103 protein-coding genes and 3 pseudogenes (2 of these 106 running past the window's edge) are annotated in these 113,642 nt (G+C 66.1%); 45 read left to right on the forward strand and 61 right to left on the reverse strand.

Features of this window, described 5'->3' with window-relative positions; translation table 11 throughout:
• From CFB45_RS35110 to CFB45_RS39225, 3 genes are all read right to left on the reverse strand, one after another.
• Positions 1–795 carry the 5' portion of a M4 family metallopeptidase gene (locus CFB45_RS35110; RefSeq protein WP_089429698.1) on the reverse strand. Its footprint begins 903 nt before the window's first position, so only the first 795 of its 1,698 coding nucleotides appear in the window; its start codon is at positions 793–795; the stop codon falls past the left edge of the window.
• 638 nt (positions 796–1,433) lie between these two features.
• Entirely contained in the window at positions 1,434–1,742 is a 309-nt protein-coding gene (locus CFB45_RS35115; RefSeq protein ID WP_179255142.1) for a hypothetical protein, read from the reverse strand.
• The gene (locus tag CFB45_RS39225) at positions 1,742–1,990 is read right to left on the reverse strand and encodes a hypothetical protein (protein WP_179255143.1); all 249 of its coding nucleotides are present in this window, start codon (positions 1,988–1,990) and stop codon (positions 1,742–1,744) included. Before CFB45_RS39225 ends, CFB45_RS35115 begins: the two co-directional genes overlap by 1 nt.
• Before the next feature lie 510 nt (positions 1,991–2,500).
• Here CFB45_RS39225 and CFB45_RS35125 point away from each other — a divergent pair.
• Together CFB45_RS35125 and CFB45_RS35130 are read left to right on the forward strand one after the other, a co-directional pair.
• Positions 2,501–3,595 carry a hypothetical protein gene (locus CFB45_RS35125; protein ID WP_144025263.1) on the forward strand — a complete coding sequence of 365 codons (1,095 nt, stop codon included), beginning with the start codon at positions 2,501–2,503 and terminating at the stop codon, positions 3,593–3,595.
• A 237-nt stretch (positions 3,596–3,832) separates the two neighbouring features.
• Positions 3,833–4,363 (forward strand): toxin, encoded by a 531-nt coding sequence (locus CFB45_RS35130; RefSeq protein ID WP_089429701.1) that lies wholly within the window; start codon positions 3,833–3,835, stop codon positions 4,361–4,363.
• Between the two features lie 23 nt (positions 4,364–4,386).
• Here the strand turns inward: CFB45_RS35130 and CFB45_RS35135 are convergent, their stop codons facing one another.
• Positions 4,387–4,794 (reverse strand): VOC family protein, encoded by a 408-nt coding sequence (locus CFB45_RS35135; RefSeq protein ID WP_179255144.1) that lies wholly within the window; start codon positions 4,792–4,794, stop codon positions 4,387–4,389.
• 421 nt (positions 4,795–5,215) lie between these two features.
• A complete protein-coding gene (locus CFB45_RS35140; RefSeq protein WP_089429702.1) occupies positions 5,216–8,830 on the reverse strand; it encodes a YadA-like family protein in 3,615 nt (1,204 codons plus the stop codon).
• 1,140 nt (positions 8,831–9,970) lie between these two features.
• On the opposite strand from CFB45_RS35140, the gene CFB45_RS35145 reads away from it, so the two are divergent.
• Positions 9,971–10,777, forward strand: coding sequence for a response regulator transcription factor (locus CFB45_RS35145; RefSeq protein WP_089430125.1), 807 nt, complete (start codon positions 9,971–9,973; stop codon positions 10,775–10,777).
• Between the two features lie 21 nt (positions 10,778–10,798).
• Here the strand turns inward: CFB45_RS35145 and CFB45_RS35150 are convergent, their stop codons facing one another.
• Positions 10,799–12,991 carry a TonB-dependent siderophore receptor gene (locus CFB45_RS35150; RefSeq protein WP_089429703.1) on the reverse strand — a complete coding sequence of 731 codons (2,193 nt, stop codon included), beginning with the start codon at positions 12,989–12,991 and terminating at the stop codon, positions 10,799–10,801.
• A 397-nt stretch (positions 12,992–13,388) separates the two neighbouring features.
• Between CFB45_RS35150 and CFB45_RS35155 the strand changes: the two genes are divergently transcribed.
• Positions 13,389–14,345, forward strand: a complete 957-nt coding sequence (locus CFB45_RS35155; RefSeq protein WP_089429704.1) for a mannuronate-specific alginate lyase — start codon at positions 13,389–13,391, stop codon at positions 14,343–14,345.
• Between the two features lie 25 nt (positions 14,346–14,370).
• Here CFB45_RS35155 and CFB45_RS35160 read toward each other — a convergent pair whose 3' ends face one another.
• On the reverse strand, positions 14,371–15,396 hold the full coding sequence (locus tag CFB45_RS35160) for an AraC family transcriptional regulator (protein WP_089429705.1): 1,026 nt from the start codon (positions 15,394–15,396) through the stop codon (positions 14,371–14,373).
• A 353-nt stretch (positions 15,397–15,749) separates the two neighbouring features.
• Between CFB45_RS35160 and CFB45_RS35165 the strand changes: the two genes are divergently transcribed.
• The 5 genes from CFB45_RS35165 (at position 15,750) to CFB45_RS35185 (ending at position 20,663) form a co-directional block, all read left to right on the forward strand.
• Positions 15,750–16,997: a dienelactone hydrolase family protein gene (locus tag CFB45_RS35165; RefSeq protein ID WP_089429706.1), complete on the forward strand. Its 1,248-nt coding sequence runs from the start codon at positions 15,750–15,752 to the stop codon at positions 16,995–16,997.
• Positions 16,998–17,038: 41 nt separating this feature from the next.
• A complete protein-coding gene (locus tag CFB45_RS35170; protein WP_089429707.1) occupies positions 17,039–17,827 on the forward strand; it encodes an SDR family oxidoreductase in 789 nt (262 codons plus the stop codon).
• A gap of 70 nt (positions 17,828–17,897) precedes the next feature.
• Entirely contained in the window at positions 17,898–19,136 is a 1,239-nt protein-coding gene (locus tag CFB45_RS35175) for a styrene monooxygenase/indole monooxygenase family protein (protein ID WP_089429708.1), read from the forward strand.
• A 5-nt stretch (positions 19,137–19,141) separates the two neighbouring features.
• A complete protein-coding gene (locus CFB45_RS35180) occupies positions 19,142–19,669 on the forward strand; it encodes a flavin reductase family protein (protein WP_089429709.1) in 528 nt (175 codons plus the stop codon).
• 37 nt (positions 19,670–19,706) lie between these two features.
• The gene (locus CFB45_RS35185; protein ID WP_089430126.1) at positions 19,707–20,663 is read left to right on the forward strand and encodes a SphA family protein; all 957 of its coding nucleotides are present in this window, start codon (positions 19,707–19,709) and stop codon (positions 20,661–20,663) included.
• Positions 20,664–20,699: 36 nt separating this feature from the next.
• Here the strand turns inward: CFB45_RS35185 and CFB45_RS35190 are convergent, their stop codons facing one another.
• The 23 genes from CFB45_RS35190 to CFB45_RS35295 form a co-directional block, all read right to left on the reverse strand.
• Positions 20,700–22,643 (reverse strand): heavy metal translocating P-type ATPase, encoded by a 1,944-nt coding sequence (locus CFB45_RS35190; RefSeq protein WP_089429710.1) that lies wholly within the window; start codon positions 22,641–22,643, stop codon positions 20,700–20,702.
• Positions 22,640–23,683: a protease modulator HflK gene (hflK, locus tag CFB45_RS35195; protein ID WP_089429711.1), complete on the reverse strand. Its 1,044-nt coding sequence runs from the start codon at positions 23,681–23,683 to the stop codon at positions 22,640–22,642. Before hflK (CFB45_RS35195) ends, CFB45_RS35190 begins: the two co-directional genes overlap by 4 nt.
• Complete coding sequence (gene hflC / locus CFB45_RS35200) at positions 23,680–24,711, reverse strand: protease modulator HflC (protein WP_089429712.1); 1,032 nt, start codon at positions 24,709–24,711, stop codon at positions 23,680–23,682. Before hflC ends, hflK (CFB45_RS35195) begins: the two co-directional genes overlap by 4 nt.
• A 93-nt stretch (positions 24,712–24,804) precedes the next feature.
• Positions 24,805–26,700, reverse strand: a complete 1,896-nt coding sequence (hflK, locus tag CFB45_RS35205) for a protease modulator HflK (protein ID WP_089429713.1) — start codon at positions 26,698–26,700, stop codon at positions 24,805–24,807.
• A gap of 286 nt (positions 26,701–26,986) precedes the next feature.
• Positions 26,987–27,961, reverse strand: a complete 975-nt coding sequence (locus tag CFB45_RS35210) for a hypothetical protein (protein WP_089429714.1) — start codon at positions 27,959–27,961, stop codon at positions 26,987–26,989.
• Positions 27,958–28,476: a (2Fe-2S)-binding protein gene (locus tag CFB45_RS35215; protein WP_089429715.1), complete on the reverse strand. Its 519-nt coding sequence runs from the start codon at positions 28,474–28,476 to the stop codon at positions 27,958–27,960. Before CFB45_RS35215 ends, CFB45_RS35210 begins: the two co-directional genes overlap by 4 nt.
• Positions 28,473–31,208 carry a xanthine dehydrogenase family protein molybdopterin-binding subunit gene (locus CFB45_RS35220; RefSeq protein ID WP_089429716.1) on the reverse strand — a complete coding sequence of 912 codons (2,736 nt, stop codon included), beginning with the start codon at positions 31,206–31,208 and terminating at the stop codon, positions 28,473–28,475. Before CFB45_RS35220 ends, CFB45_RS35215 begins: the two co-directional genes overlap by 4 nt.
• Positions 31,209–31,540: 332 nt before the next feature.
• Positions 31,541–31,819 carry a hypothetical protein gene (locus CFB45_RS38790; protein ID WP_144025264.1) on the reverse strand — a complete coding sequence of 93 codons (279 nt, stop codon included), beginning with the start codon at positions 31,817–31,819 and terminating at the stop codon, positions 31,541–31,543.
• A 222-nt stretch (positions 31,820–32,041) separates the two neighbouring features.
• Positions 32,042–33,022 (reverse strand): type II secretion system F family protein, encoded by a 981-nt coding sequence (locus CFB45_RS35225; RefSeq protein WP_089429717.1) that lies wholly within the window; start codon positions 33,020–33,022, stop codon positions 32,042–32,044.
• A 36-nt stretch (positions 33,023–33,058) separates the two neighbouring features.
• Positions 33,059–34,036 (reverse strand): type II secretion system F family protein, encoded by a 978-nt coding sequence (locus tag CFB45_RS35230; RefSeq protein ID WP_089429718.1) that lies wholly within the window; start codon positions 34,034–34,036, stop codon positions 33,059–33,061.
• A gap of 33 nt (positions 34,037–34,069) precedes the next feature.
• Positions 34,070–35,437 carry a CpaF family protein gene (locus tag CFB45_RS35235; protein WP_089429719.1) on the reverse strand — a complete coding sequence of 456 codons (1,368 nt, stop codon included), beginning with the start codon at positions 35,435–35,437 and terminating at the stop codon, positions 34,070–34,072.
• An 18-nt stretch (positions 35,438–35,455) separates the two neighbouring features.
• Positions 35,456–36,664: an AAA family ATPase gene (locus CFB45_RS35240; RefSeq protein ID WP_089429720.1), complete on the reverse strand. Its 1,209-nt coding sequence runs from the start codon at positions 36,662–36,664 to the stop codon at positions 35,456–35,458.
• 22 nt (positions 36,665–36,686) lie between these two features.
• On the reverse strand, positions 36,687–37,130 hold the full coding sequence (locus CFB45_RS35245) for a TadE/TadG family type IV pilus assembly protein (RefSeq protein ID WP_089429721.1): 444 nt from the start codon (positions 37,128–37,130) through the stop codon (positions 36,687–36,689).
• Entirely contained in the window at positions 37,127–37,660 is a 534-nt protein-coding gene (locus CFB45_RS35250; RefSeq protein WP_089429722.1) for a TadE/TadG family type IV pilus assembly protein, read from the reverse strand. The genes CFB45_RS35245 and CFB45_RS35250 overlap by 4 nt, the downstream gene beginning before the upstream one ends.
• 13 nt (positions 37,661–37,673) lie before the next feature.
• Positions 37,674–38,945, reverse strand: coding sequence for a pilus assembly protein TadG-related protein (locus tag CFB45_RS35255; RefSeq protein WP_089429723.1), 1,272 nt, complete (start codon positions 38,943–38,945; stop codon positions 37,674–37,676).
• Between the two features lie 25 nt (positions 38,946–38,970).
• Entirely contained in the window at positions 38,971–39,273 is a 303-nt protein-coding gene (locus CFB45_RS35260) for a hypothetical protein (RefSeq protein ID WP_089429724.1), read from the reverse strand.
• A gap of 20 nt (positions 39,274–39,293) precedes the next feature.
• Positions 39,294–41,222 (reverse strand): type II and III secretion system protein family protein, encoded by a 1,929-nt coding sequence (locus CFB45_RS35265; RefSeq protein WP_089429725.1) that lies wholly within the window; start codon positions 41,220–41,222, stop codon positions 39,294–39,296.
• A gap of 99 nt (positions 41,223–41,321) precedes the next feature.
• On the reverse strand, positions 41,322–42,161 hold the full coding sequence (gene cpaB, locus CFB45_RS35270; RefSeq protein WP_089429726.1) for a Flp pilus assembly protein CpaB: 840 nt from the start codon (positions 42,159–42,161) through the stop codon (positions 41,322–41,324).
• A 35-nt stretch (positions 42,162–42,196) separates the two neighbouring features.
• Positions 42,197–43,597: an ATPase gene (locus CFB45_RS35275; protein ID WP_089429727.1), complete on the reverse strand. Its 1,401-nt coding sequence runs from the start codon at positions 43,595–43,597 to the stop codon at positions 42,197–42,199.
• A gap of 32 nt (positions 43,598–43,629) precedes the next feature.
• Positions 43,630–44,169 (reverse strand): A24 family peptidase, encoded by a 540-nt coding sequence (locus CFB45_RS35280; RefSeq protein ID WP_089429728.1) that lies wholly within the window; start codon positions 44,167–44,169, stop codon positions 43,630–43,632.
• Positions 44,170–44,223: 54 nt separating this feature from the next.
• The gene (locus tag CFB45_RS35285) at positions 44,224–44,430 is read right to left on the reverse strand and encodes a Flp family type IVb pilin (protein ID WP_089429729.1); all 207 of its coding nucleotides are present in this window, start codon (positions 44,428–44,430) and stop codon (positions 44,224–44,226) included.
• Between the two features lie 82 nt (positions 44,431–44,512).
• On the reverse strand, positions 44,513–44,704 hold the full coding sequence (locus CFB45_RS35290; RefSeq protein ID WP_089429730.1) for a Flp family type IVb pilin: 192 nt from the start codon (positions 44,702–44,704) through the stop codon (positions 44,513–44,515).
• 141 nt (positions 44,705–44,845) lie between these two features.
• Positions 44,846–45,037, reverse strand: a complete 192-nt coding sequence (locus tag CFB45_RS35295; RefSeq protein WP_039355485.1) for a Flp family type IVb pilin — start codon at positions 45,035–45,037, stop codon at positions 44,846–44,848.
• Between the two features lie 1,051 nt (positions 45,038–46,088).
• Between CFB45_RS35295 and CFB45_RS35300 the strand changes: the two genes are divergently transcribed.
• From CFB45_RS35300 to CFB45_RS39695, 6 genes are all read left to right on the forward strand, one after another.
• Positions 46,089–47,327 carry a glycosyltransferase family 87 protein gene (locus tag CFB45_RS35300; protein WP_089429731.1) on the forward strand — a complete coding sequence of 413 codons (1,239 nt, stop codon included), beginning with the start codon at positions 46,089–46,091 and terminating at the stop codon, positions 47,325–47,327.
• A complete protein-coding gene (locus CFB45_RS35305) occupies positions 47,324–48,703 on the forward strand; it encodes a glycosyltransferase family 87 protein (protein ID WP_089429732.1) in 1,380 nt (459 codons plus the stop codon). Before CFB45_RS35300 ends, CFB45_RS35305 begins: the two co-directional genes overlap by 4 nt.
• Before the next feature lie 24 nt (positions 48,704–48,727).
• A complete protein-coding gene (locus CFB45_RS35310) occupies positions 48,728–49,771 on the forward strand; it encodes a glycosyltransferase family 2 protein (RefSeq protein WP_089429733.1) in 1,044 nt (347 codons plus the stop codon).
• A gap of 15 nt (positions 49,772–49,786) precedes the next feature.
• Entirely contained in the window at positions 49,787–50,170 is a 384-nt protein-coding gene (locus CFB45_RS35315) for a GtrA family protein (protein ID WP_089429734.1), read from the forward strand.
• 301 nt (positions 50,171–50,471) lie between these two features.
• On the forward strand, positions 50,472–50,975 hold the full coding sequence (locus CFB45_RS35320; protein ID WP_011349899.1) for an inclusion body family protein: 504 nt from the start codon (positions 50,472–50,474) through the stop codon (positions 50,973–50,975).
• Between the two features lie 65 nt (positions 50,976–51,040).
• A complete protein-coding gene (locus CFB45_RS39695; RefSeq protein WP_089429735.1) occupies positions 51,041–51,931 on the forward strand; it encodes an AidA/PixA family protein in 891 nt (296 codons plus the stop codon).
• Between the two features lie 28 nt (positions 51,932–51,959).
• On the opposite strand, the gene CFB45_RS35330 is transcribed toward CFB45_RS39695, so the two are convergent.
• Positions 51,960–52,898 (reverse strand): ABC transporter substrate-binding protein, encoded by a 939-nt coding sequence (locus CFB45_RS35330; RefSeq protein ID WP_089429736.1) that lies wholly within the window; start codon positions 52,896–52,898, stop codon positions 51,960–51,962.
• A gap of 98 nt (positions 52,899–52,996) precedes the next feature.
• On the reverse strand, positions 52,997–54,115 hold the full coding sequence (locus tag CFB45_RS35335) for a TauD/TfdA family dioxygenase (RefSeq protein WP_089429737.1): 1,119 nt from the start codon (positions 54,113–54,115) through the stop codon (positions 52,997–52,999).
• 435 nt (positions 54,116–54,550) lie between these two features.
• On the opposite strand from CFB45_RS35335, the gene CFB45_RS35345 reads away from it, so the two are divergent.
• Together CFB45_RS35345 and CFB45_RS35350 are read left to right on the forward strand one after the other, a co-directional pair.
• The gene (locus CFB45_RS35345; RefSeq protein ID WP_089429738.1) at positions 54,551–55,996 is read left to right on the forward strand and encodes an MFS transporter; all 1,446 of its coding nucleotides are present in this window, start codon (positions 54,551–54,553) and stop codon (positions 55,994–55,996) included.
• A 44-nt stretch (positions 55,997–56,040) separates the two neighbouring features.
• Positions 56,041–57,309 (forward strand): ATP-grasp domain-containing protein, encoded by a 1,269-nt coding sequence (locus CFB45_RS35350; RefSeq protein ID WP_089429739.1) that lies wholly within the window; start codon positions 56,041–56,043, stop codon positions 57,307–57,309.
• Positions 57,310–57,347: 38 nt separating this feature from the next.
• Here CFB45_RS35350 and CFB45_RS35355 read toward each other — a convergent pair whose 3' ends face one another.
• Positions 57,348–58,223 carry a LysR family transcriptional regulator gene (locus CFB45_RS35355; RefSeq protein ID WP_089429740.1) on the reverse strand — a complete coding sequence of 292 codons (876 nt, stop codon included), beginning with the start codon at positions 58,221–58,223 and terminating at the stop codon, positions 57,348–57,350.
• A gap of 167 nt (positions 58,224–58,390) precedes the next feature.
• On the opposite strand from CFB45_RS35355, the gene CFB45_RS35360 reads away from it, so the two are divergent.
• The gene (locus tag CFB45_RS35360; protein ID WP_089429741.1) at positions 58,391–59,335 is read left to right on the forward strand and encodes a hypothetical protein; all 945 of its coding nucleotides are present in this window, start codon (positions 58,391–58,393) and stop codon (positions 59,333–59,335) included.
• A gap of 49 nt (positions 59,336–59,384) precedes the next feature.
• A complete protein-coding gene (locus tag CFB45_RS35365; protein ID WP_089429742.1) occupies positions 59,385–60,608 on the forward strand; it encodes an ATP-grasp domain-containing protein in 1,224 nt (407 codons plus the stop codon).
• Positions 60,609–60,678: 70 nt separating this feature from the next.
• Here the strand turns inward: CFB45_RS35365 and CFB45_RS35370 are convergent, their stop codons facing one another.
• On the reverse strand, positions 60,679–61,203 hold the full coding sequence (locus CFB45_RS35370) for a GNAT family N-acetyltransferase (protein ID WP_089430127.1): 525 nt from the start codon (positions 61,201–61,203) through the stop codon (positions 60,679–60,681).
• 436 nt (positions 61,204–61,639) lie between these two features.
• Between CFB45_RS35370 and CFB45_RS35375 the strand changes: the two genes are divergently transcribed.
• The 3 genes from CFB45_RS35375 to CFB45_RS35385 all read left to right on the forward strand — a co-directional run bounded on the left by CFB45_RS35375 (position 61,640) and on the right by CFB45_RS35385 (position 65,923).
• Positions 61,640–62,842: an AAA family ATPase gene (locus CFB45_RS35375; protein WP_089429743.1), complete on the forward strand. Its 1,203-nt coding sequence runs from the start codon at positions 61,640–61,642 to the stop codon at positions 62,840–62,842.
• Positions 62,843–62,846: 4 nt separating this feature from the next.
• Positions 62,847–64,562, forward strand: coding sequence for a cobaltochelatase CobT-related protein (locus CFB45_RS35380; RefSeq protein WP_089429744.1), 1,716 nt, complete (start codon positions 62,847–62,849; stop codon positions 64,560–64,562).
• Positions 64,563–64,819: 257 nt separating this feature from the next.
• A complete protein-coding gene (locus CFB45_RS35385; RefSeq protein WP_089429745.1) occupies positions 64,820–65,923 on the forward strand; it encodes an extracellular catalytic domain type 1 short-chain-length polyhydroxyalkanoate depolymerase in 1,104 nt (367 codons plus the stop codon).
• Between the two features lie 46 nt (positions 65,924–65,969).
• Here CFB45_RS35385 and CFB45_RS35390 read toward each other — a convergent pair whose 3' ends face one another.
• From CFB45_RS35390 to CFB45_RS35405, 4 genes are all read right to left on the reverse strand, one after another.
• Entirely contained in the window at positions 65,970–67,739 is a 1,770-nt protein-coding gene (locus tag CFB45_RS35390) for a histidine kinase (protein ID WP_089429746.1), read from the reverse strand.
• A gap of 80 nt (positions 67,740–67,819) precedes the next feature.
• A complete protein-coding gene (locus tag CFB45_RS35395; RefSeq protein WP_089429747.1) occupies positions 67,820–69,241 on the reverse strand; it encodes an HD domain-containing phosphohydrolase in 1,422 nt (473 codons plus the stop codon).
• Positions 69,242–69,353: 112 nt separating this feature from the next.
• The gene (locus tag CFB45_RS35400) at positions 69,354–69,839 is read right to left on the reverse strand and encodes a GNAT family N-acetyltransferase (protein ID WP_373558433.1); all 486 of its coding nucleotides are present in this window, start codon (positions 69,837–69,839) and stop codon (positions 69,354–69,356) included.
• 55 nt (positions 69,840–69,894) lie between these two features.
• Positions 69,895–70,446 (reverse strand): tetratricopeptide repeat protein, encoded by a 552-nt coding sequence (locus CFB45_RS35405; RefSeq protein ID WP_256978487.1) that lies wholly within the window; start codon positions 70,444–70,446, stop codon positions 69,895–69,897.
• A gap of 191 nt (positions 70,447–70,637) precedes the next feature.
• Between CFB45_RS35405 and CFB45_RS35410 the strand changes: the two genes are divergently transcribed.
• Entirely contained in the window at positions 70,638–71,261 is a 624-nt protein-coding gene (locus CFB45_RS35410) for an ABC transporter ATP-binding protein (RefSeq protein WP_089429750.1), read from the forward strand.
• 244 nt (positions 71,262–71,505) lie between these two features.
• Here the strand turns inward: CFB45_RS35410 and pntB are convergent, their stop codons facing one another.
• From pntB to CFB45_RS35435, 5 genes are all read right to left on the reverse strand, one after another.
• Positions 71,506–72,918: a Re/Si-specific NAD(P)(+) transhydrogenase subunit beta gene (gene pntB / locus CFB45_RS35415; RefSeq protein ID WP_089429751.1), complete on the reverse strand. Its 1,413-nt coding sequence runs from the start codon at positions 72,916–72,918 to the stop codon at positions 71,506–71,508.
• Positions 72,919–72,931: 13 nt separating this feature from the next.
• Entirely contained in the window at positions 72,932–74,524 is a 1,593-nt protein-coding gene (locus tag CFB45_RS35420; protein WP_089429752.1) for a Re/Si-specific NAD(P)(+) transhydrogenase subunit alpha, read from the reverse strand.
• 565 nt (positions 74,525–75,089) lie between these two features.
• A complete protein-coding gene (locus CFB45_RS35425) occupies positions 75,090–75,644 on the reverse strand; it encodes a chloramphenicol phosphotransferase CPT family protein (protein WP_144025265.1) in 555 nt (184 codons plus the stop codon).
• Between the two features lie 2 nt (positions 75,645–75,646).
• Positions 75,647–76,450 (reverse strand): lipid II flippase Amj family protein, encoded by an 804-nt coding sequence (locus tag CFB45_RS35430; RefSeq protein WP_089429754.1) that lies wholly within the window; start codon positions 76,448–76,450, stop codon positions 75,647–75,649.
• 99 nt (positions 76,451–76,549) lie between these two features.
• Positions 76,550–77,455, reverse strand: a complete 906-nt coding sequence (locus CFB45_RS35435) for a LysR substrate-binding domain-containing protein (protein ID WP_089429755.1) — start codon at positions 77,453–77,455, stop codon at positions 76,550–76,552.
• A gap of 166 nt (positions 77,456–77,621) precedes the next feature.
• Here CFB45_RS35435 and CFB45_RS35440 point away from each other — a divergent pair, with 166 nt between their 5' ends.
• The 6 genes from CFB45_RS35440 (at position 77,622) to CFB45_RS35465 (ending at position 81,943) form a co-directional block, all read left to right on the forward strand.
• The gene (locus CFB45_RS35440) at positions 77,622–78,164 is read left to right on the forward strand and encodes a sugar ABC transporter (protein ID WP_089429756.1); all 543 of its coding nucleotides are present in this window, start codon (positions 77,622–77,624) and stop codon (positions 78,162–78,164) included.
• 6 nt (positions 78,165–78,170) lie between these two features.
• Complete coding sequence (locus tag CFB45_RS35445) at positions 78,171–78,497, forward strand: hypothetical protein (protein WP_089429757.1); 327 nt, start codon at positions 78,171–78,173, stop codon at positions 78,495–78,497.
• An 18-nt stretch (positions 78,498–78,515) separates the two neighbouring features.
• Positions 78,516–79,361, forward strand: a complete 846-nt coding sequence (locus CFB45_RS35450; RefSeq protein WP_089429758.1) for an MBL fold metallo-hydrolase — start codon at positions 78,516–78,518, stop codon at positions 79,359–79,361.
• Between the two features lie 216 nt (positions 79,362–79,577).
• Positions 79,578–80,324, forward strand: coding sequence for a glucose 1-dehydrogenase (locus CFB45_RS35455; protein WP_089429759.1), 747 nt, complete (start codon positions 79,578–79,580; stop codon positions 80,322–80,324).
• Between the two features lie 157 nt (positions 80,325–80,481).
• Positions 80,482–81,336 (forward strand): DJ-1/PfpI family protein, encoded by an 855-nt coding sequence (locus CFB45_RS35460; RefSeq protein ID WP_089429760.1) that lies wholly within the window; start codon positions 80,482–80,484, stop codon positions 81,334–81,336.
• Positions 81,337–81,460: 124 nt separating this feature from the next.
• Entirely contained in the window at positions 81,461–81,943 is a 483-nt protein-coding gene (locus tag CFB45_RS35465) for a YybH family protein (protein WP_089429761.1), read from the forward strand.
• 100 nt (positions 81,944–82,043) lie between these two features.
• Here CFB45_RS35465 and CFB45_RS35470 read toward each other — a convergent pair whose 3' ends face one another.
• Complete coding sequence (locus tag CFB45_RS35470) at positions 82,044–82,991, reverse strand: GlxA family transcriptional regulator (RefSeq protein WP_089429762.1); 948 nt, start codon at positions 82,989–82,991, stop codon at positions 82,044–82,046.
• A gap of 165 nt (positions 82,992–83,156) precedes the next feature.
• Positions 83,157–84,140, reverse strand: a complete 984-nt coding sequence (locus tag CFB45_RS35475) for an AraC family transcriptional regulator (RefSeq protein ID WP_089429763.1) — start codon at positions 84,138–84,140, stop codon at positions 83,157–83,159.
• Between the two features lie 205 nt (positions 84,141–84,345).
• Here CFB45_RS35475 and CFB45_RS35480 point away from each other — a divergent pair, with 205 nt between their 5' ends.
• The gene (locus CFB45_RS35480) at positions 84,346–85,182 is read left to right on the forward strand and encodes an alpha/beta hydrolase (protein ID WP_089429764.1); all 837 of its coding nucleotides are present in this window, start codon (positions 84,346–84,348) and stop codon (positions 85,180–85,182) included.
• Between the two features lie 380 nt (positions 85,183–85,562).
• Here CFB45_RS35480 and CFB45_RS35485 read toward each other — a convergent pair.
• The 5 genes and pseudogenes from CFB45_RS35485 to CFB45_RS35505 form a co-directional block, all read right to left on the reverse strand.
• Positions 85,563–86,111: pseudogene (locus CFB45_RS35485) on the reverse strand (glutathione peroxidase).
• A 306-nt stretch (positions 86,112–86,417) separates the two neighbouring features.
• Positions 86,418–86,744, reverse strand: coding sequence for an EthD family reductase (locus CFB45_RS35490; protein WP_089430128.1), 327 nt, complete (start codon positions 86,742–86,744; stop codon positions 86,418–86,420).
• A 257-nt stretch (positions 86,745–87,001) separates the two neighbouring features.
• The gene (locus CFB45_RS35495; protein WP_089429765.1) at positions 87,002–87,448 is read right to left on the reverse strand and encodes a lysozyme inhibitor LprI family protein; all 447 of its coding nucleotides are present in this window, start codon (positions 87,446–87,448) and stop codon (positions 87,002–87,004) included.
• Positions 87,449–87,659: 211 nt separating this feature from the next.
• A complete protein-coding gene (locus CFB45_RS39700) occupies positions 87,660–88,664 on the reverse strand; it encodes a hypothetical protein (protein WP_256978488.1) in 1,005 nt (334 codons plus the stop codon).
• A gap of 186 nt (positions 88,665–88,850) precedes the next feature.
• Complete coding sequence (locus CFB45_RS35505; RefSeq protein WP_089429766.1) at positions 88,851–89,315, reverse strand: GNAT family N-acetyltransferase; 465 nt, start codon at positions 89,313–89,315, stop codon at positions 88,851–88,853.
• A 150-nt stretch (positions 89,316–89,465) separates the two neighbouring features.
• Between CFB45_RS35505 and CFB45_RS35510 the strand changes: the two genes are divergently transcribed.
• The 3 genes from CFB45_RS35510 (at position 89,466) to CFB45_RS35520 (ending at position 91,932) form a co-directional block, all read left to right on the forward strand.
• Complete coding sequence (locus CFB45_RS35510; protein WP_089429767.1) at positions 89,466–90,128, forward strand: GntR family transcriptional regulator; 663 nt, start codon at positions 89,466–89,468, stop codon at positions 90,126–90,128.
• The gene (locus tag CFB45_RS35515) at positions 90,112–91,353 is read left to right on the forward strand and encodes a dicarboxylate/amino acid:cation symporter (protein ID WP_089429768.1); all 1,242 of its coding nucleotides are present in this window, start codon (positions 90,112–90,114) and stop codon (positions 91,351–91,353) included. The genes CFB45_RS35510 and CFB45_RS35515 overlap by 17 nt, the downstream gene beginning before the upstream one ends.
• 174 nt (positions 91,354–91,527) lie before the next feature.
• Complete coding sequence (locus tag CFB45_RS35520; protein WP_089429769.1) at positions 91,528–91,932, forward strand: hypothetical protein; 405 nt, start codon at positions 91,528–91,530, stop codon at positions 91,930–91,932.
• 386 nt (positions 91,933–92,318) lie between these two features.
• On the opposite strand, the gene CFB45_RS35525 is transcribed toward CFB45_RS35520, so the two are convergent.
• Positions 92,319–92,633, reverse strand: coding sequence for a hypothetical protein (locus CFB45_RS35525; RefSeq protein ID WP_089429770.1), 315 nt, complete (start codon positions 92,631–92,633; stop codon positions 92,319–92,321).
• A 202-nt stretch (positions 92,634–92,835) separates the two neighbouring features.
• On the opposite strand from CFB45_RS35525, the gene CFB45_RS35530 reads away from it, so the two are divergent.
• The 3 genes from CFB45_RS35530 (at position 92,836) to CFB45_RS38795 (ending at position 95,073) form a co-directional block, all read left to right on the forward strand.
• Complete coding sequence (locus CFB45_RS35530) at positions 92,836–93,051, forward strand: hypothetical protein (protein WP_089430130.1); 216 nt, start codon at positions 92,836–92,838, stop codon at positions 93,049–93,051.
• A gap of 430 nt (positions 93,052–93,481) precedes the next feature.
• Entirely contained in the window at positions 93,482–94,489 is a 1,008-nt protein-coding gene (gene pstS / locus CFB45_RS35535; RefSeq protein WP_089429771.1) for a phosphate ABC transporter substrate-binding protein PstS, read from the forward strand.
• A gap of 155 nt (positions 94,490–94,644) precedes the next feature.
• Positions 94,645–95,073 (forward strand): hypothetical protein, encoded by a 429-nt coding sequence (locus CFB45_RS38795; RefSeq protein ID WP_144025266.1) that lies wholly within the window; start codon positions 94,645–94,647, stop codon positions 95,071–95,073.
• Here the strand turns inward: CFB45_RS38795 and CFB45_RS35540 are convergent.
• Positions 95,054–95,653 (reverse strand): DJ-1/PfpI family protein, encoded by a 600-nt coding sequence (locus CFB45_RS35540; RefSeq protein ID WP_089429772.1) that lies wholly within the window; start codon positions 95,651–95,653, stop codon positions 95,054–95,056. The genes CFB45_RS38795 and CFB45_RS35540 overlap by 20 nt on opposite strands.
• A 218-nt stretch (positions 95,654–95,871) precedes the next feature.
• Complete coding sequence (locus CFB45_RS35545; protein WP_089429773.1) at positions 95,872–96,285, reverse strand: hypothetical protein; 414 nt, start codon at positions 96,283–96,285, stop codon at positions 95,872–95,874.
• Between the two features lie 383 nt (positions 96,286–96,668).
• Here CFB45_RS35545 and CFB45_RS35550 point away from each other — a divergent pair, with 383 nt between their 5' ends.
• Positions 96,669–97,256 (forward strand): hypothetical protein, encoded by a 588-nt coding sequence (locus tag CFB45_RS35550; RefSeq protein ID WP_144025267.1) that lies wholly within the window; start codon positions 96,669–96,671, stop codon positions 97,254–97,256.
• Positions 97,257–97,498: 242 nt separating this feature from the next.
• On the opposite strand, the gene CFB45_RS35555 is transcribed toward CFB45_RS35550, so the two are convergent.
• Positions 97,499–97,882 (reverse strand): ATP-dependent protease, encoded by a 384-nt coding sequence (locus CFB45_RS35555; RefSeq protein ID WP_089429775.1) that lies wholly within the window; start codon positions 97,880–97,882, stop codon positions 97,499–97,501.
• A 111-nt stretch (positions 97,883–97,993) separates the two neighbouring features.
• Here CFB45_RS35555 and CFB45_RS35560 point away from each other — a divergent pair, with 111 nt between their 5' ends.
• Positions 97,994–98,434 carry a hypothetical protein gene (locus tag CFB45_RS35560; RefSeq protein WP_254600112.1) on the forward strand — a complete coding sequence of 147 codons (441 nt, stop codon included), beginning with the start codon at positions 97,994–97,996 and terminating at the stop codon, positions 98,432–98,434.
• Between the two features lie 373 nt (positions 98,435–98,807).
• Here the strand turns inward: CFB45_RS35560 and CFB45_RS35565 are convergent, their stop codons facing one another.
• Positions 98,808–100,253, reverse strand: coding sequence for a DEAD/DEAH box helicase (locus CFB45_RS35565; RefSeq protein ID WP_174970501.1), 1,446 nt, complete (start codon positions 100,251–100,253; stop codon positions 98,808–98,810).
• 380 nt (positions 100,254–100,633) lie between these two features.
• Here CFB45_RS35565 and CFB45_RS35570 point away from each other — a divergent pair, with 380 nt between their 5' ends.
• Positions 100,634–101,368: an ABC transporter substrate-binding protein gene (locus CFB45_RS35570; RefSeq protein WP_089430131.1), complete on the forward strand. Its 735-nt coding sequence runs from the start codon at positions 100,634–100,636 to the stop codon at positions 101,366–101,368.
• Between the two features lie 227 nt (positions 101,369–101,595).
• Here the strand turns inward: CFB45_RS35570 and CFB45_RS35575 are convergent, their stop codons facing one another.
• The gene (locus CFB45_RS35575) at positions 101,596–102,240 is read right to left on the reverse strand and encodes a carbonic anhydrase (protein ID WP_089429778.1); all 645 of its coding nucleotides are present in this window, start codon (positions 102,238–102,240) and stop codon (positions 101,596–101,598) included.
• Positions 102,241–102,605: 365 nt separating this feature from the next.
• Between CFB45_RS35575 and CFB45_RS35580 the strand changes: the two genes are divergently transcribed.
• On the forward strand, positions 102,606–103,397 hold the full coding sequence (locus CFB45_RS35580) for an MHYT domain-containing protein (protein WP_089429779.1): 792 nt from the start codon (positions 102,606–102,608) through the stop codon (positions 103,395–103,397).
• Between the two features lie 160 nt (positions 103,398–103,557).
• Here CFB45_RS35580 and CFB45_RS35585 read toward each other — a convergent pair whose 3' ends face one another.
• A complete protein-coding gene (locus CFB45_RS35585; protein ID WP_089429780.1) occupies positions 103,558–104,487 on the reverse strand; it encodes a LysR family transcriptional regulator in 930 nt (309 codons plus the stop codon).
• A 113-nt stretch (positions 104,488–104,600) separates the two neighbouring features.
• Here CFB45_RS35585 and CFB45_RS35590 point away from each other — a divergent pair, with 113 nt between their 5' ends.
• The 5 genes and pseudogenes from CFB45_RS35590 (at position 104,601) to CFB45_RS35610 (ending at position 109,018) form a co-directional block, all read left to right on the forward strand.
• A complete protein-coding gene (locus CFB45_RS35590; protein WP_089430132.1) occupies positions 104,601–105,773 on the forward strand; it encodes an acyl-CoA dehydrogenase family protein in 1,173 nt (390 codons plus the stop codon).
• Between the two features lie 39 nt (positions 105,774–105,812).
• A pseudogene (locus CFB45_RS35595) lies at positions 105,813–106,019 on the forward strand (FAD-binding protein); the annotation flags it as partial.
• Between the two features lie 76 nt (positions 106,020–106,095).
• Positions 106,096–106,953, forward strand: coding sequence for an FAS1-like dehydratase domain-containing protein (locus CFB45_RS35600; protein WP_089429781.1), 858 nt, complete (start codon positions 106,096–106,098; stop codon positions 106,951–106,953).
• Between the two features lie 10 nt (positions 106,954–106,963).
• Positions 106,964–108,163 (forward strand): CaiB/BaiF CoA transferase family protein, encoded by a 1,200-nt coding sequence (locus tag CFB45_RS35605; RefSeq protein ID WP_089429782.1) that lies wholly within the window; start codon positions 106,964–106,966, stop codon positions 108,161–108,163.
• Positions 108,164–108,166: 3 nt separating this feature from the next.
• Positions 108,167–109,018, forward strand: coding sequence for an HpcH/HpaI aldolase/citrate lyase family protein (locus CFB45_RS35610; RefSeq protein WP_089429783.1), 852 nt, complete (start codon positions 108,167–108,169; stop codon positions 109,016–109,018).
• 50 nt (positions 109,019–109,068) lie between these two features.
• Here the strand turns inward: CFB45_RS35610 and CFB45_RS35615 are convergent, their stop codons facing one another.
• The 4 genes and pseudogenes from CFB45_RS35615 to uvrA all read right to left on the reverse strand — a co-directional run.
• On the reverse strand, positions 109,069–110,109 hold the full coding sequence (locus CFB45_RS35615; protein ID WP_089429784.1) for an LLM class flavin-dependent oxidoreductase: 1,041 nt from the start codon (positions 110,107–110,109) through the stop codon (positions 109,069–109,071).
• Between the two features lie 232 nt (positions 110,110–110,341).
• Positions 110,342–110,525: pseudogene (locus CFB45_RS39705) on the reverse strand (hypothetical protein); the annotation flags it as partial.
• A 50-nt stretch (positions 110,526–110,575) separates the two neighbouring features.
• Positions 110,576–110,863: a DUF1330 domain-containing protein gene (locus CFB45_RS35625; RefSeq protein ID WP_089429785.1), complete on the reverse strand. Its 288-nt coding sequence runs from the start codon at positions 110,861–110,863 to the stop codon at positions 110,576–110,578.
• Between the two features lie 296 nt (positions 110,864–111,159).
• Positions 111,160–113,642, reverse strand: partial view of an excinuclease ABC subunit UvrA gene (gene uvrA / locus CFB45_RS35630; RefSeq protein ID WP_089429786.1) — the end only. 3,412 nt of this gene lie beyond the right edge of the window; only the last 2,483 of its 5,895 coding nucleotides appear in the window; its start codon lies off the right edge, out of view — the gene reads right to left on this strand; the stop codon is at positions 111,160–111,162.

A 113,642-nucleotide genomic window follows, 5' to 3' on the forward strand; every position in this document is an offset into this window, starting at 1 on the left:
CGAGGTCAGCCCGCGGCCGTCGTAGACCGAGCCGGAGCCACGGCTCGGATCGAGCATCCGGTACGCGTTCGTGCCCGTCTGGTCCGTGGTGAGCGTCAGGTTGCCGTAGTACAACGAGCGGCCGGTGCCGGTCGCGGCCGCCGTCTTGATCAGGTCCTGCGCGTCGAGCACGGTGCCGGTGCGCGCATCGACGTAGTACAGCACCGCGTCGCCATGCACATCGGTCGCCTTGCCGTACACGCGCACCGCGTAGGCCAGCGTCGGCGTGACGTCGCGTGCGAACACGACGAGTTCCGCGTCATCGACGCGGCGCACGTCCGAGTTGAAACGCGCGGCCGCGATGCGCTTGACCCGGGCAGCGCCGATGTCGGGTGGGTTGCGTACGACCGCGCGGTCGCCGACCTTGCCGATCGTGCCGGCGAGACTGATCGGCGCGAGCTGGGTCACGCTCGCCTGCTTCAACTGCCCCTTGCTCGAATGGACGACCACGTCGCCCCCGATCACGGGCAGGCCCGCGTAGAAGCGGTCGAACCGCACGTGCTCAGTGCCGTCGGGGTCGACGATCACGTCGCGCACCTGGAACTGATCGCCATCCGCCGGCGCGCTCGCCTGCGGCCCTGCGAACTTCAACGTGCGTGCTGCGCCGCCGGCTGCGAGGCTGAAGGCGGACGGGTTCTGCTGGATCAGTTGCAGTGCCTTGTCGACCGTAGCCGACGGGTCGCCGGCCTGGGCAAAAGCACTGAGACTCGCGACGGTAATCGCGGAGATGGACAGCAGACGAGACAGTTTCTTCATGTAATCCCCCGGCTTATAAGTGGGTGATGTTCGAGGAATGCATCAAGTACAGACTTTGATGTAAGACATGTCACGAACCGCAGAGGGATGCTAGAGGGTCATTTTTATAATTACAAGATATTTTCTGACAGTTTATTTTTTACTGTCATCGTCGTTAATCGAGTCATTGTTTGGTGAGAAATTTGAAATGATCTCGTCGGCCGCGATGGCGGGATCGACAAGGTTGCATCGGGGGAATGTGTCGGAGAGGCTGGCGCTGCCTGGGAAAGACCGCGCGTGGCGCGGGTCGGGCAGGACGAATGAGGTAAAGCCGGGGGTAATGCTCCAGACACTAGTTGCTTTATTAAATATTTATTTTGATTGTTGCCATTGCCGGCGCGCCAATGAAACTTTTAATGGCCGTTCGATTCTCGATTTTGACGACAATGCCTTTGAATTCGTAGTGAAAACCTGCCGAGCGGCGCACGAGGTAATGCTTTCTACGAATCTTTCGCTTGAGCGGCGCGGCGCAACCCATCGGATGTGCACGTCACACGTTCTCTTGCATCGGAAGGCTCATGCCCAGTCAGCGGTTGCGCACGCGGTTGTTGCCGAGGAACGCGCGTGCGGCCGATGCACTATTCACTGACGTCCGCTGCCTAGCCGGCCCTCACCTTGAACCGCACCACCAGCCACGTCAGCGCGCCCAGCACGAACACGGCGAGCGTCCACGTGCCGCCGTGGTGCTGCAGCACCGCGGCCGTCGCCGCGATGCCCGCCAGTCCTTGCTGCAGGAAACCGCACAACGCCATCGCATGCGCGCCGTGTTCGTGCGCATTGCTGACGGCGGTCGCCATGCTGTTGGGAAACAGCACCGCCTGGCCAAAAATCGCGAGGCAATACAGCGCGATGAAGATCCACAGGCCGCCGAAATGATCCAGCCGGCCACCCAGCCAGGACGCCAGCATCAACGTGGTTGCGAGCGCAACCAGCGCGGCACCGGCAGCGCCGCGCCGATCACATAGGCGGAGATGGACAACTCGGCGCCGCCTTGCGTCATCTTCAGTTCGCGCATGACGACAGGCAGTGACGGCAGGTACACCGTCGTCGCCATTTGCGCCATGAAGACGACCAGGCAGGCCAGCGCCATCAGCGACGCAGTCGACGCGGCCGGTTCGCACGGTGTACCGGCGGCAAGAACGGGTTTGTCGCTCATGCCAGCCCCCGATTCGCTCGAGACGCGGGCCTGGCCGTTACCCATCCGTGCACACATGACGGGTTGCCGTCACGGGTGCTACGCACATGCATGCTGTCCCGCAACCCGGGTTCGGTCGCCATCGTTTCTCTCTCTTGATCTTGTCGGGGTTGGCCGCCGCGGTGTGCGGCAGGATTGTCGTGGCTGGTCGTACAAAGGCGCAGGCAGCGAACAGCCGACTTCGATGTCACATTCAAACGGCCATTGCGGGACGCCGAGACTACCCGGCCCGGACACGTCTGCTCGCCCCCCCGATACAGGCGCTGCCGGCACGCCGCGCCGCGTAATCACGTGTAATCGATTCTGGAAAAAAACGGTCCTATATTGGCGTCACTCTTTCGCCATGCGCCTGACTTCAGGCGGGTCGAACAGAGCCAATCAAGCGCCGGTCGCCGTTCGATCAACCTCGAGACTGACGGGGGAGAATTCAACGCTCCCGTGCGTAACGTTCGAATCAATCAGGAGAGCATCATGCCAGACATCTTCATCTGGAAGCCCAATGAAAACCAGACATACAGCACGGCGGGTACGAATGAAGTGAGCGCCCCTTCCTTTGACAAGGAAGCCGGCAAATCCTTCTCGATGATCGCTCCCGCCGGAACGTTGACGCTGCTGTCCCGGCAGTCGTCGGTATGGGGCGGAAGTTTCGACAACGACATCCCGCCCGTTGAAATCGATCTTCGTAGCGGTGCCCTCGTGATGCGCGGCATCTCCGGCGATGCGCGCGGCGTCGATTTCACGATGGGCCCGTATCCGCACAAGCTCATCGGTCACCCGTTCGTCAACTTCAGGATCGTCGACGCCGCGTTCGAGGCCAGCCGTTTCGATACGGTGAATGCGGGCGGCCTGGTCCCGCCGTTGCTCGGCATGTATATCGACCTTCTCCTCGATCTGGAACTGGCCGGCGCCAGCCGCTATGACGTCTCCTGCCGGTTGTACGCCAGCACCAAGAAGCTGCGTGTCCAGGGCCAGTCCGCGGTGAATGTCCGTGCCGAAGAGATCGTGCTGACATTCAGCGAGTATGCCGTTCTGCCGGCGGCGCTGCCCCGGGTTCCGGGCAACGATTACTCGCTGCACATGGAATCGACGGGCGGCAAGATGGAGATCGCCGAATCGCGTCTCGCGTTCGGAAGGCGTGCGAAGAGCGCGATGACGAGCAAGCAGATTACGTTGCGCAAAAGCGTGCGGGTCTGGGCTCAGGACGATGCGAATGCGAAGTTCGTTACCGACGCGGTCGAGTTTTACGACAATGCGTCGACGGCAACGTTTTCCATCTCGCACAACGCCAACGTGGAATTCGATACGTATTCCGGCGGAAAACCTTTCGATTTCCTGGGCAACAAGACGTATCCCCAGGGGTTGTTCAACTTCCAGTCGACACCCGAGTCCAAGGCGACGGGCAAGTTCACCTTCTACGGCGCCGGCAGCGCGTTCGACCAGTCGGCGATGCTGCACAAGCAGGTCGTCGCCATCGACGGAGTGCCGCAGTCGAACGACCAGCAACTCCGCTTCGAGTACGTTCGCGTCGGCAACACGCAGAACATGGTGGTGTCGCTCAAGAAGTAACCGGAAGGGTTCCGTCTTCAGCCTGCGTGTGACGGGGCCGGGCAACGGCCCGTCAGGCTGATTCGACGTTGACCAGGCTGCCCCTCCAATGCAGATGGGTTGGCGGAGCAAGCCTGGGCATCGCGAAGATTCAACGATGAACCGCGGCATTCGAGGGGCCGCTTCCTGCATGAGGCACGCATGGGGCACGCATGGGGCACAATACGCAGCTTCAAAAATTCAACCGCGGTCAAACCCATGCGCTTCATCGTCGTTGGAACCAGCGGAGCGGGGAAATCCACCTTTTCCAGCGCGCTGGCGGCAGCAGCCGGCTGCCCTTGCATCGAGCTGGATCGACTCTACTGGGGCCCCGGCTGGACAGCCGTGCCGCCGGAACAGTTCGAGAGCGCCGTGCTGGCCGCGACCGCCGGCGACCGCTGGGTCGCCGACGGGAACTACAGCGCCGTGCGCGACGTGCTCTGGTCGAGAGCCACGCACGTGGTCTGGCTCAACTTCGGGCGACGGACGGTGTTCTCCCGGGTGCTCTGGCGCACGTTGAGCCGCGGGCTCATGCGCACCGAGCTTTCTCACGGCAACCGCGAGTCGCTGCGGATGGCATTCTCCCGGGAGTCGGTGCTGCTGTGGTCGTACACCACGTTCGCCAGGAATCGCATCAAGTTCGCCGCCCTGCGAGACGACCCGACATTCGCGCATCTGCACTGGACGGAAATCACCCGGCCTTCGCACACCCGCGCGGTCATCGACAGGCTGGCCCGCGCCAGCGGCTGAGCGCGGCGCGACGCTTACCTGCGTCAGTCATCGAACGTGCCTTGATATGCCGGCGCGGCATCCGCGCGCGTGTTCAGTTCGAACATCACGCCGCCCGGTGCGCGGCAGAAGAAACGCGAACCGCGCCCGTTGTTGAAGACGTCCGTCACCATCTCGACGCCCTCCTCCCGGAAGCGCTCGAACAACGTGCGAACCTCATCGAGGCTCGGCAGTTCGAACCCGACGTGGAAATTCGCCGGCCATGCCGACCTGTCGTCGCTGACGTGATCGATCACCACGTCGAAGCCCGGGCGCTTGAGGATCCAGGATTGTTCCCAGCTTCCCGCGATCGTGAAACCGAGGTGCCGCTCGAAGAATCGGGCCGTCGCCAGCGTGTCGGCCGACGGGAAGCTCAGGTGGTTGAGCTTCATGGTTTGCGTAATGGCAGTCATTGCGAGTCCCTGTCATGCGTGGATCGGCGGAGGCCCCATGCCGTTCCGCCCGACGCATTCAGAATACGAGCCGGCGCTCACGTTCGACAACTCGCATTCGTGGCACGTCCGGACCGCCCGCGAACCCGCATGAAACCGGGGGCCGGGGCGCCGTTGCGATCGCCGTGGATCGCGCTATTCGCATTCGGCCGGGATGGGCCTGCCCCCTCGTTTCGCTGTGTTTGCCGCGCGAGCCCCGGGCACAAGGCAAGCGGCAGGGACTGCCACACGCGCTCGGCGCATCCCTGTCGCTTTGCGTGACGCATCAAGCGTCGATGGCCCGAGGGTGACAAACCCACCCCGGGCCACGGATTTCCCGCCAGTGCCGGACATCACGACCGCTGCCCGGCACCACCGGTCAATCGGTGCTGCACAGATGACGTCAGAACTGGTAACCCGCGCCCACCACCGCGCCGAAGTCCGAACGCGTGTTGCCCGTCACCGACGCCTTGACGACCCAGCGGTTGCTTTCCGTCACGTACGAGTACCCGGCGGCGAAACCCTGCTGGCCGTGATAGTTCGACGTCGCCGCCGAAACCATCGAGCGGCCCGCGCCCGTCGGTTGCGGCAGGCCGGCCACGGCCATGGCCGATGCCACGCCGCCGTACATGTCCTTCTTCAGGTCGTTGAACGAGTTGTACACCTGGCCGATGCGCTGGTCGGTGTAGCCCTTCGCCTGATTCGACGCGGCCGACAGGTTGTCGTTCAGCTGCTGCACGTTCACCGCGTCGGTCGGCGCGGTGCCGGCCGCGACGTTCGTGACCTGGCGCTCGCTGCCCTTCGCGCCGACCGAGAACGAATTGTCGCGATCGGCGACGGAGCCCTGGCCGACCGCCACCGCGTTCTTGCCGGTTGCCGTCGCCGTCGACCCGATCGCACCCGCATCGGCTCGCGCGATCCACGTGGTGTTCGCATCGGTCGCCGCCGCGCGGATCTGGTCGTTGGCCGCGACGTTCTTCAGCGCATTGTTGAACTGGCCCATGTTGACCGCGTCGTTGTTGTTCACGCCCGCCGCGACACCGGTCAGCACGCGGTCGCCCGCCGTGCCGGAGAAGTTCACGCTGGTGCCGCCGGTGTCCTTCCCGACCGTGATCGCGCCATTCGGATCCTGCTGCTGCACGAGGCCGGCCTTGCCGTTCGCGATGTTGGTCACGTTCCCCTGCAGGTTCGTGATGTCGGTCGTGTTCTTCGCGACCTGCTGGTTGGTCGCGTAGAGCTGCGAGCCGTTCACCGCGTCCGTGCTGGTTGCGCTGAGCGTCCCCGCCTGCACGTTGGTGATGCGCGTGCCGCCGGCGCCGCCGAGGGTGATCGAGTTCTTCGAGCTGTCGTCGTACTGCACCGCGAGCGCGCCGAGCTGGTTGAGACTCGACTGCACGCCCTTCAGCTGCTTCACGTTCACCGCGTCCGTATCGTCGGTGCCCGCGGCGACGTTCTTCAGCACGACGGCCGCATTCGTGTCGCCGCCGATCAGCGAAACCGAATTCAGCCGGTTGCCGTTCGTGTCGACATCGTACTTGACGACGTTCTTCACGGCCTCGCCCGCCTGGTTGGACACCTGCGTGATCTGCTGTTCGAGCGACGACTTCACGCCCGACAACTGGCCGCCGTTCACCGCGTCCGTGCTGCCCGCGGCGATGTTGCCGTCGGCCACGTTCGTCAGCTTCGTCGGTGCGCCGCTGCGCGCCGCGTTGTAGGCGCCGGCCTTCGGGTCGAACTGGAGCGCGTCCTGTTGCAGCCCGGCGATCGCGGCCGTGTTGCCGGCGATGTTCGTTTCGGCGTTGCCGATGCGCGTTTCGTGATTCTCGAGCGTCGTCGTGTTGCTGCCGACCCGGCCGTCGAGGTTCGTGAGTGCGTCGCCGACGTTGTTGAACGAGCCGCCGCCGACTTTATAGGCCGGCGCGCTGATCGAGCCGTCCGGATTCGCCGTTGCACCGCCGCCCAGCGCGGCTGCGGTGCCGTCGCTCGCGCGGCGCAGTTGCGCGCCGTTCACCGCGTCGGTGCTGCCGGCCGCGACGTTGCCTTCCGCGATATTGGTCAGTCGCACCGGGCTCCCGCCGTTGCCTGCACCGAGCGAAACCTGCTTCTTGCTCGCGTCGTCGTACTTCACTGCGAGCGCATCGAGCTGGCTCGTGCCGTCCTGAATCGCCGCGTTCAACTGGTCGACGTTGACCGCGTCCGTGCCGTTCTTGCCGGCCGCGACGTTGCCGATGCGTTGCGGGCCGTTGCCGCCGTGGCTCGCGTCGTATGCGCCGAGGTTCGTGTTCCATAGCAGCGCATCCTGCTGAAGCGCGGCGATGTTGCCCGTGTTCGTCGTCACCTGGTTGCCGAGCGTCGTCACGTTGTTGCCGACGGTCGTGATCGACTGGTTCAGCGTGTCGGTGGCCTTGCCGAGCTGCCCGACGTTCACGGCGTCGCTCGCGGCAACACCGTCCGCGACGTTGTGCAGCGCGACCTGCGACTGCGCGCCCTTGCCGCCGAGCGTCACGCCGCTATGTGCATCATCGTCGTACTGCACGGCGTTCTTCGTCGCATTGCCGATCTGGTTGTTGATCGACGTGCTCAGGTTGCCGAGCGTCGTGCTGATGTTGTTCGTCACGCTCGTGCTGAGCGACGACAGGCCGCCGTTCAGTTGGCCGACGTTCACGGCGTCGGTATTCGCGACACCGGCCGCGACGTTGTGCAGCGTCGTGCCGTTCGTGCCGGCAAACGTCACCGAGTCGAAGCCGCTCTGCCCGTCGTACTTCACGTTGCGTGCATCGGCCGCCTGCAGGTTGCTGATGTTCGTGGTTGCCGTGCTCAGCGACGTGTTGATGCCGGTGACGCTGGCCTGCAGGTTCGCGATGTTCGACGCCGCCGTCGAGATGGACGTCTGCAGCGGCGCGACGCTGCCCTTCAGTTGGCCGACGTTGACCGCATCGGTGTCGGCGACGCCGGCCGCGACGCCGTTGATCGTCGTGCCGTTGGCGCCGTCGAGTGCGATCGCCGCATGCGAATCGTCGGTGTATTTCACGACGTTCTTCGTTGCGGTCACGATGCTGGTGCTGAGGCTGTTGCCCACGTTGGTCACGCGCTGGTCGACGTTCGAGATCGTGGTCGACAGCGAATTGCCGACCGACGTCACGCGCGCGTCGACCGTGGCGATGCTCGTGCTGAGCGTGCCGTTCACGTTCTTCAGCTGCTGGACGTTGACGGCGTCCGTATCGGCCGCGCCTGCCGCGACGTTCTTGAGCTGGCGCTCGTTGCCGATCGCGCCGAACGACACCGCGCCGCCAACCGGCGCGGCCGTGCCGCCGAACACCGGCGTGCCGCCATTGTTCGCGCCGACGCTGCCCGAACCGATCGCCACCTGGTTGTTGTCGTTCGTCTGCGCGCCAGCACCGATCGCGACGGATTGCGTGCCGCCGGCGCGCGTCTGGGTGGCCGCGTCATACGACGCGCCGGCCGACACGCCGTCGCTCGACGTCGGGTTGGCGCCGCCGATCGCGACCGAACGATCGCCGCTGGCCAGGGCCGAGTGGCCCAGTGCGATCGAGCTCGTGCCGTGCGCATCGGCGACGTTGCCGAGCGCCATCGAGAAATCGCCGACCGCGGCCGACTGGCGGCCGATGGCGAGCGCCGTGTTGCCTTGCGCGACGGCTACCGTGCCGATGGCCGTGGCCGAGTTCGCCAGCGCCTGCGCGCCGACGCCGACCGCGATCGCGCCGCCGCTGCTGGTGCCGCCATTGCTGCTTGCGTTCGACTGGTCGCCGATCGCGATGCCGCTGGTGCCGGCCTTGGCGTTCGTGCCCATCTTAACGTTTGCCGTGCTTACCGCCACGTAGCTCCCGCTCTTGGTCGCGACGCACAACGGGTTCGTGCCGTCGATGCACTGACCGCTCAGCGCGTTGTCCGGGTTGCCGCGATCGACGAAATTGTCCGCATGCGCGGCGCCCGAGATCAGCACACCTGCACCCGTGAACATGGCGGCGGCAAGCGCCGAAATCTGCTTCCTCTTCATGGTCTTCTGCTCCGTTTTGTAGCGTTTGGTTTGAATACGGACTACTTAGTTTTGTTGAAGACTTCAGCTGCGACTGCGATTGCGATTACGACTTCAGTGCGGAACCCGATGCCCGTGCCCGACTCGAGCGTGCCGAAGACGGCGCGCATCGTCCGCCCGTGGCGACGGGACGTTCGAAAGCGCGGGCCCGTCGTTCGTGTGACGGCCCGTTCCGTTAATCCTGGTGATGCATTAGGAATGCATATCGTTTTATATGGGCTAATTCGCCCAGCGACTGAATCCGGAGATTCAATCCGCCGTTATGGACACCCCTGATTTGATGTCGCGCTGACCGCGACCCACCCCACTTCTTTTATTTCATCCACGGCAACCGGATTTTCGCTTGCGCGCAACGGACATGCGCTCGGAGTCACATCAATTGATGCCTCGGATCCGAATCGCACAACGTCCGTCACAATCCGCCGTGCCTTGCGTTGCTCGGTGCAACCCTGCACTCAAAGTTCGGACGAATTATGAGACACGAATTAAAATTATTGAAGGTGGCATTCTTTATAGATTGTAAAATTCAATATATTCAAATAGTTGCGCTAAAAACGTGCATCTCTCAAACGATTTCGCGCCATCTAAATTAATCGAGATGTTTTGTCGGGAGGATAAAATCTTTGCTGAGGCGGATTAAAGAAAAATTCCTCAAAAGATTTCCCCAAAAATATTTCTGAACTACGCGACCGCACGTGGCGGCGCCAAATGAAAATGGCGGAAATGGACAGGCACCGGTGTGCCGCACGCCAAACACGAATCACCATACAAGCTGAAGCAGCTGAAAAACGGATTGAAGCAGATAGAGTCAATGCGTCTGGCAAGAATTGAAATATGCCCCTACAATTCGGCTCGCATCGATACCGGCAGTCGCGCACTTTTCAGCGCGCGACGCCGGCAACGCTTCGCGCCTTTACCGGGTCAGTGATCAAAACCCGCCATGCAAGGCATTACGCCGACCGGTTGTCCGTCGTGTAGCGGGGCGAAATTCGAATGTCGATGCGCTTGTACGTCGCCATCGAGCAGCTTCCGACGATTGATCCGAACCGGGCCGGCCACCCGCAGGAACGCAGCCAGCAGTCATTCCAGAACAGGTGCACGATGCATCCATCGATCTCCGCATTGGGCGACGCCCATATCCTGATCGTCGACGATCAGCCCGACCAGCTTCGCTTGCTGATCGACATCCTGCGCGGCACGGGGTGCCGGATCAGCATTGCGTCCGACGGGCTGCAGGCGTGCCAGCGCGCGCAGGCGCTCATGCCCGACCTGATCCTGATGGATGTCCGCATGCCGCGCATGGACGGCTTCACCGCATGCCGGCTGCTTGCCGCTGATCCGCTGACGTGCGCGATTCCGGTGATTTTCCTGACCGTGGCCGGCGCGTTGCACGAGCGCCTCGAGGGGTTCGACATCGGCTGCGTCGACTATGTGGTCAAGCCGTTCGAGCCCGCCGAAGTGCTCGCGCGGATTCGCGTGCAGCTCGCGCGCGAGAAGCGCGAGCGGCCCGTCGACATGGAAAACCCGTTCGTGGCCGGCAAGGACGACGACATCATCGTGCGCGCGGCGATCCGCCACCTGGCACGGACGCTGAACGATCCGCCGACGGTGGAGCAGCTGGCCCGCGCGGTCGGCACGCACGAAAAGCGGCTGTCACGCGCGTTTCGCGACAATCTCGGCCAGACGGTGTTCGAGTACTTGCGGCACGAGCGGCTGCGGATCGCGCAGGACCTGCTGGATTCGACGTCGCTCAGCATTGCCAGCATCGCGAAGGAGATCGGCTTTTCCACGCCGGCGAATTTCGCGACCGCATTCCGCGAACGTTTCGGCCTCACGCCGACCGAGTGGCGGCGCCAGCGTCACGCCGGCGAACGCGCCGTGCGCCGGGAGCCGCAACGCGACGCGTAGGCCCGCTGCGCGCGTTCGCGCCTACCAGTTGTATTTCGCGGTGGCCAGCACGGTTCGCTCGTTGCCGAACACGCAGACGGCGTACGACTGGCAACCGCTCACATAGCTGCGATCGAACACGTTCGCGACATTCAGCGCGAATCGCCAGTGCGGCATCTCGTAGTGCAGCGCCAGGTCGACCAGCGTCACGCTCGGCACGGTCAGCGAGTTGTCGGGTGCGCCGGCCGACGCGCTCTGGTAGCGCACGCCACCGCCGACCCCGAGGCCCGACAGGATACCCGTGCGCCAGGTCCAGTCGGCCCACATCGACGCCATCTGCCGCGGCAGCGGCACCGACACCGGCCAGTGGTTCAGCGACGCGTCGTTCGCCTGCACGTTCCTGACGTCCTGATACACATACGACGCGACGACCGACAACTCGCGGGTGACCTTGCCGACCGCGCTCAGCTCGATCCCGCGCGAGCGCACCTTGCCGGTCTGCACGGACGTCGTGCCGGTCGGGTCGAGACTCACCGGTGTCGGCGTCGCGACGTTGGTCTGGTCGATCTGGTAGACGGCCGCACTCAACAGCAGGTTCTTGCCGGGCGGCTGCCAGCGCAACCCGGCTTCCGTCTGCTTGCCGCGTGTCGGCTTCGGCAAGCCGCCGCCGACCATCCTCACGCCGATGACGGGATCGAACGACGTCGAATAGCTCACGTACGGCGACAGCCCGGCGTCGCCCTGATAGGTGAGCCCGACGCGCCCGGAGAACGCACTGACGTCCTGCCGCGCCTGCGTGCCGGCCGTCCGGTCGTCGAACCGCGCATTGACGAAATCCTCGCGGCCGCCGAGCGTCAGCGTCCAGCGCCGCCAGCGGATCTGGTCCTGCGCATACACGCCGAACGTGTTCATCGCCGTGTACTGGTCGACGTGGCCGAGCGACGTCGGGCCGGAGAAAATCGCGTCCGTGACGGGCCGGTAGACGGGGTGATACAGGTTGAGCGACGGCGCCAGCGCGAGCCACACGCTGTTGGTCGTCGTCTGCCGGTCATATTGCGCGCCGAGCAGCAGCGTATGTTCGAGCGGCCCCGTGCCGAAGCGCGCCTGCGCGTGGTTGTCGATGTCGAACCGGCTGTAGTTGAGCTGGAACAGCCCCGCATAACGCATCATGTTGGTGCTGCTGCGGGGCACGTAGCCGATACCGAACACCGTCGCGTCGTCGAGCGACAGGTGCGACCAGCGCACGTCCTGGTGCAGCGACCAGATCGCATTCACGCGGTGCTCCAGCGCGTAGCCGAGCGACCACTGCTTCTTCCGGTAGTCGTTGAAGCCGGGGGCGCCCATGTAGATGTCCTGCGACAGCCGGCCATTCGGGTTCGGCAACACGGTGCCCGACGCCGGTAGGAAGTTCGACGAAATATCGCTGCCGTCCTGCAGGAACGTCGCCGATAGCGTCAGCGACGTATCGGCGGTCGGCCGCCATCGGAACGACGGCGCCAGCGCGACGCGCCGGTCGCCGTTCGGGCCGGTGACCGCGTTGCCGTCGCGCGCCACGCCGACGAAGCGGTACGCATAGCGGCCGTCCGGATCGAGCGTATCGCCGACATCGAGCATGAATTGCTTGCGCGCGTCGTTGCCGATCTGCACGCCGGCTTCGCGGACGCGCTCGCCGTCGGCGAGCTTCGTGTGCGCGTCGACGATCGCGCCGGGTTCGCCCGCGCCGTACAGCACCGAGGTCGGCCCGCGCAGCACGGCGATCGAGTCGATCGTGTACGGGTCGACGCGCCAGTTCGCGATCACGGCCGTATTCGGCGCGGCGACGCCGTCGACGTACAGCGTCGGCGTGAAGCCGCGCAGCGCCGCATACCAGTCGGTGCGGCTGTCGGCGCCGAACGTCGCGAATCCCGGCACGTAGCGCAGCGCCTGGTTCAGGTCGGTCGCGCCGGTCATCTCGATCTGCTGCGCGGTCACGAGATTGATCGTTTGCGGGATCTCGGCCACCGGCGTGTCGGTCTTCGTGCCGGCCGTGGTGCGCAGCCCGACGAGCCCGCTCGACGCGCCGTCGGCCTTCCCGGTCACGTCGATCGTCGGCAGCACGGCCGCCGCCGCGCCGGCCAGCGGCGTGACTGCCGCACCCGATGCCTGCGCGTGTGCGCCGCCCGCCGCCGCCACGACCCACGCGCTTCCGGCCGCGATCGCCCTCGCGCGTCGCGCCGCACCCGTCCCCGTTACCATCGTTCCTTGCTCCGTCGTGCTGGTGGCCGATTCGGCCCGATCGCGGCGCGACGCGCCGTCGGCGTCCGCCCTGTGTTGTCTTCTTGGCGATGCAGGTTGCGCGCGAGTCGGCATGCACTGGCCCATGGCGTCGGTCGCGAGCGCAGCGATGATACCGGGCGAATAGGGCGCAGTCTCAAAAAAATGCGTCGTCGGCCGGCGCCGGGCAAGGCGGATGAAAGACGGGGACGCTAGACTGCGTGCGCGACGGGAAGCGGCCGCGGGCTGCACGGCCCGCGCGCATCAACGGGGTTCGTCGTGCCTGGGCGGCCGCGCGCGTCCTGCGTCGCGAGGTTGTCCGCCCCCGGTTCGGCTTCCGTGTTTGCCACGTCATCGTCACGTCACCACCGAGGACCGTATGCGCCGCCTGTCGACTCGCCCCCTGTTCGCCGCGTGGCTCGCGGTGAGCGCACTTTGCTGGGCCATGCCGCCGGCCGGCGCCTGTGAGGTCCCGGCGGCCGTCACGACGATCGATCCGCCCGGCTACTATGACGACGCCGCCGGCTATGCGCGCGCCGTGAAGCCGATGCGCGATTTCATTTCACGGCTCAATGCGTCGGCGGACAAGGGTGACTGGTCATGCGCGGTGAGCCTGCTGGAAAGCTGGGCGCGGGCCGACGCGCTGATGGGCCGGATCACCGGTTACCAGGGCGACTACGAGCGCTCCTGGGCCGGCACCGACTTCGCGATGGTGATCCTGCGCATGCCGCGCGACGTGCGCGACGCGAACCGCGCCCGGTTCGACGCGATCGATCCGTGGCTCGAACGTATCGCGACCGCCACCCGCGATGCGCAAGCGATCAACCACCTGCACAACAACCTCGTGTACTGGGCCGGACTCGACCTGATCGCCATCGGCACTGTGACCGGCAACGCGAGCCTCGTCGATTCGGGGCTGCTGCGGGTACGCGAAGGCATCCGCGACATCGGCCCCGACGGTTCGCTGGCACGGGAAGTCAAACGCGGCAACCGCGCGCTGCACTATCACACGTTCGCGCTGCTCCCGCTCGTGTTCGCGGCGGAACTCGTGCAGCGGCGCCATATCGATCTCTATCGGGAAAACGACGGCGCGATCGGCCGCCTGGCGAACCTGGTCATCAACGCGGTCGACGATCCCGCCAGCTTCACGGCCATCACGCCGGTCAGGCAGGACCTGTTTCCGTGGACGTTCCGCGATGAACTGAGCTGGGTCGAGCCGTACTACGCGCGCTTTCACGACGCGCGGCTGCCGGCGATCATCGCACCGCGCCGCCCGTTCACCGAATGGCGGCTCGGCGGGAATGTGACGGCAGTCTGGGGCGTGTCGCTGCCGTAGCGGGAGCGGCCTGCCGCGTGAACCGCTAGGCGCGCCCGCGCCGCATCCTGAGCGTCGCCGACGGCGACTCGCCGAACGCCCGCTTGTACTCGATCGCGAACCGCCCGAGGTGCGCGAAACCCCATTTCAGCGCGATGTCCGTCACCGACGCGAGCCCCGGCGACGCGTCGGCCAGCAATTCCTCGCGCACATGTTGCAGCCGCAACTGCCGCACGAAGCCCATCGGCGTGGTGCCGTGGCGATGACGAAAGCCGGCGAACAGCGTGCTCGGGCTGACGCCGGCGAGTTCGGCGAGCCGTTCGATCGTCAGCGGCTCGTCGAGATGCGCGCGGATGTAGTCCTCGACGCGCCGCACATAGAACGGCGCAATCGCCACCGGCAGGTGCCGCGTGCCGTTGCGTGCGCTGTTCGGGTGGCCGTGCAGCAGCAGGTTGAGCAGCGTCGATTCGAGCTGCTCGAACGCGAGCGGATGACGCAGCGGATGCGCGTCCGTCGCGATCGCGCCGGCGAGGATCGGCAGCATCTGCATCAGACACGCGCCCTGCGCCGACGACAGGCTGAATGCCGGCTCGAATTCGACCGGCGCGCGCCGGTCGTCGCCGAAATGCCGCTGCGCGTGGCGCTCCATCACTTCGCGCTCGATACGCAGGATGACTTGCGGACATGCGTCGCCCCAGCGCATCTTCAGCGGCAGCGTCGGCGAGATCAACGACGCGGTGCCCGGCGACGACACGAAACGCGCCGAGCCGCACTCGATCTCCGCGTCGCCGCGCAACGGGATCTGCAACAGGAAGAAGTGCTCGAGCGGCCCGGGCTCGATGCTGACGCCGCCGCCATAATCGAGCAGGTTCAACGACAGGTTGCCCCAGCGCGCGTGATGCATGCAGCTGTGCAGCGCGCGCGATTCGCCGGTCGGCGTGAGCCGGTGCGGCTTGAAGACGTCGGCCACGCGTGCGCGCACCTCGTCGACGTCGTTCGACTGCAGCAGCAGGTTGTCGTGATTGAAACAGGCCGTATCCGGCAACCAGCCTGTTCCGGAAAATTGCGCCATCGCTGTTCTCCCGTCATGCTCCATTGCACTCGCGCCGTGCATGCATTCCCGATGTGGGGGCATCCGCCGCACGATCCGGATAGCGCCCGGAGTATCCGGACAGTCCGGCCGCCCAAGCGCGCAAGTCCTGCATACATGACGCAAGAAGCGGGCCGTTCGCGCATCGTAGAAAACTGTGCGGGGCTTCCGCATCCGCACATACCCGCAGTCAGCCGCGCGCCCGCCCATGCGCGGCGGCCGGTGCAACAGGTTTCCGGAATTCGCGGATATCGGCCGAAGAAAGCGGATAGAAGTGCCCATTTCGTCCGCCAATACTGGGTCCGTCGCAGCAAAAAACTGGAATGGAGGGACATATGCAAGGACGTCACATCGAGATTCCGTCGCCGGACGGCGGCACGTTTCGCGCCTACCTGAGCACGCCGGCCGGCGGCAAGGGACCGGGCATCGTGCTGTGCCACGAGATCTTCGGCGCGAACGCGACGATGCGGGAAGCAGCCGACTACTACGCGGAGGAAGGCTATACGGTGCTCGTGCCCGACCTGTTCTGGCGCCAGGCGCCGGGGATCGAACTCGGCTATGCGGGAGCGGATGCCGAACGCGCAATGGCCCTTTACCGCGAATACGACGAGAACAAGGGTGTCGAGGATGTTGGCGCCACGCTGGCCGTGCTCAGGCAGCTTCCCGAATGCACGGGCGGAACCGGCGTGCTCGGCTACTGTCTCGGCGGCAAGCTCGCGTATCTCGCCGCGTGCCGGCTGCCGGACGTGGCCGCGGCGGTCAGCTACTACGGCGTCGGCATCGAGCACGCGCTCGACGAGGCGTCGCACCTGCACGGCCGGCTCGTGCTGCAGATCGCGGGGCAGGACCGCTTCTGCCCGCCCGACGCGCAGCAGCGCATTGCTGGAGCGCTGGCCGGGCGCGACGGCGTCGAAGTGTACGTGTATCCCGGGGTCGATCACGCGTTCGCACGCGCCGGCGGCGATCATTTCGACAAGGCCGCCGCGAGCATGGCCCATCAGCGCGCGATCGCCGCGTTCCGTGCCGCGCTCGGCCCGCACTACGATCTGTCCACACTGTGGGAAGCGCATCTCCAACATGAATTCGACACGCGCAACGTCGATGCCACGATGGCGACGATGGTTGCCGAACCGTACGTCAACCATATTCCGACGCTGACGGGCGGCGTCGGCTACGACGAGCTCAAGCGCTTCTACACGCATCACTTCGTGCATGCGAATCCGCCGGACACGACGATCACGCCGATCTCGCGCACGGTCGGCGCGAGCCAGATCGTCGACGAGCTGCTGTTCTGCTTCACGCACACCACCGAGATCGACTGGATGCTGCCGGGCGTCGCGCCGACCGGCAAGCGCGTCGAGATTCCGCTCGTCGCGATCGTCAAGTTTCGCGGCGACAAGCTCTATCACGAGCACATCTACTGGGACCAGGCGAGCGTGCTCGTGCAGGTCGGCCTGCTCGATCCGGCCGGCCTGCCGGTCGCGGGCGTTGAAACGGCCCGCAAGCTGCTCGACGAAACCGTGCCGTCGAACGGGCTGATGCGCCGCTGGCAGGACAGCGAGCCGTCGTCGGGCACGCATTGACACAACACCTTCCCCCACACAACGATTTCCGGAGACACCCCATGACTGCCCTTGCTGGCAAAGTCGCGATCGTCACCGGCGGCGCCACGCTGATCGGCGCCGCGGTCGCGCAGGACCTGAGCCGCGCCGGTGCGTGCGTCGCGATCCTCGATCTCGATGCGGAGAACGGCGCGCGCGTGGCCGACTCGCTCGGCGAACGGGCGATGTTCGTCGCGCTCGACATCACCGACGATCGCGCGATCGAGCATGCGGTCGCGGCCATCGTCGAGCGGTTCGGCGCGATCGACGTGCTCGTCAACCTCGCGTGCAGCTACGTCGACAACGGCATCCAGGCGACCCGCAACGACTGGCTCGCCGCGATGGACGTCAACGTCGTGTCGGCGGCGATGCTCGCCAAGGCCGTGCATCCGCAGATGGTCCGGCGCGGCGGCGGCGCGATCGTGAACTTCAGCTCGATCTCGGCCCAGTGCGCGCAAACCGGCCGCTGGCTGTACCCGACATCGAAGGCGGCGATCCGCCAGCTCACGCGCAGCATGGCGATGGATCTCGCGCCCGACCGCATTCGCGTCAACTCGGTGTCGCCGGGCTGGACGTGGTCGCGCGTGATGGACGAGCTGACGCACGGCGACCGCGCGAAGACCGATCGCGTCGCCGCGCCGTTCCACCTGCTCGGCCGGGTCGGCGATCCGTCCGAGGTCGCGCAGGTCGTGACGTTCCTGTGCAGCGACGCGGCGAGCTTCGTGACCGGCGCCGACTACGCGGTGGATGGCGGCTATGCCGCGATGGGCCCTGAACAGGCGGTGCCAGCCATTCCGCGTCTCGCGGAGTGACGGTTCCTCAGCACCGCTTCCCGCCATCGTTTTGATCCCGGCCGGCATTCGGCCAACCAAGGACAACCTCATGAGACGCATCGCCATCGTCGGCGCCGGCCAGTCCGGCCTGCAACTCGCCTTCGCCCTGCTCGACCAGGGCTACCACGTCACGCTCGCGACCAACCGCGACGCCGAACAGATTCGCACCGGCAAGGTCATGTCGAGCCAGTGCATGTTCCACACGTCATTGCAGATCGAGCGCGATCTCGGCCTGAACACGTGGGAGGAAGCGTGCCCGTCCGTCGAAGGGATCGGCATCGCGGTGCCGCATCCGGACGGCAACGGCCGCAAGGTGATCGACTGGTCGTCCCGGCTGACGCGCTACGCGCAGTCGGTCGACCAGCGCGTGAAGATGGCCGACTGGCTCGACCGCGTGAAGCGCCGGGGCGCGGACGTGCGCATTGCCGACATCGGCGTGCCCGAACTCGAGGAGCTCGCACGCAGCCACGACCTCGTGCTGCTCGCGGCCGGCAAGGGCGAGATCGTCAACCTGCTCGGCCGCGACGACACGCGCAGCGCGTTCGACCGCCCGCAACGCGCGCTGGCCCTCACCTACGTGAAAGGGATGACGCCGAGCCAGCCGTATTCGCGCGTGCGCTTCAACCTGCTGCCGGGCATCGGCGAGTACTTCGTGTTTCCCGCGCTGACCACGACGGGCCCGTGCGAAATCATGGTGTTCGAAGGCATTCCGGGCGGCCCGCTCGACTGCTGGGCCGACGTGAAGACGCCCGACCAGCATCTGGACCGGAGCCTGTCGTTCCTGCAGCAGTACGTACCGTGGGAATTCGAGCGCTGCCGCGACGTCGAGCTCACCGATCCGAACGGCACGCTCGCCGGACGCTTCACGCCGACGGTGCGCAAGCCGTTCTTCCGGTTGCCGTCGGGCCGCACGGTGTTCGGGATGGCCGACGCGGTGGTCGTCAACGATCCGATCACCGGCCAGGGATCGAACAACGCCGCGAAATGCGCGAACGCGTATTTCGACGCGATCGTCGCACGCGATGCCGCGCCGTTCGGCGAAGACTGGATGCAGCAGACCTTCGAAGGGTACTGGGCGTATGCGCAGCACGTCGTGCGCTGGACCAACTCGCTGCTCACGCCACCGCCGCCGCACATCCTCGAACTGCTCGGCGCGGCCGGCCGGTTGCCGTCGCTCGCCGCGGCGATCGTCGACGGCTTCGACGATCCGCGCCGGTTCTCGCCGTGGTGGTTCGAGCCGTCGGCCTGCGCGGCGATGATCCGCGAACACAGCGTACGCACGGAGTGACCGACATGGAAACGACCACTACCGATCGCCCGGCCCTCGACCCGCTGCAGTTGCGCACCGCGTTCGGGCAATTCCCGACCGGCGTGACCGTGATCACCACGTGCGCGGCCGACGGACGCAAGGTGGGCCTCACCGCCAATTCGTTCTCGTCGCTGTCGCTCGATCCGCCGCTCGTGCTGTGGAGCCTGCGCAAGGTCGCGCCGAGCCGCCCGGATTTCGTCGCGGCCACCCATTTCGCGATCAACATCCTCGCGCACGACCAGATCGAGCTGTCGCGCCGCTTCGCGACGCCCAGCGCCGACAAGTTCGACGGCGTGCTTCACGTCGATTCGGAAACCGGCGGCGTGCCCTGCCTCGACGGCGCGAGCGCGCGCTTCGTGTGCCGCAACGTCGGCCATTACGAAGGCGGCGATCACCTGCTCTTCATCGGCCAGATCGAACAGTTCGACACGTTCGGCCGTGCGCCGCTGGTGTTCCATGCGGGCCAGTATCGCGCGATCGCCGATCATCCCGATCTTTTTCGCGCCATTTGATTAGTTATACAAATAAATATTCCAGGAGGTGGTGAACATGAAACTCGGCTCTCGCATGCTCGTCGTCGCAGGCCTCACGATCGCCGGCATGGCCGCCAGCGCGCCGGCCGGCGCAGCCGACCTGCCGGCGGTCAACCTCGGCATGACCAGCTTCCTCGACGGGATGCCGCCGGCCGGCGCCGGCTGGTACGGCACGCAGTACCTGCAGTACTACACGGCCGGCCGCGTCAACGACAATGCGGGCAACAAGGTCGGGTTGCCGAAGCAGGACATCGACCTGTTCGCGGGGCTGAGCCAGCTCGTCTATCAGTCGCCGCTGACGTTCGCGGGCATGCATCCCGGCCTCGACGTGATCCTGCCGTGGATCGCGTCCGCGCGAACCGACGACGGCATCGGCAACGTCGCGCTGAATGCGCGCGCCGGCTTCGGCGACCTGCTGATCGGCCCGTTCATCCAGTTCGACCCGGTGATGGGCGCGCAAGGCCCGCGCTTCGCGCAGCGCGTGGAGTTCCAGTTCATCGCGCCGACCGGCGCGTACGATCCTTCGCGGGCGATCAATCCCGGCAGCCATGTCTGGTCGTTCGATCCGTACTGGGCAGCGACGCTGTGGCTCACGCCCAAGTGGACCGTGTCGTGGCGGCTGCATTATCTGTGGAACGCGACCAACCATCAGCCGGCCACGTCGCTCGGCCCGGACGTGACGTCGACGCAGGCCGGCCAGGCGATCCACGCGAACTTCGCGACCGAATACGAAGTGCGCCCCGGCCTGCGGCTGGGACTCAACGGCTACTGGCTGCGCCAGACCACCGACATGAAGACAAACGGGCAGGACGTGCCGGGCACGCGGGAGGCCGTGTTCGCGATCGGCCCGGGGGCCATGTATAGCTTCTCGCCGCAGGATCATCTGATGTTCAACGCGTACTTCGAAACCTATGCGCGCAACCGGCCGCAGGGCACGCGGATGGTGCTGCGGTATGTGCATCACTTTCAGTGACGGCCGCGAACGGCGACGACGTGCCCCCTCCATCGCTCACGCGCCGTGAACGTCCTCGTCGATCCGCAGCAGCCGGCCGGCGTTCGCAATCACGACGAACGTGCCAACGTTGTGCAGGATCGCCGCCCACACCGCGCCGAGCATGCCGGTCGCGGCGAGCGCGATCACCGCGAGCGTCCACGCGAGGCCGATCGCCGCATTGGTCGTCGCCGTGCGACGGCATTGTCGGCCAAGGCGGATGCAGGTCGGAATCCGCTTCAGGTCGTCGCCCAGCAGCACGACATCGGCCGATGCGATCGCGATGTCGACGCCACGCTCGCCCATCGCGATGCTCGTCGAGCCGGCCTTGATCGCCAGCACGTCGTTCAGCCCGTCGCCGACGACGAGCGGATGCAGGCCCGCACCGATCTCGCGCATCACATAGTCGAGCTTGTCGTGCGGCAGCGCCTGCGCGACCACCGTCTCGATGCCGGTCTCGGCCGCGACCTTGCTCGCGACGCGCTCGCGGTCACCCGTCAGCAGCGTCTGCCGCGCAAGGCCCAGCGTCCGCAGTTCGGCGAGCGCATCGCGCGCATCGGGCCGCAAGGTGTCCGCGAAACCGAACCACGCGAGCAGCCGCCCGTCGAGCACGAGGCCGACGAGCGGCCCGTCGAATCCTTCCGGCGGTGACGGCAAGTCACCGGCATGGTCGGCGAGCAGCGTGGGCCGGCCGAGTACCGCCGTGCCGTCCGGCGTGTCGGCGACGACCCCGAGCCCGCGCAATTCCCGCGTGCGCTCGAACGGCGCAACGGCAGCGCCGGTCAGGCCTGACGCGGCGGCATCGCGAACGAGCGCGCGGCTCGCCGGATGCGCGCTGCTTTCGCCGAGCCGCGCGGCCAGCGCACGCGCCTGCGCGCCGTCAACGCCCGGCTGCAGCCACACCTGCCGCACGTGCAATTCCCCGCGGGTGAGCGTGCCCGTCTTGTCGATCACGAGCGAATCGACTTCGGCGATCTTGTCGAGGAACGCGGCATTGCGAAACAGGATGCCGTGCCGCGCGCCGACCGCGATCCCGGCAATGGCCGTGGACGGCGCGGCGAGCACCAGCGCGCACGGGCACGCGGCCACGATCACCGCGAGCATCGCCGATGCATTCGAGGACGTGAACCAGACGATCGCCGCGATCAGCAGCACGAGCGCGAGATATGCGCCCATGTGCCGCTCGAGCACTTGCGTGACGGGCGGTTTCGCCTGTTCCGCGTGCTGCATCAGCGCGATGATCTTGCCGAGCGTCGAATCCTTGCCCGTGTGCGTGACGTCGATGCGCAGCACGCCGTCGAGGTTCAGCGCGCCGCCATACACGGCGCTGCCTGCGTCGACGTCGTGCGGCACGGATTCGCCGGTGATCGGCCCATTGTCGACGCTCGACGTGCCCGCGACGACGACGCCGTCGACCGGAATGCGCGCGCCGGCCACCACTTCGATGCGGTCGCCCGCACGCAGCGCGTCGTACGCGACTTCGACGACACTGCCGTCGGTGCCGATACGGCGCACGCGGCCGGCCGTCAGCCGGCCGAGCGCGCGGATCGCCTCCTGCGAACCGAGCACGCTGCGCTCTTCCAGTGCATGGCCGAAGGTCATCACGATCGGCAGCAACGCGGCTGTCGTCATGTCGCCGATCGCCCACGCGGCCAGCATCGCGAGCGCGATCAGGCGATCGGTCACGCCGTGCAGGCTCGGCGCGCGCAGGCTGTGCCACGCGCTCGCGAACACCGGCCCCGCGACGATCAGCGACGCGAGCGCGGCGAGCAGTTGCGCGAGCGTGTCGCCGCCGGCCGACAGCACGCGCCATGCGAACGACAGCACGAGCAGGCCGCCCCCGAGCAGCGCCAGCGCGATCTGCCGCGTGATCGTGCGGCGTTCGTCGGAGGACAGCGCGTAGGCGGTCGTGCCGGCAGGCGCGGCGTCCGGCTGCGTGGCCGGTTCGGCGAGCGAATTCATCGGGCGGTTCCGGGCAGGATCAGGTTGGAAGTATCGTGCGGATCGATCGTCGTCACGCGTCCGGCTTTCGACAGCACATGCTGCATGCGATCGCGATACAGCCGCGCCAGCAGCCCCGGATCGCCGTTCTCGCGAAGCGTCGCGTCGAGTTGCCGGATGTCCAGCGTGTCGGTCTGCGCGGTCGCGACGCGTTCGGCCGCGTGGGCCTGCGCGTCCTGCACGATCCGGTCGGCATCCTGCTGCGCATCCTGGCGCCGCTGTTCGGCGGCGGTGCGGGCTTCGGCGATGGTCCGTTCAGCGACCTGCAGCGACGTCAGCACCGCGTTGAACGCATCGGCGGCCGCTCCGGGAAACGCGGGCTGCACGTCGACGCGCGCGATTTCGACGCCGAGCCCCGCGTGCGCCGCGTCGAGTGCGCGCAGGTGCCGCGCGATCGTATCGGCGAGATCGCCGCGCAACCGTTCGCGACGCGCGGCCATCTGCCGGTCAGCGGCCAGTTGCTCGGGCCGCGCGACCAGGATCGCGTCGAGATCGCGGGTCGCCGCAACTTCGACGGCCGACGCGGACACGATCCGCTCGAGCGCCGCGTCGAGGCGAGCCTGCTGCAGCACGTACGCGTACGGATCGCTGACCCGGTAATAAAGCACCGCGCTCAACGCGACCGCGCCGCCGTCGCCCGTCAGCACGTAGCCCGAACCGGCGAGCGCGTCGGGCAACCGCGCGACGCCCTTCGCGGACGGCGCGAGCGCCCGCGGATCGCGGTCGAGCGAGCGGATCCGCTGCTCGAGCACGCGCGCGGCGCCCGGCACGAGCAGGACCGATTCGAACGGCTGCGGCCACGCGATCACGAGCCCGGCGTCCTGGGTACGCACGAGCGCGCCGAACCGCATCACGACCGCGCGGCTGTCCGCCGGAATCCGCCGGATGTTCGAGCCGGCCCACGCGCAGGCGGCGAGCACCGCGAGCGCGGCGACGAACCAGAACGACAGACGCACGGCCTGCGCGCCCGGCCCGAGCGGCGGTGCGGACGGCTCGCTCATCGCGCGGCCTTGTGTGCCTTGGGCGCCGGCGCGGCCTGCGCCGACGCGTCGCCCGGGCCCTGCACGAGCACGCGGAACGGCGCGGCGTCGGTACGCAGGATCAGGTTCGTATTGGTGCCGACCACCGTGTTCAGCGTGTCGAGCGAACGCAGCATCGTGTACAGGTGCGGGTTGCCCGCATAGCTCTTGCCGTAGATGTCGGCCGCGTCCTTGCGCGATTGCGCTTCGATGCCGGCCGCTTTCACGTTCGCATCGGCCAGTGCGATGCGCGCGTCGCGCTCGGCATCGGAACGGATCTGCGCGGCCTCGCGATTGCCCTCCGCGGTACGCTGCGCGGCCACCGTCTCGCGTTCCGCGCTCATCCGGTCGACGGTCGCGGCGAGCGTGACGGCCGGCAGCGTGAGCCGTTCGAGCCCGACCTGGGCGACGCGCACGCCATAAGCCGAATAGAGCTGCGCATCGATCTGCCGGCGCAGCGCATCTTCGAACTCGCCGATCTTCACCTGGGCCGGATCGGTGTTCACGAGCGACGCGAGATCGTATCCGGCGGACGTCGTCTGCAGCGCGGAGCCGACGAGCGAGCGGATCTGCCGCGCCGCTTCGTCCGGCTCGTTGCCGACCGCGCGCATGAAGCGCCCGATGTCGCGCGCATCGGCCGGCACGCGCCACGCGACGTAGGCCTCGACGATGATGCGCAGCCCGTCGCGGGTACCGACGTCCTGCAGGCCGCTCGACGTGGTGTGCAGGCGCAGGTCGACGGGCGTCACCGCGTCGATCGGCGCGGGCAGGCGCCACGCGAGCCCGGGTTCGAGCAGCACGCGCACCGGCCGGCCGAAGCGCGTGATCACCGACGCCTCGCCGGCACGCACCTGCACGAAGCTCGCCACCGCGAGCGCGACGAGCACGCACAGCACCGCGACGGCCACGCGCAGGCGAAACGCGCCGGGCGGCTGCGGCGCACCGTGGTGCGCGTGATGAGGATGGCCGTGGTGCGCATGATCATGCGCGTGCGAATGAAACAGACTCACGATGTCGCCCCGGGTGCGGCGTCGCCCGCGTGCGGCGCGGCGACACGGCGTGTTGCCGTGTCGCGCCGTCCGTGCGGAAATCGCCGCGACATGTCAATGGATGCCGGCAAGATCGCCGGCAGGCGTATTGCGAAGATCGACGGTCGCCCGCGTGCCGTCGGCCAGCCGGTCGTCGATGATCGTCATGCGCGCGTCGCGCAGGCCGCGTTGCAGCCGGTCGAGGTAATACTCGAACGGAAACGCGGGGCCGCCGAGCCGGTATGCGACCAGGTCGGCGTCGAAATCGATCTGCTGCACGCGCGCCGACGACATCGTGTCGCCGGCCTGCGCTTCGGCGTGCGCGACCCGTTCGAGCGCCTGCTGCTGTGCGTTGCCGAGCAGGCCGGCCGCGAAGCCGCGCGCCTGCGCGACGCTGCCCTGCGCGCGGATCTGCGCGGCCTGCACGTCATGGAACGCGGCGGCCGCGCCGGTCGGCGGATGCACGCTCTCGATCACGACCGCAATCACGTCGACGCCGCTTTGCAGCCGGTCGAGCTGCTGCTGGATCGCGCGCTTCAACTGGCCGGCCATCGCGGCCTGATTGGTTTCGAGCAGCGATTCGAGCGTATGCGACGCGAGGTAGTGCACGAGTTCGCGATTGGCGCTCGTGCGCACCGTGCTTTCCGGGTCGATCGTGCGATAGAGCGCCGCGCGCGCGTCGGCATCGGTCGGGCCGAGCCGGTAGTCCACCCGCACGTCGGCGTTGACGATCTGGAAGTTCTGGCGGTCGCCGTTCGCGCCGGCGATCACCTGGGTGGTTTCCCACGGATGCGGCACATCCCAAAGACGGTCGAGGCGTTCGGGTGTCGGGCCATCGGCCGGCACGGGCGACGTATCGGCGCCGCCGTCGCTCACGTTGCCCGCGATCGCGACCTGGTGCACCGCGCCGTTGTCGACGATGCGCGCGCGCCCGAACGGCCAGGGCAGGCCGACGTGCAGGCCCGGCTGCCAGACGGCGACCGGCGCGCCGAAGCGCTCATAGACCGCGCGCTGCTCCGGGTTCAGCACGACGACGGCGGTAAGCAGCCATGCACACGCGACGGTGGCGGCGAGCGCGCCGGGCAGCAGCCGCACGAAGCTGCGCCAGCCCCAGCTCTGCCGCAGGTCGATGCCGTAACGATGGCGCAGTTCGGCGCCGAGCGACGCGAACGGCGACGGGCGCCGGCTCAGCAGCCCGGCGATCGCGCTGGTCGGCACGATGGCGCCGCGCGGCACCGCAAACCACGACAGCACGCCGCGCAGCGCCAGTTCGGCGGCGACGGCAGCATTGAGCAGCGCGACCGCCCGCACGAGCCCGTCTGCGGGGCGGTGCCGGAACGCGAACCCTGCAGCGGCCAGCGCACCCGCGAGCGCGGTGACGAGCGCGACGCGCAGCACCCGCGTGAGCGACGCGGACACCGCCGAACGGCTGGCGGCCGCCGCATGGTGGCGTTCAGCGACGAGTGTGAGGAAGGCGAGCACGATGCAGGCCGCGCCGGCCGCGAGCGTCGGCTCGGGCGCAGCCATCGCGCGCACCAGCATCCCGGGCGATGGCGGCTGCCACGCGAGCGCGGCCAGCGCGACGGAGAGCACGCCGCCCGCGGCAACGGCCCACGGCCGCCAGTCGATCGCAGCGGCGATCGCCGGCCACGGGTTGTCGTCCTGCTCCGGCTCGTGCTTGCGGCTGAACGCATCGCGCAGCCAGTCGCCGATCAGCGTGGCGGCCGATAGTTCGGGAGGATCGCGGCGCGCGCGGCCGGCGAGCAGCACGCCGATCGCGACCACGAGTACGTTGCACCAGGCACTGGCAAGCGGCGCGCACCAGCGCAGGTCGGCGGGGAGGAAGTCGACCGCGCCCAGCGCGCCGAGCGTGGCGACCAGCAACGCGGCGGCGCCTGCGACCGGCGCGAGTGCGTCGCGGCTGGCCGGATTGCCGGGAATGTCGTCGTTGCCTTCCGCCTGTTGCCCCATCGGGGATTCCTTACGTACGCGTTACAGGATGCGCAGGAGTCCGTGCGGAATGCTGCGAGCGGCAATGTAGCGCGGCGGATGACGAAACTCAAGGCATCGATGCGATTGGCTCGACGGATGAAACAGTCGTGCGGATGGAACCTTTCCGCCACATTACGCGCAACGTGCGCAGCCGATATCCGGCACGGCGCATCGGCCTGGATTCAGATCAGATGCCGGCCCGCCACCGACTCGATCTCGAGCACGCAGGCATGCGGGTATGCGGGGGGTGCCGCCCGGCGGCCCCCTACTTCGCCGCCTGCGCCGCCGGCGTGAACGAGCACTTCGGATCGTTCTTGCCCCGCGCCGAACAGCACTCGAGCAGGTCGCTCACCGACTTCACGTTGGCCGCGTTCCACTCGTCGCGGCTGCGGTTGTTGTCGATCGGCATCCAGTGCGTCAGCGGATAGCTGCTCGCCAGCGGGTTGCTGCCTTTCGGCGGCGGCAGCAACCCGGCGGCGAGCGGCACGTAGATCTTGCAACTGTTCTGGTCGCCGATCCGGTGGCAGCCGATGCAGGTGTTACCGGGCGTGCTGATCGCGTGCGACGTCCATGACGCGAAGTCGGCCCCGAGATTGACGTACTTGCCCCACGGATCGGTCGGCACGCGGTTCCAAACCTGCCCGATCCATGGGCTGTACATGACCGGGCTCGCGTCGTGGCACGACACGCAGCGCTTCGTCGCGGTCGCAGCCGGTTTCCACCAGAATTCCGCGGCCGACGGCCGGCCGGGCGGCGGGGTCTTCTCGTTCGGCGGCGGCACGCGCGACGCGTCCATGCCGCCCGTGCCGCCCTTGTCCGCATGAAACCAGCAGGTCTTGCCGTTGCGCACGTGGTGCAGCACGATGTCGACTTCGTCGTAATACGGGCTGCGGTTCTCGCGGATCTGCTTGCGACGGCAAAACGCCGAGATCTGCGTGTCGCCGTGGGACAGGTCGAGGATCTTCGAGTAAGGCGTGCATTGCCCGGAGGTCGGCGCGTCGTACGGCAACAGCGCCGGGCGATCGCAGGTCATGTGTGCCGTGTACCGCGCGGGCACGCTGCCGTTGACGGTGATCGGCACGTCCGTCCCGCTGTTGCAGTCGAACGCGGGAATCTCGCCGATTTCGTCGGTGCACTGCTGCGCGTATTCGTGCAGGGAGGCATCGGCGCCTTCCGCGGCAAACGAGGCGGGCGCGGCCAGCAGCATCGCCAGCGCCGCGACGCAGGTCCTGATCGTCATGCCGCCTCCTTCGTGTAGCGCATCGCCACCTTGCGGATGGCCTCGATGTATTTGACGTAGCCGGTGCATCGGCACACGTTGCCGCCCACCCACGTCTCGATCATCGCGTCCAGTTCGGCGGCGGGCACCGGCTGCGCGCGCAGATGATCGAGCATCGCGGTCGCGGCCATCAGGAATCCCGACGCGCAGTAGCCGCACTGGAACGCGAACGATTCGAGAAAGCTCTGCTGCAGCGGCGACAGCGTGCCGTCCTGCGCGAGCCCTTCGATCGTGTACACGTGCATGCCGGCCATCGCGCTGACCGGCGTCGAGCACGACAGCGTCTTTTCCATCGGCGCGTCGGGCGTGTTGCGCACGCCGACCGTGCACGCACGGCACACGCCGATGCCGCAGCACAGCTTCGTGCCGGTCAGGTCCTGTCGTTCATGCAGGAAGTCGATGAGGTTCATGTCGGCGTCGTCGGCTGCTGCCTCGACGGGCTGGCCATTCACGACCATGCGGATCGGATCGCTCATTGCAGTGCCTCCCGAATCTTGTCCGGCGTGACCGGCGTGACCCTGAACCTTCGCCCCGTCGCCATCGCCAGCGCATTGAGCAGCGCCGGCGCGATCGGGCATATCACCGCTTCCGCGATGCCGCGCGCATTCGCGGGATCGTTGCCGGGCGGCGGCAGCGCGATCAGCTCTTGCTCGGGAATGTCGGGCAGGCGCGTCACCTCGTAGCGGTCGAGGTTCCATCGGCCGCCACCCGGGCCGTCCGGGCCGAGCGGGCACGTCTCGGTCAGCACGTTGCCGATGCCCATCGCGACCGCGCCCTGCGACTGTCCTTCGACGAGCTCCGGCGACAGTTGCCGCCCGACGCTCACCGCCGACACCACGCGCTCGACCTTCACGCGCCCGTTCGCCGGATCGACGGACACGCCGACGAGCGACGCCGATGGCGCATAGGTCGTGCGCCCGTAGAGGCTCGTGTCGACCGGCGGCGCCTGCAGCGTGCGGTACAGCGGCGTCAGGAAGTAAGGATCGAGGCCGACCGCCACGTAGTCGTAGTCGATTTGCGCACTGCCCGACGCGAACGGATAGGTGCCCTTCCAGAAGTAGCCGGCATAGCTCGCATGCACGGCCGCCACCGTCTGCAGGCCCAGCTCCGTGATGGTGTCGAGCAGCGTCGGCCACGAAATCGGCGCGAGGCCGGTCGCGACGAGCGCACCATTGGCCCAGCGTACGTCCTCGGCCCGCACGGGCACGCCCCACCGCGCACGGGCAGCCGGCAACACGCTTTGCAGGAACAAGGCCTGTGCCGCCCCCTTCACTGCGTGGTACTGATGGAATGCGCCGAGACAGGCGCTCGACGAACCGTACGTATAGCGCACCGTCTTCGGATTGGCCGACGGGTTGCTCGACCGCGTGAGCCCGAGTGCATTGAACGGCCCGATCTCGCTCATGGCGATCGTCTGCGCGTTCTGCCCGAGAAATTCGGACGGTGCGAGCCCCAGCGTCGTGGCCGCGCCGTTACCCATGTCGGTGTACGGCGTGACCACGCGCAGCCGGCTGTCGGGCAGGATCTGCACCATCCCGAACATGCCGTCACCGGAGGTGCCGTACGCCTCGTTCGCCATCGCGAGTCCGACGCCGTAGCGAAGATGGTGCGCAGCGCGTTCCGCGCGGGTGCGCTCGCGTTCGCGCCACAGCGGGTGCTGTTCGAGCCGGTCGAGCAGCGCGTCGAGCTGCAGGTCGAACAGGATCGGCGCACCCGTGATCGCGCGCCCCTTGCCGAGCCCGGGCGTGCCGCCGAGAAAATTGGCGCGACGGATCGCGAACGGCGAGAGCCCGAGCCGGCGCGCGGCCTCGTCCATCAGCGTCTCGACCGCCATGAACGCCTGGGGGCCGCCGAAGCCGCGCTGCGATCCGCCGAACACTTCCCGCGTGTAAGTCGAGGCCGCCTGCGCGCGTGCGCGCGGAATCTCGTAGCAGCTCATCGCGCTCAGCGCGGCGAGCTGCGCGACGTACGGCGACAGGTTCTTCTTGCCGCCGCCGTTCATCAGGAAATCGCACGTGATCGCTTCGAGCTTGCCGCGCCGGTTGAACCACAGCGATTCCGAAAACTGCGTTTCGCAGCGCTTCAACCCGACCTGGAACTGCTCGTAGCGCGACTGCTGCCAGCGTAGCGCGCCCGTCGCGAACGGCGCCGCGAGCGCGAGATAGAGCGGGAAATAGGACTTGTCGCGCCCGCCGAAGCCGCCGCCCGGATAGCACGCGATGACGTGGGCCTCCTTGGCCGCGATGTCGCTGCCCTGAAACAGCGCGAGTGCGCCGGTCGCATCGTCGTTCGCCGACTGCGTACCGAGCACGAGGCTCATTGTCGCGCTGGATGCGTCGTACCAGGCGAGCCCCGCTTCGGGTTCCATGAACATCGGGTCCATCGCCGGCGTCTCGAATCCTTCGTTGCCGGTCGCGCGCACGCCGATCCACGCGCCGGCGGCCGCGTTGCGGGCAATCGTCGCGTCGATGTTGGCGACCGCCTCCTCGCGTTGCTTCAGGTATTCGGCGGTCGGCTTGCCGCTGCTGTCGGTCTGGTAGTTGTCGACGTAGTTGAAGCCGCGTTCGTCATCGCGCACGTAGATCGTCACGGGAGAAAACGGCACGGCCTGCGCGGCCGTCGGGCGCGTGACCGGCGCGCCGTAACGGATCACGCCTTGGTTGAAATCGAGCAGCTTCTTCGCTCGACGATAGACATCGAAGTTCTCGAAGATCAGCAGCGCGGCCGGTTGTCCGTAGCAATCCGCCGCGTGGCCGGTGCGCGCGAGCCAGTAGATGTCCTGGTTCGCGATCGGGTCGGCCTCGGGTGCCAGCGGAATCCGCCGCGCGCTCAGCAATGCGTTGTCGACGACGGCGATCGGCCGCAATTCGGCCGGCAGCACACCGAGGTCGTAGCCTTCGTACACGGCGTCGACCCGATCGCACCGCAACGCATAGAGCCAGTTCTCCTGCTGCGGCCAGCCGACGAAGTCGCGCGACTTGAAGTCGCGTGCGTAGATCTTCTGGCCCGTGACCTTCGGGATGCCGTCGATGCGCCAGCGCGCCTTGCCGGGCACCGGCGCCCAGCCCGGCCCGGCCGCGTCGTCGTCCGCCTGCCCGGCGGCGCCGAGCGCCAGCGCCGGCAAATGGGTGATCGAGATCGCGACGAGCGCGCCGCTCCCGGCCAGCTTCAGAAACGTCCGGCGTGTCACAGGCACATCGATGGCCATGCTGGGTCCCTCGTTCGAATGGTCGTGCCGGCACGGCCGACGCGCGACGCGACGCCGGCCGGGTACGGGCCGCTTCGGGTGTGCTTCGTCGTGCGGGATGTCGGTGCGGAAACGGTCTTGCGGACGCGGTCGCGTGCCGGCGGTCAGGAATCGGGGGGAAGCGGACCGGGGAACGTGCGCGGTGGATTCGCGCGGGCGCCACGGGCCCGCGGATGTCTGCTGGATGAAGCGTCAGGCCACCTGCTTGCCATTGCTTGCTCGTTCATGTTTCCCCCGGCCTTGATCGTGCGTGACTGGCCTGTTTTCCGTATTGTCGGGCCGTCTCTTGATTTTCAAGTGTTGTTGTTCGGTATTTCCGGCACGTGTAACGTTTGCGTCGTCAGTCCCGTGATGCAGGCATGATTTTCAATAATGTAGAAATTCGGGCCGGGTATTTCAAGGAGATTTTCGGATGGCGCGCAGCGGTGCGCAAAAAACGAACGAGAAGCCATTGCCATGAACGACGGAGTCAACAATCCCGCGGATCGTTGCCGTCTTTCACTATCAGGCGAGGTATCGCCGTGCCGTTTCATCCAGGCGCACAACGCGATGCCGGCAAACTTCGCCGGCATTCAGGTTAGCAGTAGGGGGCAGCCGCTAAGGCGGTGGACTACGGCTCGTTCCATGGCCGACCATGGGTCCAGGATGCCTTGACGCCGCTATGGTCAACCTGTCTCGCGGCGCCGCCTGGGGAGGGAGCCTCCATGAAGCCTGTTACCGTGCCGGCCGGCGGGGGTGGCCATCCGGCACGCAAAACCTTGATCGACGCAACCGGCGCAACGCCGCTGCGTCACTCACTGCCCGATGCCCACGAACGTCGGCAGCAGCACGCGATAGACGTGGATCATCGCCGGCCCGAGCAGCACCATCATCAGTGCGGGGAAAATGCAGAAGATCAGCGGGAACAGCAGCTTCAGCGCGATCTTCGCGGCCCGCTCTTCCGCGCGCATCCGGCGCCGCGTGCGCAGCATGTCGGACAGCACGCGCAGCGATTCGCTGATGCTCGTGCCAAAGCGGTCGGCCTGGATCAGCATCGCGCAGAACGATTCGATGTCCTCCACACCGGTACGCAGCGCGAGATTGCGCAGCGCCGTCTCCTTCGTGAAGCCGGAGCGCATCTCGAGCAGCAGCAGGTCGAGTTCGCTCGCGACCACCTCGCTGCTGAACCGCAGCTCCTCGCTCACCTTCATCAGCGCCGCATCGAGCCCGAGACCCGCTTCGACGCACACCGTCAGCAGGTCGAGCGCGTCCGGGAAATCCTCGAAGATCTTCCTCTGGCGCACCTTGACCCGCTGCGACAGCACGACGTTCGGAATGTAGTAGCCGATGCCGGCGAGCGCGACGAGGATGACCGACAGGATCGCACGCTCGTCGCCGAGCGACGTCGTGATCAGCACGAGCAGCGCCGCGCACGGCAACCCGAGCGCGAGCGCCGTCTTCGCGGTGAAATACAGCGCAGCCGCGCTCTGGTTGCGCCAGCCGGCATTCATGAGCCGGATGCGCAGCGGCGAATTCTCCCAGCCCTCCTTCGGCACCGACAGCTTCGAGATCGGCGTGGACAGCTCGACCAGCTTCGCGACCCAGCGCGACGTCAGGTCGTCGCCGTCGCCCGTGCCCGCCACGCCGGTCGCGCCCGCCCCGGCCCCGCCGGCCTGCTGGACCCGGCGCTGGATGCTGCGCGGCGCGAACAGCAGCATCGCGACGAGCGCGCCGCCGGCCACGAAGAGGAACAAGCCGCCCAGCATCACGGCCTGGACTACGCTCAGGTTTTGCATGACAGCCTCGCAACGGTTCGTTATACGGCTCGCGCGTCAGACGCGAATGCGGACAATACGGCGGATCCAGAACAGCCCGAACAGCATCGACACCAGCATCGCGCCGACCATCCTGATCCCCGCCGGGTCCTCCCAGAGCACGGACAGGAATTCGCGGTTCAGCAGCGCCATCACCGCGGCGGTGCCGAACGGCAGCAGCCCGAGAATCCATGCCGACAACCGCCCTTCCGCCGACAGCACGCGCACCTTGTCGAACAGCTTGAAGCGCTCGCGGATCAGCGCGGCGATGCTGTCGAGCAGCTCGGCGAGGTTGCCGCCCGTCTCGCGCTGGATCAGCACCGCGATCACGAAGTAGCGCAGGTCCTGCACCGGCACGCGCGTGACGAGGTTCATCAGCGCATCGTGCAACGACACGCCGTAGTTGACCTCGTCGAACGTGACGCGGAACTCGCCGCCCATCGGCTCGGGAAACTCGTCGCCGACCATCCCGAGCGTGCTCGTGAACGAGTGGCCGGACCGCAGCGCGCGCGCGATCATGTCGCAGATGTCCGGCAACTGCCGCTCGAGCTTGCGCATCCGCTTCCCGCGGCAGCGCATCACGTACATCATCGGCAGGCATCCGGCGAACAGCGCGACCGGCAGCGCAGCGAGCTGCGGCAACGTCGCGAAGCTCAGCGCAAGCCACGCGAACGCCGCGAACACCGTGCTGAGCATGATCAGCTTCGGCAGCGTCCAGTCGAGGCCCGATTGCTGGATCACGAGATCGAGCCGATGCACGCGCGGCATGCGCAGCAGCAGCCGGTCGAACGGCTTCGATTCGTCGAGCATCCGCTTCTTCAGGATCGACAGCCGTTCCTGCTGGACGTTGCCGCCGGCCGACATCGAGCGGATGCGCGATTCGATCCGGCGCGCGGCGGCGCCATGCCGCGCGTTCCACCATTGATAACCGCCTTCGATCGCGAGAACCACCGCGACGAAGGTGAGAATCACAAAACCGTAAAAGATCGTGTTCATGAAGCCTCCCCGGCAGCGAACGGCGCCCTGTCGTCAGTTCGTCTCGTACCGCTGAGACGGGTCGTACAGCGAATCCGGCAGGTTGATGCCGAATGCCTGCAGCCGCTCGACGAACTTCGGCCGCACGCCCGTCGCGCAGAAGTGGCCGCGTACCGAACCGTCGCGGTCCACGCCCGTTCGCTTGAACGTGAAGATCTCCTGCATGTTGATGATGTCGCCCTCCATCCCGGTCAGTTCCTGGATGCTGACGATCTTGCGCCTGCCGTCGGTCAGCCGCGCGGCCTGCACGACCACCGAGATCGCCGACGTGATCTGCTGGCGCATCGTCTTCGGCGGCAGCGTCAGGCCGGAGACGCTGATCATGTTCTCGAGCCGCGTCAGCGCGTCGCGCGGGGTGTTCGCGTGGATCGTCGCGAGCGAGCCCTCGTGGCCGGTGTTCATCGCGTTGAGCATGTCGAGCGCTTCGGCGCCGCGCACTTCGCCGAGGATGATCCGGTCCGGGCGCATCCGCAGCGCGTTGCGCACCAGCGTGCGCTGCGTGATCTCGCCCTTGCCTTCGATGTTCGGCGGGCGTGTTTCGAGCCGCAGCACGTGCGGCTGCTGCAGTTGCAGTTCGGCGGCATCCTCGATCGTCACGATCCGCTCGTTGCGCGGAATGAAGCCGGACAGGATGTTGAGCAGCGTCGTCTTGCCGCTGCCGGTGCCGCCCGACACCAGCACGTTCACCTTCGCGCGCGACAGCGCATCGAGCAACTCGGCCATCGGCGGCGTCAGGCTGTGGTAGCGCACGAGGTCGTCCATCTTCAGCGGATTGACCGCGAAACGCCGGATCGACATCAGCGGCCCGTCGATCGCGGACGGCGGGATGATCGCGTTCACGCGCGAGCCGTCGGGCAGACGCGCATCGACCATCGGGCTCGATTCGTCGATGCGGCGCCCGACGCGCGACACGATCTTCTCGATCACCTTCATCAGGTGCGCGTCGTCATAGAACGTCACGTCGGTCAGTTCGAGCTGGCCGAAGCGCTCGACATAGACCTGCCGGTACGTGTTCACGAGGATGTCGGAAACGGTCGGGTCGCGCAGCAGCGCTTCGAGCGGGCCGAAACCGAACATCTCGTCGTACACGTCGATCGCGAGCTGCCGCCGCTCGATGTCGTTCGCCGGCAGCCGCTCCTCGTCGAGGATGCGCGTGATCAGCAGGCCGATCTCCATGCGGACCGATTCCTGCGGCATCCGCGACAGGCGCTCGAGCTCGACGCGTTCGAGCACGGCCAGGTGGATTTCGCGGCGCAGCTTCTGGTATGCGTCGCGCACCGACGAATGGGTCGGGCCGGCCGGTTCGCTGCCCGTCGCCAGCGGCTGGGCCCGTTGCAAGGACATCTGTTCGCGCAATGACATGATGGTTCCCCGAAAGATTTACATGGACTTGAGCTTCGGCGTGGCCTTGCGGCCGAACAGCCGGGACATCAGCGGTTCGCTGTGCGTCGCGCCGTGTCCCGCGCGCACCTCCCCTTCGACGAGTTGCTTCGCATACCCTTGCAACGCTCGGACGACCCCCGTGCCGCGCGCGACCCGCGACACCGGATGGCCCTGGTTGAGCGCTTCGAGCACGGTGTCGGCATCGTCGGGAATCGTGCAGGCCGCGTGCAGGCCGAGCACTTCCTCGAGCGCCGTGCGAGTGCGGTCGCTCGCGCGCGTCGCGCGGTTCACGATCAGCCGCATCTGGTCAGTTGAGTAGCCGAGCGACACGAGGATCTCCAGCAGCCGGCGGCCGGCCCGCACGTGCGGCATCGCGGGCTGCAGCACGAGCGCGATCTGGTCGCTGCGATCCAGGGCGACCATCGACAGCGGATTGATGCAGACGCCGACGTCGAAGATCACGAAGTCGTAACGCGGCGCGGCGACGCCCAGGATCCATTCGAGCGCGTCCTCGCGCATCTCGGCGGCCTTGACCGGGTCGCCGGCGCCCGCGAGCACGTGGAAGTTTTCCGTCACGTGCGCGACGCTCGCGTCGAGGAACGCGCTGTCGAGCCGTTCGATCTGCGCGCACAGCTGCGGCAGCGTCGACGGCGGGGTTTCGTCGCTGACGAGGAACGCCGCGTCGGCGAACTGCTGGTTCAGGTCGATCAGCAGCACGCGGCGCTTGAAGCCTTCCGCGATCTCGAATGCGAGGTTGCTGGCCGCGAAGCTCGTGCCGGCTCCGCCCTTGCACGACATGAACGACACGATCCGCGTGTCGTCCGTGTCGCGCCGCGTGCTTTGCGCGGCGGCCCGTTCGAGCGCGTGGCCGAGCGCCTGCGGGTCGAGCGGCCACTGCAGCACGTCGCGGGCGCCCGCCCGCATCGCGTCGAGCAGCACGTGCGGCGACGCGTCGGCCGTCACGAGAATGCAGGTCAGGCTCGCGTGCGCGCGGCAGATCCGTTCGATCGCCGACAGCTCGGACGGCTCGAGCGACGTGCCGTCGACCAGCAGGATGTCGAACGCGTCGAGCCCGTCGGTGCGATGTTCGATCTGCGACGGGCGGCCGGTCGCGCGTGTCGCGCGATAGTGTCCGCAGTCGGCCACGAGGCGCGCGATCTGCGAAAGACGCGCGGTGTCGTCGGAAGCTACGAGGATGTTGATCATGTCGTGTGCCTCGCCTGTTCGATTAATTACAGTTGGCGCCGCCGGTCGCGGAAGTGAGGCTTTCGCGCGGCAGTGTCGTCGTGAACGGCGGCATCGTCACCGTGATGTTCACGAACGGGATCATCGTCTTGACCGTGACGTTCGTGACGCTGACCGTCACGAACGCGCACGAATTCACGTCACAGCTCGCGGGCGAGTAGTTCACCGACACGTTCGCGTTCGACAGCAGCGGCAGCAGCGCTCTCACCCGCTTCACGACGCCGGCCGCATTCACGTCGCACACCACCGCCGTGCGCGCGCCCAGGCGCACGGCTTCGCTCGCGGTGCTCCAGTAGAACAGCACGCGGCCGAATTCGAAGATGCCGATCAGCAGCATGATCAGGATCCACGCGATCAGCGCGAACTCGACGATCGCCGAGCCGCGTTGGGCACGCCGGCGTGACGGGGGGGCATGGCGCGCGTTCATGACACTTGCCTCATCACGGTGACGATGTTGTTGAAGGTGATCGACGGCAGCCCCGGGAACGCGGGGATCGGCTGGTACTTGTAGCCCGTGATCTTCACTTCGACGACGTTGATCGCGCCCGTCGCGGTGCCGCCCGACGCGTTGTTGTTCGAGTCGTAGGTCGGCAGGTTCGCGAACTGCGCCGGGTCGGACGTGTCGCTGCAGCCGGTCGTGCGCTGCGCGTCGCAGATCGTCACCATCGACGTCTTGAGCCCCGGCACCAGCTCGGTGCCGGCGGCGCCGCACGTCGTGCTGCCGTAGACGACGAGGCACTGCGCCTGCGAGGCCGGATACGCGCTGTCGGTCGGCAACCAGACCGACAGGTAGCGCGCCGCATCGCGCGTCGCCTTGGTCAGCGTCTCGAACTGGTAGATCGCGCGGCCGAACTCGGCCACGCCGGTCGCGAGCATGATCATCGGCATCAGCACGAGCGCGAACTCGACGGCGACGGCGCCGCGGGTGCGCGAACGGCGAAACGGGGGCTTTTTCATGATCCGCTCTCCGCTATTGAACGAGCATCGGGACCTGGGTCCCGGACGCGCTGCCGCTGCCCGGCAAGCCGTGCGTCGCGCACGGATTGTTGCCGGAGACCGACGAGCCGAGGTATTCGAGGTGCGCGACGATCGCGCCGCTGCCGGAGCTGAACGGCAGCGGATCGAGCATCAGCACGCAGTCCCATTGCGTGACGTGCACCTTGCCGCTGCTGCCCTTCAGCGTCGAACAGTCGCCTTCCGGCGCGAGCGCGACACGGCGGTCGCTGCCATAATTCTGGTAGTTGCTCGCCGTCGCGGTGCCGTTGGTGTTGATCCCGCTGCCGGTCGGCGGCGCGCCGTCGCCCTGGTAGGACTTGAAGGCTGCGCGGTCGGCCACGAACTGCGTGTACGCATCGCCCTTGATGCCGGCCGTTCCGGGCGGCCCGTAGTTCGGGCCGACATACGCGTAGCCGGTGAAGTCGGGCTGGCCGCTCGAGCCGTTCGCGCCATTCGTGTAGATGCCGAAGCGCGTGTTCCAGGCGCGCAGCGACGCCGACTTCAGGCCCGTGGTGGCGAGATCCGGCGGACTCGTGATGTTGCAGGTATTGCCCGACAGCTCGCTCGCGAGGGTCGGTTCGTTCGTCGAGCCGTCGAGCGCCGCCCAGCCGAAGTTGCCCGGCCCGTAGGTCGACGACGACCCGGACGGCGACGAGATCCAGTCGCCGACCTTGTAGGCCGGATCGGACGGGCCGCGACACACGAACACCGGAATCGCGCAGGTCGTCTGCCCGCCGCCGACGGTGGCGATCGCGCTGGCCGACACCTCCGCCGCGTTCGCGAGCTTCGTGCCCGGCAGCACGTTCAGTATCTCGATGAACCAGTGCGCGATGTTGCTCAACGTGGCGGTGCACTGCACGTACTTGATGTTCGCCGGCTTCGTGACCGAGTTCTTCGTCTGGAACGCGTTGGACAGCGAGTCGCTGAACGTGACGTTCGCGTTCGTCGACATCTGCACCGACTTGTTCTGGAAGAACACGAAGTTCAGGTGGCCGGCGGCGATGCCGTCCGCCTCGGCCACCGACAGGCTGATGGCCGAGGTCAGGTCACGCGCGGCCGACAGCGCGCACGCATCGGCGCTGTTCTGCAGTTCGCTGCGCGTGACGTACAGCTTGCCGAGATCCAGCGCGAGGCCGACGAACCCGATCATCACCGCCAGTGCGAGACCGACGATGATCGCGACGGCACCGCGCTGGCGATGCAGGCTGCGACGCATGACTTTCGGATGGCGAGCTGCGCTGTTCATGGCGTTCTCCCTGAGCGTGCCGTCGTTACTGGGTGGACTTGCCGATGCCGATCACGAACGCATTGGCGGGCGGCACGGTCTGCTTGAACGACTTGTCGTAGTTGTCGAGCGCGGCCGCGGCGGCAGCGCCGTCGACCCCCGGCGCCGACACCGAGGCCGCGTGGTCGGCGGCATGCGGGTCGATGATCTGGGCCTGGGTCACGGCGCGGACCGAATCGCCGAAGCGGGTGTCCCACACCGGGGTCGACGACATGCAGCCGGCAAGCGCGAACGCGAGCGGTGCGGCGAGCGCCACGCGGCGCACGATGACGAGGTAGGCGGATTTCATGAGCGTCCCCTTGGATGGCTTCAACGATCGGTGGATTCGGGTGCCGCGCTCACGCGCACGACCTGCTGCGCATGGGCCGCCGCCGGTGTCCGGCGCTTCGGCTGCCCCGCGGGCTGGGCCGGCGTGTCGGAACCGGCCGCCGCAAGACGGGCGGCGGCGGCTTCGATACGCGCGATGCGGGCCGCGTTGGCGGATTCGTGCTGCGAGACGGCGGCGGCAACCGGTGCCGGCGTCTTCTGCGGCTCGGCCGGCGCCGGCGGCTGCGCGTCCGTCCCCTGCGGCGCGCGCGGCGCGGGCAGCGCGGCGGCCGGGGCGGCGGGCGCTTCCGATTGCGGTGCCGGTGCGGGGGCCGGTGCCTGGGCCGGGGTCTGCGGTGCGGCTGCCGCGCCGTTCACCGGTTGGGCGCCGTGCTTGCGAACACCGCCGCGGCCTTCCATGTTGCCGGTCGCATACACGTCGACTTCGTTCGGCTTCGAGAAGCTGTCGGTCGGCAACGGCACGTCGGCGGTCTGCAGCGGCTTCACCAGGTGCGGCGTGATCACGAAGATCAGCTCGGTGCGGTCCTGCTGAAACGATGTACTGCGGAGCAGCGCGCCGAGCACGGGAATTTCGCCGACACCGGGGAGCGCCTTCAGCGCGCCGGTCCCGTTGTCCTTGATCAGCCCGCCGATCGCGAACGTTTCGCCGTCGCCCATCTGCACCGTCGTCGATGCGCGCCGCGTCGTGATCAGCGGCAGGATCGACGTGCCGCCGATGTTGGACGCGCTCAGCGTGACGCCCGTCTGCGACAGCTCCGACACTTCCGGCGCGACCTTCAGGCTGATCCGGCCGTTGCCCAGCACGGTCGGCGTGAACTTCAGCGCGACGCCGAACTCCTCTTCCTGCAGCGTGATCGACGAGACGCCGTTGCTGCCGCTCTGCGGGATCGGGATGAAGATCTTGCCGCCGGCGAGGAACGTCGCTTCCTGGCCGCTGATCGTCACGAGATTCGGCTCCGCGAGGATCTTGACCATGTTGTCGGTGTTCTGCGCGTCGGCCGCGAGGTTGAACGGCTTGTTGTTCGCCTTGCTGAAGGCGATGCCGGTGGCGACGCCCGCGAGCAGGTTGCTGACCAGCGCGCCGCTCCACGAACCGAAGCCGCCCTGGATGTTGAGCGCGCTGCCCATCTGGTTGATCAGCGTCTTCGACACCTCGGCCACCTTCACCTCGAGCATCACCTGCTGCGGCGACGTGACGTTCAGCATGTTGAGCACCCCGCCCGCCTTGCCGCCGCCCGCCGGATCGCCCGCGCTGTCACCGTACGCCCTGGCGATCTGCATGGCCTGCTGCGCGGCCATCGAGCTCGACACGGTGCCGGCCAGCACGATCGTGCCGGCGGCGGTCGACACGTGGATGTCGCGCTCGCTCGGCATCAGCTGCATCAGCGACGCCTGCAGGCCGCCGGCATCCGCGCCGACCGCGACGTCGATCACGCGGCATGCCCCGCTCTTGCCCTGCACGATCATATTGGTCGTGCCGACCGCGAGCCCGAGGATGTACAGGGTCTGCGGCGACACCATCGTGGCCTGCGCGACGGCCGGATTGCCGATCGTCCGATTACGGACCGGCTCCGGCATCGGCACCAGCAGCGACTTGCCCAGCGGCACGCTGACACTGGTCGATTCGCGCACGGCGCCGACGCAGTTCGGTCCGCGCAGCGGCCCCGCCGCTGCGGCGGGCGCGGCGGCCGCCACCGGCGCCATGCTGATCGTCATCTGCATCGGCCCCTTGCCGACCGCGGCCGGCGCGCTGGCGCCGCCCTTGGTCAGCGCGGCCGACTCGACGCCCTCCTGCGCGAGTGCGCCATAAACGGTCAGCCATCCTGAACAGAGGATCGCGGCCATCATCGTGCCCCGTGCGACGCGTGTCTGCAGCGGGCCGGTACCTGTGCATTGCGGTTTGATCTTCATTTCGTCTGATCCCCCGAGAGACCGGCGCCGTGCCGGTTATCGACTTCCAGGGCCGCCGCGCATTGCCGGCGGCCGTTTATGTGACTTCGATGATCTGATTCAGAAACACTCGACGCTGCCCTTCACGCCCGTCAGCACGCCGACGCAGTCGCGCCGCACTTCCGGCGCCGCGTGCGATGCGACGTGCACGCGCACCGTCTTCACACGGGCCGGTGCCGGCGGCGCTTCGGGTGCGGGCTCCTTGCCGAGCAGCGTCAGCTTGGTCGCCCCGTCGGTGTTCAGCGTCTTCTGGTCGACCTGGTTGCGCAGCACGAGCGACAGCGTGCCGACGCTGCGCGCGAGGTCGAGCCGTTCGGCCTGGTCGGGCGTGACTTCCAGCGTCACCGCGTTGACGACCTTCGGCGCCGTGTCGTCGCGGCTGACCTGCTGCGCGACGGCGAGCACGAGGATGTGCTCGAGCACGATCTTCGAGATGCTCTGCCCGTCGGTCTTGCCCTGTTGTTCCTGCGTGTTGACGATCACGTCGACGTAGTTGCCCGGCAGCGCGAAGCCCGCGACACCGACCACGTCGTTCACGCGCACCGTGATCGCGCGGCTGCCGTCGGCGATCACCGCGGACAGCCCGCCCTTCGTGCCGACCGGCGCGAGCTTCGACTCGATCACCGGCTCGCCGCGTGCGAGGCTGGTGCGCACGACGCGCCCTTCGAGCCCCTTCGTATCGGTGAACGCGCCGTTGGGCACGCTGCCCGACGGCCAGCTGACCATGTGGATCTGGTTCGGCCCGAGCGGTTCGCCCAGGTTCAGGTCGGTGTTGGCCACCGCGACCGGCGTGACCGAGCTCGTGGATGTCTGCACCAGCCAGTGGGACGCGAATACGACCGCGGCAAGACCCGCGACCATCGCGACGACCAGCATCATGACCGCTCGACTGTTTTTCATGGCAATGCTCCTCGACGAATCGTGAAAGAAACGGCTCAACCGGTGATGTAGGTGCGCCCGCCGCGCTCGACGGGCGGCGGATGGCTGCCGTCCCGTTCAGGCACCGTGCCGAAATAGCTCGCCCATGCGTCGTACAGCGCGTCGTGCGTCACCTCGGGCGGATCGCCGCGGTAACGCGCGCCGGCGGCCACGAGACGCAGCAGGTCCGCCGGGAAACAGGCGAGAAACGCCTTGCCGGTCGGCAGGTGCAGCCGATGCAGCAGGTAGTCGAATGCATCGCTCGCCGATACGAGTCCGAGCGATGCGCAGGCCGCGTTGTACACCTGGCGGTAGTCGTCGATCGACATCGCGCCGACGTGCAGCTTCGAGCCGAGGCGGCGCAGGAATGCGTCGTCGCCCAGCTGCTCCGGCGACAGGTTGCTCGAGAACACCGGCCAGACGTCGAACGGCATCACGAAGCGGTTGCCGGATTCGAGCGTCAGGAAATCGACGCCGCGATCGAGCGGACGCAGCCAGCGATTGAGCAGGTCGCGCGGCTCGACGCGCTGGCGGCCGAGATCGTCGACGACGTACATGCCCAGGTTCGCCTTCATGTGCGGCGGCGCCTGGTAGAAGCCGGCGGCCTCGTCGCGGCGCAGGTCGAGCTCGTCGAGCGTCAGCTCGCCGCCCGACATCACGACCGGCCGTTGACACAGGCGCCAGCGGCGATCGACCGACAGGCCGCCGGACGGCGTGCCCGCGTCGACGTGCACGAGCGGGTCGTAGATCTGGATCACTTCGCCGGCCGCGCAGATCGCGTGCGGCACCGGCACGCGGCCGCGCATCAGCGAGCCGAGCCGCTCGGCGAGGAAGGTCTTGCCGCTGCCGGCCGGGCCGTAGATCAGCAGCGGACGGCCGGCGTTCAGCGCGGCCGCCGCCGCATCGAGCAGCGACGTGTCGATCACGATGCCTTCGAACGCCGCCCACACTTCGTTCTGGCTGATGCGCAGCTTGCGCACCGAATGCGCGTTCAGGCATTCGATATAGGCATCGAGCGTCACCGGTGCGGGACCGCTGTAGCCGCTGCGCGCCCGTTCTTCCAGCGCGAGCACGCGGCCCGCGTCGGTCAGGCGGAACGTCACGTCGAGATCGGTCGCGCCGCGATGGGTGAGCTCGACGAGGTGCTCGCGCACCAGGAATGCGAAGACGTCGTCGAGCACCGCGAGCGACAGGCAGTGCCGTTCGACCAGGTCGCCGTATGACGGGCGGCCGAGCATCAGTGTCGACTTCAGCACGAGGCCGGCAACGAACGTCATGCTCAACCCGGTTTCCTCGAGCGAGCGCGGCGCCGCCGGCAACTGCGCGCCCAGCTTCGTATGCACTTCCCGCGACGGCAACGGATCAGGCAGGCGTGCCACCTGTGCGTCGCGTCTCGGTTCGGTGTGATTCGTGTTCATGATCGTTGCGTCCTCGTTGCGGATGCGTCGCGCTATGCGCACGACACGAACAACATGCCCAGCGTGCCGGCCGCGATCGCCACGCCGTACGGCAGCGTGCCGACCGATGCGATTTCGACGGGGCCGCGGGCGGCCTCGGCGCTCGCGCCTTGCAAGCGCCGCGCGATCAACACGCGCACGTTCGCCCACATCTGGCGCATCCGCCCGCGCAACAGCGCGAAGGCGATGGCGCCGATCCCGCCGGCCAGGAAGGTGGCCAGCACGATGTAAAACGTCATTTCCGCGCCGACCCAGGCGCCGATCGCGAGCATCAGCTTCACGTCGCCGGCCGCCATGCCGCGCAACAGGTAGAACGGCAGCAGCATGCCGAAGCCGGTCGCGGCGCCGGCGAGCCATCCGAGCGCACCTGCCACGACACCGTGCAACAGGCACTGGGCAACCAGCGCGCCGGCCAGGCCGAGCAGGACGAGACGGTTCGGAATGCGACGGGTCGCGATGTCCGTGCTGGCCGCGGCGACAGCAAGCAGCGTCACGCACAACGGAACCGGATAAGGCGGCGCAACAGGGAGCATGGCGAACCTCGCGGTGGAATCGGTGGAATCGGTGGATTCAATGGAATCGGCGGATCAGGAAACCATTGCCAGCGCGGTGGCCACGGCGGCCGTCACGGCCGTCGCGATCACCTCGTACGTATCGGCAAGCGAGCCTTTCAGCGTGACGACGCTGCCCAGCACCGCAACGGCGAACATCGCGCCGAGCAATGCATATTCGGTCGACGTCACACCCTGCTCGTCGCTGATCCAGCGACGTACGACGCGCATCGTGGCTTGCATGATGGTCTCCGGTTCCGGGTCGATCAGATGGCCGGGGACGGCTCGAGCGCTGCACCGGCCGAGCCGTCCGCGGCACGATCCATCAGATGGCTGCGACCGCCGAATCGAGGTCGTCCGCGATCGTGGTGAACACGGTCTTGAGGTCCTTGCCGACCGTCGACAGCGCGGCGATGATGCCGATGGCGATCAGTGCGGCGATCAGGCCGTATTCGATGGCGGTCACACCGTCTTCGTCGCGGAGGAAACGGCTGGCTTGTTGAATGAACTTGGACATGATGATCTCCTTGCGTAGTCACTTTCAGATCCCTCGCGTGCCGGCAGGATCGATTGATCCGGCATCGATACGTCGAGGCATGGTGTTAATGCCGTGTGGTGCCAACGAACGAATCGGACGAGCCGTTCGCCGCACCGTCCATCAAATCGCAGCAACGATCGAATCCAGATCGTCGGCGACCGTGCTGAAGACGGTCTTCAGATCCGTACCGACCGTCGTCAACGCGGCGACGATACCGATCGCGATCAGCGCGGCGATCAGGCCGTATTCAATGGCCGTCACGCCGCCCTGATCCTCGACGAGCCAGGCGATCTTCTCGATGATTCTTGACATGAGCATTCTCCTTTCGGACTGCTATTAAATACCCTTCGTCCGTCAGGACGTCGGGGGTGGGCACCACCGGCACTACTCGAAAAATCGGAATGCGTCGCTCAGCTGCGGGAGCGGGGATAGACACCCCTGTCCGTGCGAACGGGTATCAATGAGGCAGTGAGCGAGAGAGGCGTGTACGGTGCGACCGGCCGGATGAACCGGACGATCCGATCGACCCGAACGGCACGACTGCCGTTCGACGCGTGGAATCCTGTTGAACGGGAGATAAACTCCCGGAAAATCCGCAATGTGTCTTTAATGCGGTTTGCGATCCGCAATGTGCTGTGGTCTTTCATTTTTATTCCCCAATGCTGCCATGCCGATTTCTTATTGCCCTGACGCTACCGGGTCTCATGGGTCATTCGACGAAGTCTTGCTCGGTTGATCGACCTGGAGCTGCGTGTTCCCCGTCGCGCTCCGGCCTTCCTTTCCGCAGGTGATTCCGCAACGGGTTCCGTCTGTCCTTTGCCGGAACCGCCCGGTCGTCACCTCGTCGACTGCCGTGCCAACGCTTACGCAAAGAGCAGGCCACCTTGAACGAAATCCAGGCGTATCAAGCGTTGCAGCGATGCCCGTCCTCCCCGGCCCGAGGCGCGATGCGCGAAATGTTTCAAAATTGATCGATCCGCCCGCGCACGCGTTGCACGCCTGAACGCCGGTCGCCGCGCTGCAACAAGGGTCTCAATTTTTTTCTCGGGACTTTCCCGAACGCATCCGGCCGCTCGGGCGCCGTGGTATCGGCGGCACGCAAACCCGGTAAAAAACGCGGAATGTTTCAAGCGAGATACATGAGAACCGGTCGCGCCGTTTTCTCATACGTAAAAACGCGGTTTTCACGCGTATCGCTGAACAATTTAAATACCCGCCGTCCGTGTGCGGTTTGCATCGCGCGATTTTTTCTTCAACAATGAATTCACCGGACAACGCGATTTCGGCGCGATTCGATCCGCGGGCACGACAACATGAAAACGGCTGTGAAAGACCACGCAGCCTTCACGACAGACGGGGAATCATGTACACAGCCAACCGTGAAATCCGCGGGCGTGCAATACGCCGCATCCAATGGCTGACAGCCGACCGGATCATTCCGTACAGCTGCATCATGCTGATGCTCTTCACCGCATTGCTGATCCTGTGGGGGATCGTGACCGACGGCTTCACGTCGACCACCACGGTCCGACCCGGCACCGACTTCTCGGTCTTCTGGACCGCATCGCATCTCGTGTTGCAAGGCCACGCCGCATCGGTCTACGACATTTCCTCATTCAAGCAGGCCGAGTTCGCGCACTTCGGTGCGTCTCTGCAGCACCAGCCGCTTCCCTGGCTCTATCCGCCGACGATGCTGCTGTTCATCGCGCCGCTTGCCCTTGTGCCTTTCCTGCCCGCGTATTTCCTCTTTTTGGCGGGCAGTCTTTTATGCTACGCGTTCGCAGTCTCGCGGTTGTCGGGATTGCGCGCGCATCTTCCCCACCCGCGCGCCGCCACGCTCGTCGTGGTCGCGTATTCGGGGGTGTGCCTGTCCGCGCTGTTCGGCCAGAACAGCGTCCTGACCGCCGGCCTCGCCGCGCTCGCGCTGCATCTGCTGGGCAAGCGCCCGATCGTAGCCGGCGTGGTGATCGGGTTGCTTGCGATCAAGCCGCAACTCGCCGTCGTGTTTCCGTTCGTGCTGATCGCGGCGCGGGCATGGCGCACGTTCGCGGCGGCCGCGCTGAGCGCGACGCTGTTCGCGGCGGCCGGGATTGCACTGACCGGCCCCGGCGCGCTGCACGGTTTGAGCCAGGCCATGTCGACGGTACGCGACATGCATTTCATGCTCGCGTCGTACTGGTTCGCGTCACCGACGCCGTTCGCCGCGTTGCGGCTCGCGGGTGCGCCGGTGGCCGCCGCGCTGGCCGCGCAAGCGGCGGTCGCACTGATCGCGATCGCCGCGGCCGTCGATGTGTGGCGCCGTACGCCCGACATGCGCCTGCGCGGCGCGGTGCTGGCGGTCGCCACGCTGCTGACGACGCCCTATCTGTGGCATTACGAACTGACGTGGCTCGGCATCGCGATCTTCTGCCTGATCGCGCACGGCCTCGACGAAGGCTGGCTGCCCGGCGACCAGGGCATCCTCGTGCTCGCGTGGCTGCTGCCGGTCTTCGAGATGTTCAACCGGTTGACGAAGCTGCCCCAGATCGGGCCGGTCGTGCTGCTCGCGGTGCTGCTCGTCGTCGTGCGCCGCGCGGCCCTCGCGTCACGGACCACGCCATGAAAGCGCCTTCGTTCGCCCGCCACGCGCATGCCGCCACCGACGTGCATCCGGAACTCCCGATCGCGGGCCCGCGCCGCTATCCGCACTGGCTCAATCGCGAACGCGTGCGCCTTTATGCGGCCGCCGTGCTGATGGCGGAACTGCTGTTCATCGGCATCTATTCGCTCCGCGTGGTCCTGTCGCACCACGGCGCACCGGAACCGCTGTCGCCGGATTTCTCGCCGATCTGGAGCGCGGCGTGGCTCGCCGCGCACGGGCACGCGGCCGATGCATGGCATTTCCCCGCGCTGCTCGCGGTCCAGAAGCTCGCGATTCCGGCGCTGAATCTCGCGGAAGGCACGCTGCCGTGGCTCTATCCGCCGTCCATGCTGCTGCTCGTGCTGCCGCTCGGCTGGCTGCCGTACACGCTGGCGCGCGTGCTGTGGCTCGGGCTCACGTATGGACTGTTCGCGGCAACGATCCGCGCGATCGTGCAGCGCGAGGCCGCGTGGCTGTGCGCGCTCGCGTTCCCCGGCGCGTTCCTCACGGTGATTGCCGGGCAGACCAGCCTCTTCACCGCGTTGCTCGCCGGCGCCGGCCTGCTTGCGCTGAACCGCCGCCCGGCGTACGCCGGAATCTGCTTCGGTTTGCTGACGATGAAGCCGCAGCTCGCGGTGCTGTTCCCGCTCGCGCTGCTGTGCGCGGGTCAATGGCGCGCGCTGGCCGCGTGGGCCGCGACGATCGCGTGCAGCGTCGCGCTCTCGACCCTCGCGTTCGGGTTCGGCCCGTGGCTCACGTTCGCGCATGTGATCGACAACGTCTACGCGATCGTCGGCGCCGGCCAGGCCAAGTTCGTGCGCATGCCGTCGGTGTTCGCGCTCGCGATGATGGCAGGCTGGCCCGCCGTCGTCGCGGACGGCCTCCAGCTGCTGTCGGCCGCGATCGCGTCGATCGCCGTCATCTATGCATGGCGCGGCGCCTGCTCGTACGCGCTGCGCGCCGCGACCCTCGCCTGCGCCTGCCTGCTCGTCAGCCCCTATCTGTACGACTACGACCTGACCGGGTACGGCATCGTGATCGCGTGGTACGCGCGCTATGCGTGGACGCACGGCTGGCGCCGCTTCGATCGCGAATGGCTGCTGCTGCTGTGGCTGATGCCGCTCACGGGCCTCGCGGTCGTGCCGCATCTGTCGTTCCAGTTCATGCCGCTCGTCACGCTGGCGTCGCTCGGGCTGCTCGTGAGCCGGATCGCCCGGGAACGACACGACGTGCCGTTGATGCCGGACACACGCGACAACTCGACCGAAACCGCGTTCTCGCATCAGGCCCGAACGCACCACCGCCCGGCGTACGGAATGCGCCGCACCGGCCGACCGACCATCGGCGCGCATCGGTGAAACGACATCACAAGGGGAATCATCATGCGGGAACCACTCTATACACCGCTCATCTCGCTGGTCGTGCCGTTCTATAACGAAGGCGAGGCCGTTGAGCACTTCTTCGACGTCGTGATTCCGCTGATGACGTCCATCGATGCGATCCGTTTCGAGATCGTCTGCGTGAACGACGGCAGCCGCGACGACACGCTCGACCGGCTGATCCGGATCAGCACCGCCGAGCGGCGCGTGCGCGTGATCGACCTCACCCGCAACTTCGGCAAGGAAGCGGCGCTCACGGCCGGCCTCGACGAAGCGCTCGGCGACGCGGTGATCCCGCTCGACGCCGACCTGCAGGATCCGCCGGGCCTGATCCCCGTGATGATCGAGCACTGGCGCGACGGCGCGGAAGTCGTCGCGGCGAAGCGCAGCAACCGCGCGTGCGACTCGTTCGCGAAACGCACGGCGGCCGCGATCTACTATCGCGTGCACAACCTGCTGTCGGACGTGAAACTGCCGGAGAACGTCGGCGATTTCCGGCTGATGGACCGCAAGGTCGTGAACGCGCTGCGCAACCTGCCCGAGCGGCATCGCTTCATGAAGGGGCTGTTCGCGTGGGTCGGCTACCGCACCGTGATCGTCGAATACCAGCGCGACGCGCGCAGCGCCGGGCACTCGAAGTTCTCCGGCTGGAAACTGTGGAATTTCGCGCTGGAAGGCATCACCAGCTTCAGCACCGTGCCGCTGCGCAGCTGGACCTACATCGGCGTCGGCATCGCCACGCTCGCGTTCCTGTACGGCGCGTTCATCATCTTCCGCACGCTGCTGTTCGGCAATCCGGTGCTCGGCTACGCATCGCTGATCTCGGTCACGCTGTTCATCGGCGGGATCGAGCTCATCGGGATCGGTGTCGTCGGCGAATACGTCGGGCGAATCTACGACGAGTCGAAGCAGCGGCCCGTCTACCTGATCCGCCGCCGCTACCAGGCGCACGGCAAGGTGATCGAACTCCCGGTCGCGCGCGATGCGCGCCGCCAGATCGCGCGCCGGCGCGTGCAGCCGACCCGTGCGCGGATCGGCGCACGCTGACGCGCGCCAACGGCCATGATCGCCCTGCTCCATGCCGAGCGCACGCGGCTCGTGCGCTTCGGCGTGTCCGGGCTCGGCTCGACCGCGATCCACACGCTGGTGGCCGCGGCGCTGTTCGCGCGGTTCGACGCGACGCTGGTGACGGCGAACGCGATCGCCTTCCTCTGCGCGACGGCCTTCTCGTATCTCGCGAATACGCTGTGGAGCTTCTCGTCGACAGTGGGCACGCGCAACGCGGTGCGCTTTCTCGCGGTCACGCTGGCCGGCTTCGTCGAAACGATGCTGCTCGCGCGTGCGGCCGAAGCGCTCGAAGCTTCCCGCGCGATGAGCATCGTCGCGATCGCGCTGCTGGTTCCGCCGACCACGTTCGCGCTGCACCGGCTGTGGACCTACCGGTAAGCAATCCTTCCCCGCCCGCCGCTGCCGGACATCATCGGCCATTCGATTAACAGGTTCAATGTCGTTATATTTATGTAACGCATCGAGCCGACTGAAGCCGATTTTAAAATTACCGCCCGAAATAACATTAATACCCTGTTTACTTTTACAGCTTCCGGAATTAACCGAACGGGATAATCTGCATTCGCCATCTCGCCTGCACGTGCCTTGACCGGCACGAAGCCTTGCAGGACAAGGCGATGGCGGCCGCACGAAGAAATTCGCGCAACAATAAGTCCCATTCATTCAAACGGGAGCTTCTATGTCACGCGTCACTGATGTGCTCGTCTCTTTCGATACCGAAACCATTCTCAAAAAATATCCGAATCCCAGCAAGAACCCGGCCGCACCGACGCTGATCGATTGGCGCTATGTCTATATGGTGACCAACCAGGACAACGTCATCTCCGGGCAGGCAGGCGGCGAACTCGACCTGAAGGCGCAGGTCGGCGACCTGATCCGCTGGCGTGAAACGAGCCTGTCGCTGGGCTTCGAGAACCAGGTCGTGTTCTACAAGTTCGTCGGCAACGTCGGCAACGAACTGATCTCGACGCCGACACCGCGCGTCGCGGAAGCGTCCATTCCGGTGCCGAACACCAGCAAGCCCGAGGTGCCGACCTGCCAGAAGGTCGCGAACTACTACTGGTCGTCGGAGTGCCTGAAAGTCGGCCGCGTAACGTACCACTTCCAGTTCCAGATCATCGATCGCAACTGCCAGAGCCAGGGCTGCTTCTCCTGGGATCCGTTCATCTCGATCCATAACTGATCGCGGCAGGCGGGCGGCCGCGCGGCGGCTGCCCGCATCATCCACTTGTTGCGGAGGAAGCGCTCATGTCTGGTCTTCGTTGCGATGCGCTGGTGATCGTCGACGCCGTCACGTTGCTGTCGGCCTACCCGGAGGCAAGCCGGGATCCAGCCGCGCCGACCGTGATCGACGGCCGGCATCTCTATGTGGTGAGCCCCGGCGACGCCGCGCCGCTCGGCCACAACGACAGCCGCCTCTTTACCGGCCTGTCGCCGGGCGACCAGCTGCGCCTGCGCGAAACCGCGCTGGCCTTGCGCGCCGAGGTAAGCGTGCTGTTCGTCCGGTTCACGTTGAAGGATGCGGGCATCGTCGCGCCGATCGAACCCGAAGTGCGCGACGCGGCCACGCCCGTGCCGGATGCCGACGACCTGCTGCATCCGCCGTGCCATCCGATGAAGGACCACTACTGGCGCAGCGACGTGCTGGCCGCGGGCGCCACCACGTGTACGGCCGATTTCGGCGTATACGACCGCGACGGCACCGTATCGGGCTATTTCCGCTGGGAAACGTCGATCGAGATCGCCGGGAGCCAGGCGGACACGAAGCAGCCCGGTTTCAAGCCGTCGTCGGATCGCAATGGCCACTTCACGCTGCCGCCGAATACGGCATTCAAGGCGATCTTCTACGCGAATGCCGCCGACCGGCAGGACCTGAAACTCTTCATCGACGATGTGCCGGAACCGGCCGCATCGTTCGTCGGCAACAGCGAGGACGGCGTCAGGATGTTCACGCTGAACTCGAAAGGCGGCAAGATCCGGATCGACGCGTCGGCCAACGGCAGGCCATCCGCGACCGATGCGCGCCTCGCGCCGCTGTCCGCGGGCGACTCCGTCTGGCTCGGCTGGCTGGGTGCCGAGGACGGCGCCGATGCCGACTACAACGACGGGATCGTGATCCTGCAGTGGCCGATCACGTGAGCGCCGTAGCAATCGGCGCGCGGGCAGTTCAGGTACGCGGCAGCCCCGGCGGATTGGTCTGCGACCGCTCGATCGCTTCGGCGTCGAGGCTCCAGCGGCCGAGCACCTTCCGGTAGCTGCCGTTCGCGATCAGCGCATTGATCGCGACCGTCAGCGGATCGGCAAGGCCGCTGCCCTTGCGCGTCGTGATCGCGATGTCCGCGGTGCGCGGCCAGCCGCCGCTCACCGTGCCGATCAGCTTCGCATCGCCGCGCAGCGACGCCTGGTACGCGAGCATCGAATTCACGCTGAAGATCGTGTCGACGCGCCCCGACTGCAGCGCGACCCAGCGCTCGGCCGCATCCGCGTAATACTGGATCTCGACCGGCGCGAGGCCGCGCGCGACGTTCTGCCGGTTCCACTCGAGCAGGATCTTTTCCTGGTTCGTGCCCGAATCGGTCACGACGCGCAGCCCGGCAACATCTTTCGGCTCGCGGATCGCAGCAATCCGGCTGCCGTTCTTCACGTAGAAGCCGAGCTGATCCTTCCGGTAGGTCGAGAAGTCGAATTTCTCCTTGCGCTGTTCGGTCACCGTCACGTTCGAGATCACCGCGTCGACCTTGCCGGACTGCAGCGCGAGCGGCCAGTCGGCCCACGAAAGCGGCACGAGCTTCAGCTTGCGGCCGATGCTGTCCGCGACGAGCTGCGCGAGATCGGGATCGAAGCCGACCACCGTTCGCGCATCGGTCGCATAGGTGCTGAGCGGCGGCAGGTTCGGCGCGATACCGATCGTCAGCGTGTTCGCCTCGGCAAAGCGGAAGCCGGCCGGCAACGCCTGCTCGACCGCCGGGTTCACGGTGCCGCGCTGCCGGCCGGGCTGCTCTGGGCTCAGGTCGAACGTCGCGGCCTGCGCGGCCACGCTGCCGCCGATCAGGACGGCGGCCAGCACACGAGCGACGCGCGCAACGGGGAATGCTGTTCTTTTCATATATTCCGGATTCCTTTATTTTTTTATGACGCGTGCGCGGAACGCGGGCGGGCCGAACGATGTTCACCGTCCGTCGCCGCCTGGCGTTCCCGGCCCGCTCAGGCAGGCGTCGCTTCGAGTTCGGCCGCGGCCGCGCGTCGCGTCACCGGCTGGGCGACCGGCGACGGGCGCGTTGCTTGCGACTCGCCCGCATACAGCGCCTTCGGATCGAACACGCGCGCCTGCAGCGGCGTGAACGCACGGAAGTTCCACAGGCTGCGCGCGACGAACACGCGCTGCACCCAGCGGAATGCCCGGTCGTTCTCGTCGTATTGCGGATCGAAACGGTCGCGCGAATGCAGCGTGAAATGGTTGTTGATCAGCACCAGCTTGCCCGGTTGAACCTGCACGCCGAACGACACCTCGCGCACCGCGCGATACAGGTTGGCCAGCGCCTCCTGCGCGCGCGTGTTGACCGCCAGCACCATGTCCGGATAGAACGCGACCGTCACGCGCGGCGCATCGAGCGGCCCCGACAGCACCGCGCTCAGGTCGGTGTTGTCGCGCGGCGTCGGCGCGGCCCCGCGCCACCGGTACGGCACGCGGATGATGTAGTGCTCGCCGTAGAGTTGCGCGATATCGTCCGGCGACAGCAGCTGCAGCGCACGACGCGCATCGGCGAGCCGCGTGTACGGGCCGCCGCCGGCCTCGCTGCGCACGCCGAGCAGCAGCAACGCGAACGGCGACGTATCGCCTTCCGGCATGTGCGCCTGCGCGGCGTTCTCGATATGGAAATCGAGTTCGACCTCGGAGCCCAGGCCCGTATAGTCGCGCGCGGTCGCCTTGTGCGGCGTGAGGTTGTTCACGAGCTCGCGGCCTTCGTGCGCAATCGAATACGGCTCGCCGGCCAGCGTGCTCAACGCGACCAGCACGTTCTCGCTCAACACGCCGGCCTTGAATGAGCGGCCGGTTTCCTCGAACCGCGGGCTGCCCTTCACGTCGTCGTCGATCGGCAGGTTGTCGATCTCGATCGAGCCGTGCGCATCGGCGGTCGGCGCCTTCGCGCGATCGAACGCGTCGACGACCCGGTCGGGAAACGCGGTGTAGGCAAGCTTGCGCACCGCGCTGATGTAGCCCGCACCGCCGGCCGGATCATAGGCCAGTGCGCCGAGCGTCGTCCGGATGTGACTCGATTCCGCTGCCGTCAAAACGATGCGTGCATCTGCGAGATAGGTCATAGGTCTCTCGTATAAAGATCGGAGGTCGATAAGCGGTATGGCTCTACCGCCGCGCGTAGCCGTCCTCGGGGCCCGGCGCTCGACAAGACTAGGAGACCGTCATTGCATTGCGAAATGATATTAATTCGATTGCAAACAAAAATTTTCGATATAAGTTCAGCAACGAAGCCGGCGACGGGCCGCGCCATGCGCCCCGTCTCTTAACACGAATAGTTGTTAAAAAATCGCTGGTTATTATTTGTATTCGCTAACGGGTCGATGCTAGTTTTCTGTCGGATTCGACGATGCGCCGGCCGTCGATCGGCAGCCGGCGCCCTTCCTCCGCCCCACGGAAACCCGTTAGATGAACCGATTCCATCTGCTGCGCAGTACGCCCGGAAACGACGCGCCGTTGGCTGCATGCCGCCCCACCCGCCACGCGGTGCGGAGGACACGATGAGCGATCGCGCGCCGGCACTCGAGCGCACGCTAGCCGCCGGCGTGCCGCCGCACCGCACGTCGCTGCGTGCGATCTTCCCGACCGTCGCGGCCGCGAGCCTTGGCTTCGCGATCGTCCAGCTCGACGTGACCGTGGTCAACGTCGCGATTCCGAGCCTCGGCCATTCATTCGGATCGAGCGTCCACGGGCTGCAGTGGATCGTCGATGCGTACACGCTATCGTTCGCCGCGCTGCTGCTGACGTCCGGCACGCTGGCCGACCGCTTCGGCAGCCGCCGGCTGTTCGCGTACGGCCTTGCGCTGTTCCTGCTGGCATCGCTCGGCTGCGCGCTCGCGCCGTCGCTGGCCGCGCTGATCGTCGCGCGCGTCGCGCAGGGCGTGGGCGCCGCGATGATCCTGCCCACGTCGCTCGCGCTCATCACGCACGCGTGCGCCAACGATGCCGCCGCACGCGTGCGGGCCGTCGCGTGGTGGAGCGCGACGGGCGGCGCGATCAGCGCGGCCGGGCCGACGCTCGGCGGCCTGCTGATCGATTCGCTCGGCTGGCGTGCGATCTTCTTCATCAATCTGCCGATCTGTGCGGCCGGCCTGTGGCTCACGCTGCGCCACGTGCGCGATTCGGCCGCCGCGCGCACGCGGCTGTTCGATCCGGCCGGCCAGATCGTCGCGGTGCTCGTGCTCGCGCTGCTGACGGGCGGGATCATCCGGGCCGGCGCGCAGGGGGTGGGCGATCCGTATGCGGCCGGTGCGCTGGCCGCGTCGGTCGTGCTCGGCGCGCTGTTCGTCGCGATCGAGCGGCGCGTGGCCGCGCCGATGCTGCAGCTCGCATTCTTCCGGATCGCGCGCGTGCCGGGCGTGCTCGCGATCGGCGCGGTCACGAATGCCGCGTTCTACGGGCTGATCTTCTCGCTGAGCCTCTATTTCCAGAACGCGCGCGGCTTCACCGCGACCGAGTCGGGGCTCGCGCTCGCGCCGCTCACGATCATCATGCTCGCCAACATCGCGAGCGCGCGTCTCGCCGTCCGCCATGGCTTCCGCGCGACCGTCATCGTCGGCCTCGCCGTGTCGCTCGCGGGCTACGTGTGGCTGTGGCAGACGCTCGGCGCGCACACGCCGTATGCGCTGCTGGCGCCCGGGCTCGCGGCGATGGCGATCGGCGGCGGGATCGCGATTCCCGCGCTGACCTCGACGATGCTCGGCAGCGTCGAGGCCGGCCGCGCGGCCACCGCGTCGGCGATCCTCAATACCGCGCGCCAGGTGGGCGCAGCCGTCGGCGTCGCGGCGCTGGGCGCACTGGTCGCGGGCCAGGGCGCGGCGATCGTGGCCGGCGCGGCACGCGGGTTCGCGGTCGCGGCCGTGCTCGTCGCCCTCTGCATCGTGCTGGCCGCGCGCTGGCCCGGCGATGCGCCCAGCAATGCGCCCGATAGCGGCCCGCGGGCCTGAGCCCAAGCCCCCTTCAACCGATCCCACAGCCCAGCGAGGAATCCATGCCGCACCGCTTCATCGATACCGTCCTGATCGTCGACGGCGCGTCGACAGCCGCCTATCTTGCGCCCGCGTTCCGCGCCTACGGCATCCGTTGCGCGCACGTGATCAGCGACCCCGACCTGCCGGAAATCTACCGGAACCAGTTCGTCCCGTCCGACTATATCCGCCAGGTCCAGCATCACGGCGATGTCGACGAGACGCTCGCGCAGTTGAGCGACCTGCGGATCGGCGCGGTGCTGCACGGCCTCGACGCGGCGCTCGAACTGGCCGACTCGCTCGCCGAACGGCTCGACGTGCCGACGCGCAATCCGCTCGCGACGTCGGCCGCGCGGCGCGACAAGTACGCGATGAACGAGCGGATTCGCCAGGCCGGCCTGCGTGCCCCGGCCCATTTCCACAGCACGTCGGTCGACGCCGCACTCGAATGGGCGCGCGCGTACGGCAAGCTGCCGCTCGTGGTGAAGCCGGCGCGCAGCGCGGGCGTGACCGGCGTGAAGATCTGCCGGACGCTCGATCAGGTCGAGGCCGCCGCGCGCGACGTGCTGGCCACCCGTTCGCTGTACAACCAGCCGAACGACGACATCGTGATCCAGAGCTATTCGGAGGGGCAGGAATACATCGTCGATTCGGTGTCGTTCGAAGGCCGCCACCGGGTGGTCAGCCTGTGGGAAGTGCACCGCGACCGCACGCATGCGCCGCGGCTCGACAAGATGCTGGTGCTGAATCACGCCGATCCGCGCTACGCGCCGCTGCTCGACTACGCGGTCGCGGTGCTCGACGCGCTGGACGTGCGCTTCGGGCCGACCCATCTCGAACTGTTCGATACCGCCGACGGCCCGACGATCGTCGAGCTGAACGCGCGACTGCACGGCAGCCTCGATCCGCGGCTGACGAGCGCGGTCAGCGGCGAGAATCATGTGTCGGCTGCCGTGGAAGCGGTGCTGCATCCGGAGCGGCTGTTCGGTGACGTCGCCGCACCGACGGATTTTCGGGGTTACTGCGGGCACGTGCTGCTGCTGTCGTCGCGCAACGGCGTGCTGCGGCAGGACTTCACGTGGCAGGCGATCCAGGCGCTGCCGTCGTTCGTCGGGCTCAAGCAATGGGCGAGGGTGGGCGACACGCTGCGCGTGACCACCGACCTGCAGACGGCGCTCGGCACCGTCGGCCTGTACAGCCCGACGTTCGAGCGGCTGCTGGAGGACTGCCGGCGGATTCGCGAGATCGAGGCTGAATTCTTCGCGGATGAACGGGCGGTTGCGCCGGCGTAGCGCGTGCGGCGCGGTGCGGCGCGCCGAGGTGCGCCCTGCTAGCGCCCGAGCAGCGCCCCCGCCTGCCGCCCCAGCACCGCACGCAATGTATCGAGCTCGGGCAGCTCAGGCGCTTCGTCGGACGTGACGAGATAGGTCGTCACACTGTCGAGATCGTCGAACGAATGCGCCCGCAGTTCCTTGCGCGCCACGTGCTCGGTCGTGATCCGCTTCGGCAGGATCGCGACGCCCATGCCGGCCGCCACGCAGCCGAGGATCGCGCCGAACGTGCCGAACGACGCCACCGACTCGATCGCGATGCCGCGCGCCTTCAGCCAGTGCTCCGCGACCGCGCGATACGGGCAGCCGTCGTGAAACGCGAGCAGCCGCACCGGGTTGTCGGCCAGCACCTGCCGCCGCGTGGCCGTGGTCGCGCTCACCAGCACCATCTCTTCGGCGAACGCCGGGTCGTAGCGCAACCCGGGGCGCACGACCGCGCGCGCGGTGAGCGCGGCGTCGATCCGGCCGCGCAGCAGTGCATCGGCCAGATCCGGTTCGCTGCCGATCTGCACCGCAAGGCCGAGCGCCGGGTCGCGCGCCTTCAATGCAGCGGCGAGCGCCGGCAGCCGCGTGGCCGCCGTGCTTTCCATCGAGCCGAGCCGGAAGCTGCGCGCGACCGGTGCCTCGCGCACCACCTGCGTCGCTTCGTCGACGAGGCGCAGGATGCGATCGCAATACGGAATCAGCCGACGCCCGGCGTCGTTCAGCACCAGCCGCTTGCCGTGCCGGTCGAACAGCGGCGCGTCGAGCGACGCTTCGAGCAGGCGCAGCCGCGCGGTGACGTTCGACTGCGTGCAGCCGAGCCGTTCGGCCGCGCGCAGCGCGCTGCCTTCCTGAACGACGGCCCGGAAGGTTTCGAGCAGAGGGATGTTCATATCACTTTCTCTTGTTACTGATCGCAGTTATATCATTTTACTTCGCAAAAAATCCGGATTAGCCTTGCGGATACCCGGTGCCCGACGGCCCGCTCCCGAGGAATCCGCATGCCCTTCTCCGCCTGCCCTGGTCGCGCGACCGTCCGCCGTCGTCCCGAGGCTCGCCCGTGCGCACGCTGATCGCCGCGCTGGTGCGGCGCGGCCCGACCGTGCTCGCGTGCGGCGTCGGCCTCGGGCTGCTGGTGCCGCCGCTCGCGGCTCTCGCGCGGCCGCTGATGCCCGTCACCGTGTTCCTGTTCGTGCTCGGCACGCTGCTGCGCGTCGAGCCCAGCGCGGTGCGCGCGGTCGCGCGGCGGCCGGCCGTGTCGCTGCTGCTGCCCGCCGCGACGATGATCGCGTGCCCGGTCGCGCTCGGCATCGCCGCGCGGCTCGCCGGCATGCCGTACGACTGGGTCGTCGCGCTGGTGATCGCGTACTGCGCGCCGCCGTCGAGCGGCACGTCGACGATCGCGCGGATGCTGTCGCTCGACGCCAGCGTCGCGCTCGTCGCGACCCTCGCGTCGATGGTGTTCGTCCCGCTCACCGCGCCGCTGCTGACGGCCTGGTTCAGCCACGATGCGGCCGTGTCGATCTCGCCGCTGAATCTCGCGTTACGGCTCGCGCTGCTGATCGGCAGCGCCGAGGGCGTTGCGCTGCTCGTGCGGCGCTTCGCCGGCGCCCGGCTCGACCGCTATGCGACACCGATCGATGCAACCGTCGTCGTTGCGCTGCTGGTGTTCGCGCTCGGCACGATGGCCGGCATGCAGCAATCGATCATCGACGCGCCGCACCGCGCGCTGACCGCGATCGCCCTCGCGTTCGCCGTCAACGCGGGCTTCCAGGTCATCGCGTACGGGCTCACGCCCGGCGACGTCCGCACGCGGCTCAATGTCGCGCTGATCGTCGCCAATCGCAACGTCGGCCTGATGTGGGCCGCGCTCGGGCTCGCGGCGACGCCCACCATGGCGCTCGTGTTTACCTGCGCGCAGTTGCCGATCTACACGCTGCCGCGCGTCGTCCAGCATCTGCTGCCGCGCCTCGAAGCACAGCGCCTGCGCCGCCGCGCACGCTAGCCGGCACGCGATGCCGTTCCCCTCTTCCGCCCTCGATCAAGGATCTAGCATGAAGCGACTCATCGTGATCGGCGCCCGCGCCACCGGCAGCAGCCTCGCGCTCGTGCGTGGCGCGCTTGCGCGGCAAGCGGCCGTGACCGTGATCACCGCCCCCGGGCACCGTCTCGACGGCGTCTTTCCCGCGGGCGTCGAGACGATCAACCTCGAACCCGATGCCGGCCAGCTCGCCGGCTGGCTGCGCACGCGCTATCCGGACGAGATCGACACGCTGCGCGTGACGACCGCACACGACACCTACGCGCGCACCGCCGCGTGGGTCGCCGACGCGCTCGGCCTGCCCGGCCCCGATGCGCGCCACGTCGCGCACGCGGTGTCGAAGTCGAACCAGAAGGCGCTGCTCGCCGCGCACGGCATCCCGGCCGCGCAATTCGTCACGGGCACGCTGGCCGCGCCGGCGGCGCTCGCGGCCGCGGCAGACCCGCTGCGTTTCCCGGTCGTCGTCAAGCCGTCGGAAGGCTCGGCGAGCGACGGCGTGCGGCGCTGCGAGGACATCGCCGAGGTCCGTGCGCAGCTCGACGCCCTCGCTGCCGGGCAAGCCGACGCTCAAGCGCTCGCGACCGAGCGCGTCGTGATCGAGGAATTTCTGAGCGGCAGCGAATACTGCGTCGAGTATTTCGACGGCCGGTACGTCGGCGCGCTGCGCAAGCTGAAACGGCACGGGGCGGGCTTTCTCGAGCGCGGCTATACGTCCGAACTCGACCTCGACGCGAGCACGCTGCGCGCACTGATCGACGTCGGGACGCGCGCCACGGCCGCAGCCGGGCTGACCTGGGGTCCCGTACACCTGGACTGCATCGTGCACGACGGCGTGCCGCACGTGATCGAACTGAATCCGCGCATCGCGGGCAGCTTCATCTGCGACATCGTGCGCGACGGCTATGGCTTCAACGTGGTCGAAGCATTGCTCGACAGGCTCGACGGACGCCCGGTGGAGATTCCCGAGCGGTTTGAACCGCAGGCGTATGCGCGCGCCGAATTCCTGCTCGACAGCGATCCCGGCGCGTGGCGTTTCGCGCAGGCGGGCGAGATTCACGACGGCACGGTCACGATCAGTTACGGACCGCAGGTGCTGCCCGATCGCGAGCGGCGTGCGTTTCTCTATGTGCGGGTGGCGCTGCCGGTCGCGCACGGTGCGGACGGCGCGCCCGCGCATCCCGGTTCGTCGGCCCACGGAAATCCCGTCGGGCAGCACGCCGTTTCCGGCTCGCCTTGAAACGGCCAACTGCACGCCCTCCCGGGCTCGGCCGAACGCTGTCGTGCCGCGTGGCTTCGGTCAGGCACCGTCACAAACGACGCCCCAGCAACTGCCCCGGCCACCCTTCCACGTCGAAGGGTGAAATTCGCTCATAGCCGCACGACTCGTAGAAACGCACCAGCGCGCCGGTCCCGCCGCCGTAGCAGTCCACCCGCAAGCGCGCCACCCCGGCCGCCCGGGCGCGCTCGTCCGCGAAGGCCATCAGGCGCCGGCCGACACCCCGCGCCCGCGCATCGCGCGACGCCACCAGCACGCGCACGTAGATTTCCGGCTCGGTCGCGGGCGGCACGTAGGGCATGGACTCGCCGAGGATCAATGCGCCGAGGACGCGGCCGCCCTGATCCTCTGCGACCCACGCGTCGGGCAGCGCGCAGGCGTCGGTCACGAGCGCGATCCGCCGGGGTTGCGTCGACCAGGGCTCGCGGCCCCATTGCCCGTCGTTGCCGATGGCGACGAACCACGCAATCACGTCGTCGAAGATCGCCAGCACGGCCGGGGCATCGCGTGCGCTGGCACGACGGATTCTCACCTTGTCCACGCCTGTCACCGTCACGTTCAACACTCCTTCGCCTGCGTCATCGACCGGCGCGCAATGGGATATCAAGCCGGGCTGCCCAGGGACACGCGATGGAAGCCCGGCGATCAAGCCTGCTACGGTACTGACACTCCACCCGATTGATCAAGGTGTGACGGCCCGCGATTCGACATGACGGGTTGTCTTCGTGAAAAACCCGGGCCAACGAGCCGCCACGTTGCCGGCGGATCAACACGGCAACGTGGTTCGAGGCGTAGCAAGGAAGCCGAAAGATCGTGCTGCAGCGCATTGCCCACGACGCTCCGCCGATCCGGCGCAACGCCCCGCCGCCTGCTCCGCCCCGGATCGCAGCGAATCGCTTCCCGCGCGAATGTCGCCGTTCACGGCAAAAATATACAATCGACGCAATGCATCGCAGGCATGAAGCGCCAGCCGCCCACTCTCGCTCGCCACCATGAACGCACCCGCTGATTCCACCTCCTCCGCCCCGTCGGTACTCGGCGTCTATCGTCAACTGGCGGACCCGTCCGCCGGGCAATGGATCGTCAGCCGCTCCGAACGCGCGCACATGTACCGCATCCAGCATCACCGGCCTGACGGCAGCACCTCCGTCGATACGGTCGTCGATGCGGACAACCTCGACGCGAAGCTCCACAAGTGGATCCAGGAGGGTTTCGTCCGGCGTGAAGCCGGCGATCGCGCGGCGCCCACTCATCGCGGCGCGTTCATGCAGGCGCTGCGAAGCGCGCACGCGGCGCGACCGGCGGCAGCCGGCGACGCAGCGCACGTCGCGCAGGTGGGCGGCGTGCCGATGCCGCGCGGCCCGGGCGGGCCGCTCGTGCCGCCGGTGAACCTGGCCTACCTGTTCACCGCGCGCGTGACGAACGTGCTGGAAGACATCGTCGAGAACCGGCGCATCCTGCTGATCGGCCACACCGGCACGGGCAAGACGAGCCTCATCGAGCAGGCCGCCGCGCTGGCCGGCCATGGCGTACTGCGCTCGAACATGAACGGGCAGACGACGGTCGGCGACTTCGTCGGGTTCTGGACCGTCAAGGGCGGCGAGACGATCTGGGTCGACGGCGTGCTGCCGACCGCGATGCGTGAAGGGCTGTGGCTCATCGTCGACGAGATCGACTTCGCGGAGCCGGCGATCCTCGCGGTGCTGACCGCCGTGCTCGAACCGGCCGGCCGCTTGTTGCTGAAGGAGAAAGGCAACGAGATCGTCGTCCCGCATCCGTCGTTCCGGCTGTTCGCGACCGCCAATGCGGTGGGCGCGATGGGCCAGTTCCGCCATCTGTACCAGGGGGCCAACGTGATGAACGAGGCGTTTCTCGACCGCTGGCGCGTCTACCGCCTCGACTACCTGCCGCCGCCCGACGAGGCGCGCGTGCTGCAGCGCACGTTCGGCCCGGCCATGACCGCGGCGATGGCCGACACGCTCGCGGCCATCGCGGCCGACTGCCGCGCCGCGTTCGTCCGCGAGGATCTGGCCAGCGCGTTCTCGACGCGGCGCCTGATCGACTGGGCCGAGCTGATGCTGCGCACCGGCGATCCCGAATCGGCCGCCGGCCCGACGATCTATGCGAAGGTCGGCGCGGAAGACGCCGACCTGATCCGCAGCATCATCCGCCACTACATCGACGTCGAGGCCTGACGCGATGGACCGGGACGACGACGCGCGGTCGCTCCACCTGACCCGGCTGGCCCGCACGCTCACGCAACGGCACGGCATCGAGGTGCGGTTTGCACGCCACGGGCCGGTCGCGCGGCACGACTTGCTGGTGCTGCCCGACACGCTGCTCGCCGGCGACGGCGACGGCGACGTCGACGACAATGCGATCACCGGCCTCGTCGACCTCTACGCGGCGCGCATCCGCTTCGGTGCAATCGATGACATTGCCGCACTGTCGTCGCCCGCGGTGCAGGCCATTGCGCAGGCGATCGACGACCGGCGCGCGGCCGGCTGCCTCGCTGCGATCTATCCCGGTGCGATGACGTTCCTGCGGCGGATGCGCGCGGCGACGGCCGCCGACGTGCGCCATCGGTGGCCTCGCATGGCATGGCGCGACAGGCTGGTGTGGCGCATCGAACGGGCGCTATGGGACGAACCGCCGCCTTCCATCGAGCGCATGCCGTCGCTCGACGCGACGATGGCTGCATCGGGCGATCTCGTCGACGCAGCGCGTGCAGCCACGTCGACCGCCGACAGCATCCGCGCCGCACGCCGGATCGTCGAACGCGTGCGCGCGCTGGCGTCGGCCGGTGCGAACAACATGATGTTCACGGCCGATCCGGGCAGCACGATCGACAGCGACAGCATCGCCGCCGAATTCGAATCGGACGGACAGCGCGCGCCGGACGACTCACGCGCGCCCGTTTCCGCCGAATCGGGCGCCGGTGCGATCGCCGACACGGCATCGTCCACCGAAGCACCGACGCCGGGCGATGCGATGCCCGGCACGATCCGCCTGTCCGCGGACAACCGGCCGCTGCTGTCGGTCCCGCTGACCACCGCGTTCGACACGGTGACGGACTTCACCGGCAACGGCGAACCGGCGCGCTGGCACCGCCTGCGAAGCGCGGCCCGCGCGCAGACCGAGCCGCTCAAGCTACGACTCGAGCGGGCGTTGAAAGTGGACGAGCAGACGCGCTGGAAACGCGAACAGGAACGCGGCGAGCTCGACCGGATGTCGCTCGCCCGCCTCGTCACGTCGCCCGGCTATCGCACGCCATTCCGCATCCGGCGCGCCGCACCCGGGCGCGACGCGGCCGTCAGCCTGCTGATCGATTGCAGCGGGTCGATGGCCGGCAGGAAGATCGAACTCGCCAGGCTGTGCGCGGCAGCGCTGTGCGATGCGCTGACGCAGCTCGGCTTCGCGTGCGAAGTACTCGGCTACAGCTCCGTCGAGGACGCGGCGATGCGCGCGCACTACCAGCGCTGGATCGACGCCGGCCGCGACACCTTCGGCTATAACCGGTTCGTCGAACAGCTCGACCTGCGCGTCTACAAGCGGTTCGATTCCGACAACCCGAGCGGCCTCGCGTGCATCGAATGCGGCCACGAGAATCCCGACGGCGAGGCGTTGAGCTGGGCCGCCGAGCGGCTGCTGGCGAAGCGGGCGCGGCGGCGAATCCTGATGGTGCTGTCGGACGGCTATCCGGCCACAGGCGACGGCAACCCGGCGATCCTGCGCACCGACCTGCGTGCCCGCGTCGACGCGCTGCGCGAGCGGCGCGTCGAGCTGATCGGTGTCGGGATACTCGACGATGCGGTGGAGACCTTCTATCCGGTCAGCAGCGTGGTCGAGCATCTGCATGAATTGCCGGGCGCGGCGTTCAGTGTATTGAGCGATACACTGCTGGATCGGCGCTAGCCTCGCGCGCGACAGGGTCGAAGCACACTTCGATTCGCCTGCGCGTCACATCGGACGGTTAGCATCGCCGATGGCCGACTCGAATCGCCGCGATGACGCAGGATCCCGCGTTCCGTTGCATTCGACCGGCCGACCGGTTTCGATGTGCACGCGGCCGGCAGCACGATCCTTGCTCCGCGCCCCCTTTCGATTGTCAACGCGACGGCGGAGTCGGCCGCGTCTTCCTGCCACGGTCGGCCGCCGGCACGAAACTGCACATGCCCAGGAAAAAAACCAGCCTCTGGTTGCGGCCCCTCGAACTGCTCTCCGTCGCCGCCGGCACGCGCCCTACGAAGCGCACGAGCAAGCCGCGACCGGCCGCCAAGCGAGCGGTCAAGCCGGTCGCCCGGCCAGCCGCCACCGTGCGTCCCGCTGGACGCACCGGCACCGTGCATCCGGCCCGCGCCCCGGCGGACAAGGCGCCCGGCACCTGGCTCCGCTCGTTTCATTCCGCCGGCCCGAGTGCCGGCCGCTACGTGAACCATCTTGCCTACGCGTTGTATCTCCCCGCCGCACCGGCGACGACAGCCGGCATGCCGGTCGTCGTCATGCTGCACGGCTGCAAGCAGAGTGCCGAATCGTTTGCCGCGGGCACGCGCATGTGCCGTCTCGCCGAGCGCTCGGGGTTCGCCGTGCTGTTCCCCGAACAGGCCAAGACCGCGCATGCGCACCGCTGCTGGCACTGGCATGGCGACGCGACGGAGTCGGAAGCCGCGGCCGTCACGTCGCTGGTCGACGCCATCGTGCGACAGCACGGCTTCGACCGCGACCGGATCTACCTGGCCGGCATGTCCGCCGGAGCCGGGCTCGCCGCGGCACTGGCCATCCGGTATCCCGACCGCTTCGCGGCCGTCGGTCTGCACTCCGGCCCGGCCATCGCCCCGCCGTCGTCGACGTTGGCGGCGATGAACCTGATGCGTCGTGGCCTGCGCGACGACCCGATATGCGCGGTCGATGCGTGCACCGACGTCGCGTCCTATCCCGGCATGCCGGCCCTCGTCATGCACGGCGCACTCGATACGGTCGTGACCGACCGGAACGCGACGCAGCTCGGCATCGCGTTCGCGCGGCTCAACCGGCTCGTCGACGAGCACGGCGCGATGCGGGTGGGCGAGCAACGCACCTATGCGCGCGACGATGCCGACTATGTCGACTATCTCAAGGCCGGGCGTCTCGTCGTCAGGGTCTGCATCGTCCGCCGGCTGCCGCATGCGTGGAGCGGCGGCGACCCGCGCGAGCCGTTTCATTCCGCCACGGGGCCGGACGCCACCGCGATGCTCTGGCAATTCTTTCGTCGCCAACGCCGCAAGCGGCTGCGATGACGTGCGACAACCGCGCCGGCCCGCGGCACGCGGCGCCGTCACGCGATCACGCCCGGTGCGCCAGCTCCGCCGTGTTCTCGCGCTCGCCGGCGCGCCGGATCGGGATCCGGACGCAGAACGTCGTGCCCCGCCCGGGCTCGCTCGTCACGTCGATGGTGCCGCGATGGCGCTTGACGATGCCATGCGATACCGACAAGCCCAGCCCCGTGCCCTGCCCGACCGGCTTCGTCGTGAAGAACGGATCGAAGATCCGCCGGACGACGTCGGGCGTCATCCCCGTCCCGGTGTCGCTGATCGCGATCGACACCTGCTCGCCGTCGCTCGATGTGCGGATCGTGATCACGCCGCGCTCGGGAATCGCGTGCGCCGCGTTTACCAGCAGGTTCATGAACACCTGGTTCAACTGCGACGGCAGGCATTCGACCTGCGGCACGTCACCGTAATCGCGCACGATGTCGGCCTTGTACTTGAGTTCGTTGTGGACGACGTTGAGCGTGCTTTCCAGGCCCGCGCGGAGATCGACCACGCTCCACTCGTCGCTGGCCGGGCGCGAGAAATCGCGCAAGTCCTGCACGATGCGCCGCACGCGCAGCGCGCCGTCGATCGATTCGTCGATCAGTGTCTCGATCTCGCCGCGCACGTAGTCCAGGTCCGCCGCGCGGCCCGTCGCCGCCAGCGCGTCGCGCGCGGCCGGGTCGAGTTGCGGCAGCGCGGCTTCATGCGCGGCGATCACGTCGAGCAGACTGCGCACCCATGTCTTCAACGTGTTGAGGTTCGCACTGACGAAGCCGATCGGATTGTTGATCTCGTGCGCGACACCGGCCGCGAGCTGACCGATCGACGCGAGCTTTTCCGACTGCAGCAGTTGCACGTGGGTTTCCTCGAGCACATGCAGCAGGCGCCGCTGCTCGTCCTTCTCCTGTTCGAGCCGCGCCTGCGCGGCCTTGCGTTCGTCGATCTCGGTCGCCATGTTCTCGCGCGTGCGCTGCAGCATCGCCGTCGTCTGCTCGTAGCGATGCAGCGCGCGTTCCAGTTCGACGGTGCGCAAGCGCACGAGCCGCTCGAGCGTGTCGGTCATCCCGCGCAGGAAGGTTGTGCGCGCATCGAATCGGGTCAGCAACAGCGTGACGACCAGGGTTCCCGTCGTGAACAGCGTGACCGTCGTCGCGAGCCAGGGCGTATCGACCCCGTTCGCGGCCCCGCACCGCGCGTCCGGCGCGAAATGCGCGGCCGCCATCGCCGTGTAGTGCATGCCGGTGATGCCGACACCCATGATGAAAGCCGCACCGACCCGCTGGGCGGTCGCATGGCGCGCCTGCTGCACGCGCAACGCCTGCGCGATCCAGAGCGCGGCCGTCGACGCGATCACCGCGATGCCGATCGACGCGGCGAACAGCGCGGCATCGTAGCGGATGCCTGGTTCCATGTGCATCGCGGCCATCCCCGCGTAATGCATGCCGGCAATCCCGGCGCCCATCAGCGCGCCGCCCACGAGCAGCCGCCGCCAGCCCAGCCGTGCGCGCGTGACGACCGTCAGCGCGAAGTACGACACGAGCACGGCAATCGCCAGCGACGCGCCCGTATCCGGCCATGCATAGCCGAGCGGAATCGGCAGCGAAAACGCGAGCATGCCGACGAAATGCATCGACCAGATGCCGGTGCCCATGGCCACCGCGCCGCCGCCCAGCCACGCACGCTTGAGCTTCGGGTTGTCGAGCAGCGAAATGAAGGCGGCCAGGTCGAGTGTCGTATAGGAGGCCAGCGTCGCGATCGCGAGCGACAGCAGGACGAGCGGGAGATGGTAGGTGCCGTACATGATCGAGCGCCCGGATCGAGGTGAGTGCGTTGCCGCGGCGCGCAGTCGTGCACCGCGGCCATCAGGCCGCGCGGCCGGGCTCAGGCCGGCGCCGCGCCCGCATTCGGCACGCTCTGCGCCGGCTTCGCCGCGGCCTGGCCGGCCAGCACGAGGATGTCGAACGACGTCCCCTCGCGCGTCTCGAAGCGGCGCACGAGCTCGATCTGGTGCGCCGACATCACGCTGCCCTTGGTCATCAGCAGCACGCCGCGATGCGTGCGCAGATCGTCGGCGAGCTGCATCCCCTCGCGCAGCTGCGCGGACTTGACCTCCGCGACGGACGCCGCGATGCCTAGGCTCGCCGGGTCCCGCATCAGTTCGGTCAGGCCGTCGACGATTCGCGGGTCGTAACGCACGCCGGCCTGCGAGCGCAACGCGTCGAGCGCCTGCTCGACCGAATGCGGCGCGCCGATGTCGCCATTGCGCAGCCCTTCGAAGTCGCGCGCGATCGCCAGGATTCGCGAGCCGAGCGGGATCGTGTCGCCCGCCAGGCCGTCCGGCGTGCCGCGTCCGTTGAAGCGCTCGTACTGGTGCAGCACGATCGACGCGACCTTGTGCAGTTGCGCGACCGGTGTCAGCACCATCTGCGCGCGCAGCGGATGCTGCAGGAACAGGCCGTGCTCTTCCGCCGTCATCTTCGCGAGCGGCTTGCGCAGCAATTCGTCCGGCAGCGACAACTTGCCGATGCCGTGCAGCAGCCCCGCGAAATAGACGTCCTGCGCATGCAGCTCGCTCATCCCGGACGCCAGCGCGAGCCGCCGTGCGATCTCGCCGACCCGCATCGCGTGACCGCTGGCCGACCCGCAGCGTATCTCGATCATGCTCGCGCAGACCTGGACCATCGCGGTGAAGCTGCTTTTCAGGTCGCGTTGCGCGGCTTCGAGGAACATCACGGTCTGGCCGAGTTCCTCCGTGCGTGCGCGCACCTGCGTTTCGAGTTCCGTGTTGAAACGGCGCAGCGCTTCGTTCTGCGCTTCCGTCAGCGCGGCCAGCCGGGCCGCTTCGCGCCGCAAGTGCCGCTGCTCCAGTGCGTGTTCGATGGTCAGCAGCAGGTCGTGGTCGTCCCACGGTTTGTTCAGGTAGCGATAGACGCCGCCGTCGTTGACGGCCTGCACGACCGACGCGATCTCCGCATAGCCGGTCAGCAGGATGCGCATCGTGTCCGGGTAGAGCGCCCGTGCGCGAGCCAGGAACTCCGCGCCGCTCATGCCCGGCATCCGCATGTCGGACACGATCAGGTCGACTTCGGTCGACGCCAGGATCTCGAGGGCCGCCTCGCCGCTTTCCGCGGTCAGGATCGCGTAGCCGGCGGGACGGAACACGCGCCTGAGCGCCGACAGCACGCTCGGCTCGTCGTCGACCAGCAGGATCGTCGGTACGCCACCCGCATCGTCGGATGTCGCTGCCGCCCCGGTCGTTTCAGGCGATACCGCATTCGGTCCGTTTGTTGCAGATGTCGTCATGATTGGCCTCGGATCATGTATTTGTATTCTCTCTGCATCATCGGCATGCGCCGCGCATTCCGTATCCGGGAAAACGCTGACGCGCTCCCCCGAATCACACCGCGAACGCGATCTACACCGTCGCCGAACCCGGTGCGCGCACGTAATAGATGTCCCACTCCGCTTCGTCGGCCTGCACGAAGCCGTGCCGGGCATAGAAACGGTTCGAATCGCTGCCGCGCAACGCGCCGACGCGAACGGGCACCCGCTGCGAATCGGCGTCGGCAAAGATCTTGCGCAACACCGCCGCGCCGATCCCCTTTCCCTGATGCTCGGGCACGATGTACAGATGGTCGAGCAGCCAGTGATCCTCCTGCGGCCGGACCACGAAAAAGCCCGCGCTCACGCCATCGACTTCAATCAAGCGGCATCGCGCCGGATCGAACGACGCGAGAAACCGGTCGCGCGCACGCTGGGGATCGAAGCGGCCGATGCGCTCGAGGCTGTCACGCATCGCGGCGATGCGGATGGCGACCAGCGTCTCGGCGTCGGATCGGGTGGCGAGGGGAAAGGTCAGGTTCATTGGCAAGTTGTGCTCATGCAGAGAAAAGCCCGGCATCCCGGCGCGGGCGTCGAAGCCTGCTCGCGACGCCGGCCGGCACGAACCACGCGCGTCAGGGCGTCTCGATGCCTTCTGCCCGCGTCGCCAGGAATCGCAGGTACTTGCCGTCCTCGTCCTCGAACAGCTCCGGCCCGCCGCTCGCATAGGCGCGCATCAGCTCGTCGGCCGCGCGATCGAGATCGCCCAGCTCGAACTGGCACTGACCGAGCCTCAGGTGCAGGAACGGGTTGCCGATCGCGTTGGGGAAATGCATCGACTGGGCGAGATTGTCGCGTCCGGCCGCGTAGTTCTCTTGATGGAAATTCACGTCGCCGATGGCGGCCATCAACCACGTGCCGGCTTCCCAGTTGGTCTTGGGTTCGGGAAGCAGGTCGAATCCCGCCCAGAATTTCTCGAGCGCGCCTGCGTAGTCGCCTTCTTCCATCAACGCATCGCCCGCGTCGCTCAGCGCGCCGATCCGTTCGTACAGCGCGTTGTCCAGTTCTGCCATGTCGAGTCCCTGTTTCCGAGTTGAAGTCGGCCCGGTGCGGCCAGTGGTTGCGATACGATCGCGGTGATTGTTTGCAGTTTTGCCGTCCTGATCGCCGATCCGGCCGGCCTTCATCCAGCATACTCGAGCTGCATGACGCGCGTGCCGCGACTTTCGGCGCACCGTCGTCTGCCCGGGCGCGTCGCTTGTCGCATTACACTATCTGCCGCCACGCTACGCGTCCCGACAATCCGTGTTGCCAGGCCTGCCGCTGACCATGATGTGGGTCGCGCTCACCTGGCGAATTTTCGTTTGACTATCGATCCATGCTCCGCTTCGACAATCTCGGCAAGCGCTACGACAAGCGCGTCATCTTCAAGGGACTCCACTACGCATCCGGCGCCGGATGCGTGGCGCTGTGCGACGAAACCGGCAGTGGCAAATCGACGTTGCTCGCCATTCTCGCCGGCACGCTCGACGCGGACGAGGGCGAGGTGTGGATCGGCGGCCATTCGCTGCGCACCGCGCCGCACGATGCGAAATCCGCACTGGCGTACGTGCCTGACGATTGCCTGGCGTATCCGCACCGGACGGGGCGCGAGTTTCTCGATCTCGTGGCGGCCGGCAGGAAGACCGTCGTCGACGCCCGCACGCTCGAGCTGGCCGATCGATTCGGGCTCGGCCCGCATCTTGAGAAGCGCTTCGAGCAGATGTCGTTCGGCACGCGCAAGAAACTGTTCCTGACGGCCACGACGCTCGGCGCGCCCCCCGTCGTGATCGCCGACGATCCGGACAGCGGGCTCGATGCCGCGTCGCGTGCGGTGCTGATCGATCTGTTCAAGACACTGGCTACAGACCGTGCGGTCTTTTTTTCGACTTACGATCCGGCGCTGGCGCGCGCCTGTGACGCAAGGGTCACCACTTTTGCGGAGCTTGGATTCGCTGGATAGACGGCATCGTTGCCGGCGCAGTCGCGGGGAAGGATCGGGGGTGGCTGATGGTTGGAGGGAGAACGACGCAGCGACAATCGATCGCCGTCTTTTGCCGCAAGGAAGTGCGAAACGGCCCCTCCGCCTCGCACTTCCGTGACCTTCGCGATACGCACGGCCGCCGCACCGGGCTTCGATCAACCGACTGTCCGACACCCCAGCCGGTTATCGTTCGCCCCGCGCACGCGCCCGGCCATGGGCGCCGTCAGGCCTTCAACGCCCCGAACACCTCGTCCAGCATCTTCTTCGCGTCGCCGAACAGCATCCGGTTGTTGTCCTTGTAGAACAGCGGATTGTCGACGCCCGCATAGCCGGACGCCATGCTGCGCTTCATCACGATCGAGGTCTTGGCCTTCCACACCTCGAGCACCGGCATGCCGGCGATCGGGCTGCCCGGATCTTCCTGCGCCGCCGGGTTCACGATGTCGTTCGCGCCGATCACCATCGACACGTCGGCTTCGGGGAAGTCGGCGTTGATCTCGTCCATCTCCATCACGATGTCGTAAGGCACCTTCGCCTCGGCGAGCAGCACGTTCATGTGCCCCGGCATGCGGCCGGCCACCGGATGGATCGCGAAACGCACGTCGACGCCCTTCTCGCGCAGCACCTTCGTGAGTTCATGCACGGTGTGCTGGGCTTGCGCCACGGCCATCCCGTACCCGGGCACGATGATCACGCTCTTCGCATCGCGCAGCAGCTCGGCCGTCTCCAGCGCACTCACCGCCACCACTTCGCCGGCCGGCTGCGCACTGCCGCCGGCCGCCGCGGGCGCACCGCTGCCGGTGCCGAAGCCGCCGGCAATCACGCTGATGAAGTTGCGGTTCATCGCGCGGCACATGATGTACGACAGGATCGCACCCGACGAGCCCACCAGCGCGCCGATCACGATCAGCAGGTCGTTGCCGAGCATGAAGCCGGTGGCGGCCGCCGCCCAGCCCGAGTAGCTGTTGAGCATCGACACCACGACGGGCATGTCCGCGCCGCCGATCGCCATCACCATGTGCACGCCGAACAGCAGCGACACCACCGTCATCACGATGAGCGGCGTCATGCCGTCCTGGACCGTCTCCGCATGCAGGAACGCACGGCCGAACACGACCACCACCACCAGCGCGGCCAGGTTGAGCCAGTGCCGGGCCGGCAGCAGCAGCGGCTTGCCGCCGATCTTGCCGGAGAGCTTGCCGAATGCGATCACCGAGCCGGCGAAGGTCACCGCACCGATCAGGATGCCGACGTAAATTTCCACTTCGTGGATCGCGTGCTCGGCACCCGTGAACTGCACCGACGTATCGATGTAGCTCGCGAAGCCCACCAGGCACGCCGCCAGGCCGACCAGGCTGTGCATCAGCGCCACCAGTTCGGGCATCTGCGTCATCTGCACCTTCTTCGCGGCGTAGAGCCCCACCGCGCCGCCGACGACCAGCGCAGCCACGATATACGGAACGCCCTCAACCGACACGCGCGGGCCGAGTACCGTGGCGAGCACGGCGATCAGCATGCCGATCATGCCGAGCAGGTTGCCGCGCCGTGCGGTCTCGGGATTGGCCAGCCCGCCGAGGCTGAGGATGAAGAGGATGGCCGCGCCGATATAGGAGACGGTAGTCAGATTGGAAGTCATTGTTATCGTCTCCTTACTTGCGGAACATCGCCAGCATGCGACGCGTCACCGCGAAGCCGCCGAACATGTTGACGGCCGTGAGCGTCAGCGCGCCCACCGCCAGGCCCAGGATCAGCCCGGACGGACGGCCCCCCGCCGCCGCGTCGCCCAACGGCGGCGCGACCTGCACCAGCGCGCCGATCGCGATGATCGACGAGATCGCATTGGTGACGCTCATCAGCGGCGTATGCAGCGACGGCGTGACGTTCCAGATCACCATGTAGCCGACGAAGCAGGCCAGCACGAACACCGTGAAGTGCGCGAGGAACGTGGCCGGCGCGAACTGGCCGACCAGCAGGAACAACAGTGCGCCGACCGCGAACGTGATGGCGAGCGACTTCGCCGACATCGGCGCGCCGCTGCCGTGGCCGTGGCCCTTGGACGCGGTTGCCGCGACCGGCGGCGTGGCGGGTTTCGGGGCGGCGGCCGGCTGCTGGATCGGCGGCGGCGGCCAGGTGACGTTGCCTTCCTTGACGACCGTGAGGCCACGGATCGCGTCGTCGTTGAAATCGACGTTGATCGTGCCGTCCTTGCCCTTGCACAGCTCCTCGACCACGCGCAGCAGGTTGGTCGCATACAGCGTCGACGACTGTCGTGCCAGGCGCGACGCGAGATCCGTGTAGCCGACGATGGTCACGCCATGACGCACCACGGCTTCGCCCGGCACCGTCAGTTCGCAGTTGCCGCCTTGCTCGCCGGCCATGTCGACGATCACGCTGCCCGGCTTCATCGACTGCACCATCTCGGCCGTGATGAGCTTCGGCGCCGGCTTGCCGGGGATCAGCGCGGTGGTGATGATGATGTCCGCCTCCTTGGCCTGCTGCGCGTACATCGCGCGCTGCGCCTGCTGGAAGCCTTCGCTCATCACCTTCGCGTAGCCGCCGCCGCCCGAGCCTTCCTCCTCGTAGTCGACCTTGACGAACTCACCGCCGAGCGACTTGACCTGGTCGGCCACTTCCGCGCGCGTGTCGTTGGCGCGCACGATCGCGCCGAGGCCCGCGGCCGTGCCGATCGCCGCGAGGCCGGCGACGCCCGCGCCGGCGATGAACACCTTGGCCGGCGGCACCTTGCCCGCGGCCGTGATCTGCCCGTTGAAGTAGCGGCCGAACGCATGAGCCGCCTCGATGACGGCGCGGTAGCCGCTCACGCCGGCCATCGACGTGAGGGCATCCATCTTCTGCGCGCGCGACAGCGTGCGCGGCAGCGAATCGATCGCCAGCACCGTGGCCCGCTTCGCGGCCAGCTGCTGCATCAGTTCAGGGTTCTGGGCCGGCCAGACGAAGCCGATCAGCGTGCCGCCCTCGCGCATCAGCGCGACTTCGTCGCTGCTCGGCGGGCGCACCTTGAGGACGATGTCGCTGCGGCCCCATAGATCGGCGGCCGTCGGCACGACTTCGGCGCCGGCCGTGCGGTAGTCGTCATCGCTGAAGTTCGCGCCGGTGCCGGCACCGCTTTGCACGGCCACCGAGAACCCGAGCTTGATCAGCTTTTCGACCACGTCGGGAACGGTCGCTACGCGCCGCTCCTCGTGGGCCGTCTCCAGAGGGACCCCAATCAGTAATGTCATATCCTGAACTGTCAGTAGTGGCCGTCGCGAGGAATTACGGCCTGCGTTTCACGTCACCCAACTCAATCCGTGTACGACTTTGCTCCGCGCGCAGCTTGGCACTCCCGCGCAGATTTCACAAACGATCGATCCTCTAATCGATGGTCTTGTCAGGGCAAACCGGTTCATGCTCTTGCCGGATTATGCTGACGAATATCCGGCGCAGGTTCCGATCGGATAAAACCCGTCAAGCATATCCCGTGCCAGAGTCTTTCCAAAATTTATCTTTTGAATCGGCGCGCATTCAATCCATGAATCCCCTGTCTGGACACGACGGGGCTGGCACCCTCGCGCTCACCGGCCAGAACCGCGCGGCACGGGCCGCCGGCACGTGAATCCGTTTGAAACGTGAATAATCGGCGATCGGCACACGAGCACCGGAATCGGTTTCATCGAGAATGCCCTTGCCTACCGGAACAATGCCATTTGTCGCGCGCCAACGACATAATCCGTGTGGCCGACGCGCTTCAGTGCCGGCGAGTTTAATGGAGAATGCTGACTGACTGTTGCCCCCATCCGGTGACGATCATTCACGCAGCGCATCGACGTGGGCACGAATGCGGCGCGCGCCTTCCTCGGGCGTGCAGGTCGAGGTATCGATGCGCAGCGCATACGGCCGCGAGTAAGCGGGATGCCCGAACTGCGATCGCGCCATGCCTTCGCCTCGATCCGGTCTCGCGCGTTCGCGCTGTTCGAGGATGTCCAGCGGGCACGTCACACCGATGACGAAGGTCTGACGCGGCGACAGCGCAGCAATGCATGCGTCGAGCGCGCACTGATCCCGAAGCACGAGGTCCAGCACGATCTCGAAATGGCTGGCCGCAATCCGCGCGAGCGTCGACTGCAGGTTGAGGTGGTGAAGCCTCAGCGCCTGATTCAGTTCTTCTTCCGATCGCATGTCACGCCGGCGCGACATTTCGACGAACGCGTCGAGCGATACGTGAAACATCGGCACGTCCGAACACTGTTGGAGCGCGCGTGCCAGACTGCTCTTCCCTGCACTGGTCGGGCCGTGCAATACGACAGCGACGGGTTTCATGGCGATGGTCCGCGGGAGAGATTGCCGGTTGTCCGGGTGCAACGCTAGATCAGCTCGGCGACGCGCACGATGACGAGCGCGGCCGGCACGAGCACCGCTTGCGCACACAACGTGCCGAGCACGCGCGCGCCCGCGAGTGTCGTGATGGCCCGCCGAAAGCTGTTCTCCGAGATCCGCCCTTCGATGACGTCGTCGGTCATGACCGAAACCTGCGGGTCGATGACGACCGCCAGCACGACGGTCGCGAAACCGTTGATGACGGACGACAGGTTCGCGCACGTCACTCTCAGGTCGGGCTTCAGGTAGCCCGCATAGAGCGACGCGAACACGCCGACCGTCCAGATCGCCATCGCGGCGACGTTCAGCGCAATGACGCCCCATGACACACCGGTGTTCGCGGTCAGTTGCGTGACGTTCTGGCTGGAAGGCAGTCGTGCGCCGACGCGCAGATAGTTGATCCCGGCGCGACTGCACGCATCCAGCAGCAAGCGGGGAATCGAGCGGTTCACCTGGAAGTGTTCGACGGCGCGACTGAAATAACGCTGGAACGTCGGGATCAGGAACGACCCGACGACGGTCGCCACGGTGGCGGACAGCAGGAACCACCGGAAGTCGGCCAGCAACCCGCTCCCCATCCGGTGCGCGATATCCATTTCAACGCGTTTCGCGATGAACGGCCCCTGAAAGGAATTGGCCGTTCGCGACACGAGCGCGATGATCCCGAACAACGAAAACGACAACGCGATGCGTCGCGTGCGCACGCCGGCGATCCGCACGGCATAAGCCAGCGTCGCGATCACATGGATGACGAAGGTAAGCCCGCAGATGATCCAAAGCTGACTGTCCATGCTGGTGCCGCGTGCGTGACGGGATCACGAGTGTACCCGAGCACGGCGCATCAGCCTGGCGACGACGCCGTCGCAAGCGTAACGGTTGGACGATGTGCGTCAGCCGCTGCCGCCCGGCGCCAATCCCCGCGCTTCGTCCAGCATCCATGTCGCGAAAGCTCGCAACGGCCCGTCGGCCAGCTCGATCGGTTCGGGCAGGACGAGGCAGAAGTTTTTCGTGATCGTCTTGCCCTCCGGCCAAGGCGCAACCAGCCGCCCCTGCTCGAGCTCCGCGTCGATGTACAGGCGCGGCACCAGCGCGACACCCAGGCCGGCCAGCGCCGCTTCGATCAGCATCGAATGGAGGTCGTAGCGCGCGCCCACCGCCGAATTGGTCAGCACGATGCCGGCCGCCTGCGCATAGGCTTGCCACGCGTCGGGATTCTGTCGCCGATGAAGACGCGGCAGTGCGTCCAGCGACGGCTTCGCCCCGGCGCCGGCGAGCAGCGCCGGACTGCAGACGGGCACCAGCACTTCCTCCAGCAGCGGATGCAGATGCATCCCCGCCCATGCCGGATGCTCGAAATGAATCGCCACGTCGAAACCGCTCCCGGCCAGCAGGAACGGCTCCATCCGCTCGGCGATATGCACTGTGATGTTCGGATGCCGCGCCTGAAAATGTTTCAGCCGCGGGATCAGCCAGCGCGTCGCGAAGGTTGGGATGGCGGCGATATCGAGGCTCGCGCCTTCGATCGGCTGCCCCATCAGGTACAGGCTGTCCCGTTCGAGCCGATCCAGAATCTCGCGAACCTGCACCGCGTATCGCGCACCGTTCGGCGCCAGCCGCACCCGATTGCCGATCCGCTCGAACAGCGTGACGCCCAGGAACGCCTCCAGCCGGCCGATCTGGCGACTGACGGCACCCTCGGTCCGCGCCAGCTCTTCGGCGGCTCGGGCAAAGCTGCCGTGTCGGGCCGCGGCTTCAAACGCCTGGAGCGCGGAATTGCTTGGGATCTTGCGGGACATGGACGTCTCGTTGGTCGAAGTGTGTTCGCCATCAGCTTGAGCAAATGTCACTGAAGGCTGACTTTATTTCGTTTTATGGCGCGGAATCACGAGCTTAGCATTACGTTACCGCACTGAACATCACACGTTCCCAGATGGACGTGCATCCTGCCCAAAGGACAATCCCATGATCTACACCGTGGAATGCAGCTTCGCCGACCTCGACAGCGAAGCCGAATGGAACGACTTCTACAGCCTTGAAAAGCTGCCCGCGCTGATCTCGGTCACGGGGTTTCACACGTCGCAGCGGTTCAAGGCGATCACCGGCGGTTGCCCGGTTTATCTGGCGATCCACACGATCGACGGCCTCGATGTCCTGACCGGCGACGAGTATCGCCGCAAAGGCGGCGGCAATTTCGCGAAGTGGCAACGACACATCACCGACTGGCGCCGGAATCTCTACAGCGATATCGGCTTCGCGCCGGCGGTAAAGGACGGTGAACATCTCGCAGTAAGCGCCGGCGGCCCTGATTCGCTGATTCAATTGGGCCTCCAACCGCTGGCCATGCAGGCCGTTGCGCTGGAGCAGTGTCCGGCACGCCGTTGGCTCGCCGTCGTGCCACGGAACAGCGCGCAGCTTGTCGAGGCGCTCCCGGAAGGCATTCACCTTTACGCGCCGATGACGGAGCAGTTGACAAGCACACGCGCCCTTTCGATTGCACAGGAGTAGACCGCGATGCCGAACGTCACTTTCTCGATCGATGCGACGCGGATGCCGGCTGATGAACGCCTTGCCGAGCTGTCGCGCGATTGCGTCGAACTCTGCACGCAGGTGCTTGAGGCTGAACTCAAGAACGTCCATGTCATTTTCCTGGCGGTTCGGCACGGGCATGGACATCCCGTCTTCGCCGACATCCGGTATCGCGTCGGCACGCCCCGCACGCCGGAGGTCATGAACCGGTTCATGGACGCGCTGGATCAGGCGATCGTTCGCCGCACCGGCCTCACCGCGCGCATTCGGTGCTTTGGTTATACCGCGTCGAGCATTCACGCCCGCAACTAGCCGATTCGGAGCAACACGATGTCCACCCTTACCTTTCCTGTTCAGCAAGTCGGGGATTTCATGATCACCGCCATCAGCGATGGATATCTCACTGCCAGTCTCGACTTCCTGTCGAATATCGCTTCGGATGACGCATCAAAAATGCAGCGTGATGCCGGACAGAAAGAGCCGACGGCCGTCCATATCAATTGCTATGTCGTACGCGGAGCGGGCCGCACCGTTCTCATCGACGGTGGGGCTGGCGGGTTCAAGCAATGGGGTGGCCAGCTCAAAACGAACCTGATACTTGCCGGCATAGAACCCGCCGCGATCGACACCATCCTGCTTACCCATGCGCATCCCGATCACGTCGGTGGGCTGGTGAACGGCGCAGGACAGGCCGCGTTTCCACATGCGGAACTGGTCGTGCATCAGCGAGAGGTCAGGTTCTGGCAGGACGACGGAAATCTCAGTCGCGCCAGTGAGCGGGCTCGCGGCAACTTTGCGAAGGCGCGTCAGGTGTTCGATGCCTATGACGACCGGCTTCGCCTGTTCGAAGACGGACACGTGCTCCCCGGCATCAGCGCGCTGCCGTTGCCGGGACACACCGATGGACACACCGGATATGTTCTCGAATCCCGCGATCAAGGCCTGCTTGTGTGGGGGGATGTGGTGCATTTCCCGCATATCCAGATTCAGCGGCCGGACGTCTCGATTGCGTTCGATCACGATGCGTCGCTGGCAGCTGCTACACGGTCACGCATTCTCGATCAGGTCAGCGCGGACGGCCTTCTGATCGCCGGCATGCATCTGGGGGAACTCGGGTTCGCACGTATCAAGCGGACGAGCGACGGGTATGGGTTGCTTTACGAGAACGAAGGCTGAAGCCACACGTGTACCGATGTGCGATGCCGCCACCTCACGCCGACATGCTTGAGTCACTCGTTTGATCCAGGTGTCGTTTTTTGAGGGTTATACGACCTTTGCGCCATCCGCTTCGCGTTCCATACTGCACGTGGAAGATCGAGCAGCGAAAAGCACAAACGCCATCGCGTCTTGCGCTTTCGGCCCGATCAATCACGACGTAGAAAGGAGCAGAAGATGAGGCTTAAAGACAAGTCGGCGTTAATCACCGGTGGGACCAGTGGCATCGGTCTTGCCACCGCGAAGCGGTTCATTGCGGAAGGCGCCCGCGTCGCGGTGACGGGTCGCGACGAGGCGGTGATCGAGCGCGTGAGGGCCGAACTCGGCGAGCATGCGCTCGTTCTCAAGGGCGACGTCCGTTCGATCAACGACATGCGGGCGATTGCCGCCGAAGTCGGCGAACAGTTCGGCGGCCTGGATATCGTATTCGCGAACGCCGGCTGGGCGTTCCCGTCGGCAGTCGACGATATCGACGATGCGCTTTACGACGAGATCATGGACATCAACGTCAAAGGCGTGGTGTTCACGCTTCAAGCGGTGCTGCCGCAATTGCGAGCGGGCTCGTCCGTCATTCTCAACACCTCGTTCGTCGCGCAGACCGGCAAGCATGGCATCTCGTTGACGGCAGCCGCGAAGGCCGCCGTGCGATCGCTTGCCCGCAGTTGGTCCTACGAGTTTCTCGACCGGAAAATCCGCTTCAACGCGATCGCGCCCGGCGCGATCGACACGCCGCTGCTGACCAAGTGGGGCATGCCGGACGAATGGGTTCGCGACCGCAAGGCCGAGTTCGCCGACACCATTCCGGTGGGTCGCATGGGTACGGCCGAGGACATCGCCAACGCCGCGCTCTATCTCGCCAGCGACGAATCCGCGTACGTCGTCGGCACCGAACTGGTCGTCGACGGCGGCGCCTCGCAGCTTTGAGCGCGCGGCGCACGCACGGTTCCGGAGCCCGGCATGTCATCGCGGCTCATCCACCTATCCGACCTCACGTTCGCCACGCTTTGAGTCACGGCGGCTATTTCATCCGGCCCAGCCTCGTAACGCTCGCAGCAGGGCCGACCCGCAAGGAGAATTGATCTTGACCGACAGTAGCGAAAACAATGCTTCCGGACCGCCGCTCACCCAAGCCGGTCGTTCGCGCCGGGATGTGCTCAAGTTCGGCAGCATCGCGACGCTCGGCGCCGTCCTCGGTGGCGGCGCCCTGCTTGGGCACGCCGCCCCTGCGCTTGCCCAGACCGGCAGCGACGGCGCACTTGCCCCGAGCGACCCGCTCGATATCCTGATCGTCAATTACGACGGCGGCACGCTGCTCGACTTCGCCGGACCCAGCGAAGTCTTCCATCGGCTACCGAATACGAACGTTCGCTACGCGAGCCTCGATGGCGGCAACGTGACGCTCGAATTCGGCGTCGTGTACGGCAAGACCGAGCGGCTGGCCGATATCGACAAGACGGACGTGCTGCTGGTCCCCGGCGGGTCCGACCTGTCGGCGCCGATGCGCCCCGCCTATCAAGCGCAGATCCGGCGCCTGGCAGAAAGTGCCCAGCATGTGACGTCCGTCTGCAACGGATCGCTCGTGCTAGCCGCAACGGGAATTCTCAACGGCAAGCGAAGCGCCTGCCATTGGGCCTTCGTCAACAAGCTGGCCGAATACGGCGCCATTCCCGTGCCCGATCGCTTCGTCGAAGACGACAACGGCCGGTTCATGAGCGGCGGCGGCGTGACGGCGGGCATCGACTTCGCCCTTCGCGTGGCGGCGAAGCTGCGCGGTCGACAGGCCGCCGAACTCACTCAGCTCGTGATCGAATATGATCCCGCGCCGCCGTTCCACTCCGGCCATCCGAGAGATGCACGGCCGGAAGTCATCGCGATGGTCGACAAGAAACTGCCCGGTGCATCCAGGGGGCTCGCACGCGTCCCGGGCGTTCGTTGAATCGCTTGCAGGCAATGTGAGCCAACCCATCGACAGACTGCGATGAACACCGCGACCGACATTGCCTGCTTCATCCTCCACCTTCGCAGTCCTTTCCATTCAAACCATGCACGAAAATCACTCGATGCAACAGACCCGTGTTTTCACTGCTGCTCTTGCAGCCTGCTTCACCTTTTTTGCGTTTGCCGCGCCCGCGACTGCCGCTGGTTCGCCACGTCCGCCCGAAGCGGCCATCAAGGCCGAGAATGCGCGCTGGGCGGATGCCTTTGCGCGAGGGGATTACGAGGCGATCGGCCGCCTCTACACCCGCGACGGCACGCTCTTGCCGCCCGGAGGCAACAAGATCACGGGACGCAACGCGATCATCGGGTACTTCACCAAGGGGTATGCCGGATCAAAGCCCGCCACCGTATCGTTCAGCAATGACGAGTTCTACGGTAACGACCGGGTCGTGACAGAGGTGTCGGATGTGGAGGTCCGCGACCACGACGGACAACTCAAATTCCGCGGCAAGCAGACGCTCGTCTTTCTGAAAGAGGACGGCGCGTGGAAGTTGCATCGCGACATGTGGAACGATGACGGCCCGCTGACGGCGGATGGCCATTGAGCGTCTGGTGAAACGCATGGCGATCTACCCAACGCGCCGCTAGTCCGCGAGAGGGGCCTCGGCCAGGCAGCGCGCGGATCGGCCGGCAGACGATGGTCGATCAGCGCGCGCCGTTCGATCGGCTCTCGCGTCGAATCGCTTGCGGCGGGTGCCCATGCAGTTTGATGAAGGCCCGCCGCATCCGTTCCGGGTCGGTGAACCCGACAGCCAGCGCGATCTGCTCGATCGGTTCGCTGCCGCCCTGCAGGCGCAGCCGCGCCGCTTCGACACGCAAGCGCTCGACCGCCTTCGCCGGTGTTTCTCCGGTTTCCCGGCGAAATGCGCGCCCGAACTGCCGCAAACTCAAACTTGCGGCCTCGGCGAGCCGCTCGACTGGCAACGCTTCCGCCAAGTGTTCCCGCGCAAAATTCAGCGCGATGCGAATGCGATCCGATTCCGGCTCCATCTGCGACATCGCCGAGAACTGGGACTGACCGCCCGGTCGACGATACGGGACCACCAAAAGCCGGGAGACAGCGCGCGCAACCTCCGCACCCATGTCTTTTTCAATCAAGCCGAGCGCCAGGTCGATGCCGGACGCGATGCCCGCCGACGTCCAGATGCGGCCCGCCTCGATATAAATACTGTCGCCCTCGACCCTGGCGCGCGGGAAGCGCGACTGCAATTGAGCCGCGTATCGCCAGTGCGTCGTCACGCTCACGCCGTCCAGCAAGCCGGTTTCCGCAAGCAGAAACGCCCCCGTACACACGCTTGCCACCCGCGCAGCCCTGGCGCCCAGTTTTTTGGCGGCGGCGATGTTCTCCGGCGTCTGCATCGGATCGATGTCACCGCCCACGAAGATGACGGTGTCGAACGTGCGCCTTCCGATCGGCTTCGTGTCGACCGACAGGCCCGTATTGCCGGGAACCGGGCCGCCGGACTGCGAGATGACGTGGAGATCATAGGGCGCGTGGCCCGCCGCCGTGGCGACCTGGTTGAAGGCCGACAGTGGCCCGCCCAGATCGAGCGCATCGTAGCCACGGCAAACGAAGAATCCGATTCGATGCATAACGAAGTCGTTAACTGGAAATCCCGAAAAGTCGCATTTTATAAGGAACCCTCAAATAGCGCCATCCAGCCTGAAATAAGGGAAATACGTCGTTTACGTCGTGATCGATTGTCCGTACGTCTAACCGCCGACATCTGCCGTGCCACGATGGCAATCAGCCCCACTCTACCCCGCATTCACCTTCCGCCACTGCATCGGCGACATCTCGTACCGCCCTCGAAACGCGCGACTGAACGCCGCTTCCGACGTATACCCAACGCGACCGGCAATATCCGAAATCGGCGCGCGGCTGTACCGCAACAACTCCGCCGCCCGGTCGAGGCGCCAGGTCGTGAGGTAGCTCAGCGGCGCCTGCCCCACGACACGCTGGAACCGGTCTGCAAAAGCCGACCGCGACAGATTCGACAACTCGGCAAGATCACTCACGCTCCACGCCCGCCCGGGATCCGCATGAATGGCCGACATCGCCGGGTTGATCCGGCTGTCGATCGCGCCGGACAGCCACCCGTGCCCCGCCGAGCCCTCCGTCGCCCAGGTGCGCAGCAACTGGACGAAGATGACGTCCAGCAATCGGGAGATCATCGCGGCGGCGCCCGCGCGCGGACTCAACGCCTCGTCGAGGATGAAATGACAGCTCAGCTCCAGCCACTCGAACGGCCGTTCCCGCAACCCTTTCAGCACCAGCACCGGCGGCAGCACGGACAGCAACCGTTGCGACAGCACGCCGTCGAATCCGAAGTCGCCGCACAGCCAGGTAGTGTCGCCGCTCCCGATCGTCAGGCGCTCGCGATCGTAGTACTGTGGCGCGAGATCCGTGACGAGACGCGCGGAGCGGCCCGGCCGGTCGGAGATGACATGGCCGTGGCCATGCATCAGCATGACCAGGTCTCCCTGCGACGCGTGATAGCGCTCGTCGATCCCGTCCACTTCGATCGCCACGCTGCCGCTGCGGATGATGTGCAGACGATACTTGCCGGCAGGAAAGCGCAATCCGAAAGGCGCCGATGCCGCGCACGTGAAGACCGTGTTGCCGCGGATGCGGATCAGCTCCAGCACGTCGGAAAAGGCATCCCGCTTGAAGGCGAACGGATCTGCGTCATCGTCCAGCGCCGTCGGCGTTTGAGCAAAGAATTCCGGCTTTTTGGCCATGTCGCGTACTCGGATGGTCTTTATGATGGACACATCATTCACGCTGAACGACGCCGGTGTCAAAGACTATTCTCAAGGTGCGTGGCATTCGGCAATCGCGTAGTACCCCTTGTTTCGTTGCTGGCAAGCATGGGGCGGACGGATCCGGAAACACGAGGTCTCACGGGCGCGATGTTCGTCATCCAGCAATCACAGGAGCAGGGATATGAATCCGGAAACGCGTACCGATACGGTTGTACTGATTCACGGCCTGTGGATGACGCCGTTGTCGTGGGAACATTGGGTCACGCGCTACGAGCAGCGCGGCATGCGCGTCATCACGCCGGGATATCCGGGTGTCCAGCCGGGCACGGCCGGCGTCGAGGCGCTCCGCCGCGACCCGTCGCCGCTGGTGAATCTCGGCGTGCGCGAGATCTTCGATCACCTGGCCCGAACGATCGCCGCGCTCGACACCAAGCCGATCATCATGGGGCATTCGTTCGGCGGCGCGTTCGCCCAGCTTCTTCTCGACGCGGGCTACGGCTCGGCCGGTGTGTCGATCGACGGCGCCGCGGTGAAGGGTGTATGGGCGCTACCGTTCAGCCAGATCAAGGCGGCGTTCCCGGTCCTGCGCAATCCGGCCAACCTGCATCGTGCGGTGCCCATCACCGAGCACGAGTTTCACTATGCGTTCACGAACAACCTGAGCCTCGAGGAATCGAAGAAGGTCTATGACCGCTACGCGGTGCCCGTGTCGGGGCGGATCCTGTTTCAAGGCGCGTTCGCGAACGTCAACCCGAATGCCCCGACGCGCTACAACTTCGCGAACGACACTCGCGCACCGCTGCTCTTTATCGCCGGTGGGAACGACAACATCCTGCCGCCGACCGTACAGCGCGAGAATTTCGAAAGGAATGCGAAGGGCTCGCGTACGATCTCGGCGTACAAGCTGTTCGACGGCCGCAGCCATTACACCTGTGGCGAGAAAGGCTGGGAGGAGGTTGCCGACTTCGCGCTCGACTGGGCGCAGGCGCCTGCGGCAGGGGATCTCGGCAAGGGTTGAGTTGCTGGTCAATGGCCCATAAACGGCTATGGCCGTGAACCCGCCTACTCTCCTTCAACAACTCTACCGGGCGGCCGATCCAGCCTCGCACGTCGATTCTTTTATCGCTCGTGCATGAGGCGAGTCGCGCACGATTGGCCGTGAACATGTGAACCCCGTGGAATCCTGAACGACGTCTTGTAGCGTCAACAGACCGTTGAACGACTTGTCGGCCTGACGCATTCTCCGGTTCGCCATTCGAGGCAGGCACCCCGTCGCGTTCCGTTTTCAATGCGCGAGCGGCACGTCGGAGGACATGGTGTTGGATTGCCCCGTCCTGGCACCCTCGACCACGGGTGCAGGTCAGGCAATCCATCCTGGCACGCGTCACGCGCGCCGGCTTACGCGGCCTTGGCCAGCTCCGCGTCGATGGCGGCGACCAGCTTCGGGTCGTCCGCGGTCGTATCGGGCGAGAAACGCGCGACCACTTCACCCGTTCGGCTCACGAGAAACTTCTCGAAGTTCCACAGCACTTCGGGCGCCGGGTTCGGTTGAATGCCGTAGCCTTCGAGGCGCGTACGGAACGGGCCGTCGCCGGTCGCCTGCGGCTGCGCCAGGGTGAGCGAGCGATAGAGCGGATGCTTGTCGTCGCCGATCACGGAGATTTTCTAAAACAACGGAAACGTCACGCCGAAGGTGCCGGTGCAGAACGACTGGATCTCCGCATCGGTGCCCGGCTCCTGGCCCTTGAAGTTGTTGGCGGGGAACGCCAGCACTTCGAGACCCTCCGCGCGCTTGCCTTCGTAGAGCGCCTCAAGCCCTTCGTATTGCGGCGTCAGCCCGCATTTGGACGCCACGTTCACCACCAGCAGCACTTTGCCTTCGTAGGAACGCAGGGTTGTTTGCGCGCCGTCGATGGCGTTGACAGGAATATCGTAAATCGTGCTCATGTCTGCATCCTTCAATTGATCAAATCGGTTGGCGAGCCGCAGGAATCGCGGTGTATCGCGTTCATTGGAAAACCGTGGACGTCGGTCGGCAAAGGCGTGTTGTCGACGCTCGTGATCTGCGCGTGGCAGAGCCCTATCCTACTGCGATCGGTCAACTTCCTGCTTGCAGGCGCGGGCCGTGGGGGCCAACAGGCGACCTGGAAAGGCCCAGGCTTCGATACAACGGCAGAATGGCTGCATAAGCATCGCCCCGTTGCCGGGGTACGCCATCAGCGGATGCGGTGCGTGGCAATATCCGAACCTTGGTCAGACTTCGGAACGCTCTACAACCACCTCGCTGATTTGAAGCACGGGCTGTATATCCGTGTAATTGGCGATGTCGGCCATGATCTCCTGCGCATGCGGGTCGCGCGCCGCCTGGAAAGCTTCGATAGAAGTGCAGACGAAGTCGCATTTGGCTACGTAGACAGGATCAGTGCCCGGAGCACCGCCTGCGATGCCCTTGTCCACCGTGTAGTACAGACATGCCGCACCGAGCCGCTGCTTCACCATTGGCATGTGCTTGTCGCGGTAGTAAGCATGATCGAATCGCGCGCCTGCGGCGTACGGGTACATGACACTGACTTTGATCATCGGGTTCTCCTGTTGCTTCATGGGAATCGAGGCGCCAACGCTCGCGAGATGGCGTCGAGGCCGCTGATACGGAGCGCAGCGGTTCTTGATTTTGCAAAAAACTCATCGAATTAACGATCCTATCCGATCAATGTGAGGCGAAGACGGCGGTTGTATCGCTTTCAGATCGTCGCGGTCAGCGCTTCTTTTCTGCTGGGCGCACCAGACTCTCTCCAGTATCCGTCAACCTGGCAATGCTGTCTTTATCTAGCGCTGCGCTACTCATGGCCCACTTGCTTGAGCCACGCGTTTAATTCGCGCGTACGATCACGTGTTCGGTCGATTTCGCAAGTCAGTAGATCAAGATTACGATCTGCGCCTGCCTCGTTTATCAGATACCAGGCGGTACACTCGTTGTCGAGAAAACGGACCCATTGCCGCTGAGCCTGGACAAATTTCACCTTGAGTGCCGGATAGTCGACGTACTCGTCACGTGGCCGAGACATCGACTTTAAAACCTTTTGGTACGTGCGATTCAATTCGTCGTCTGCTTGCTGATATTCTTCTTGGCTACGCTGCAGCAAGCACTCGGGCGCCACGCTATCAGGTGTGCAATTCCGCGCTTGCGCAGCAGTGAACCACGAACATGTCAGCGCCATGGCGACGCCGAGCGCTGCGCGACGACGGCTGAACGCCGATGCGCGAGCATGCACGCTTGCTCCCATTCCTGTCTTTCCCGTTCAAATTGTGATCTGAGTCATTCTCGCATCGATCGCGGTCAACAGCGCCGACCGAAGCAGATACCGCCGACTTGCTTTCAACAAGCGCGACCAACGTTGAAAAACCGCTTGTCAACGAACGGCACGACCATGTCGGGTGACTGAAAATGGCCGATCGCAGCCACCCATCCACTGCGAAAACTGGTCGGATTCGTCTTTACGAAGAGGACGATTCGACGCAATCACTTCGACGAATCAGGACCCTTATCGCGCGCAACAGATGTTGGTTTATCGTCGGAATCAGAGTTGCCGGAATCTCATGAGGTCCTGCGGTTCGGAAATCGGCCGCTCGCAGGATGTGAGCCTGTCCGCCGTTGAATTGCACGAACGCTTCGATCGTCGGGTCGTCCCGTATTGCCGCTTTCATGGCATCTTCATCGAACCACTTTGACGAATAGAGGGTGAATGTCGGTGTATCGACTGGCGGAAGCGCCCGGAAACCTGCGTGAACGAGCCAGTCGAATTGCGCCCGGTCCATCTTGACGATACTGGACGCGCCGTAAAGACTGCTACCGTTGCGCGCGAGATGGTCGATCCACCAGTCGTTTTGCCATCGCTCGTAACCGAGCAACGCACCTTCCAGGCGCTCCATGTTCTCGCAGCCATCGCCGTGCAAGTTGATGTTCTGACGAAAAAATTCCAGAGCCGGGATGCGCCACTCCTCGCCTTTGAGCGTATACAGGATTTGCCCAATTCGACGCGCTGGACGGCCTGGTCGTGCCGGTGCATCAACGATGATTTCGTGCGAGTGCAAGACGCCTTGAGCCACATACTCGTCGAAGCGTGCCTTGAGTAGGACCGACGGCCGCCATTCGCTGTTGAATTCGATGAACCCGAATGGTTTGCGCCCTTGCACCATCAAAGCCAGCTCGTAACCTGTATGGACAAGGTACGGGATACGAACACCAATATCGACATACTTCGAGATAACGGCATCGCGCGAACCATGATCAAACTCGATCGCAAAGGCGTCGCATACGGCCGCGACCTGTGCCGGCGACAGAAGATAATAGTCATCGAGGTCCGCATCCTCGGGTGCGTCCGGGTCGACCAGCCGCCGCAGCGCATCCAGGTCGTCGGTTTCGAATCGAATCTCGAGGCACGGATACAGAAGATCCGGATCGATCGCCGACAGAATGAACGGGGTGCTCGGATAGGCCATGGCAGTCTCCGGTGCGTCAGTTTGAAGACATCGACATACGGCAGGTCACCTTCGATCGCCGATGTTTCCAAGTTGATCGCAGAAATCCACGGACATCACACGCAATCGGAGACGGCTTGGCGCAGAAACGCTGGACTAGACCACGCAGACACCATCTGGTCGTCTGACGTCAGTAGCAAACGAAAATCAGTCCCCGATCTGGCGCTGCATGAGATAGAACCTCATGTCGTCGCGCCCCTGCATTGAAACCGGTTTCGGATCGCGATTAAAGCCGAGCATCTCATAAAATGGGTATGCTGATTCGCGCGCCGTACACCAGAGCAATAATCCACGCTGTTCGCGGACATGGCGAATGGACAGATTGACCAGAAGGCGTCCGAATCCCAGACCACGCACCGATGGATGGACGGCCATGCCGCGAAGGCGCCAGGCTTCAGCGTTCAAAACACCGGATTGTCCTTCTTGACACACCGACGCCACCGCCACAATGCCGTCGTTATCACGCACGGCAAAGTGCCTTGTCGTCGGGGCGAGGTCTCCGGGTAGCGCACTCCCTTCTTCATCTCCGGCCATCAAGATTGCGGCCCTGAGGGGATAGGTTTCTTCCGCGCGAACGGCGCAGATGGTAAAGCGCACATCTTGTGAAGTCATCTAATTGTCGGCTCGCTTCATCACGCAGATAGTCTTCCGGTTCGCTTTCAGCATACCCACTCGCAAAATTATCAGTTGCCGGGCGTAACCAGTAAGGGTAATTTCCTATCCGTTATCTCTTTTTCAATCATACGCTAACTGCGATCACAGATGACGTCGAAAGTCTCGACAGATGCAGAGCTTGCCTACGACGAGATCCGATCGAGGATCTTTGACGGCCGCCTTGCGCCTGGGCAGAAAGTATCCCATCGAGGATTATCGGACGAACTCGGTTTCGGCCAAATGCCTGTGCGCAGCGCATTGCATTTGCTCGAGTCCGAAGGGCTGGTCGTCGTGATCGAAAAGAGTGGGACCTACGTCGCCTCGCCGACTACGAGTGATCTCCGCGAAATTTTTGAAATGCGGCTGGCCCTCGAGAGTACAGCGGCGTTTCTTGCAGCCAGGTCGGGCGTAACGGCAGACCTTCGCGACGCGGCAGAGAAAATGCAGGTGCTGATTGACCAGGACGTCGCGGACATCATGCTCGAGCAACGTGTCGGTTGGGTATTTCATCAAGCATTGTTTGCCGCCGCAAGAAACGTGCGAATCTCATCCGCGTATAGTCTATTACGAGCCCAAACCTTGGCGCTAAATGAACTCCCGCGTAGCGACGCCGAAACCGTTCGGCGCGGCACGATCGAGCACCTGAAAATCTTTCACGCAATCGAAGCAAACGACGGCGAGCTTGCGCGTCAGCATATGTGGAATCACATCGTTGACGGCACGCCCGCCCGGATAAAACTACTAAAGGCGCGGCATGAACACGAAAAATAAGGGGCTTTCCCTCCCGCTGCAAATGCTTGGCGGCCTTGTCCTGGGCGTCGCTTGCGGCGTATTTGCTCCTGGCTTTGCCGGGAAGCTGGGCTTTCTCAGTGCGATGTTCGGCCACGCGATCAAGATGGTCGTCATGCCGTTGATCTTCCTGTCGGTCACGGTCGGTGTCTTTCGTGCGGGCCGACTGCGCGAACGGCTCGGAAAGGTCGCACTATCCAGCATCGTCTTCTTCGTTTTGATGACTGGCCTGGCTGCGTCGCTCGGCCTGCTGCTCAACTTCGCATTTCGGCCGGGTCTCGGTGCGAGCCTCACGCACTCCGGATCGATGCCTGCAGCACTCGCATCCAGCATCGACTGGACGAAATTTCTCGTTGATTTGATCCCCGCGAACATCGTCGCTGCGCTCGCCGCAGGGAATTCTCTCCCGGTACTCGTTTTCGGCGTCATTTTCGGTGCGGCATTGGCGGCTGCCCCGGAGCGAGCCGAGCCTGCGATTGCCGTTTTCGAGGCGCTGCTGTCGGGACTGTTCAAGATGACCCAGTGGGTGATCGCATGGTCGCCGCTCGCGATCTTCGCCGCGATCGCGCAGCTGTTGTCGGCCAAGGGCTTTGCCGGCGTGCACTCGCTCGTCGAGCTTCTGGGCGTGGCCTATCTCGGCATGGCGATTCTGGCGGTGGTACTCACCCTCGTCATTCGCGTCGCCGGTCAGTCGCCTCTCGCCGTTCTCAGGAAAGTGAAGGAACCGCTGATCCTGGGTTTCACGACGCGTTCGTCCGAAATTACCTACCCGTTGCACCTGAAGAAGCTGGTTGAATTCGGCGTTCCCCACGGCGTGGCGTCCACGATCTTGCCGCTCGCCTATATTTTCAATCGCGACGGCGCGGTCCTCTACACGGCCCTCGCGGTCGGCTATCTGGCTGACGCCTATCATCTCGCCTGGTCCTGGCCGCTGGTGATCACGATTTTGATTTTGACGATCATCACCATCGACGGCGCAGCCAACGTGCCCTCCGGAGCAATCGTCGCCATCACCATCGTGCTGACGTCGATCGGGTTGCCGGCCGATGCGGTGCTGCTGCTGTTGGGCGTCGACGCCTTTTTCGACATGGGGAGAACTGCCCTGAACGTCTACGGGAGCACGGCGGCGGCGGCTGTCGCGGTGAGGCTTTCCGGTTCGGAGGACGGTATCGCCGCCGAAACCGTAACGCGTCAGGCAAGCGTGTGAGTGATTCGGAAGGGACGGGCGCAGGGCGCTTCACTGTTGCGCCCGCCCATTGCAAGGCGCCGGGGCACATCCACTCGGGCATCCAGATACGGCGACGAGAACAGGATTGGATGATCGTTCGTTTCCATTGATCTTCGGTTAGCAGAACGACGGATCTTTTGCAGGAGAAACAGTATGGTTGGTTCAGAGTCCGCAGATTATTTCATGCTGCGCCTAGGCACGCCGCATCCGACATGGGCGTTGACTGATGACAGCAACATGATTGGCATCGGCAATCGTGACGGCGTGGTGAGTGCCCTGTTCGAGCTGGATCGCAACCAGATCGCACGGATTAGAGCATTGGGCCAAGCGGTAGAGAGAGTCAGGTGTATTTGCGACCGCGCGGGCCGGGAGCTGCACTTTTATCTCCACGGCAGACAGGTGTCTCCCGGCGTGTGGGCCGGAGTCGCGTCGGCCGATCCCGACTATCTGCCGACCGCCGCGATGATCTCAACATGGACAGTACCGAAGAAGCCCTGCGATGCCTTCAAGTTTCCGAGCGTGAGAGCACGTGTGGTCGCATCCGTTAGCCCAGCCTAAACTGCGATCACAGATTATTGCGCAAGGTCGAGCCGGATAAGCCCCGACTTTCGGGGGCCGATCGTTTGACATGTTCGTCCGGCCGCGCGCGCACGCCGTTCAGTGCCTTTGGTTCTGGCACACTCAACCTCGGATCGCCAGGACCATTTTGCTGGCCAGTTCATCGGCCAGCACTTTTCATTCATGGGTATTCGGTCATCGAGCGACGCCCTTTCATCGCGAAGCTCAAGCACGAGACTACGCGGAAGCCCGCAAAAAACATCCCGCCAACCCTGCAGCAGAGCCTGCGCCGCACGTGACGAGACGCAACGCGTGACGCTCGCCAAGCCCCACGCCCGCCGGCTCCAAGACCGAAAACTCTGCGCTCCTCAACCGCCCTACGGCGCTCACCGCATCACCGCCCAGGCCCCCTGCTCGCCCCGAGCGCTCCCCGTTCGAACAAAATCCGAAACATTCAGCGAAACCGTATCGGCCTTCGCCTTTGAGCGCGTCTTCCGCGCGACTGCCAGGATCGGCGTCAAATGCTCGTAAAAGCATTCGAGCTGTCGTGCGTCAGACGCCAGTCGCTCAAGATCGCACGCCCGCTCGAGAATCAATCGAGCAATATGAAAACGCTGAAGCCCGTGGCCGACCCGAATCTGAAACACGACGCCATCGCTGCTATGCGGCACCCCCGCCCACACAAGCGAACTGCGATCCATAAAGCCTCCGAAAAATCCCAATCGTCACACCAATATGCCAGCCATCTCCGACGTTGCATATTTGTATTTCAAAATTGTGGCGTTTCACACATTGGCATTTTCGTAAAACTCGAATATTGCGCCGCAGCAAAAGTATCCGTAGACTGGGTTTGCGCGTCCGATGTAGTTGCCCCGCAGTCGTCCCATGACGGGAGAGCACGCGATGACGACTTCTTCACCAGCACTGAACCAGGCCCCCCCTGCGCTCCACGTGTTCCAGCAAGATGGCGGCTGGCACTGGGGCATCACGGTTCCTCGCTCCGCGGGATCCGGCTTCAAACTGATCGCATTCAGTACCGACATCTTTTCCACGGAAGACACCGCACAACGCGACGGCGATCGGGCGTTGGCCTCCATCGTCGCCAGTGACGTGCATTGATTCTGGCGGATCGGGCAAGTGCGCCTTCCTTGAATTTTCACAGCCAACTGCAATACTCCTATCACCCTTCGTTGCGGGACCCTTTACCGCGCGCGATGACGGACTTCGCCCCTTGTCTGACCTACCCGATCGTCGGTGACGATCCAGGCCAGCCGGTCGCTGCCTGCGGCCTCGGTTGCGGTACGTTGCAATCAAGCTCCCGGCGAACGTCATACGAGAAAAATGCGGCACAGCGGCTGCTGCAACCACGCAATGACGCACCGTGCTCGAAAGCAATCGAGAGACGATCACTGCCGCGGTCAATCGACAGACGTTGCCGAAAGGCGGCCGACAGCCCCCACCCAACCAGTCAGACTGCTCAACCGAGGCCCGCTTGCGGGCCGGCATGCCGATAGCAGACAGGAGACGTTACGTGAACATCCGGATCTTGATGCCCTGCGCCCTGGTTCTTGTTGCCCTCCATGCTCACGCGGCAGATATCACCGGCGCAGGCAGCACTTTCGCAGCACCGATTTATGCAAAGTGGGCCGATGCGTACAAGAAGGCGGGCGGCGGCAAGGTCAACTATCAAGGCATCGGCTCGTCGGGCGGCCTGAAGCAGATCAACGCGAAGACGGTCGACTTTGCCGGTTCGGACGCTCCGCTGAAGGATGACGAGCTCGCGAAGGCAGGCCTGTTCCAGTTCCCGACGGTGGTCGGCGGCGTGGTGCCGGTCGTCAACGTGCCGGGCGTGAAGGCCGGCGAACTGACACTGTCGGGCCCGGTGCTCGGCGACATCTACCTCGGCAAGATCAAGAAGTGGAACGACCCGGCGATCGCCGCGCTGAATCCGAAGGTCAAGCTGCCGGACACGGACATCGCCGTGGTTCGTCGTGCTGACGGCTCGGGCACGAGCTTCATCTGGACGAACTATCTGTCGAAGGTCAACGACGAGTGGAAGTCGAAGGTCGGCGAAGGCACGGCGGTCAACTGGCCGACGGGCACGGGCGGCAAGGGCAACGACGGCGTCGCAGCGTTCGTGCAGCGCCTGCCGGGCGCAGTCGGCTACGTCGAATGGGCGTACGCGAAGAAGAACAACATGGTCTACACGGCCCTGAAGAACTCGACGGGCACGGTGGTCGAGCCGAAGACGGAAACGTTCAAGGCCGCTGCTGCCGGCGCGAACTGGTCGAAGTCGTTCTACCAGATCCTGACGAACCAGCCGGGCAAGGACGCGTGGCCGGTCGTCGGCGCGACGTTCGTGCTGCTGCATGCAACGCAAGAGAAGCCGGCACAAGGTGCGGAGACGCTGAAGTTCTTCGACTGGGCATTCCACAACGGCAACCAGGCCGCCACGGAGTTGGACTACATCTCGCTTCCCGAATCGGTGGTGTCCGAAATCCGCACGCAATGGAAAGCGAAAATCAAGGATGCTTCCGGTAAGCCGGTTGCAAACTGAGGATTCCCGATGAGACGCGCAATCGCCCGCATTCGCCTCGCAGCGCAGGAGGACGCAACCGCCGATCGACGCACACCGCGATGGCGAGCGGGCCTGATTGAAGCATGAGACGGACACACTGCCGATTACGTTGCAATCAGCGGACGATTTGAGCCATGCGCGAAGAAAGCGCTTCACCGAACCAACGCGCTCCTGAAAAGCTGACCCCCATGCCTTGCGAAGCCTGCACGACCATGCACGCGACTTCCGATCCTGTCGCCCATCGGGAACTGGTGGAATTGCACAAGCCAACGAAACTGCGGCCGCTAGGACGGCCCGCAATCGTCGTGCGACAGTATCGCTGCCGTCTTTGTCATACGAACTGGCTGGTGGAGTCCGATCCGTTGCAAGCCGGCGTCACTGAATGGCTCTGCCTGAACGGGTCAGCGAACATTCTCGCGCCCTCTTCCACACCGCAGCCGGATGACGTGGCAACCGGGCGCGCCGAAGAAGCCGCTATCGGGAACACGACGTTGCGGCTGAACCCGGCGCCTTGCGATGGAGGCAGCGCCATCTTTTTGCGCGCTACGGCAGGTAAGGCGTGATGTTCGTCAACGCGCGAGAAACGTACTCCTCCTTCTCCCCCACCGGCGCCACGTAGTGCAGTGCGCTCCGTGCGGCTTCCTCGCCTTCCAGGCGCGCGATGATCCACGCGGCCAGATACTGCGAAGCAAAGCAGCCACCTGCCGTTGCGACGTTGCCTTGTGCGAAGAATGGCTGATTGAGGACTTCGACGCCCGCCTCGACGACCCAGGGTTTGGTCGTGAGGTCCGTGCACGCCGGGATGTTGTCGAGAAGGCCGAGCTTTGCCAGCACCAGCGTGCCCGAACATTGGGCGCCAATCAGTTGGCGGGTCGGATCGAGATTCAGTTGCTCCATCAGCGTCGCATCGTTGACGACATCCCGGGTTTGAATACCGCTCCCGACGATGACGGCATCCGCCGCGCGTGCGTCCGCCAACGTCGACTGCGCCTGCACGGTCACCCCGTTCATCGATGTGACGAAATGCTCCGGGCATGACAGCGTCACCCGCCAGTCGGGCTTCTTGATTCGGTTGAGTACGCCCAGCGCGATGAGGGAATCGAGTTCGTTGAAGCCCTGAAAGGTCAGAATGGCGATGTGCATGGGGTGCCCTGGCTGAGGTCTGTCGATGCATATTGCCAGATCGGCGCGATGTACGGATTGACGTTGGCGAAAACTGACGGTTGCTGTTTCGGCCACGGGGGCCTGGTCGGAAGGTGCACGTCGCGTTCTCACATCGGCGCTGTTTTCCGGGGCGGCAGTTCATGAAGCGTAGCCTCACCGAGGAATCGCTTTCCGTTTGGCCCCGTGGGTTCGGAAAGTCAGTGGATTGGCTGTCCGACAACCCGGGCCCACATCGCCCGAACGCGTCGCGCGCGGTCTTCGAAGAGATATGACGCCGCAAGCGTCAAGACACCTGAAATGGCACCCGTCACGATGTGCTCGACGTAGGGGATGCGGTAGTGACTCGTGTGCGAGTAGGCATCGCCCACCGTGGTCAGGACGCCAACGACCAGCGCATTGCCGTATCGATTCGCGTAGAGTTTTGCCACGGGCGTGAAAGTCAGAAGGACAGCCAGGAGTCCGGTCAGCAGCCCCGTCTGAAATGCGATAGTCCAGTGGGCGAGGCTCATGATATTTCCCCAGCTCCCCGGCATGCACGTCATGCACGCACTGGTCGGCTGCCAGAAACGCTGGACAAACAGTCTGACGCGGTGATTCCACTCGGTTGACATGATGCATTCCCATCCATGCCGTCGCCGCGGCCGGAGCCGCCACACGTATCGTTGAAGCAGTTTTCGAACTTTTCGGCGAGCTCGCCGCCGTCGTCACGGATGGGTCGGCTGTGTGCCGTGGAGACTTGGCAATGCCGGACATGGGGGAATACTACTCCACGATTAGACGGCCGCTGTTTCGATCGAGACCGAAATTTCAACGCTCGAGTCTATCGGGGCGGCCCCGTCCGTGATGCCTGTCGAACGAGGTGCTTGCGCGCGAAGTCGCTGGCCGGCATCGACCCGAAGGGTCGGTCGCCTTGCCAGTAAGCGGCCGTTCGAACTATCTATACTTCCCTGACAACATGCTGCCTCCCTGAGCCAGAACGCAAAAGGAGGCTCCCATGAGACTGCTAACTACTGCTGAAGCTGATGAATACCTTCAGAAGATTGGCATGCACATCGGAAGTTGGAATCAAATCGCCGACATACCGCGTGAAAGTACTGTACGCGCCTACCTGCCGTACAGTGCGCCCACTAACTCGAGGGAACTGTACGTGTTTGCGCATCACGCGGCCGGCTGGTTGCCCGCAGGCAAGTGGAAAATATTCCAGATCGACAATTCGAGCGCATTCCGCGGGGACGAGCTTCGGTTCATCGATACCCTGCTCGGATCAAATACGGACCTGGACCGTGAAATCGATGTTGGGTCCCGATCTCTTTTGTTCGATGGGGCCGCAAACGCGAACCTCGATGTTTCTACTGAACTGACCATCGCAAGGCTCATCTATCTTTTCTTGCTTTTCGAACAGCATGCCTATGTGGTCTCCTCGGCGAGTTTGAATGGTCAACGGCTAGGCGTACAAGATGGCGTTATCTATTTCGAGTCCGATGTCTTCTATCGCCCTATAGCTGACCAACTGATTCGCGTGTTCGAGTCTGAGCCATTGCGGCTTCCGTCATGGATGGACCGCTTTTTAGATATCGCTTGATTGACCGCCTCTGGCCGGCCGCTGTTCAATGCGGCCGCCCAAATACGCACCGTTGCTGCAGATCGAGCCGTTGCACCTCAAGGGCAAGTATCAGAGCACTACGGTCACGCGCTCCGAAGCTCCGAAAGCTTGCCCTCCCTTGACGGATCGGCTTCAGCAACCGAAAGCCCGGCACACCTCGCAATTGACCTGACTCCAGCCCTGCACCCATCACGACTTGCGGCCCCAATGGCAAGCAACGATCAGAGATCGCCGCGCACTTCACCGGTTCCCAGCGCGCTCCGCTGCCGGTTGACTTCCGCCCAAAGCTCATCGCTGTCGTCGTTGCGCAGCACGACCATCCAGTCCAGTTGATCGTCGGTCACGCCGAAGTATTCCAGGATTTCCCGTCGAGCCGCATCGATGAACTGCGCGTATTCCGGGGTTGCCTGGGCCCGCGCGTGCAAGGCGTCGTATTCGGCATCGTCCGCGCCGCCGCCGTGCTCGTCGATATAGCGCGAGATCCACTGGTCCCGTTCGTGGTCGTAGTCCGCCTCGGCGCGCATCGCCTGCAACGCCGTGTAGAAATCCAATTGGGCAAACGCGGCGATCGCCGCCGTTGTCGCCTCGTCGAATGGTGTCGTCATTTCATCTCTCAAGTCAGTCATCGCACATCATCGCACGGGCCGCACCCGGGCCGGCCCCTCGAATACGAACCGCGCGCACATGCCATAATTCGCCCGTTCCCGAGCTACCGGATGCATCGTGTCATACGCGAAATGATTTTGATCAGATCACTTGCCGCCTGTCTGTTGATGGCTGGATGTCTTGCTGCAGCGCACGCCGAGACGTATCCACCCGAAGTATCGAGAAGCATCGACAAGCTTCAGTCCCAATGTTCCCGCAAGTCCAACGATCCCAAGGCGCCAGCCTGCATCGAATACAAGGCCACGTTGGCCCGCACCATTCCCTCTGCCGTCCAGGCATTGATGCATCAGGAAGAAGTCGCCAATGACCAATGCCGGAACGGTCCGGCGCCGAAGTTGTTGCCTGACGGGCAATATGCGCCGGGAAGCGCGTGCGCACAACGCGAACAACTGATGAAGACCCTTCACCAGCACGGCTGGTGCTGGGGCCATACGGACATGGATAGCTACCTTCCAGGTTGGGTGATCTGTCATCCCGGTGAATGGCAGTAAGGCCGCACCCATAGCGGGACAGCATTCCGCAAGGCTGCGGCGGCGGATTGGAGGTTCCAGCCTTCGCCGGCGAAGCTCGCACCCGCTGTTGCCGCAGCAAAGAGTCGAACAGGTTTCCCGGCCATCCGTCCAGTCGCTCGATCTGCCTTTGCAGCGCTAATCCTCGCCGCCGTCCTGGCATCAGCAACGGGCGCTTGTCCCGGCGGACTTTCCTGAACCTCCCGTTTCAGCCTGAAACGGTGGCCCTGAAATGTGCGTCGACGGATCGCAATGGGCTGCAGATTCAACCCGACGACGCCACGCACTCGAAGTTGCCTTCAGCCGCCAAACCGCCAGCCATATGCACTGGCCTGGCGAGCCGCATCCCCACGCATCAGGACGGACGTTTCCCGCGAGCGCCAGCGGGTTTGCCAGCCGGCTTGCGCGCGCCCGCCGCCGGCTTGCCGGCAGATTTGCCACGCGGCTTCTGCACGCTGAACGGGCTGCCGATGGTGTAGTCCGGTCCGTTACCGGCCGGCTTCGCATGCGGCGCCGCAGCCTTGTGCTTGTTCTCACCACCTTGCGGACGCGGCTTTTTGCCCGACACCGGCATGGCAGCCGACGCAGCGTGCGGCACTTTCGGCTTCTTGGGCTTTTTCGGTTTCTTGATGATCTCGCCGGTCGCGCTGGTTTCCGGCACGCGGTGTTCGGCCTCGAAACCCGGCTCTTCTTCACGGCGCAGCGTTTGCTTGATCAGCGCTTCGATCGCAGCCAGTTGCGGCGCCTCATCCGCGCACACCAGGGACACCGCCACGCCACTGGCGCCCGCGCGGCCGGTACGGCCGATGCGGTGCACATAGTCTTGCGCCACGATCGGCAGGTCGACGTTGATCACCAGCGGCAGGTCGTCGATATCCAGCCCGCGCGCCGCCACATCGGTGGCCACCAGCATCTGGACTTCGCCCGTCTTGAAGCGCTCCAGCGCACGCAGGCGCGCCGGTTGCGGCTTGTCGCCGTGAATGGTGTCGACGGCATAGCCCGCTTCGTCCAGCATCGCCGCCAGGTAATCCACGCCGTTGCGCGTCTTGACGAACACCAGCGCATGCGCCCACTTGTTCTCGGCCACGAGGTGCATGAAAAGATCGGGCTTGTTCCGCTTGTCCACCGTCACCACCCACTGCTTGATCTTGCTGGCCGTGGCATTGGGCGGACTGACGCTGATGTTGACCGGACTGCGCAGAATGGTCGCCGCCATCGCGCGGATATCGTCGGTAAACGTGGCCGAGAACAGCAGCGTCTGACGCTGCGCGGGCAGCGCGGCAAAGACGGCGTTGAGTTCGCGCGCAAAGCCGAGATCCAGCATGCGGTCGGCTTCGTCCAGCACCAGCGTCTGCACCTGATCGAACTGCACCGCGTTCTGGCGATTGAGGTCCAGCAAACGGCCCGGCGTGGCCACGAGCACATCCACGCCCTTGCGCAACTTCATCATCTGCGGATTGATGCTCACGCCGCCGTAAGCGGCCAGAAACCGCAAATCGAGGCCCTTGCCGTACGCGATGAAGCTTTGCAGCACCTGTTCAGCCAGTTCCCGCGTCGGCACCAGCACCAGCACACGTGCGCGGTTGCTGGACACCGCCGGGCCGTGTTGCACCAGCCGCTGCAGCAGCGGCAGCGCAAAACCCGCGGTCTTGCCCGTGCCGGTCTGGGCGCCCGCCATCACGTCCTTGCCACCGAGCACGGCAGGAATCGCCTTGGCCTGCACCGGCGTGGGGGCCTGGTAATTGAGGTCCTGCAGGTTACGCAGCAAGGGATCGATCAGGCCGAGCGAGGCAAAAGACATGGACGTATTCCGGACTAAAACCGCAATTCTAGCGGTTGCCGGGCGAATCAAGGCCCACTGCGCCCGGCTGGACGGCGTCGACGGGGAGCGACGCCACGGCCAACCGACAGCCGCCGCTGGCGCGAAGCAAGCAAATCGCCCCCCTCTTCCCCCATCAAATCGCCTCTCGCAGCCACGCAATCCCTTTGCCCGTCCATCACTGTTGGGGTTACAGGATGAGGGGAACGCACCTGTCTCGCGTCGCCCGATTGGCGCCGAAGGCAGGCTTGCGCCGCTCGATGACGCTCGATGACGAAAGCCAGGTGATAAGCTCGATGCCGACGCGCGGTCGCGCATCGCCGCGCGCCAAACCCCGCCCCTACGACCGTCACGAGCCTGCCATGCCCCTCGCCCCTTCCGTCCTCTCCGCGTTCACGCCGACCGGCAAGCTGCGCGCGTCGATCAACCTCGGCAACCCGATCCTCGCGAACCGCGACCCGGCGACGGGCGAACCATTCGGCGTGTCGATCGACCTTGCACGCGCGTTCGCCGAGCGCCTGTCGGCCGAGCTGGAACTGGTCGTGTTCGACACTGCCGGCAAATCGGTGCAGGCGCTGACCGACGAGCGCGCCGACTTCGGCTTCTTCGCGGTCGATCCGCTGCGCGGCGAAACGGTCGCGTTCACGGCGCCGTACGTGCTGATCGAGGGGTTCTATCTGGTGCGCGACGCGTCGCCGATCCGCACGAACGCGGACGTCGACCAGCCGGACCACCGCGTGACCGTCGGCAAGGGCAGCGCCTACGACCTGTTCCTCACGCGCGAACTGAAGGCCGCGCAGATCGTGCGTGCGCCGACGTCGCAAGCCGTCGTGCAGACCTTCGTCGAACAGCAACTGGAAGTGGCCGCAGGCGTGAAGCAGCAGCTCGAGGCCGACGCCGCTAAAACACCCGGCCTGCGCCTGCTCGACGAGCGGTTCATGGTGATCCGGCAGGCCATGGGCGTGCCGAAGAGCCGCGGCGAAGCGGCCGCGGCGGCATTGAATGCGTTCGTCGAGGAAATGAAGGCGTCAGGCTTCGTCGCGGATTCGCTGCGGCGGCATGGCATCTCTGGGGCATCCGTCGCGCCGCAAGCGTGATTGCATCGGGCGTGACGCAGCGATCTACAGCTGCGATCCCCCCGCTTTGCGGCCGCCCGACTTCGCGCGGCCGCGTCGGGTGCAGGAAGCGGTGATCGAGATGAAGTCGTCGGGCATGGGCGGAACCGATCTTCGCGACTGCCGCTACAGATCGGACCGCAGATCGGCGCTTTCGCTTGTCCGCCTTGGCAGGGTGGATACGACCGGCCGGAACGAGGTTCCCTTCCTCAGTACGACTTGACCGCCACCGTGGCCGGAGACTCGCTCAACGGGACGAATCGGCGCGTGGTGCCGTCGAGTGCGTCGATGCGCCCCATCTCGATGTCGTAGACCCAACCGTGCAGATTCATCCGTCCTTGCTCGAGCGCGAGCGCAACCGACGGATGCGTGCGCAGGTTGGCGAGCTGCGCGATCACGTTCTCTCGCACCAGACCGTCGAGCTTGTCCCGAGGGGAGTCGAACTGATGCGCGGCATTGATGGCTTTCGCGGCATCGGAATGGCGCAACCAGTTCGCAACAGCCGGCATATGGTCGAGACACGTACACCGTGAGATCGCGCCCATCGCGCCGCAATCCGAGTGCCCGCAAATGACGATATCCCGCACGCCGAGCACGGCGACCGCATACTCGACCGTGGCCGACACGCCGCCCGGTTCCGGTCCGTACGACGGGACGATGTTGCCCGCGTTGCGAATCACGAACAGTTCGCCGGGCTCGCGCTGCGTCAGCAGCTCGGGCACCACGCGGCTGTCCGAGCACGTCACGAACAGCGCCTTGGGATTTTGGGCGGTCGCGAGCTGCTTGAACAGCTCGACACGTTGCGGATAGACCTCGCGCTGAAAGCGCAGGAAGCCGTCGATGATGTCGCGCACGGGACTCTCCTGATACGAATTCACGGCGGGCGGGCAACGAGATCGTACGCTGCCGTCCGCCAAGGCGGCCGACATTATCGCAGATCGGCGACGTCGTGATGAGGCTGGCGCGGACGTCGGCCAGCCGGACTTACCTCGACGCGCCCCCATGCGCGCACGGCACCTCCAATCCGGTCCGCCCGGGACCGAAAACCGGCACGATCCGGGGACGTCCGTCGCACCGACGCACCACCCTAAGTCGGCAGCGGCGCCCTTGATTCGATTCCGGGTTTCGGTATATTTGCGGGACACACGAGGGGATGGCGCACTCGCAAAAACAGGGCGCCCTCAAACGACCAAAAAGCCTATAACCGAGAATAACGATCATGTCCGGCACCTACGACCTTACGCTCGTCGTACTTTCCTGCCTGCTTTCGATCCTCGCATCGTTCACGGCACTCAATATCTCCGATCGCCTGAATCTCATCGGGAATCGTTCGATCTGGCCCTGGATCGCGTTCGGCGGGTGCATCATGGGGCTCGGCATCTGGTCGATGCATTTCGTCGCCATGCTGGCATTTCACCTGCCGGTGGCTGTCGGATACGATATTCCCACCACCGTCGCTTCCTTGCTGATTGCGATTGCGGCTTCCGCCGTCGGCTTCGTCCCGCTCGCCCGCTTCGCGCTGCACTGGCCGCAACTCATCGTCAGCGCAATCGTCATGGGACTGGGCGTCGCCGGCATGCACTATCTCGGCATGCAGGCAATGAGCATCTGCTCCGGTATTCGATACCAGCCCTGGTTGGTCGTGCTGTCCGTCATCATCGCGATCCTGGCAAGCGGCGCCGCCTTGTTGCTCGCCTTCGACCTGCGCCGGCCGAGCACATTCGGCAGAACACGCCAGATCGGCTCGGCCATCGTCATGGGCGTGGCCGTGTGCGGGATGCACTATTGCGGCATGGCAGCGGCCAGTTTCGAACGAGGCAGCGACGCGACGGCAACCCTCTCCAACCTACCCGCACCGTGGCTGGCCGGTATCGTCGTGACGGTCAGCCTGGTGATTTTCCTGGTCGCCGCCGCGATCATGCTGCTGGATGCCAGGATCAACACCCAGGCTCGAGAACGCGTTCAGGCGACATTGAGCACCCATCTCGATCGACGGAATCCGACTCGCTGACAGCGCACGCTCGGCTTCATCCGGCACGTCAAACGGGCGTTTCCCCGCTCTCCCGGCCCGGCACACCAGGTGCACGGGTGGACGGCCGCTTCGGCGCGCCGGCCTGTCCCGCCGGGGTAAGACCGCACGTGAGGCGGCTCACCCCGACAACACGCTCGCCCTAGCCCAGCCAGCGCGCATCCGGCCAGTCGCCCTGGTCGAACGTCGCCTTCACGCAATCGAGCAGCACCCCGACCACGCAGCGCACCGGCGCCGTGGCCTGCCGGCTGCTGGGCGCCGCGAGCACGATCGTGCGCCGGACGCCCGGCGACGCGAGCGGTGCCGCGCTCAGGATGCCGCGCTCGACCTCCTGCGTCACGCCGACCGCCGGCAAGATCGTCCAGCCGTGGCCTTGCGCGACCAGTTCCTTCTGTACGCTCAGCGCATTGGTTTCGGCGAAGACCTGCAACGTCACGCCCGCCTCGGCCGCCGCGTGCTCGATCGCCGCGCGCAGGCCCTGCGGCGCGGAAGGCAGGATGAACGGCTCGCGCGCGACCCGATCCAGCGACACCGGCCGCTTGCGCGACAGCGTGGCCGACGGCGCCGCGACGGCCCACAGACTCTCGTCGATCAACGCCTTGACGTGCAGCGCGGGCGTCTCCTTCTGCCCGTACAGCAGCGCCGCATCGACATCCCCCGCTTCGAGCCAGTCCTGCAGATGGCCCGCGTAGCCGATCGTGAGCCGCAGCCGGATGTGCGGGTAGCGCCGCGCCACCTCGCCCGCCAGCCGCGTGGCCAGCAGGTCCGACGTGCTGGCCAGCAGCCCGATGCTCACGATGCCCGCCACCGGCCCCTCGGTCGGCTGGATCTCGGCCTTGGCGCGCGCCACCTCGTTGAGGATGCGGCGTGCGTATTCGAGCATCGTCTTGCCCGACGACGTGAGCTGCATGCCGTGGCGGCTGCGGTCGAACAATTCCGTCCCCATGTCCTCCTCGAGCAGGCGCAGCTGGCGTGACACGGCCGGCTGCACGAGATTCAACAGGCTCGACGCCCGGGTGACGTTGCCCGTTTCGGCCACAGTCACGAACGCGCGCAGTTGCTTGAGATCCATCGCGGGATACCTCGATACCAAAAACTGATTCGACGATCAGGAAATTCTATTGTTTAAGAAATCCATCAAAACTTATTATGGACTCGACCCATGCCAATGACGAGACACGATTCATGAGCGCCTCCGTTTTCTCCGCCCCCGATCAGTACCAGGCAATCCGCGACGCGGTACGTAGCCTGTGCAATCAGTTTCCGGCCGACTACCACCGCAAGATCGACGAGGCGCGCGGCTATCCCGAAGCGTTCGTCACGGCCCTCACGCAGGCCGGCTGGCTGGCCGCGCTGATTCCGCAGGAATACGGCGGCCCGGGGCTGTCGATGGCCGAGGCGTCGGTCATCATGGAAGAGATCAACCGCTCCGGCGGCAATTCGGGCGCGTGCCACGGCCAGATGTACGTGATGAACACCATCGTGTTCAGCGGCACCGAAGCACAGAAGCAGCGCTATCTGCCGCGCATCGCGGCAGGCGAGCTGCGCGTGCAGTCGATGGGCGTGACCGAGCCCACCACCGGCAGCGACACCACCAAGCTGAAGACCACGGCGGTGAAAAAGGACGGCCGCTGGGTCATCAACGGCCAGAAGGTGTGGATCTCGCGGGTCCAGCACAGCGACCTGCTGATCCTGCTCGCGCGCACGACGCCGCTCGACCAGGTGCAGAAGAAGAGCGACGGGCTGTCGTGCTTCATCGTCGAGCTGGACAAGGCGATCGGCAACGGCCTCACGGTGCGCCCCATCCTCAACATGGTCAATCACGAGACCAACGAGCTGTTCTTCGACAACCTGGAGCTGCCGGAAGACGCGCTGCTCGGCACTGAAGGCAAGGGGTTGAAGGTGATCTTCGACGGCCTGAACGCCGAGCGCACGCTGATCGCGGCCGAGTGCATCGGCGACGGCTACTGGTTCCTCGAGAAGGCGCGCGACTACGCGAGCGAGCGCAAGGTGTTCGGCCGCCCGATCGGGCAGAACCAGGGCATCCAGTTTCCGCTCGCCGAATCGTTCATCGAGCTGGAGGCAGCGAACCTGATGCGCTGGCGCGCTTGCGAGAAGATCGACGCGCGCCAGAACGCCGGCGTCGAGGCCAACATGGCCAAGTACCTGGCCGCGAAGGCCAGCTGGGAAGCGGCCAATGCATGCCTGCAGACGCACGGCGGCTTCGGCTTCGCGTGCGAATACGACGTGGAGCGCAAGTTCCGCGAAACGCGCCTGTACCAGGTCGCGCCGATTTCCACCAACATGATCCTGGGGCATGTGGCCGAGCACGTGCTGCAGCTCCCGCGCTCCTACTGATTCCGGAAGGATTCCTCTCCATGAAGATGCTCGTACCCGATCGGCCGGACCGGCAAGATCGTCGCGCCGCAGCTGTACATCGCGGTCGGTATCTCGGGGGCGATCCAGTATTTGGCCGGCATGATGGATTCGACGGTAAGCGTCGCGATCAACAAGGATCCCGAAGCACCGATCTTCATCGTGGCGGACTACAGCCTCGAAGCCGACCTGTTCGCGGCCATGCCCGAACGGGTCAACGCACGCTGACGGCAATGGCGACCGGCACCCGACATGCTGGCGCCGGCTGCCTGCCTGACGCTTCAATCATCGAGCACCCAACACCATGAGTGTCGAGCCTTCCGAATCCTTCGACGCGTGGGTCGGCCGGAGCGTTGACAGCGCGGACCGGATTACCCGGGCCCCCGTCCGTCTGCTGCAGGCGGCACTGGACTACGCGAACCCATCCGAACTCCCCGCGACGCTGCCGCCGCTGTGGCACTGGCTGTACTTCCTGCCGGGCGAGCGGCAGTCGAACATCGGCGTCGACGGTCACCCGCGGCGCGGCGGCTTCCTGCCGCCCGTCACGCTGCCGCGGCGCATGTGGGCCGGCGGACGGTTGCAGTTCCTCCGCCCGCTGGCCGTCGACGCACCCGTGCAGCGCCGGTCGACGATCCTGAGCGTGCAGAGCAAGTCCGGCCGCAGCGGCCAGCTGGTGTTCGTCACCGTACTGCACGAAACGAGCGATGCCGAGGGCGTGGCCATCCGCGAGGAACAGGACATCGTGTACCGCGACGCGCCGCCTCCTGCCACTGCCGGCATACCGGCACCGCAGCCGGCCCCGGCGCCGACGGACGAACAGTATTCGCGCATCGTCACGCCCGATCCGGTGCTGCTGATGCGCTTCTCCGCGCTCACCTTCAACGGCCACCGGATTCACTACGACCGGCCCTACGCGATGCAGGAAGAAGGCTATCCGGGCCTCGTGGTGCACGGCCCGCTGATCGCGATGCTGCTGCTGGAGGAACTGCGCCGCACGCACCCCGGCAAGACGATTCGCCGCTTCGAGTTCAAGGCCGTCAGCCCGCTGTTCGACACCGCGCCGTTCACGGTGAACGGCAAGCTCGAAGGACATGCCGCCCGCCTGTGGGCGCGCGGCCCGCAAGGGCAGCTGGCCATGCAGGCCAGCGCCGAACTGGAATAACGATCCGACCATGCAAGCTCGCAAAGCTCAACCCGGCCCGCTCAGCGGGATGACCGTCGTCACGCTCGAACACGCGATTGCCGCGCCGTTCTGCACGCGCCAGCTCGCCGACCTCGGCGCCCGCGTCATCAAGGTGGAGCGCCCCGGCGTGGGCGATTTCGCGCGGGCGTACGATCACCGCACCCGCGGTCTCGCGTCGCATTTCGTGTGGACCAACCGGTCGAAGGAAAGCCTCACGCTGGACCTGAAGCAACCGGCCGCGCAGGAGGTGCTGGGCGAACTCGTCGCCCAGGCCGACGTGCTGGTGCAGAACCTCGCGCCCGGCGCGGCCGCGCGCATGGGCCTGTCGTTCGATGCGCTGCACGCGAAGCACCCGCGGCTGATCGTCTGCGACATCTCGGGCTATGGCGCCGATGGCCCTTACCGCGACAAGAAAGCCTACGACCTGCTGATCCAGAGCGAGGCGGCGTTCCTGTCGATCACGGGCACGGCCGACGAGCCCTGCAAGGCCGGCATTTCAATCGCCGACATCGCGGCGGGCATGTATGCGTACACGGGCATCCTCAGCGCGCTCCTGCAGCGCGGCGTCACGGGCATCGGCTCGCACGTGGAAATTTCGATGCTCGAGGCGCTGGCCGAGTGGATGGGCTTCCCGATGTACTACGCATACGACGGCCAGCAGCAGCCGGGCCGCAACGGCGCCGCGCACGCGACCATCTATCCGTACGGCCCGTTCAAGGCCGGCGACGGCCGCGTCGTGATGCTCGGCCTGCAGAACGAGCGCGAATGGAAGGCGTTCTGCGACGTCGTGCTGCGCGACCCGGCGCTCGCGACCGATCCGCGCTTCGACGCCAACGTGCACCGCTCGGAACACCGTGCGGAACTGAAGGCCGTGATCGAACAGGCGTTTTCCTCCCTCACCGCGCAGGACGTGATCGCGCGCCTCGACGAAGCGCAGATCGCGAACGCCGCCGTGAACCAGATCGGCGATCTCTGGACGCATCCGCAACTGCACGCGCGCCAGCGCTTTCGCACGATCGACTCGCCGGCCGGCGAACTGCAGGCGCTGCTGCCGCCCGCGACGATCGACAGCTTCGACGTGCGCATGGACGCGGTACCCGCGCTGGGCGAGCACAGCGCGGCCATCCTGCATGAACTCGGGCGCACCGACGCCGATATCGAACAACTGCGCGCCGCCGGCGTGATCTGAGCCATGTCCAAGCCCCTTTCCCCCGTCCGTCACGCGCGCAGCCTGCTGTTCGTGCCGGCCACCCGCCCCGAGCGCTTCGCGAAGGCGCTCGATTCGGGTGCCGACTGCATCATCGTCGACCTCGAGGATGCCGTCAGCCCCGACAGCAAGGACGACGCACGCGCGCAGCTTGCGCAGCACCTGCCGCGGCTGACGGCCGAGCAGCGTGCGCGCACCGTCGTGCGCGTGAACGCGGTCGGTACGCCTTGGCACGACGCGGACATCGCGCTGCTGCGCGACTGGGCCGCGCAACGCGTGGCCGTGATGCTGCCGAAGTCCGAAGATGCGGGCGCGCTGCGCAAGGTTGCGGAGCGGCTCGGCGAGCACGCGCAACTCGTCGCGCTGATCGAATCGCTGGCCGGGCTCGATTCAGCCGACGCGCTGGCGCGCGACCCGCAGGTCGTGCGTGTCGCGTTCGGGCATCTGGATTTCCAGCTCGACCTCGGCATGCGCGCGACGCCCGACGAGCCGGAGCTGGCCTTTGCGCGCAATGCGCTCGTGGCTGCGTCGCGCCGCGCGCAGTTGCCCGCACCGATCGACGGCGTGACCACGCGCACCGACGATGCCGAGCGTCTGACGGCCGATGCGCGGCGTGCGCGCGCGTTCGGCTTCGGCGGCAAGCTGTGCATCCACCCGGCGCAGGTCGCCGGCGTGAACGATGCGATGGGCTATTCGGAAGACGAGCAGGCATGGGCGCGCCGCGTGATCGACGCAGCCGCGAAACACGGCGGCGCCGCGTTCAGCCTGGACGGCCGGATGGTCGATCTTCCAGTGATTCGGGCGGCCGAGGCGATCATCGCCGGTTCGCGGAAATAATCGATCGCGACTACGCGGCGCGCCCCACCGGTGCGCACCCGCGCCGCCGCTCAGGCCGCCGCTTGTTCGTGCCGATCGGCGGGACGCCAGCCGAGTGCCGGTGCAATACGCGTGATGACGTCGTCGAGGATCTGCAGATAGTTCTCGAACGGCAGGTTGTAGGGCAGTTCGACACGCAGTTCCCGCACCTGTCCGACCACCGGATCGGCCAGCAGCCGCTCCAGGATTTCGTCCGAGGGGCCGACCAGATCCGGCGCGTACAGCGTGCGTCGCTCGCCCTGCGGCGCCAGCGTGCGGGCATGACGCCCGTCTGCAAACGCGCGATAGCGTTCGCGCTCTTTTGCGCTCGCGCTGTCGGTCGGGACGATCACACGGCCCAGCGAGATACGCGGTGCGTGGGCTTCATGCCAATGGTCGCGATACAGCGCCAGTTGCCGCAACTGGGCGTCGAGATAATTGTCGGTGCCCTCGCCCGTGGTCACGTTGGCGATCAGCAAGTTGAAGCCGTTACGGGCCGCCCATTCGGCCGAGCGCGCGGATCCTGCGCCGTACCAGAGCCGCCCCGTCAAGCCCGGTGCGAAGGGGCTCACGCGCGGCCGGACCTTGCCCGCAGCCGATTCCACGAACGTGTCTTCGTCACCGAGCCAGTCGCCGGCCAGATTGCGGCGCAGCCGGGCCACGCGGGCATGCGAGAAGTCGACCCGTTCCGGATCGGTGTCGAACAGCCGTTCGCCCAGCAGCGCCCCGTGAATCGGCGCGCCAGCGCTGAGCCCGACGTTGAGCCGCCCGCGCGACAGCACGTCGACGGTGGCGAGGTCCTCGGCCAGCCGGAACGGATTCTCGTATCCCATCTGGATGACCGCCGCGCCCAACCCGATCCGCGTCGTGCGCTGGCTCGCCGCCGCGAGAAACGTCGCGGCCGACGAGACGGCGCGCTCGAGATGGCGTTGCCGTATCCAGGCGCCGTCGTAGCCGAGCGCCTCGCCCGCGTGGAACAGGTCGAGCGCTCGCTCGAATCCCTCCGCTGCGTCTTCGCCGGGGTAGTTTCCCGCTGTCAGGAAGGCAATATGATCAATGCGTACGTTGCTCACTTTCGTGTCCTTCGCAATCAGTCGAAAATCGAAAGGAAATGAGACATCGCGCTCGACCTCGAAAAGGTCGAGCCCATCGGATTCAAGCGGTCACGAGAAAGCGTGGAAGGGACTGACGACTTCACATGCGTCGTCGATTATGGAGAACGTGCGACTGACCCGTTGCGGTCATTTCTTCTATGGATATGACGCGCGCATCCATAATGGAATGCGCGATCGAGGCTGGGCGGTTCGACGCCCGTTGGCGGTCGTCGAGCGGTTGCGCGCACGCGGCCTCGGCCTGCGTGCACCGCGTCGGGATCGACCGGCGAAATCGGGGCGCCCGGGCGATACGGCGCCGACGGCTCGCGCTTCAACACCTTGCGTGACAGTGCGGCCGGGAAACCCAGCTAGGCCTTGAACAGCGACACGACCGTCACGCCGGAGGCAGACTCGCCGCGACGGTCGACAAGAGACTCACGCCCCGTCAAACGCCTTCGACCAGCACGGCCCGAAAGCGTGCGCCCTTGAAGCGGTGCGGAACGATGGCCTGGTATGCCGGGCTGCCATACCATGCGTGCGCGGCGTCCCTGGACGGAAACTCGACGATCACCACCCCTTCCGGGCCGTCGCCCTCGAGCGTTTCCTGCGGGCCATACGCGGCCAGCACCTTCAACGGGTGGCCGGCGGTCGTCGCGCCGACCTTGTCCTGGTAGAGATCGAGTTCCTGCTGATCCTGCGTGCTTTCATGCGTGAAGACGATATAGGTCGCCAAGATTGCACTCCTGATGCGTTCGAGAATGATGGGACGATCGGGAGATCGTCCGCCGGACAACGGCACTCATCCTAACCATCGGGCGCGCTTTCTCTTATCCCCCTGCTTCCAACTCTCTATTCGAGCCGGATTAACAATGGACGCAACCGGTCGGCCGGGCGCATGTCGCGGCACCAAAAGAAAACACCCCTCGACGAGGGGTGCATGAGCCGGATCGCGGTGCCCCCCAGCCGCTGGCAAGTCAGCTGGGGGAACTCACCGCCCGGCACCGGAGCCGTCGAGACGCAGCGTCGCGCTCACCCTACTCGCGCTTCGCCCTCGCGCTCGGCTTCGCCTTCGTCCGACCCCGTTCGCGCCAGCACCGGCTTGAGCGCCTGCCCGGTGTGGCTTGCGCTCACCTGCGCGAGCGCTTCCGGCGGCGCCGCCGCGACGATCGTGCCGCCGCCCACGCCGCCTTCCGGCCCGAGATCGATGATCCAGTCGGCTTCCGCGATCACGTCGAGGTCATGCTCGATCACGACGACGCTGTGCCCCGCATCGACGAGCCGGTGCAGCACGCGAATCAGCTTCGCGACGTCGGCCATGTGCAGGCCGACCGTCGGTTCGTCGAGCACGTACAGCGTGTGCGGCGCCTTCTGGCCGCGCCGCGTGATGTCGTCGCGCACCTTCGTCAGCTCGGTGACGAGCTTGATGCGCTGCGCCTCGCCGCCCGACAGCGTCGGCGACGGCTGGCCGAGCGTCAGGTACCCGAGCCCGACATCCTTCATCAGCTGCAGCGGATGCGCGATGTTCGAGATCGGCGCGAAGAATTCCACCGCCTCGTCGATCTCCATCGTCAGCACGTCGCCGATGTTCCGGCCGCGCCACGTGACGGCAAGCGTCTCCGGGTTGAAGCGCTGCCCGTGGCACACGTCGCACGGCACCTTCACGTCGGGCAGGAAGCTCATCCCGATCGTGCGCACGCCTTGTCCTTCACATGCGGGGCAGCGCCCGTCGCCGGTATTGAACGAGAAGCGCGACGCCGTGTAGCCGCGCGCCCGCGCTTCGAGCGTATCGGCGAACAGCTTGCGGATCGTGTCCCATACGCCGATATAGGTGGCCGGGCACGAGCGCGGCGTCTTGCCGATCGGCGTCTGGTCGACTTCCAGCACGCGGTCGATCTGCTCCCAGCCGCTCAGCGATTCGCAGCCCTGCCACGCATGCGTGACGTTCAGCGACGGCCTCGGCGCGCTGCGCGCGAGCACGCTCGAACGGCGGTTGGTGGCCGGCGCGTCCTGCTGCGCGGCCTTGCGTGCGCGGCGCGTGGCCGGCGACGACAGTACCGAGCGGCCGACCGCGTCGAGCAGGTTCGTCATCAGCACGTCGCGCGCGAGCGTCGACTTGCCCGAGCCGCTCACGCCCGTCACCGCGACGAGCCGCGCGAGCGGAATGCCGACCGTGACGTCACGCAGGTTGTGCAGCCGCGCGCCATGCACGGTCAGCCACGCGTCCGGCACCGCGGCGCCACCCTGCTTGCCCGGCAGGCTCACGCTGCGGCGCGGCTGCAGCGGGTGCGTCATCGGCTGCGCGAGCAGGCGCCCCGTGACCGAATCGGACTGCGCGGCCAGATCCGCGACCGCGCCCTGCGCGACCAGCGTGCCGCCGCGCTTGCCGGCGCCCGGGCCGACATCGATGATGTGATCGGCGCGGCGGATCGTGTCCTCGTCATGCTCGACGACGACGAGCGTATTGCCCTTGTCGCCGAGCTTGCGCAGCGCGTCCAGCAGGATCTGGTTGTCGCGCGGATGCAGGCCGATCGTCGGTTCGTCGAGCACGTAGCAGACGCCCTGCAGGTTGCTGCCGAGCTGCGCGGCGAGCCGGATGCGCTGCGCTTCGCCGCCCGACAGGCTCGGCGCCGCGCGATCGAGGCTCAGGTAACCAAGCCCGACTTCCTCGAGAAACGCGAGGCGGCTGCCGATCTCGCTGACGATGTCGCGTGCGATCTGCGCGTCGCGCCCCGTCAGTTCCAGCCCGTCGATCCAGCGGCGCGTGTCGGACACCGTCCATTGCGCGACCTCGACGATCGGATGCGCGTCGAAGGTGACCGCGCGCGCGGACGGGTTCAGCCGCGTGCCGTGGCAATCCGGGCACGGCTCGTTGCCCACGCCTTCCGGCTCCTGCTCGTCGGACGGCAGCGTCTGCTCGCGGCCGCGATCATCGCCGGCGAGCACCGTGTCGTCATACGCGGCGCGCTGTTCGCGCGTGAGCGTGACGCCGGTGCCGACGCAAGTCGTGCACCAGCCATGCTTGCTGTTGTACGAGAACATCCGCGGGTCCAGCTCCGGGTAGCTCGTGCCGCACACCGGGCACGCGCGCTTGACCGACAGCACCTTGACCGTGCCGACCCGCGCGGTCGAATGATCGTTCTGCATCGCGTGGTGCAGCCCGTCGAGCGGCGCGAGCAGATGCATCACGCCCTTGCCGAGCTCGAGCGTCTCGTCGAGCACGCGCCGCAGTTCGGCCTCGTGGTCCGGCGACACGATGATGTCGGCCACCGGCAGCTCGATCGTATGCTCGCGGAAGCGGTCGAGCTTCGGCCACGGATCGACCGGCACGAACTCGCCATCGACGCGCAGATGCGTGCTGCCGCGCGCCTTCGCCCACTTCGCGAGATCCGTATACACGCCCTTGCGGTTGACGACGAGCGGCGCGAGCAGCCCGACGTGCTCGCCGCGATGATCGCGCAGCAACTGCGCGGCGATCGATTCGACGGATTGCGACGTGACGGGCGTGCCGTCGT

It is taken from the genome of Burkholderia sp. HI2500 (assembly GCF_002223055.1).
Taxonomy (GTDB): Bacteria; Pseudomonadota; Gammaproteobacteria; order Burkholderiales; family Burkholderiaceae; genus Burkholderia.

Bases quoted from the DNA above. Each gene is read 5' to 3' on its own strand.
- pstS (WP_089429771.1), top strand. From the start codon at position 93,482: ATGCCCTGCGCCCTGGTTCTTGTTGCCCTCCATGCTCACGCGGCAGAT.
- CFB45_RS35255 (WP_089429723.1), bottom strand. From the start codon at position 38,945: ATGAACAGCGCAGCTCGCCATCCGAAAGTCATGCGTCGCAGCCTGCAT.
- CFB45_RS35410 (WP_089429750.1), top strand. From the start codon at position 70,638: ATGCTCCGCTTCGACAATCTCGGCAAGCGCTACGACAAGCGCGTCATC.
- CFB45_RS35345 (WP_089429738.1), top strand. From the start codon at position 54,551: ATGAGCGATCGCGCGCCGGCACTCGAGCGCACGCTAGCCGCCGGCGTG.
- CFB45_RS35445 (WP_089429757.1), top strand. From the start codon at position 78,171: ATGCCGAACGTCACTTTCTCGATCGATGCGACGCGGATGCCGGCTGAT.
- CFB45_RS35520 (WP_089429769.1), top strand. From the start codon at position 91,528: ATGGTTGGTTCAGAGTCCGCAGATTATTTCATGCTGCGCCTAGGCACG.
- CFB45_RS35230 (WP_089429718.1), bottom strand. From the start codon at position 34,036: ATGAACACGATCTTTTACGGTTTTGTGATTCTCACCTTCGTCGCGGTG.
- CFB45_RS35405 (WP_256978487.1), bottom strand. From the start codon at position 70,446: ATGAAGGCCGGCCGGATCGGCGATCAGGACGGCAAAACTGCAAACAAT.
- CFB45_RS35165 (WP_089429706.1), top strand. From the start codon at position 15,750: ATGCAAGGACGTCACATCGAGATTCCGTCGCCGGACGGCGGCACGTTT.
- CFB45_RS35225 (WP_089429717.1), bottom strand. From the start codon at position 33,022: ATGCAAAACCTGAGCGTAGTCCAGGCCGTGATGCTGGGCGGCTTGTTC.
- CFB45_RS35150 (WP_089429703.1), bottom strand. From the start codon at position 12,991: ATGGTAACGGGGACGGGTGCGGCGCGACGCGCGAGGGCGATCGCGGCC.
- CFB45_RS35315 (WP_089429734.1), top strand. From the start codon at position 49,787: ATGATCGCCCTGCTCCATGCCGAGCGCACGCGGCTCGTGCGCTTCGGC.
- CFB45_RS35115 (WP_179255142.1), bottom strand. From the start codon at position 1,742: ATGCTGGCGTCCTGGCTGGGTGGCCGGCTGGATCATTTCGGCGGCCTG.
- CFB45_RS35515 (WP_089429768.1), top strand. From the start codon at position 90,112: ATGAACACGAAAAATAAGGGGCTTTCCCTCCCGCTGCAAATGCTTGGC.
- CFB45_RS35555 (WP_089429775.1), bottom strand. From the start codon at position 97,882: ATGACGACACCATTCGACGAGGCGACAACGGCGGCGATCGCCGCGTTT.
- CFB45_RS35480 (WP_089429764.1), top strand. From the start codon at position 84,346: ATGAATCCGGAAACGCGTACCGATACGGTTGTACTGATTCACGGCCTG.
- CFB45_RS35545 (WP_089429773.1), bottom strand. From the start codon at position 96,285: ATGTCAACCGAGTGGAATCACCGCGTCAGACTGTTTGTCCAGCGTTTC.
- CFB45_RS35305 (WP_089429732.1), top strand. From the start codon at position 47,324: ATGAAAGCGCCTTCGTTCGCCCGCCACGCGCATGCCGCCACCGACGTG.
- CFB45_RS35510 (WP_089429767.1), top strand. From the start codon at position 89,466: ATGACGTCGAAAGTCTCGACAGATGCAGAGCTTGCCTACGACGAGATC.
- CFB45_RS35290 (WP_089429730.1), bottom strand. From the start codon at position 44,704: ATGTCCAAGTTCATTCAACAAGCCAGCCGTTTCCTCCGCGACGAAGAC.
- CFB45_RS35130 (WP_089429701.1), top strand. From the start codon at position 3,833: ATGCGCTTCATCGTCGTTGGAACCAGCGGAGCGGGGAAATCCACCTTT.
- CFB45_RS35605 (WP_089429782.1), top strand. From the start codon at position 106,964: ATGCAAGCTCGCAAAGCTCAACCCGGCCCGCTCAGCGGGATGACCGTC.
- CFB45_RS35160 (WP_089429705.1), bottom strand. From the start codon at position 15,396: ATGGCGCAATTTTCCGGAACAGGCTGGTTGCCGGATACGGCCTGTTTC.
- CFB45_RS35310 (WP_089429733.1), top strand. From the start codon at position 48,728: ATGCGGGAACCACTCTATACACCGCTCATCTCGCTGGTCGTGCCGTTC.
- CFB45_RS35280 (WP_089429728.1), bottom strand. From the start codon at position 44,169: ATGCTCCCTGTTGCGCCGCCTTATCCGGTTCCGTTGTGCGTGACGCTG.
- CFB45_RS35525 (WP_089429770.1), bottom strand. From the start codon at position 92,633: ATGGATCGCAGTTCGCTTGTGTGGGCGGGGGTGCCGCATAGCAGCGAT.
- CFB45_RS35580 (WP_089429779.1), top strand. From the start codon at position 102,606: ATGTCCGGCACCTACGACCTTACGCTCGTCGTACTTTCCTGCCTGCTT.
- CFB45_RS35250 (WP_089429722.1), bottom strand. From the start codon at position 37,660: ATGAAAAAGCCCCCGTTTCGCCGTTCGCGCACCCGCGGCGCCGTCGCC.
- CFB45_RS35495 (WP_089429765.1), bottom strand. From the start codon at position 87,448: ATGGGAGCAAGCGTGCATGCTCGCGCATCGGCGTTCAGCCGTCGTCGC.
- CFB45_RS35275 (WP_089429727.1), bottom strand. From the start codon at position 43,597: ATGAACACGAATCACACCGAACCGAGACGCGACGCACAGGTGGCACGC.
- CFB45_RS35235 (WP_089429719.1), bottom strand. From the start codon at position 35,437: ATGTCATTGCGCGAACAGATGTCCTTGCAACGGGCCCAGCCGCTGGCG.
- CFB45_RS35380 (WP_089429744.1), top strand. From the start codon at position 62,847: ATGGACCGGGACGACGACGCGCGGTCGCTCCACCTGACCCGGCTGGCC.
- CFB45_RS35600 (WP_089429781.1), top strand. From the start codon at position 106,096: ATGAGTGTCGAGCCTTCCGAATCCTTCGACGCGTGGGTCGGCCGGAGC.
- CFB45_RS35585 (WP_089429780.1), bottom strand. From the start codon at position 104,487: ATGGATCTCAAGCAACTGCGCGCGTTCGTGACTGTGGCCGAAACGGGC.
- CFB45_RS35245 (WP_089429721.1), bottom strand. From the start codon at position 37,130: ATGAACGCGCGCCATGCCCCCCCGTCACGCCGGCGTGCCCAACGCGGC.
- CFB45_RS35320 (WP_011349899.1), top strand. From the start codon at position 50,472: ATGTCACGCGTCACTGATGTGCTCGTCTCTTTCGATACCGAAACCATT.
- CFB45_RS35125 (WP_144025263.1), top strand. From the start codon at position 2,501: ATGCCAGACATCTTCATCTGGAAGCCCAATGAAAACCAGACATACAGC.
- CFB45_RS35215 (WP_089429715.1), bottom strand. From the start codon at position 28,476: ATGAGCGATCCGATCCGCATGGTCGTGAATGGCCAGCCCGTCGAGGCA.
- CFB45_RS35240 (WP_089429720.1), bottom strand. From the start codon at position 36,664: ATGATCAACATCCTCGTAGCTTCCGACGACACCGCGCGTCTTTCGCAG.
- CFB45_RS35300 (WP_089429731.1), top strand. From the start codon at position 46,089: ATGTACACAGCCAACCGTGAAATCCGCGGGCGTGCAATACGCCGCATC.
- CFB45_RS35180 (WP_089429709.1), top strand. From the start codon at position 19,142: ATGGAAACGACCACTACCGATCGCCCGGCCCTCGACCCGCTGCAGTTG.
- CFB45_RS35610 (WP_089429783.1), top strand. From the start codon at position 108,167: ATGTCCAAGCCCCTTTCCCCCGTCCGTCACGCGCGCAGCCTGCTGTTC.
- CFB45_RS38790 (WP_144025264.1), bottom strand. From the start codon at position 31,819: ATGCCGGCGAAGTTTGCCGGCATCGCGTTGTGCGCCTGGATGAAACGG.
- CFB45_RS35400 (WP_373558433.1), bottom strand. From the start codon at position 69,839: ATGCCGGGCTTTTCTCTGCATGAGCACAACTTGCCAATGAACCTGACC.
- CFB45_RS35375 (WP_089429743.1), top strand. From the start codon at position 61,640: ATGAACGCACCCGCTGATTCCACCTCCTCCGCCCCGTCGGTACTCGGC.
- CFB45_RS35455 (WP_089429759.1), top strand. From the start codon at position 79,578: ATGAGGCTTAAAGACAAGTCGGCGTTAATCACCGGTGGGACCAGTGGC.
- CFB45_RS35550 (WP_144025267.1), top strand. From the start codon at position 96,669: ATGAGACTGCTAACTACTGCTGAAGCTGATGAATACCTTCAGAAGATT.
- CFB45_RS35135 (WP_179255144.1), bottom strand. From the start codon at position 4,794: ATGACTGCCATTACGCAAACCATGAAGCTCAACCACCTGAGCTTCCCG.
- hflK (WP_089429713.1), bottom strand. From the start codon at position 26,700: ATGGGGCAACAGGCGGAAGGCAACGACGACATTCCCGGCAATCCGGCC.
- pntB (WP_089429751.1), bottom strand. From the start codon at position 72,918: ATGACTTCCAATCTGACTACCGTCTCCTATATCGGCGCGGCCATCCTC.
- CFB45_RS35430 (WP_089429754.1), bottom strand. From the start codon at position 76,450: ATGGACAGTCAGCTTTGGATCATCTGCGGGCTTACCTTCGTCATCCAT.
- CFB45_RS35540 (WP_089429772.1), bottom strand. From the start codon at position 95,653: ATGCACATCGCCATTCTGACCTTTCAGGGCTTCAACGAACTCGATTCC.
- CFB45_RS35465 (WP_089429761.1), top strand. From the start codon at position 81,461: ATGCAACAGACCCGTGTTTTCACTGCTGCTCTTGCAGCCTGCTTCACC.
- CFB45_RS38795 (WP_144025266.1), top strand. From the start codon at position 94,645: ATGCGCGAAGAAAGCGCTTCACCGAACCAACGCGCTCCTGAAAAGCTG.
- CFB45_RS35435 (WP_089429755.1), bottom strand. From the start codon at position 77,455: ATGTCCCGCAAGATCCCAAGCAATTCCGCGCTCCAGGCGTTTGAAGCC.
- CFB45_RS35505 (WP_089429766.1), bottom strand. From the start codon at position 89,315: ATGACTTCACAAGATGTGCGCTTTACCATCTGCGCCGTTCGCGCGGAA.
- CFB45_RS35145 (WP_089430125.1), top strand. From the start codon at position 9,971: ATGCATCCATCGATCTCCGCATTGGGCGACGCCCATATCCTGATCGTC.
- CFB45_RS35390 (WP_089429746.1), bottom strand. From the start codon at position 67,739: ATGTACGGCACCTACCATCTCCCGCTCGTCCTGCTGTCGCTCGCGATC.
- hflK (WP_089429711.1), bottom strand. From the start codon at position 23,683: ATGAGCGAGCCGTCCGCACCGCCGCTCGGGCCGGGCGCGCAGGCCGTG.
- CFB45_RS35210 (WP_089429714.1), bottom strand. From the start codon at position 27,961: ATGACGATCAGGACCTGCGTCGCGGCGCTGGCGATGCTGCTGGCCGCG.
- CFB45_RS35355 (WP_089429740.1), bottom strand. From the start codon at position 58,223: ATGAACATCCCTCTGCTCGAAACCTTCCGGGCCGTCGTTCAGGAAGGC.
- CFB45_RS35140 (WP_089429702.1), bottom strand. From the start codon at position 8,830: ATGAAGAGGAAGCAGATTTCGGCGCTTGCCGCCGCCATGTTCACGGGT.
- CFB45_RS35260 (WP_089429724.1), bottom strand. From the start codon at position 39,273: ATGAAATCCGCCTACCTCGTCATCGTGCGCCGCGTGGCGCTCGCCGCA.
- CFB45_RS35170 (WP_089429707.1), top strand. From the start codon at position 17,039: ATGACTGCCCTTGCTGGCAAAGTCGCGATCGTCACCGGCGGCGCCACG.
- CFB45_RS35295 (WP_039355485.1), bottom strand. From the start codon at position 45,037: ATGTCAAGAATCATCGAGAAGATCGCCTGGCTCGTCGAGGATCAGGGC.
- CFB45_RS35490 (WP_089430128.1), bottom strand. From the start codon at position 86,744: ATGATCAAAGTCAGTGTCATGTACCCGTACGCCGCAGGCGCGCGATTC.
- CFB45_RS39695 (WP_089429735.1), top strand. From the start codon at position 51,041: ATGTCTGGTCTTCGTTGCGATGCGCTGGTGATCGTCGACGCCGTCACG.
- CFB45_RS35285 (WP_089429729.1), bottom strand. From the start codon at position 44,430: ATGCAAGCCACGATGCGCGTCGTACGTCGCTGGATCAGCGACGAGCAG.
- CFB45_RS35385 (WP_089429745.1), top strand. From the start codon at position 64,820: ATGCCCAGGAAAAAAACCAGCCTCTGGTTGCGGCCCCTCGAACTGCTC.
- CFB45_RS35175 (WP_089429708.1), top strand. From the start codon at position 17,898: ATGAGACGCATCGCCATCGTCGGCGCCGGCCAGTCCGGCCTGCAACTC.
- CFB45_RS35560 (WP_254600112.1), top strand. From the start codon at position 97,994: ATGCATCGTGTCATACGCGAAATGATTTTGATCAGATCACTTGCCGCC.
- CFB45_RS39225 (WP_179255143.1), bottom strand. From the start codon at position 1,990: ATGAGCGACAAACCCGTTCTTGCCGCCGGTACACCGTGCGAACCGGCC.
- CFB45_RS35185 (WP_089430126.1), top strand. From the start codon at position 19,707: ATGAAACTCGGCTCTCGCATGCTCGTCGTCGCAGGCCTCACGATCGCC.
- CFB45_RS35475 (WP_089429763.1), bottom strand. From the start codon at position 84,140: ATGGCCAAAAAGCCGGAATTCTTTGCTCAAACGCCGACGGCGCTGGAC.
- CFB45_RS35530 (WP_089430130.1), top strand. From the start codon at position 92,836: ATGACGACTTCTTCACCAGCACTGAACCAGGCCCCCCCTGCGCTCCAC.
- CFB45_RS35190 (WP_089429710.1), bottom strand. From the start codon at position 22,643: ATGAATTCGCTCGCCGAACCGGCCACGCAGCCGGACGCCGCGCCTGCC.
- CFB45_RS35565 (WP_174970501.1), bottom strand. From the start codon at position 100,253: ATGTCTTTTGCCTCGCTCGGCCTGATCGATCCCTTGCTGCGTAACCTG.
- CFB45_RS35265 (WP_089429725.1), bottom strand. From the start codon at position 41,222: ATGAAGATCAAACCGCAATGCACAGGTACCGGCCCGCTGCAGACACGC.
- CFB45_RS35350 (WP_089429739.1), top strand. From the start codon at position 56,041: ATGCCGCACCGCTTCATCGATACCGTCCTGATCGTCGACGGCGCGTCG.
- CFB45_RS35590 (WP_089430132.1), top strand. From the start codon at position 104,601: ATGAGCGCCTCCGTTTTCTCCGCCCCCGATCAGTACCAGGCAATCCGC.
- CFB45_RS35220 (WP_089429716.1), bottom strand. From the start codon at position 31,208: ATGGCCATCGATGTGCCTGTGACACGCCGGACGTTTCTGAAGCTGGCC.
- CFB45_RS35420 (WP_089429752.1), bottom strand. From the start codon at position 74,524: ATGACATTACTGATTGGGGTCCCTCTGGAGACGGCCCACGAGGAGCGG.
- CFB45_RS35155 (WP_089429704.1), top strand. From the start codon at position 13,389: ATGCGCCGCCTGTCGACTCGCCCCCTGTTCGCCGCGTGGCTCGCGGTG.
- CFB45_RS35440 (WP_089429756.1), top strand. From the start codon at position 77,622: ATGATCTACACCGTGGAATGCAGCTTCGCCGACCTCGACAGCGAAGCC.
- cpaB (WP_089429726.1), bottom strand. From the start codon at position 42,161: ATGAAAAACAGTCGAGCGGTCATGATGCTGGTCGTCGCGATGGTCGCG.
- CFB45_RS35335 (WP_089429737.1), bottom strand. From the start codon at position 54,115: ATGACCTATCTCGCAGATGCACGCATCGTTTTGACGGCAGCGGAATCG.
- CFB45_RS35330 (WP_089429736.1), bottom strand. From the start codon at position 52,898: ATGAAAAGAACAGCATTCCCCGTTGCGCGCGTCGCTCGTGTGCTGGCC.
- CFB45_RS35450 (WP_089429758.1), top strand. From the start codon at position 78,516: ATGTCCACCCTTACCTTTCCTGTTCAGCAAGTCGGGGATTTCATGATC.
- CFB45_RS35365 (WP_089429742.1), top strand. From the start codon at position 59,385: ATGAAGCGACTCATCGTGATCGGCGCCCGCGCCACCGGCAGCAGCCTC.
- CFB45_RS35470 (WP_089429762.1), bottom strand. From the start codon at position 82,991: ATGCATCGAATCGGATTCTTCGTTTGCCGTGGCTACGATGCGCTCGAT.
- CFB45_RS35570 (WP_089430131.1), top strand. From the start codon at position 100,634: ATGCCCCTCGCCCCTTCCGTCCTCTCCGCGTTCACGCCGACCGGCAAG.
- CFB45_RS35395 (WP_089429747.1), bottom strand. From the start codon at position 69,241: ATGACGACATCTGCAACAAACGGACCGAATGCGGTATCGCCTGAAACG.
- CFB45_RS39700 (WP_256978488.1), bottom strand. From the start codon at position 88,664: ATGGCCTATCCGAGCACCCCGTTCATTCTGTCGGCGATCGATCCGGAT.